The organism is Flavobacterium sp. FlaQc-52 (genome assembly GCF_044007495.1).
GTDB lineage: Bacteria > Bacteroidota > Bacteroidia > Flavobacteriales > Flavobacteriaceae > Flavobacterium > Flavobacterium cupriresistens.
On sequence record NZ_JBIPCV010000004.1, the window covers coordinates 57,672 to 173,014 of the forward strand.

General features: G+C 34.9%; 91 protein-coding genes, 2 tRNA genes and 1 riboswitch (2 of these 94 cut by a window edge). Of the genes, 42 read left to right on the forward strand and 51 right to left on the reverse strand.

What is annotated here, in order from left to right:
* From ACHRV5_RS09005 to ACHRV5_RS09030, 6 genes are all read right to left on the reverse strand, one after another.
* A protein-coding gene (locus ACHRV5_RS09005; protein WP_395426526.1) for a glycoside hydrolase family 13 protein crosses the window boundary here: on the reverse strand, nt 1–1,612 show its 5' portion. Its footprint begins 251 nt before the window's first position; only the first 1,612 of its 1,863 coding nucleotides appear in the window; its start codon is at nt 1,610–1,612; its stop codon lies beyond the left edge, outside the window.
* 154 nt (nt 1,613–1,766) lie between these two features.
* Entirely contained in the window at nt 1,767–3,881 is a 2,115-nt protein-coding gene (locus ACHRV5_RS09010; RefSeq protein WP_395426527.1) for a glycoside hydrolase family 97 protein, read from the reverse strand.
* Between the two features lie 25 nt (nt 3,882–3,906).
* A complete protein-coding gene (locus ACHRV5_RS09015) occupies nt 3,907–6,210 on the reverse strand; it encodes a glycoside hydrolase family 65 protein (RefSeq protein WP_395426528.1) in 2,304 nt (767 codons plus the stop codon).
* 246 nt (nt 6,211–6,456) lie between these two features.
* Nucleotides 6,457–7,116 carry a beta-phosphoglucomutase gene (pgmB, locus tag ACHRV5_RS09020; RefSeq protein WP_395426529.1) on the reverse strand — a complete coding sequence of 220 codons (660 nt, stop codon included), beginning with the start codon at nt 7,114–7,116 and terminating at the stop codon, nt 6,457–6,459.
* Nucleotides 7,109–8,626, reverse strand: a complete 1,518-nt coding sequence (locus tag ACHRV5_RS09025; RefSeq protein WP_047777803.1) for an MFS transporter — start codon at nt 8,624–8,626, stop codon at nt 7,109–7,111. Before ACHRV5_RS09025 ends, pgmB begins: the two co-directional genes overlap by 8 nt.
* Before the next feature lie 180 nt (nt 8,627–8,806).
* Nucleotides 8,807–9,838: a LacI family DNA-binding transcriptional regulator gene (locus ACHRV5_RS09030; protein WP_047777805.1), complete on the reverse strand. Its 1,032-nt coding sequence runs from the start codon at nt 9,836–9,838 to the stop codon at nt 8,807–8,809.
* A 236-nt stretch (nt 9,839–10,074) separates the two neighbouring features.
* Between ACHRV5_RS09030 and ACHRV5_RS09035 the strand changes: the two genes are divergently transcribed.
* From ACHRV5_RS09035 to ACHRV5_RS09050, 4 genes are all read left to right on the forward strand, one after another.
* Complete coding sequence (locus tag ACHRV5_RS09035; protein ID WP_047777807.1) at nt 10,075–13,050, forward strand: SusC/RagA family TonB-linked outer membrane protein; 2,976 nt, start codon at nt 10,075–10,077, stop codon at nt 13,048–13,050.
* Nucleotides 13,051–13,087: 37 nt separating this feature from the next.
* The gene (locus ACHRV5_RS09040) at nt 13,088–14,713 is read left to right on the forward strand and encodes a RagB/SusD family nutrient uptake outer membrane protein (RefSeq protein ID WP_047777836.1); all 1,626 of its coding nucleotides are present in this window, start codon (nt 13,088–13,090) and stop codon (nt 14,711–14,713) included.
* Between the two features lie 19 nt (nt 14,714–14,732).
* Nucleotides 14,733–15,833, forward strand: a complete 1,101-nt coding sequence (locus tag ACHRV5_RS09045; protein ID WP_047777809.1) for a SusE domain-containing protein — start codon at nt 14,733–14,735, stop codon at nt 15,831–15,833.
* An 82-nt stretch (nt 15,834–15,915) separates the two neighbouring features.
* A complete protein-coding gene (locus ACHRV5_RS09050; RefSeq protein ID WP_395426530.1) occupies nt 15,916–18,783 on the forward strand; it encodes an alpha-amylase family glycosyl hydrolase in 2,868 nt (955 codons plus the stop codon).
* Nucleotides 18,784–19,032: 249 nt separating this feature from the next.
* Here the strand turns inward: ACHRV5_RS09050 and ACHRV5_RS09055 are convergent, their stop codons facing one another.
* The 4 genes from ACHRV5_RS09055 to ACHRV5_RS09070 form a co-directional block, all read right to left on the reverse strand.
* Complete coding sequence (locus ACHRV5_RS09055) at nt 19,033–19,254, reverse strand: DUF6814 family protein (RefSeq protein WP_047777813.1); 222 nt, start codon at nt 19,252–19,254, stop codon at nt 19,033–19,035.
* An 11-nt stretch (nt 19,255–19,265) separates the two neighbouring features.
* Nucleotides 19,266–20,759, reverse strand: a complete 1,494-nt coding sequence (locus ACHRV5_RS09060) for an MFS transporter (protein WP_395426532.1) — start codon at nt 20,757–20,759, stop codon at nt 19,266–19,268.
* An 828-nt stretch (nt 20,760–21,587) separates the two neighbouring features.
* Nucleotides 21,588–21,663: transfer RNA gene (locus ACHRV5_RS09065), tRNA-Phe, on the reverse strand.
* A 1,159-nt stretch (nt 21,664–22,822) separates the two neighbouring features.
* A tRNA-Phe gene (locus ACHRV5_RS09070) sits at nt 22,823–22,898 on the reverse strand.
* 99 nt (nt 22,899–22,997) lie between these two features.
* Between ACHRV5_RS09070 and ACHRV5_RS09075 the strand changes: the two genes are divergently transcribed.
* From ACHRV5_RS09075 to ACHRV5_RS09100, 6 genes are all read left to right on the forward strand, one after another.
* Nucleotides 22,998–23,732 carry a type III pantothenate kinase gene (locus ACHRV5_RS09075; protein ID WP_395426533.1) on the forward strand — a complete coding sequence of 245 codons (735 nt, stop codon included), beginning with the start codon at nt 22,998–23,000 and terminating at the stop codon, nt 23,730–23,732.
* Nucleotides 23,725–24,957 carry a hypothetical protein gene (locus ACHRV5_RS09080; protein ID WP_395426534.1) on the forward strand — a complete coding sequence of 411 codons (1,233 nt, stop codon included), beginning with the start codon at nt 23,725–23,727 and terminating at the stop codon, nt 24,955–24,957. Before ACHRV5_RS09075 ends, ACHRV5_RS09080 begins: the two co-directional genes overlap by 8 nt.
* 50 nt (nt 24,958–25,007) lie before the next feature.
* A complete protein-coding gene (gene lptC, locus ACHRV5_RS09085; RefSeq protein WP_047772725.1) occupies nt 25,008–25,559 on the forward strand; it encodes an LPS export ABC transporter periplasmic protein LptC in 552 nt (183 codons plus the stop codon).
* Between the two features lie 8 nt (nt 25,560–25,567).
* Nucleotides 25,568–25,762 carry a hypothetical protein gene (locus tag ACHRV5_RS09090; RefSeq protein ID WP_395426535.1) on the forward strand — a complete coding sequence of 65 codons (195 nt, stop codon included), beginning with the start codon at nt 25,568–25,570 and terminating at the stop codon, nt 25,760–25,762.
* A gap of 3 nt (nt 25,763–25,765) precedes the next feature.
* Complete coding sequence (locus tag ACHRV5_RS09095; RefSeq protein ID WP_395426536.1) at nt 25,766–27,025, forward strand: hemolysin family protein; 1,260 nt, start codon at nt 25,766–25,768, stop codon at nt 27,023–27,025.
* 108 nt (nt 27,026–27,133) lie between these two features.
* Complete coding sequence (locus ACHRV5_RS09100) at nt 27,134–29,233, forward strand: peptidylprolyl isomerase (RefSeq protein WP_395426537.1); 2,100 nt, start codon at nt 27,134–27,136, stop codon at nt 29,231–29,233.
* A gap of 363 nt (nt 29,234–29,596) precedes the next feature.
* On the opposite strand, the gene ACHRV5_RS09105 is transcribed toward ACHRV5_RS09100, so the two are convergent.
* Nucleotides 29,597–30,511 (reverse strand): GYDIA family GHMP kinase, encoded by a 915-nt coding sequence (locus ACHRV5_RS09105; protein WP_395426538.1) that lies wholly within the window; start codon nt 30,509–30,511, stop codon nt 29,597–29,599.
* A 95-nt stretch (nt 30,512–30,606) separates the two neighbouring features.
* On the reverse strand, nt 30,607–31,920 hold the full coding sequence (locus ACHRV5_RS09110; RefSeq protein WP_395426540.1) for a hydroxymethylglutaryl-CoA reductase, degradative: 1,314 nt from the start codon (nt 31,918–31,920) through the stop codon (nt 30,607–30,609).
* Between the two features lie 185 nt (nt 31,921–32,105).
* On the opposite strand from ACHRV5_RS09110, the gene ACHRV5_RS09115 reads away from it, so the two are divergent.
* The 6 genes from ACHRV5_RS09115 to ACHRV5_RS09140 all read left to right on the forward strand — a co-directional run bounded on the left by ACHRV5_RS09115 (nt 32,106) and on the right by ACHRV5_RS09140 (nt 39,382).
* Nucleotides 32,106–34,277: a S9 family peptidase gene (locus ACHRV5_RS09115; RefSeq protein ID WP_395426541.1), complete on the forward strand. Its 2,172-nt coding sequence runs from the start codon at nt 32,106–32,108 to the stop codon at nt 34,275–34,277.
* A gap of 37 nt (nt 34,278–34,314) precedes the next feature.
* Nucleotides 34,315–35,991 (forward strand): peptide MFS transporter, encoded by a 1,677-nt coding sequence (locus tag ACHRV5_RS09120; protein WP_047772737.1) that lies wholly within the window; start codon nt 34,315–34,317, stop codon nt 35,989–35,991.
* Nucleotide 35,992: 1 nt separating this feature from the next.
* Nucleotides 35,993–37,477, forward strand: a complete 1,485-nt coding sequence (locus tag ACHRV5_RS09125) for a peptide MFS transporter (RefSeq protein WP_047773244.1) — start codon at nt 35,993–35,995, stop codon at nt 37,475–37,477.
* A 50-nt stretch (nt 37,478–37,527) separates the two neighbouring features.
* Nucleotides 37,528–37,995 (forward strand): thioredoxin family protein, encoded by a 468-nt coding sequence (locus ACHRV5_RS09130; protein WP_047772739.1) that lies wholly within the window; start codon nt 37,528–37,530, stop codon nt 37,993–37,995.
* A gap of 212 nt (nt 37,996–38,207) precedes the next feature.
* Entirely contained in the window at nt 38,208–38,660 is a 453-nt protein-coding gene (locus tag ACHRV5_RS09135; protein ID WP_047772740.1) for a hypothetical protein, read from the forward strand.
* Between the two features lie 272 nt (nt 38,661–38,932).
* Nucleotides 38,933–39,382, forward strand: coding sequence for a thioredoxin family protein (locus ACHRV5_RS09140; protein ID WP_395426542.1), 450 nt, complete (start codon nt 38,933–38,935; stop codon nt 39,380–39,382).
* Nucleotides 39,383–39,395: 13 nt separating this feature from the next.
* Here the strand turns inward: ACHRV5_RS09140 and ACHRV5_RS09145 are convergent, their stop codons facing one another.
* The 5 genes from ACHRV5_RS09145 to surE all read right to left on the reverse strand — a co-directional run bounded on the left by ACHRV5_RS09145 (nt 39,396) and on the right by surE (nt 44,214).
* The gene (locus ACHRV5_RS09145) at nt 39,396–41,432 is read right to left on the reverse strand and encodes a ComEC/Rec2 family competence protein (protein WP_395426543.1); all 2,037 of its coding nucleotides are present in this window, start codon (nt 41,430–41,432) and stop codon (nt 39,396–39,398) included.
* 53 nt (nt 41,433–41,485) lie between these two features.
* Nucleotides 41,486–41,971 carry a C40 family peptidase gene (locus ACHRV5_RS09150; RefSeq protein ID WP_047772745.1) on the reverse strand — a complete coding sequence of 162 codons (486 nt, stop codon included), beginning with the start codon at nt 41,969–41,971 and terminating at the stop codon, nt 41,486–41,488.
* A gap of 11 nt (nt 41,972–41,982) precedes the next feature.
* On the reverse strand, nt 41,983–43,101 hold the full coding sequence (gene lpxB, locus ACHRV5_RS09155) for a lipid-A-disaccharide synthase (protein WP_230004398.1): 1,119 nt from the start codon (nt 43,099–43,101) through the stop codon (nt 41,983–41,985).
* A 68-nt stretch (nt 43,102–43,169) separates the two neighbouring features.
* Nucleotides 43,170–43,442 (reverse strand): hypothetical protein, encoded by a 273-nt coding sequence (locus ACHRV5_RS09160; protein WP_395426544.1) that lies wholly within the window; start codon nt 43,440–43,442, stop codon nt 43,170–43,172.
* Nucleotides 43,435–44,214: a 5'/3'-nucleotidase SurE gene (gene surE / locus ACHRV5_RS09165; protein WP_230004399.1), complete on the reverse strand. Its 780-nt coding sequence runs from the start codon at nt 44,212–44,214 to the stop codon at nt 43,435–43,437. The genes ACHRV5_RS09160 and surE overlap by 8 nt, the downstream gene beginning before the upstream one ends.
* A 203-nt stretch (nt 44,215–44,417) precedes the next feature.
* On the opposite strand from surE, the gene ACHRV5_RS09170 reads away from it, so the two are divergent.
* Together ACHRV5_RS09170 and ACHRV5_RS09175 are read left to right on the forward strand one after the other, a co-directional pair.
* A complete protein-coding gene (locus ACHRV5_RS09170) occupies nt 44,418–46,601 on the forward strand; it encodes a carboxy terminal-processing peptidase (protein ID WP_395426545.1) in 2,184 nt (727 codons plus the stop codon).
* Nucleotides 46,602–46,686: 85 nt separating this feature from the next.
* Nucleotides 46,687–47,466, forward strand: a complete 780-nt coding sequence (locus ACHRV5_RS09175; protein WP_395426547.1) for a DNA/RNA non-specific endonuclease — start codon at nt 46,687–46,689, stop codon at nt 47,464–47,466.
* On the opposite strand, the gene rpe is transcribed toward ACHRV5_RS09175, so the two are convergent.
* The 10 genes from rpe to ACHRV5_RS09225 form a co-directional block, all read right to left on the reverse strand.
* Nucleotides 47,443–48,105 (reverse strand): ribulose-phosphate 3-epimerase, encoded by a 663-nt coding sequence (gene rpe, locus ACHRV5_RS09180; RefSeq protein ID WP_395426548.1) that lies wholly within the window; start codon nt 48,103–48,105, stop codon nt 47,443–47,445. The two genes, ACHRV5_RS09175 and rpe, sit on opposite strands and share 24 nt — an antisense overlap.
* Before the next feature lie 195 nt (nt 48,106–48,300).
* Nucleotides 48,301–49,164, reverse strand: a complete 864-nt coding sequence (locus ACHRV5_RS09185; protein WP_007804760.1) for an RNA polymerase sigma factor RpoD/SigA — start codon at nt 49,162–49,164, stop codon at nt 48,301–48,303.
* A 282-nt stretch (nt 49,165–49,446) separates the two neighbouring features.
* Nucleotides 49,447–51,177, reverse strand: a complete 1,731-nt coding sequence (locus tag ACHRV5_RS09190; protein ID WP_395426549.1) for a hypothetical protein — start codon at nt 51,175–51,177, stop codon at nt 49,447–49,449.
* Nucleotides 51,178–51,197: 20 nt separating this feature from the next.
* The gene (locus ACHRV5_RS09195; RefSeq protein ID WP_395426550.1) at nt 51,198–52,433 is read right to left on the reverse strand and encodes a DUF4249 domain-containing protein; all 1,236 of its coding nucleotides are present in this window, start codon (nt 52,431–52,433) and stop codon (nt 51,198–51,200) included.
* A gap of 85 nt (nt 52,434–52,518) precedes the next feature.
* The gene (locus ACHRV5_RS09200) at nt 52,519–53,739 is read right to left on the reverse strand and encodes a DUF4249 domain-containing protein (RefSeq protein ID WP_047772756.1); all 1,221 of its coding nucleotides are present in this window, start codon (nt 53,737–53,739) and stop codon (nt 52,519–52,521) included.
* 10 nt (nt 53,740–53,749) lie between these two features.
* Complete coding sequence (locus ACHRV5_RS09205) at nt 53,750–56,530, reverse strand: TonB-dependent receptor domain-containing protein (protein WP_395426551.1); 2,781 nt, start codon at nt 56,528–56,530, stop codon at nt 53,750–53,752.
* 4 nt (nt 56,531–56,534) lie between these two features.
* Nucleotides 56,535–57,305, reverse strand: a complete 771-nt coding sequence (locus tag ACHRV5_RS09210; RefSeq protein ID WP_395426552.1) for a hypothetical protein — start codon at nt 57,303–57,305, stop codon at nt 56,535–56,537.
* A gap of 955 nt (nt 57,306–58,260) precedes the next feature.
* A complete protein-coding gene (locus tag ACHRV5_RS09215) occupies nt 58,261–60,396 on the reverse strand; it encodes a polyribonucleotide nucleotidyltransferase (RefSeq protein ID WP_230004405.1) in 2,136 nt (711 codons plus the stop codon).
* Nucleotides 60,397–60,574: 178 nt separating this feature from the next.
* Nucleotides 60,575–60,841, reverse strand: coding sequence for a 30S ribosomal protein S15 (gene rpsO, locus ACHRV5_RS09220; RefSeq protein WP_047772760.1), 267 nt, complete (start codon nt 60,839–60,841; stop codon nt 60,575–60,577).
* A 166-nt stretch (nt 60,842–61,007) separates the two neighbouring features.
* Nucleotides 61,008–61,463: a GAF domain-containing protein gene (locus ACHRV5_RS09225; protein ID WP_395426553.1), complete on the reverse strand. Its 456-nt coding sequence runs from the start codon at nt 61,461–61,463 to the stop codon at nt 61,008–61,010.
* A 71-nt stretch (nt 61,464–61,534) separates the two neighbouring features.
* Here ACHRV5_RS09225 and xrtF point away from each other — a divergent pair, with 71 nt between their 5' ends.
* From xrtF to ACHRV5_RS09255, 6 genes are all read left to right on the forward strand, one after another.
* On the forward strand, nt 61,535–62,071 hold the full coding sequence (gene xrtF / locus ACHRV5_RS09230) for an exosortase family protein XrtF (protein ID WP_395426554.1): 537 nt from the start codon (nt 61,535–61,537) through the stop codon (nt 62,069–62,071).
* A complete protein-coding gene (locus ACHRV5_RS09235) occupies nt 62,061–62,507 on the forward strand; it encodes an exosortase F system-associated membrane protein (protein ID WP_395426555.1) in 447 nt (148 codons plus the stop codon). The genes xrtF and ACHRV5_RS09235 overlap by 11 nt, the downstream gene beginning before the upstream one ends.
* Before the next feature lie 45 nt (nt 62,508–62,552).
* Nucleotides 62,553–62,951, forward strand: a complete 399-nt coding sequence (locus ACHRV5_RS09240; RefSeq protein ID WP_395426556.1) for an HYC_CC_PP family protein — start codon at nt 62,553–62,555, stop codon at nt 62,949–62,951.
* A 113-nt stretch (nt 62,952–63,064) separates the two neighbouring features.
* Nucleotides 63,065–65,071: a TonB-dependent receptor plug domain-containing protein gene (locus tag ACHRV5_RS09245; protein ID WP_395426557.1), complete on the forward strand. Its 2,007-nt coding sequence runs from the start codon at nt 63,065–63,067 to the stop codon at nt 65,069–65,071.
* 56 nt (nt 65,072–65,127) lie between these two features.
* A complete protein-coding gene (locus ACHRV5_RS09250) occupies nt 65,128–65,472 on the forward strand; it encodes a heavy-metal-associated domain-containing protein (RefSeq protein ID WP_230004409.1) in 345 nt (114 codons plus the stop codon).
* A gap of 128 nt (nt 65,473–65,600) precedes the next feature.
* Nucleotides 65,601–66,281 (forward strand): DedA family protein, encoded by a 681-nt coding sequence (locus ACHRV5_RS09255; protein WP_395426558.1) that lies wholly within the window; start codon nt 65,601–65,603, stop codon nt 66,279–66,281.
* A 478-nt stretch (nt 66,282–66,759) separates the two neighbouring features.
* On the opposite strand, the gene rodA is transcribed toward ACHRV5_RS09255, so the two are convergent.
* The 6 genes from rodA to purH form a co-directional block, all read right to left on the reverse strand.
* Nucleotides 66,760–67,995: a rod shape-determining protein RodA gene (rodA, locus tag ACHRV5_RS09260; RefSeq protein WP_047772775.1), complete on the reverse strand. Its 1,236-nt coding sequence runs from the start codon at nt 67,993–67,995 to the stop codon at nt 66,760–66,762.
* 15 nt (nt 67,996–68,010) lie between these two features.
* Nucleotides 68,011–69,978, reverse strand: a complete 1,968-nt coding sequence (gene mrdA / locus ACHRV5_RS09265) for a penicillin-binding protein 2 (RefSeq protein WP_230004410.1) — start codon at nt 69,976–69,978, stop codon at nt 68,011–68,013.
* Entirely contained in the window at nt 69,975–70,481 is a 507-nt protein-coding gene (locus ACHRV5_RS09270) for a hypothetical protein (protein ID WP_047772779.1), read from the reverse strand. Before ACHRV5_RS09270 ends, mrdA begins: the two co-directional genes overlap by 4 nt.
* The gene (mreC, locus tag ACHRV5_RS09275) at nt 70,474–71,298 is read right to left on the reverse strand and encodes a rod shape-determining protein MreC (protein WP_395426559.1); all 825 of its coding nucleotides are present in this window, start codon (nt 71,296–71,298) and stop codon (nt 70,474–70,476) included. The genes ACHRV5_RS09270 and mreC overlap by 8 nt, the downstream gene beginning before the upstream one ends.
* A 111-nt stretch (nt 71,299–71,409) precedes the next feature.
* Complete coding sequence (locus tag ACHRV5_RS09280) at nt 71,410–72,438, reverse strand: rod shape-determining protein (RefSeq protein ID WP_047772784.1); 1,029 nt, start codon at nt 72,436–72,438, stop codon at nt 71,410–71,412.
* A 55-nt stretch (nt 72,439–72,493) separates the two neighbouring features.
* Nucleotides 72,494–74,020 carry a bifunctional phosphoribosylaminoimidazolecarboxamide formyltransferase/IMP cyclohydrolase gene (purH, locus tag ACHRV5_RS09285; RefSeq protein ID WP_395426560.1) on the reverse strand — a complete coding sequence of 509 codons (1,527 nt, stop codon included), beginning with the start codon at nt 74,018–74,020 and terminating at the stop codon, nt 72,494–72,496.
* A gap of 165 nt (nt 74,021–74,185) precedes the next feature.
* Here purH and ACHRV5_RS09290 point away from each other — a divergent pair, with 165 nt between their 5' ends.
* A complete protein-coding gene (locus ACHRV5_RS09290) occupies nt 74,186–75,433 on the forward strand; it encodes an ABC transporter permease (protein ID WP_047772788.1) in 1,248 nt (415 codons plus the stop codon).
* 95 nt (nt 75,434–75,528) lie between these two features.
* Nucleotides 75,529–76,575 (forward strand): NAD(P)-dependent alcohol dehydrogenase, encoded by a 1,047-nt coding sequence (locus ACHRV5_RS09295; RefSeq protein ID WP_047772790.1) that lies wholly within the window; start codon nt 75,529–75,531, stop codon nt 76,573–76,575.
* Nucleotides 76,576–76,971: 396 nt separating this feature from the next.
* Here ACHRV5_RS09295 and ACHRV5_RS09300 read toward each other — a convergent pair whose 3' ends face one another.
* The 4 genes from ACHRV5_RS09300 to ACHRV5_RS09315 form a co-directional block, all read right to left on the reverse strand.
* A complete protein-coding gene (locus tag ACHRV5_RS09300) occupies nt 76,972–77,598 on the reverse strand; it encodes a hypothetical protein (protein WP_395426561.1) in 627 nt (208 codons plus the stop codon).
* Nucleotides 77,599–77,673: 75 nt separating this feature from the next.
* Entirely contained in the window at nt 77,674–78,528 is an 855-nt protein-coding gene (accD, locus tag ACHRV5_RS09305; protein ID WP_047772793.1) for an acetyl-CoA carboxylase, carboxyltransferase subunit beta, read from the reverse strand.
* 76 nt (nt 78,529–78,604) lie between these two features.
* Nucleotides 78,605–79,672, reverse strand: coding sequence for a class II fructose-bisphosphate aldolase (gene fbaA, locus ACHRV5_RS09310; RefSeq protein ID WP_047772794.1), 1,068 nt, complete (start codon nt 79,670–79,672; stop codon nt 78,605–78,607).
* 61 nt (nt 79,673–79,733) lie between these two features.
* Nucleotides 79,734–82,289: a BamA/TamA family outer membrane protein gene (locus ACHRV5_RS09315; RefSeq protein ID WP_047772796.1), complete on the reverse strand. Its 2,556-nt coding sequence runs from the start codon at nt 82,287–82,289 to the stop codon at nt 79,734–79,736.
* A 37-nt stretch (nt 82,290–82,326) separates the two neighbouring features.
* Between ACHRV5_RS09315 and ACHRV5_RS09320 the strand changes: the two genes are divergently transcribed.
* Nucleotides 82,327–83,055: a TrmH family RNA methyltransferase gene (locus ACHRV5_RS09320; RefSeq protein ID WP_395426562.1), complete on the forward strand. Its 729-nt coding sequence runs from the start codon at nt 82,327–82,329 to the stop codon at nt 83,053–83,055.
* Between the two features lie 9 nt (nt 83,056–83,064).
* Here ACHRV5_RS09320 and ACHRV5_RS09325 read toward each other — a convergent pair whose 3' ends face one another.
* The 4 genes from ACHRV5_RS09325 to ACHRV5_RS09340 all read right to left on the reverse strand — a co-directional run bounded on the left by ACHRV5_RS09325 (nt 83,065) and on the right by ACHRV5_RS09340 (nt 86,160).
* Nucleotides 83,065–83,772 (reverse strand): porin family protein, encoded by a 708-nt coding sequence (locus tag ACHRV5_RS09325; RefSeq protein WP_047772800.1) that lies wholly within the window; start codon nt 83,770–83,772, stop codon nt 83,065–83,067.
* A gap of 1 nt (nt 83,773) precedes the next feature.
* Entirely contained in the window at nt 83,774–84,505 is a 732-nt protein-coding gene (ubiE, locus tag ACHRV5_RS09330; RefSeq protein WP_395426564.1) for a bifunctional demethylmenaquinone methyltransferase/2-methoxy-6-polyprenyl-1,4-benzoquinol methylase UbiE, read from the reverse strand.
* Between the two features lie 813 nt (nt 84,506–85,318).
* Nucleotides 85,319–85,801, reverse strand: a complete 483-nt coding sequence (locus ACHRV5_RS09335; RefSeq protein WP_395426565.1) for a dihydrofolate reductase — start codon at nt 85,799–85,801, stop codon at nt 85,319–85,321.
* 11 nt (nt 85,802–85,812) lie between these two features.
* Nucleotides 85,813–86,160 (reverse strand): 2TM domain-containing protein, encoded by a 348-nt coding sequence (locus ACHRV5_RS09340; RefSeq protein WP_047772807.1) that lies wholly within the window; start codon nt 86,158–86,160, stop codon nt 85,813–85,815.
* A gap of 244 nt (nt 86,161–86,404) precedes the next feature.
* Here ACHRV5_RS09340 and ACHRV5_RS09345 point away from each other — a divergent pair, with 244 nt between their 5' ends.
* Nucleotides 86,405–86,701: an isoamylase early set domain-containing protein gene (locus ACHRV5_RS09345; RefSeq protein ID WP_230004414.1), complete on the forward strand. Its 297-nt coding sequence runs from the start codon at nt 86,405–86,407 to the stop codon at nt 86,699–86,701.
* Between the two features lie 29 nt (nt 86,702–86,730).
* Here the strand turns inward: ACHRV5_RS09345 and ACHRV5_RS09350 are convergent, their stop codons facing one another.
* The 4 genes from ACHRV5_RS09350 to ACHRV5_RS09365 form a co-directional block, all read right to left on the reverse strand.
* A complete protein-coding gene (locus ACHRV5_RS09350) occupies nt 86,731–87,582 on the reverse strand; it encodes a thymidylate synthase (RefSeq protein WP_047772811.1) in 852 nt (283 codons plus the stop codon).
* Nucleotides 87,583–87,658: 76 nt separating this feature from the next.
* The gene (locus tag ACHRV5_RS09355; RefSeq protein ID WP_047772813.1) at nt 87,659–88,282 is read right to left on the reverse strand and encodes a bifunctional nuclease family protein; all 624 of its coding nucleotides are present in this window, start codon (nt 88,280–88,282) and stop codon (nt 87,659–87,661) included.
* A gap of 166 nt (nt 88,283–88,448) precedes the next feature.
* Entirely contained in the window at nt 88,449–89,417 is a 969-nt protein-coding gene (locus ACHRV5_RS09360) for an electron transfer flavoprotein subunit alpha/FixB family protein (RefSeq protein WP_395426566.1), read from the reverse strand.
* A 75-nt stretch (nt 89,418–89,492) separates the two neighbouring features.
* Entirely contained in the window at nt 89,493–90,239 is a 747-nt protein-coding gene (locus ACHRV5_RS09365) for an electron transfer flavoprotein subunit beta/FixA family protein (protein WP_047772817.1), read from the reverse strand.
* Nucleotides 90,240–90,717: 478 nt separating this feature from the next.
* On the opposite strand from ACHRV5_RS09365, the gene ACHRV5_RS09370 reads away from it, so the two are divergent.
* From ACHRV5_RS09370 to ACHRV5_RS09395, 6 genes are all read left to right on the forward strand, one after another.
* Nucleotides 90,718–91,695: a pyruvate dehydrogenase complex E1 component subunit beta gene (locus ACHRV5_RS09370; RefSeq protein ID WP_047772819.1), complete on the forward strand. Its 978-nt coding sequence runs from the start codon at nt 90,718–90,720 to the stop codon at nt 91,693–91,695.
* A 67-nt stretch (nt 91,696–91,762) separates the two neighbouring features.
* Nucleotides 91,763–94,264 (forward strand): DUF5686 family protein, encoded by a 2,502-nt coding sequence (locus ACHRV5_RS09375; protein WP_395426693.1) that lies wholly within the window; start codon nt 91,763–91,765, stop codon nt 94,262–94,264.
* A 35-nt stretch (nt 94,265–94,299) separates the two neighbouring features.
* Entirely contained in the window at nt 94,300–95,352 is a 1,053-nt protein-coding gene (locus ACHRV5_RS09380) for an acyltransferase (protein ID WP_395426567.1), read from the forward strand.
* Between the two features lie 117 nt (nt 95,353–95,469).
* Entirely contained in the window at nt 95,470–96,069 is a 600-nt protein-coding gene (locus tag ACHRV5_RS09385; RefSeq protein WP_395426568.1) for a DNA-3-methyladenine glycosylase family protein, read from the forward strand.
* Nucleotides 96,070–96,180: 111 nt separating this feature from the next.
* A complete protein-coding gene (locus ACHRV5_RS09390) occupies nt 96,181–96,711 on the forward strand; it encodes an inorganic diphosphatase (protein ID WP_047772828.1) in 531 nt (176 codons plus the stop codon).
* Nucleotides 96,712–96,824: 113 nt separating this feature from the next.
* A complete protein-coding gene (locus tag ACHRV5_RS09395; protein WP_395426569.1) occupies nt 96,825–99,383 on the forward strand; it encodes a sodium-translocating pyrophosphatase in 2,559 nt (852 codons plus the stop codon).
* A 51-nt stretch (nt 99,384–99,434) separates the two neighbouring features.
* Here the strand turns inward: ACHRV5_RS09395 and ACHRV5_RS09400 are convergent, their stop codons facing one another.
* From ACHRV5_RS09400 to ACHRV5_RS09415, 4 genes are all read right to left on the reverse strand, one after another.
* Entirely contained in the window at nt 99,435–99,803 is a 369-nt protein-coding gene (locus tag ACHRV5_RS09400; RefSeq protein WP_230004417.1) for a type II toxin-antitoxin system HigA family antitoxin, read from the reverse strand.
* A 4-nt stretch (nt 99,804–99,807) separates the two neighbouring features.
* On the reverse strand, nt 99,808–99,894 hold the full coding sequence (locus ACHRV5_RS09405; protein ID WP_395426694.1) for a hypothetical protein: 87 nt from the start codon (nt 99,892–99,894) through the stop codon (nt 99,808–99,810).
* Nucleotides 99,895–100,225: 331 nt separating this feature from the next.
* Complete coding sequence (locus tag ACHRV5_RS09410) at nt 100,226–100,840, reverse strand: deoxynucleoside kinase (protein WP_047772834.1); 615 nt, start codon at nt 100,838–100,840, stop codon at nt 100,226–100,228.
* Nucleotides 100,840–101,655, reverse strand: coding sequence for a hypothetical protein (locus ACHRV5_RS09415; RefSeq protein WP_395426570.1), 816 nt, complete (start codon nt 101,653–101,655; stop codon nt 100,840–100,842). The genes ACHRV5_RS09410 and ACHRV5_RS09415 overlap by 1 nt, the downstream gene beginning before the upstream one ends.
* Nucleotides 101,656–101,963: 308 nt before the next feature.
* On the opposite strand from ACHRV5_RS09415, the gene ACHRV5_RS09420 reads away from it, so the two are divergent.
* A complete protein-coding gene (locus ACHRV5_RS09420) occupies nt 101,964–104,177 on the forward strand; it encodes a hypothetical protein (RefSeq protein WP_395426571.1) in 2,214 nt (737 codons plus the stop codon).
* Between the two features lie 97 nt (nt 104,178–104,274).
* On the opposite strand, the gene ACHRV5_RS09425 is transcribed toward ACHRV5_RS09420, so the two are convergent.
* Nucleotides 104,275–106,035 (reverse strand): DUF4153 domain-containing protein, encoded by a 1,761-nt coding sequence (locus ACHRV5_RS09425; protein WP_395426572.1) that lies wholly within the window; start codon nt 106,033–106,035, stop codon nt 104,275–104,277.
* 105 nt (nt 106,036–106,140) lie between these two features.
* Nucleotides 106,141–107,391, reverse strand: a complete 1,251-nt coding sequence (metK, locus tag ACHRV5_RS09430) for a methionine adenosyltransferase (RefSeq protein WP_047772842.1) — start codon at nt 107,389–107,391, stop codon at nt 106,141–106,143.
* 328 nt (nt 107,392–107,719) lie between these two features.
* On the opposite strand from metK, the gene ACHRV5_RS09435 reads away from it, so the two are divergent.
* The 7 genes from ACHRV5_RS09435 to ACHRV5_RS09465 all read left to right on the forward strand — a co-directional run.
* On the forward strand, nt 107,720–107,842 hold the full coding sequence (locus ACHRV5_RS09435; protein WP_395426573.1) for a hypothetical protein: 123 nt from the start codon (nt 107,720–107,722) through the stop codon (nt 107,840–107,842).
* 105 nt (nt 107,843–107,947) lie between these two features.
* Nucleotides 107,948–110,794, forward strand: a complete 2,847-nt coding sequence (locus tag ACHRV5_RS09440) for a TonB-dependent siderophore receptor (RefSeq protein ID WP_230004421.1) — start codon at nt 107,948–107,950, stop codon at nt 110,792–110,794.
* 392 nt (nt 110,795–111,186) lie between these two features.
* Entirely contained in the window at nt 111,187–111,351 is a 165-nt protein-coding gene (locus ACHRV5_RS09445; RefSeq protein WP_165579335.1) for a hypothetical protein, read from the forward strand.
* 55 nt (nt 111,352–111,406) lie between these two features.
* On the forward strand, nt 111,407–112,711 hold the full coding sequence (locus ACHRV5_RS09450) for an O-acetylhomoserine aminocarboxypropyltransferase/cysteine synthase family protein (protein WP_230004423.1): 1,305 nt from the start codon (nt 111,407–111,409) through the stop codon (nt 112,709–112,711).
* A 216-nt stretch (nt 112,712–112,927) separates the two neighbouring features.
* Nucleotides 112,928–114,016: an aspartate kinase gene (locus ACHRV5_RS09455; RefSeq protein ID WP_047772850.1), complete on the forward strand. Its 1,089-nt coding sequence runs from the start codon at nt 112,928–112,930 to the stop codon at nt 114,014–114,016.
* Between the two features lie 631 nt (nt 114,017–114,647).
* Nucleotides 114,648–114,848 carry a hypothetical protein gene (locus ACHRV5_RS09460; RefSeq protein ID WP_047772852.1) on the forward strand — a complete coding sequence of 67 codons (201 nt, stop codon included), beginning with the start codon at nt 114,648–114,650 and terminating at the stop codon, nt 114,846–114,848.
* 187 nt (nt 114,849–115,035) lie between these two features.
* Nucleotides 115,036–115,144, forward strand: a riboswitch (SAM riboswitch).
* Nucleotides 115,145–115,221: 77 nt separating this feature from the next.
* Nucleotides 115,222–115,343, forward strand: the beginning of a protein-coding gene (locus tag ACHRV5_RS09465; RefSeq protein WP_395426574.1) for an alpha/beta fold hydrolase. Its footprint extends 862 nt past the window's final position; only the first 122 of its 984 coding nucleotides appear in the window; the start codon lies at nt 115,222–115,224; the stop codon falls past the right edge of the window.

Sequence of the window (115,343 nt, forward strand, 5' to 3'; positions counted from 1 at the left end):
CGGCCTCATTCGATTTTCTCCAGTTGAATAATTTAGAGGTAAAATCGAAATATTGTGCCTGCAGTTCTGTTCTTCCTTCTTTGGTAAAAGCATTGTTTTTGTCACCAATCCACCCACCCGGGAAGTCCTGACGAATGCCACCGTCACCCTTGCTTTTATCACCGCCCATTCCGATTTCTGAACCGTAATACAATTGTGGAATTCCACGAACGGTAGCCAGTAGTGTCATGACCAATTTGTATTTTGCCACATCATATTTGTAACCATCATTGATGCGGTTGGTGTCGTGGTTTTCGGCAAAAACCAAAATGTTATTCGGGTTTGGGTACAGGTAATCTAAAGCAAAATTGTTGTAGAATTTGATCATTCCATTGTCCCAGGTCGCTTCATCTTCATTAAAAGCCGAACCAATCTGATCCTGTAACGTAAAATCCATTACACTTGGTAAATTCGAATTGTAGTTTTGAATAGCCCCAATTTTACTGTCTTTTTGCCAATAGGCCAATTGCGCCTGATTGTGCATCCAGATTTCACCCACAATATTAAAGTTTGGATACTCATCGGTAACCGATTTTGCCCAATTTGCCATAGCTGTTGGATCAGAATAATTGTAAGTGTCTACTCTGAATCCGTCCAGATTGGCGTATTCAATCCACCAGATGGCATTTTGAGTCAGGTATTTTGCTACTAATGGATTTCTTAAATTCAAATCCGGCATGGAAGGAACAAACCATCCGTCAAGACAGATTTCTTTGTCCGTTTTTGAAGCATGTATGTCGGTAATTACTTCACGACGGTGATGTGTTTGTGCATAATTATCGATTCTGTTGAACCATGATTTTGTTGGTAAATCCTGCATCATCCAATGGGTGATTCCCCAGTGATTGGTTACATAATCCATCACCAGTTTCATATTTTTTTTATGCATTTCGGCAGCTAAACGAACGTAATCTTCATTGGTTCCGTAACGCGGATCTATTTTGTAAACATCAGATTGAGCGTAGGTATGATACGAATGTTGTTTGTCGTTGTCTTCGTTTAGAGGGGTATTCCAGATTGTAGTTGCGCCCAGAGAAGCGATGTAATCTAAGTTTTTGATGATTCCTTCGATATCGCCACCATGGCGTCCACTTGGATCTTTGCGGTTTTCTTTATCCGTTAAAGAAGCATTGTTGTCGTTTTTAGGATTCCCGTTGGCAAAACGATCCGGCATGATTAGGTAGATCATGTCAGAGGCATCGTAGCTTTTTCTGTCGGCCGAATTGGCTCTTCTTTCTTTAAGGGAATATTTTTGGGTGAAAGCGACTTTGTTTTTCATTTTAAAAGAAAAAATCAATTCAGAAGCTTTGAGATTTTGTGTGTCAATGGTAAGGAAAACGTAGTTCGGGTTTTCTGTTTTTTCTACATTTTTAATGACAACATTGTTTGAAACGGAGGCTTCGTATTGTGCAATATTTTTACCGTAGAACATAATTTGTAATTCCGGATTTTTCATTCCTGCATACCAAAAAGGCGGTTCTACTTTTTGAATCTGTGCTTTCGCGGAAGCGGAAAATAAGAGAACAAGTAGCGTTATTCTATGGATCGATTGGTTTATTTTTTTAATGCTCATAATTTATAAGTTTTTTTGTTTTGTCCATTCGAGCGAAGTCGAGAACTATTGCTGCATCTCGACTTCGCTCGATGTGACAAAATTAGATGTGACAGAAAAGGGATTCTAAAAAAAAAGACAAGTAATTCTGGGGGAAATCACTTGTCTTTAGAAATTATTTAGTTTCGATAATGCTTATGGCATAACCTCCACCGGGAGCAGACAACTGCGATAATTTTGATTTGCTTGTTACACTAATTTTTTTGATCGTGTAAGCTTGTGGATTTGTTTTGTAATGTGCGTCTTTTGCATCAGCATAAATTGTAGCGGTATATTTTTTACCTTTTTCAAGGAAGCTGAAATCAATGTTGGATGTACGAGACGTTTCACCGTTTACATTTCCAACGAACCAGTTGTTTGTTCCTTTTGCTTTACGGGCAACGGTAATAAAATCTCCCGGTTCAGCTTCAATATATTTACTCTCAGACCAATCTACAGCAACATCTTTGATGAATTGGAAAGCATCAGGGAAATGATCATAGTTTTCCGGAGTATCTGCTGCCATTTGCAACGGGCTGTACATGGTAACATACAAAGCCAATTGATTGGCGATGGTGCTGTTTACATGAGATTTGTTGTCCGGATTCATTTTACTGATATCCATTTCGAAGATTCCCGGCGTGTAATCCATTGGACCACCAATTAAACGTGTAAAAGGTAAAACGGTAACGTGATTGGGTTTAGAACCTCCAAAAGCTTGGTATTCTGTTCCTCTTGCGGCTTCGTTTCCGATTAAGTTCGGGTAAGTTCTGCAAATTCCGGTTGGACGAACTGCTTCGTGCGCATTGACCATAATTTTATAATCAGCTGCTTTTTCGATAGCATATTGATAGTGGTTGACAATCCATTGATCGTAATGATTTTCACCACGAGGTAAAATGTCTCCAACATAACCGCTTTTTACGGCATCGTAACCGTTGTCTTTCATGAATTGGTATGCTTTGTCCATATGGCGCTCGTAGTTACGAACAGATCCTGAAGTCTCATGGTGCATGATAATTTTCACCCCTTTAGATTTGGCATATTCGTGTAAACCTTTCACATCAAAATCCGGGTAAGGCGTTACAAAGTCAAAAACATAATCTTTAGAATGACCAAACCAGTCTTCCCAGCCTTCATTCCAGCCTTCAACCAAAACAGCGTCGAAACCATTTTTAGCAGCAAAATCAATGTATTTTTTTACGTTGGTATTGGTAGCTCCATGTGTACCGTTTGGTTTTGCTTTTGAAAAATCAGAAACACCCAATTGTACCGTTGGGAAGTCGTTGGTGTACGACCAAGAACTTTTACCTGTAATCATTTCCCACCAAACTCCGATATATTTTACGGGTTTAATCCATGAAGTATCATCAATTTTGGAAGGATCATTTAGGTTCAAAGTCATTTTTGAAGCTAAGATTTCTCTCGCATCATCGCTTACCATAATCGTTCTCCATGGCGAATGACTTGGTGCTTGCATATAACCTTTATCGCCCTTTGCATCCGGGGTTAACCAAGATTCGAAAATCATGTTTTTATCATCCAGATTCAAATGCATACACGAATAATTAATCAAAGCCGCTTCGTGTAAATTGATGTAGATTCCATCATTTGTTTTTAGCATCAATGAAGTTTGTACACCAGTTGGCGAAAATGATTTTTGCGAAACATTTGCGGTATACGCTTTTTCAGAAAGACCTCTGATTTCAGACAATTTCGATTTGGTATAATCGTATTCCTGAGTATCGTAATCTCCCGGAATCCAAAAAGCAGTGTGGTCACCCGCCATTGCAAATTGAGTTCTCTCTTCTTTAATGATAAAGTAAGTAAGGTTTTTTTGCGTTGGGAATTCATAGCGAAATCCTAAACCATCATCAAATAAACGGAAACGAATCACGATTTGACGGTCTGTTCCTTTTTGATTTAAAGTAACAGCCAATTCATTGTAATGATTTCTAATCTGATCTACTTCTCCCCAAACCGGTTTCCAGTTTTCGTCAAAAGTGGTTGTTTTGGAATCCGCAATTGTAAAATCGTTCAGTAAAGATTTTTGGTCCCCTTTCAGTTCAAGTCCAAGTTTACTGGTTTTTACAACTTCTTTATTTTTGTACTTTAAATTATAAGTTGGCGTTCCGTCATTTTGAAGCGAAAATTCCATTACAAATTTTCCTTCAGGTGATTTTAATTGTTGCGCTTGGGCTACTGTGCTAAATGCAAACAGTAGGAAACTTGCAAGAAATAATTTCTTCATGATTTTAAGTTTAAAATTTTCGACTTTAATTGATTTGAGCCATTTTGCTTATCGTTAGTGGTTTGTCATTCACTATAATAGTTAAATCCTGATCGCCATCTACCGTAAATATAGTTTCAATATGATTTACAGCGACTTTCACAATTCGATTTCTAAAGTTTATTTTAAAGGAATAACCGTCCCATTCTTTTGGAATTTTGGGTGAAAAATGAAGCTGGTCTTTGATCACACGCATTCCCCCAAAACCTTCTACAATACTCATCCAGGTTCCGGCCATTGAGGTAATATGACAACCTTCTTCCACCTCTTTATTATAATCATCCAGATCTAAACGGGAAGTTCTTAAATAAAAAGTATAAGCCATATCCATTTTATCTAAAGCCGCTGCCTGAATCGAGTGTACACATGGTGAAAGCGAACTTTCATGAACGGTAAACGATTCGTAAAACTCAAAATTACGTTTTAATTCTTCTTTAGAGAAATGATTTTCAAAGAAGTAGAAACACTGTAAAACATCTGCCTGTTTAATGTAAGGCGAACGTAAAACACGATCCCAAGACCATTTTTGATTGATCGGTCTTTGCGAACGATCCAAATCTTTTACAGGAACTAAATCTTTGTCCAAAAAGCCGTCTTGCTGTAAATAAACCCCTAGTTCTTCTGAAATCGGGAAGTACATATTGTCCGCTACTTTTTTCCACTCCTGAATTTCGGCAGCAGAAAGCGTTACTTTTTCAAGGATACGTTTGTGATCAGCAGGATATTCAACAGCTACTTTTTTGATTTGTTCTTCAGCATAATCAATACACCATTTTGCAATATAATTGGTATAGAAATTATTGTTGATGTTGTTTTCGTACTCATTTGGACCTGTAACACCCAAAATTACATATTGGTTTTTGTCTTTAGAGAAAGAAGCTCTCTGGTGCCAAAAACGCGCAATTCCGATTAAAACTTCTAATCCTTTTTCGGGAATATAAGAGTAATCTCCGGTGTAACGATAGTAGTTGAAAATAGCAAAAGCGATCGCACCATTTCTGTGAATTTCTTCGTGTGTGATCTCCCATTCGTTATGACATTCTTCGCCATTCATAGTCACCATCGGGTAAAGAGCAGCACCATTTTTGAAGCCTAAATTGTCTTTTGCATTTTCAATCGCTTTGTCTAATTGATTGAAACGATAGGTCAATAAATTACGGGCCACCTGTTGGTCTTTGGTCGCCATGTAAAACGGAATGCAATATGCCTCGGTATCCCAATAGGTAGATCCACCGTATTTTTCGCCCGTGAAACCTTTTGGTCCAATGTTTAATCGACTGTCTTTTCCTAAATAAGTTTGGTTTAATTGAAAGATATTAAAGCGAATTCCTTGTTGTGCTTTGACATCGCCATCGATCGTAATATCTGACATTTCCCAGATTTTACTCCAAGCCTCTTTCTGATTTTGAAGCAAGGTATTGTATCCTAAACTTAAAGCGGCTTTGATACATTTTTCGGCAGCCGTTAAAGTATTTTCATGATTTAAAGAAACCGTATACCCTCCAATTTTCTGAATAGAGGAAGTTTGTCCTTTTGCAATAATAGTCCCATAGGTATATTGCACTTTATCTGCAGTTGAGTCGATTATTGAAGGCGAAATATTTACATTTTCACCATTTGCAAAAATCGTATTGTGCATGAAAGTCGTAACTTTAAAATGCGTTTTAAAAGTCTGTGCCGTTACAAAAGCTTCATTGGTGCCTTTTTTTACCTCCAATGGTTCCCAGAATTTTTCATCCCAGTTCGCATCTTCATTGGTTACTCCGGCATCGATATAAGGTTTGTAAACGATTTTGGCATCTTTATTCAGCGGTGTAATATCGTATTTGATAACTCCTGCTTCATCCAAATCTAAAGAAAGAAAACGACGAACGTTTACAGCGATTTCAGTTCCGTTTTTCAGAACCGCTTCAAAAGAACGGTTGTACCATCCTTCTTTCATGTTCAGTTCTCTGCGAAAGTTTCTTACCTCCGTGCAATGGTGTAAGTCCAGGTTTTCTTCGTTGATTTCAATGTCGATTCCGATCCAATTGGGTGCATTTAATACTTTTGCAAAATATTTTGGATATCCATTTTTCCACCAACCCACTTTGGTTTTGTCCGGATAATAAATTCCTGCGATATAACTTCCCTGAAAAGTTTCACCGGAATAGGTTTCTTCAAAATTGGCACGCTGTCCCATAGCACCGTTTCCGATACTAAAAAGGCTTTCTGAGGATTTTACGCTGCCGGCATCAAATCCTTCTTCTATGATGGACCAATTGTCTGGTTTTATATAATCTTGATTCATTTTGATAATTTGATAATTTGGCAATTCGATAATGCGTCAATTAGAAAATGAGATAATTCGATATTGTGTCAATTGAGATAATTAACTTTTCTAATTTGTTATCTTTTGAATTGCGGTTGTTGTACGTTTTTTTTAATTTGATAATGTGCCGATGTGATAATTAGATAATGTGTTAATTTGCCAATTAGATAATTCGAGTTTCTAAAAAATTATCTAATTATCTCATTTTCTAATTGACCAATTCTCTCATTGACTAATTAGCCCTTCAATAAAGCTCTGGTCGATTTCGGTGAAATCTTTAAAAATATAATCGGCTTCGTGTAAAACTGTTTTCTCACCAATTCCAACACTTACCATTTCGGCTCTGTTTGCGGCTTGAATTCCGGCAACAGAATCTTCAAATACAATGGCATTTTTTGGGTCAATGTTTAATAATTGCGCCGCTTTTAAGAAAACTTCCGGATCGGGTTTTGCATTGGTAACGTCGTTCCCGTCAACAATAACATCGAAGTAAGAGAGGATCCCTGTTTTTTCTAAAATTGGTCTTGCATTTTTACTGGCTGAACCCAAAGCAATTCCTTGGTTTTTATCTTTTAAAAGTTGTAATGTTTTAAAAACTCCCGGAAGAATTTCGCTGGCATCCATGTCAACTAAATAAGATAAGTAATCTTCATTTTTTTGAATTAACCATTTGTCTTTGTCTTCTTGTGAAGCCTCAACATTTCCTAATTCAAGTATGATATCTAAAGAACGAACACGACTTACGCCTTTTAGCAACTCGTTGTCTTCGTGTGTAAAATTTATATGTAATGCCTGAGCGATTTTCTGCCAGGCTAAAAAATGATATTTGGCCGTGTCGACGATCACGCCGTCAAGGTCGAATACGAATGCTTTTTTGTTATTCATGAATTTCAATTTTAGTTCTGTTATTTACCCTTAGCGTTAGCAAGCCGGCAAAAATCATGGATACTCCGCCGATGATTAAGGCGTAAATAGGTTCATTGTGGAAGAATTGTTTGATTACAAATCCCAATATCGTAGCCGCTACAATTTGTGGAATTACCACGAAGAAGTTGAATACCCCCATGTAATACCCCATTTTTGCTGCCGGTAAAGCACCCGATAACATGGCATAAGGCATGGATAAAATACTAGCCCATGCTATTCCAATACCCAACATTGGCAGAATAAGTAATTGTTTATCGCCTATGAAATAAATTGAAATTAAACCAACACCTCCCGCGCATAATGCCAGTAAATGTGTTGCTCTGATCCCTACTTTTTTGGCAATAACCGGTAATAGGAAAGCAACTGCGGCGGCGATTCCGTTATAAACAGTAAACAGTACAGAAACCCAATCGGCAGCATCGTTGTATACTTTTGAAGTAGTGTCTGTTGTGCCAAAAATATGTTGTGTAACGGCTTGTGTGGTATAGATCCACATGGAGAAAAGGGCAAACCAAGAGAAAAACTGTACCCATGCTAATTTTTTCATTGTAGCAGGCATGTTCAGTAAATCGGTCATTATAATCGTAAAACCATTGTTGACTTTCGAAGTTCTTAATCGGGAGGCTATCATAAATAAAACACCCATGAAAATTAATCCGATAAAAAGAATGTATAGTTCTTTGGCTAAAGAATTTTCGAAGATCAAGAAAGAGGTCAACGTACCAACTACCGCTAGCAGTACGCCCAAAGTAAGCTGTTTTTTTATGTTATCATCAGAGTCGGTTCTCGGATTGATGATTTCTTCTTTGTCTTTTTTAGCTTGTTCTTCAAAAGCATGAAGTTCTTCGGGGGTGTATTCTGTTGTTTTGAAAACCGTCCATAAAACAGAAAGCAAAAAAACGATTCCACCAATGTAAAACGACCATTTGACAGAATCAGGAATAATCCCTTCCGCAGCGGTATTGCTAACACCAAAAACATTGGTAAAAAGATAAGGCAAAACAGAACCTACAACAGCTCCGGTACCGATAAAGAAACTCTGCATCGCAAAACCTAAAGTGCGTTGTTTTTCCGGTAAATTATCACCAACAAAGGCACGAAAAGGTTCCATAGAAACGTTGATCGAGGCATCCATGATCCACAAAGTTCCGGCAGCAATCCATAAAGTCGGAGAGTTGGGCATAATGAATAAAGCCACAGAGGATAGAATCGCACCAATTAAAAAATAGGGACGGCGTCTGCCTAATTTGGTCCATGTTCTGTCGCTAAAATATCCAATTACAGGTTGAATGATCAGACCGGAAACAGGAGCGGCAATCCATAAGATTGGAATTTCGTCAATTTTAGCACCAAGGGTTTCAAAAATTCTAGAAGTATTTGCGTTTTGCAGTGCAAAACCAAACTGTATTCCTAAGAAACCGAAACTCATGTTCCAAATTTCCCAGAAACTTAATTTACGCTTTTCCATTATCGTAATTAAAAAATTAATTATACGATAAGCGCTTTGCTTATCAAAACTTACTTATTTTTTCGAAGTAAAAGTAAAAGCTTTGAGCGGAGGTAAAAGTATTAATTATTTTTAGATATATGCTAATAAAAAAGTCATAAATATTTTTTATGACTTTGGAAAGGGTTGATTTTAAGAAATTTAGTCCGTAGATTCTCTTTTTATAAGATGGGTTTCGATGACTTCTGTGGTGTAGTTTTCATCTTCTTCTTCGTCATCATCATGTTCGGCTTCCAGTCTTTCTATAAGCATTTTAGCAGCTTTGTTTCCCATTTTTTCACCACTTTGACTTACGGTCGTAATACTTGGAGTTGAATATTTGGAGATAATTCCATCGGTAAAAGCAATTACGGCAAGATCTTCGGGAACTTTAAGTCCCATTTTATGAGCTGTTTTGATAATTGTTACGGCAAAAAGTTCATTTACAGCAAAAACAGCATCAAAAGCTCTGTCGTGCAGAAGTTGACTAATGGTGATTTCGCAAGTATCTACATCTTCAATTTTAATGATTAAGTCTTCATTAAAAGGCAATCCGTTGTCTAATAATGCTTTTTCGTAGCCATCCGTTCTTAATTTCCCAACGCTCACATAGTCGACAGTAGTAACCAAGGCTATTTTTTTACGACCGTTGTCAATGAGACTTTGTACTGCTTCGTATGCGGCAGCCTTGTCGTCAATGATTACTTTGTCGCATAAAATGTCGTTGGTAACGCGGTCAAACATTACAACGGGCATACCTTGATTGATGACTTCGGTAATGTGGTGAAAGTCGCCTTTAAACTGAGTTTCTTTAGAGAGTGACATGATAAAGCCGTCGATACTTCCGTTCGCAAGCATTTCCATGTTTAAGACCTCTTTATCAAATGAATCATCCGATAAACAGATGACCACACTATACCCATTTTCGTTGGCTACCTGCTCAATTCCATTGATCACGGTAGAGAAAAAATAATGTACAATTTCCGGAATGATAATACCAATACTTTTGGTTTTCCGATTTTTTAAACTAAGGGCAATATTGTTGGGTTTATAGTTGTAAAACTTGGCAAAAGCCTGGACTTTCGATCGTGTTTCTTCGCCAATTTCAAGGCTGTTTCGCAGTGATTTCGAAACAGTTGAGATGGAGACATCGAGTTCTTTTGCGATTTGTTTCAGGGTTATTTTGCGTTTCATATAGTAATTTGAGAAAAATCTAATTGTTAATAAAGGTATCTAATATTTTTATAATTGATAATTTTTGACCTAAAAGATTACAAAAAATAGAAAGTTTTCAACACTACCACGTTTTCGTAGCGGTCTGAAAATCGTAACTCGTTGAGCATGTTAATTAATTCCTAATTTTGAGATTCGAAGTAAAATTAAAAACTTAACTAACAATCAAAAACTCAAAACTAATTTAAACAAAAAGTATGAAAACAATTTATAAAAAGTTGTTATTTTTATTCCTTTTACTACCTTTTAGTGTGTTGGCTCAGAACACATTAAATGGCGTTGTAAAGGATCTGGCTACAGGACAGCCGATTCCGGGAGTAAACGTAAATGTACAAGGTGCTCCGGGCGGAGCAGCAACAGATTTTGATGGTAAATTTCAGCTGTCTAATGTAAAAAACGGCGACAAAATTCTGGTTTCATTTATTGGATATAAGACGTCAACGATAGCCTTTAACGGACAAAAAACATTAACAGTTTCTCTTGAAGAAGATACCAATCAACTTAAGGAAGTTGTGGTACAAGTAGGTTACGGAACTGTTAAGAAAAAGGATGCGACGGGTTCTGTATCACAAATCTCTTCTAAAGAATTTAACAAAGGAATCAACGTAACTCCGGAAAGTCTGATTAGCGGTCGTATCTCGGGTGTAAATGTTACCGGAGGAGGAGCACCAGGCGCAAAAGCGGATATCCGTATTCGTGGAGGATCTTCTTTAAGTGCTTCTAACGAGCCATTAATTGTATTAGACGGATTGCCTTTAAGTAATGCTGTTCCAAGTGGTTCTACAAGTATTTTATCTACTATAGATCCTAATGATATTGAGTCTTTTACCGTTTTAAAAGATGCTTCTGCAGCTGCGATCTACGGATCAAGAGCAGCAAATGGTGTAATCGTAATCACCACTAAAAAAGGATCAAAAGGGAAGGTGAAAGTTAATTTCAGTTCTCAGGTTGGTGTCAATACTGTAGCCAATACAGTAGATGTAATGAATGCAGACCAGTACCGTGAATTGGTAATGACAAAAGGTTCTGTGCAGCAACAAGCTTTATTAGGTACTGCCAATACAGACTGGCAGAAAGAAATTTTTCATACAGCTTTAACAACAAACAACAATATCTCTGTAAGTGGTGCTTTATTTAATAAATTACCGGTACGTTTGTCTGTTGGAAATGTTGATAATCCAGGAATCCTAAGAAACACTTCTTTTGAAAGAACTACGACATCGATATCGTTAAATCCGGTTTTGTTCGATAATCACTTGAAAATTGATATTAGCGGAAATGTATCATTCGGTAAAAATCAATTTCAGGATGAAGGTGGAGTAATTGGTAGCGCGATCGGATTTGATCCAACACAATCTGTTTATGAAGCAGGCTCTCGTTACGGAGGTTACTTCGAATGGTTAGATGCTGATGGAAACTTACCTTTATTACCGGCAAGAAATCCTGTAGCAAGATTGAATCAGGATAATAGAAGAGCAACTTCAACAAGAAAATGGGGTAACATCAGATTAGATTATAAATTCCATTTCTTTGAAGATTTAAGAGCTGTGGTAGAAGCAGGTATTGATAAATTTGACAGCAGTGGATATACGGAGGTAAGTACTCAAAGTGTCTTGGGATATCAACCAAAACCTTTTACTGATCCGGCTTATGTGAATTTAGGAAACTATAGTCACTACACAGATGCACTTCAGAACAAAAACTTAAATGCTTATTTTAATTATACTAAAGATTTAGGGAAAATTAAAATTGATGCGACAGCAGGTTACAATTACCAATTGTTCCAAAAAGAAAAGTATTCTTCAGGAGAAGTTAGACAACCAAATCCTAATTCGGATGTTGCTACTGACCCGGATGTTAACTTACAGTCTTACTTTGGACGTTTGAATTTAGGCTATGACAGTAGATATTTACTAACGTTAAACTACAGAAGAGACGGAACTTCCCGTTTTTCTGAAGACAACAGATGGGGTAATTTTGGTGGAGCTGCTTTTGCATGGAATGTATCTGAAGAAGCTTTCTTAAAAGACAATGCAACTCTTTCTACTTTAAAATTAAGAGTTGGATATGGTACTACAGGTCAGCAAGATATCTCAGCGCAATATGATTATTTACGCAGGGTAACACTTGGAACAATTAACTCACAATATATTTTTGGTAATACGATTTATGCGACGGCAAGACCGGAAGGATATAACGAAAATATAAAATGGGAAGAATTAGCAGAGGCTAACGTTGGTGTTGATTATGGATTCTTAAACAACAGAATTACGGGAACGATCAACTATTTTGACAAAAAATCAAGTGATTTATTAGCAGAAATTGCAGTTCCTGATGGTGCAAACTTAAGAAACCAAGGATTCTTTAACATTGGTAGCGTAAGAACAAAAGGGGTTGAGTTTAGCATTGAGTCTGATATCATTAAGAATGATAATTTAACTTGGAATGTAGCTTTTAATACGACTTATATTGATCAGAAAATTTCTGATTTAGGAATTACAGTTCCTGGTTTTCAAGGGTATCTAATTGGAGACAATATAGCAGGTGGAAACGGAAATAAAATTTTAATTAATTCAGTAGGGTCTTCACCAAATTCATTCTTTCTATACCAACAATTGTACGACAGCAACAAAAGACCAATTGCAGGAGCTTATGCTGACAGAAACGGAGATGGGAAAATTGATGTAAATGACCGCTACAGAGCTGGTAAAGCAGCTCCGGATTATACTTTTGGTTTGTTCTCTACTTTAAACTACAAAAAGTTTGATTTTACAATGAACTGGAGAGCAAGTTTAGGAAACCATATTTTTGATAACGTAAATTCTAATTTAGGTTATTCTGATGCCGGATTAAGAAGACAGAGTGATTTGTCTAACGTTAGTTCTGATTACTATAACACTGGTTTTACTTTTGAAGATAACGGAACATCACGTTACCTGTCTGATTATTACCTGAAAGATGCTTCTTTTATCAAATTGGATAACGTTACAGTTGGGTATACTTTTGATAAAACAATAATCAAAGCAGCTTCTTTAAGATTTACAGCGGGAGTACAAAATGTTTTCATTCTTACGAAATACAACGGTTTAGATCCTGAGAAATTCAATGGAATTGATAATAATGTTTACCCGAGAGCAAGAACTTTCTTATTTGGAGTAAATGCCAATTTCTAATAGCAGATTGAAAATCAAAAATTTAAAAACAAACAAAATGAAAATATCATTTAAATATATATCTTATTTTTTCCTATTCGTTTTAGGAATAAGTATGACACTTACCTCGTGTACGGACGACTTAAACGTGACGCCAAAGGATGATGATGAATTTCTATCGGAGACCTTTTTTCAAGATCCCAAATCATACAAAGAAGTATTGGCTAAATTATACGCGGGTTTGTACGTTGGAGGAAATGATGGTGATGGTGATGCAGCGATACCTGGGAAAAACCCTGATATTGCAGGGCTTGGTGGTGATTTTAGTAGTTACTTACGTTTACTTTTTGTAACACAAGAGTTTCCTACAGATGAGGCAATTATTGCTTGGGCAGATGGTACTTTGCCAACACTGAATTCTCAAACCTGGTCTCCGGCCAATGAATTCTTGGAAGGAACATTCTCAAGAGCTTTTTATCATATTAGTGTTGCTAATGAGTTTCTAAGACAAACTACAGATGATAAATTAACAGCAAGAGGTGTTGATGCAAATTTAAAAGCAGATATCGCTAAATTTAGAGCTGAGGCCCGTTTCTTAAGAGCTTTTTCTTATTACAATTTAATGGATTTGTTCGGAAATGTGCCAATTACTACAGAAAACGATCCTGTTGGTTTCTTTTATCCGGTACAAAAATCAAGAGCAGAAGTTTTTGCTTTTGTAGAGTCTGAATTAAAAGACTTAGATAATAGCTTAGTAGCTTCAAAACAAAATGAATATGGAAGAGTAGATAAAACTGCAGCTAAATTTTTATTGGCACAGATTTATTTGAATTCTAAAGTATATACAGGTGTAGACAGAAATAGTGAAGCAGCGACATTATGTAGTGAGGTTATTAATTCAGCATATACTTTTGCAGATGTTCCTTATCGTTACTTATTCTCTGCAGATAATAATACAAATGGTGCTCAAGCTGAATTTATCTTCCCAATTATTGGTGATGGTAATGCGATTAGAGCGACTGGTGGAGGAATGAGTTTCATTATGCACGCTTCTATCGGAGGTAGTATGAACGCTGCTTCCAGAGGAATGGACGGTGGATGGCAGGGAATCAGAACTCGTAGAGAGTTTGTAAATCTTTTCCCGGACGAAACTGCAACGGGAGACAACAGAGGTACATTTTATACAGATGGTCAATCAAAAGACATTGCTAATGTTGGAACTTTTACGGATGGTTATGCGGTAACCAAATACATCAATAAAAAAGCAGACGGTTCTGCAGCACAAAGAAATGATATCCCGGATATTGATTTTCCAATGTTCAGATTAACAGATGCTTATTTAATGTATGCGGAAGCAACTCTTAGAGGAGCTAGTACCGGAAATATTACTACTGCTTTAGGTTATATCAACAAAATAAGAACAAGAGCAAATGCTCAGACAATTTCTGCTCAGAACTTAACCCTTGATTTTATTTTGGATGAAAGAGGAAGAGAATTGTTCTGGGAATGTCACAGAAGAACTGATTTGATTCGTTTTGGAAAATTTAGCGGCGGATCTAAAACCTGGCAATGGAAAGGTGGTTCTATGAGTGGACAATCTACCGAATCGTACAGAGACTTAATGCCGATTCCTGCAAGAAATATTCAGGCAAATCCAACATTGAAGCAAAATCCAGGATACTAACATCTTATAAAATTTTAAAATGAAAAATATATATAAAATTTTAATCGCATTTATTGGTGTATTAGCAGTGTCATGTAATGCTGATGCTGTTGACGAAAGAGAAGTTCTTTATACTGTTACGGCACCGGAAATTACCGCGCCGGCAACAGGACAGGATTTTGCCCTGGATGTTGATAAAGCATCTGCGGAAGCTGCTAAATTTACATGGTCAGCGGCAGAATATTCTACTGCGGTAGCAGTAAAATATACTTTGTTAATAGACAAAAAAGGGGGTGATTTTAAAGGAGCTAAAATACTTGCCTCTACCATTAATGGTATTAAGGAGGCTTCAGTACTGGTTAAGGATTTAAATCAGGCTGCAATTGACTTAGGTGGAAAACCTGAGGTTACTGCAATGTATGATGTGAAAATTGCATCAAATGTGGCTGGTGGATTTGTTCAGGTGTCTAAAGGTTTAATTACAATTAGTGTAACTCCTTACGTTGGAAAAGTAGACTATAAATTTACCGATTGGTATTTAGTAGGGGATGCCACGGTATCAGGTTGGGATAACAATAAAGGAAATCAGATTTTATTCAGAAATCCTAAAAATGCTGATGAATATAAATTCACAGGATTTTTTAAAGCAGGTTATTTCAAAACAATTAAAAACTTAGGAAACTGGGCACCAATGTACGGTGGAGCTAATGGTACTCTTGTGTACAGAGGAACAGATGGTGATGCAGATCCTGCCAGTATTGCAATTGCAGCAGATGGGTATTATACTTTCACTATGAATGTGAAAACTTTAAAATATACCTTGGTTGCTTACGATGCTTCTGCAGCGAAAACATACTCAACAGTTGGTATTATTGGAGACAGTACGCCAAAAGGCTGGGATAACTCAACTCCTATGATAAAATCTTCTTTCAATGATCATATCTGGACTTTAGGCATCACTTCTTTAAATGACGGAGGTCTTAAATTTAGAGCTGAAAATAAATGGGATGTTTCATGGGGAGGATCAACTCCATTCTCAGGAGGAGGTTCAGGTGATAATATACCGGTAGCAAAATCTAAATATGTAATTTATTTCAATGATTTAGACGGAAGCTATTTGATGATTCCTAATCAGGGATAAAACTTTCCCAAATTAAAAAAGGGGCTATCTGCTAGATAGCCCTTTTTTAATCTGACTAACTAACCGAATAACCACAACTATTATGAAAAAAACTTTACTATCAATATTTTTATTGATTGCAGTAACTGCTTTTGCTCAAAATCAAACCGTTACCTACTCAATAAATCCGCAAACCTTTGAGGATACTACACCAATTACCATTACGATTAACGGAACCAGTATCAACGAAGGAACCTGGTCGGTAACCGGAAATGCGCTATATCTTTGGTCATGGTCTTATGATGTAAACGATACCAGTCAAATGGATTCTCCGTCTAACGGATCCTGGACCGCATCAAACGAAGCGAGTAAGTTTACCTATAATCCCGGAGCAGATACATATACAAAAACATTTACACCATCTGTATATTTTGGCAGAAACGGAATCGGCAGAATAGGATTTCTAGTTAAAGCAAAAGACGGAAGCGGTAACAAACAATCGCAGGATATTGTGGTCGAAGTTGGCTCTTTTCAGGCCAATCTAACCGCACCAACTGAAAACAGCACGACCATTATTACCTCAGGAGCTAATTTTAATATTACAGCCACAAACACAAACGGTGCCGCAAGTTATACCTTAAAAGCAAACGGAGCAATTATTAATACAAATGCAAGTACTGCAAATTACTCGTATTCTCATGTTGGTATTACACACAATCAGAGTTATGAATTAAGTATTACTCAAGGAACGACTACAATTGTAAAAAAGTTTTCAGCAGTGGTAAATCCTAATACAGTCTCGCAGGCAATGCCGGCAGGCTTGATTGATGGAATTAATTATAATACGGCTGATGCTACTAAAGCAACCTTGGTTTTGGATGCTCCTTTAAAAGACTTTGTTTACGTTGCCGGAAGTTTTAATAACTGGCAGCCAACAGCAGCTTATGCCATGAAAAAAGACCCAACTTCGGGTAAATTCTGGCTAGAGTTAACAGGTTTGGTATCGGGAGTAAATAACACCTATCAATACTGGGTGGTAGATGCAACACCACTGGCCAATTCGCCTTCATTGGTAAAAACAGCAGACCCTTATTCTACTTTAGTATTGTCTCCTTTTGATGATCCTTACATTCCTGCTGCTTCTTATCCAAATATGCCGGTTTATCCTGCCGGACAACAATTTGAAGTCACCGTACTTAAAACGGGACAAACGGCTTATCCTTGGCAGGTGACCAATTTTGCAAAACCTGAAAAAGAGAAGTTGGTTGTTTATGAAGTTTTGGTTCGTGATTTTGATGCTAACAAAAGTTATCAGAATTTAATAGATAAAATAGATTATTTTAAAAATCTTAAAATAAACGCCATCGAATTGATGCCTGTAATGGAATTTGAAGGCAATGAGAGTTGGGGTTATAATACCTCTTTTCATATGGCTTTAGATAAATTCTATGGCACTTCGGATAAATTAAAAGAGCTTATAGATCTCTGTCATCAAAACGGAATTGCGGTTATTCTGGATGTCGCTTTAAACCATGCATTCGGCAGAAATCCAATGGTAAGAATGTGGATGAACGATCCGGATGGAGATGGTTTTGGATCTCCTACTACCGAGAATCCTTATTTTAATACCGTTGCCAGACACAGTTACAATGTAGGAGAGGATTTTAACCATCAGTCGTTAAAAACGCAATATTATGTGGATCGTGTGATCAAACAATGGATTGAAGAATACAAAATTGACGGCTTCCGTTGGGATTTAACCAAAGGATTTACACAAGCCTGTACTGCTTCAGATGAATCTTGTACCAATGCGTTCCAGCAGGATCGGGTTGATGTATTGAAAAAATACGCTGATTATTCGTGGAGTCTTGACCCAACACATTATACCATTTTTGAACATTTGGGAACAGATGCTGAGGAAAAAGAGTGGGCGAACTACAGAATTGCCGAAACACCAAGTAAAGGAATTATGATGTGGGGTAAAATGACAGATCCATACAACGAACTGTCTATGGGATATACCAGTAATATATCGAGAATGACAAGTGCAAGTCGCGGTTTTCAGGCAAATCGCCTGATGGGATACGCAGAAAGTCACGATGAAGAACGTTTGATGTATAAAAATATCCAATACGGGAATTCAAGTGGAACTTATAATGTAAAAACATTGAATACCGCTTTGTCAAGAATGTCAGCTATTGGAGCAGTTTCTTTATTAGTTCCGGGGCCAAAAATGATTTGGCATTTTGGAGAACTAGGCTGGGACGAATCAATTTTTACGTGTAACAACGGTACTGTAAATGATTCCTCACCAACTATACCGGGAGATTGTAAATTAGATACGAAACCGCAACCTCAGTGGGTAGAGAACTGGTTGGGGAATTCAAACAGAGATAAAATTTACAACGATTGGGCAAAGATGATTACGCTTAAAACAACGGAGCTTGTTTTTCTGGGAACACCTACAATTGCAGGTGGAAACTCGTTAAGTGTAAATATAAAAATCACCAATAGCAGTTTGGCTTCAACACAATTAAAAGATATTTTAATTATTGCCAATTTTGACGTTACCACACAAAACGTTGCAACCGGTTTTCAATATACAGGAACCTGGTACAACTTAATGGATAATACAACGATTAATGTTACGGATGCCGCTGCTCCGATCAGTTTACCGGCAGGAGAATACCGAATTTACGGTAATAAACAAGCAAGTTTGGCAATCGAAGATTTTGAAAAAGGAAACACGATAAGTCTGTACCCAAATCCGGTTTCAGATTATTTTACTTTAAATGTAACCACAACTAAAGTTCAGATCTACTCGATTTCCGGCCAGTTGGTGAAAAGTTTTGCTACCAATGGAAAATCAGATTTTCAATTTACAGTAAGTGATCTGAAAACAGGATTGTATTTGGTTAAAGCGAGTGATGAGAATAACAAAGTGCAAGTGATGAAATTCATCAAAAAATAATGATTTGTTAGTTTTAGTATGGTAAAAGGGCTGTCTGATAAGAGACAGCCTTTTTCGTTTTCATTTACCGGCAGACTGTATTTTTTTAACACATAGAGCTATATTTAACAAAGCCTGAAAGATGTTTTTGCTTAAAAAGATTCTGTATAAAAAATACGATTTTTTTTGAAGCGTTTTTAAATTGTCAATTCTAAATCCCTATGTGTTAAATCATATTCCTCCGAATTACACCCAACGGAGTATAATTTATTACTTTTTGCTATACTCTCCAATTACAGAAAAATAGCCAAAAGTACCCAGACCTAAGACAATCAATGGCGTAAGGATAAAAAGGATAATAACGCCAAAAACTAGATCATCCTGTTTGTCCGAAAGTAGTTTTGGTAAACCAAATTCAAAGACGCAGAAATAGGCCGCCGCCGCCGCGAGGATAACCCATAAAACACCCAAAATTTGTTTAATCGCATTCATGTTTTAAAATTTTAAAGGTGAGTGGTTTGGTTTTTAGTATCGATATAAATCATTCCAATTACAAAACATACCGAAGCAATGATGATCGGATACCATAATCCGTCAAGATAAAAGTCAGGTTTTCCGGCTTCTTTGGCATGTGTTACAAAATAGGTTGAAATAGCAGGAAGTAAACCTCCAAAAATTCCATTCCCTACATGATACGGCAGAGACATCGAGGTGTATCTGATTTTAGTTGGAAACATTTCTACTAAAAATGCGGCAATCGGCCCGTACACCATGGTAACAAATAACACCTGAATAAAGACCAGAAAAACTAAAGTCCATTTATCACTTGGGTTTATTGTAATTGAAATATTTTTTTGCGCTTCTTTTTTTGTCACATACGTTTTTTTCTCGACCGCGGATGTGCCATCAGTATAATTTTTTGTCGTTGTAGTTACAGAACTTCCGTTATTTGAATTCTCGACCGTTTGTGTCGTTTTTGCTGTGATTTCCGTTTTGTGTTCTACATCAGTTGTGGTGTACATTGTTCTGTAAATAGGTCTGTAGAACAAAATTGCCAGAAGCATACCCGACATCATGATATATTTACGTCCTATTTTGTCGCTCAGCCATCCAAAGAAGATGAAAAAAGGAGTTCCCAGTAATAGTGCAATTCCCAACAAACTATCAACTTGCGAAGAATTAATATTCATCACTGTTTTCATAAAGCTCATCGCATAAAACTGCCCCGTATACCAAACAACACCTTGTCCCATTGTAGCGCCAAATAAGGCCAACAAAACAAATTTTAAGTTATAGCGGTTTCCGAAACTTTCTTTAAGCGGATTTTTGCTGGTAGTACCTTCTTTTTTTGCTTTTGCGAAAACCGGAGATTCATCCATATTTTTTCGTATCAAATAAGAGACACCAACCATAACAATAGAAATCCAGAACGGCACACGCCATCCCCAAGAATCAAAAGCAGCTGCCGAAAGCGTATTTTTAGTCACCAAAATCACCATTAAAGAGATAAACAACCCCACAGTAGCAGTGGTTTGAATCCAGGAGGTCCAATATCCCTTCTGTCCTTCAGGAGCATGTTCAGCGACATAAGTAGCAGCTCCGCCATATTCACCACCAAGAGCAAGTCCTTGCAGTAAACGAAGAATCAGCACCAATACAGGAGCTAAAAAACCAATTGTTTCATAACTCGGAATACATCCAATTAAGAAAGTGGAACCACCCATTAATAATAAAGTAGCCATAAAAGTATATTTACGACCAATGATGTCGCCAAGTCTTCCAAAAAATAAAGCACCAAACGGGCGCACCACAAATCCGGCTGCAAAAGTGGCCAAAGTCGATAAAAAAGCAGCAGTCGGATTATCACCCGGAAAAAATTTGGTCGATAAGACAACGGCCAAACTTCCGAAAATATAGAAATCGTACCATTCTATCATGGTTCCCATGGATGAGGCGGAAATTACTTTCCAAATTCCTTTTGCAGAAGTCTTACTCATTAATTAAAAACGTGATTTTGACACTAAATAAAACATTATGTAAATTTTTTACGAATATAAAGGATAATTTTTTATTTATTCGCTACTTTTTTTGTGAAATATTAATTTATATTATTAGCAACGGTTTTTTCGGATTTGCTGTAAGGAAAGTACTTTAGGTCTTTGAAAAGTCGCAATCATTCTTTTTTATTTATTGTAATTTTTTACTGCTATTTCGTTGCGAAAAGCAATTAGCAAGAGTAGTGCGTTAAAATTTAAATTGGAGTGTTTTGGTATTAACGAATGGTAAAGAGGAGTTAATTTACGGATTTGAAAAATAAGATCAATTTATGTTCTGTGTTTTTTAATCGTTTGCCACGAATTACACTAATTGTCGCGAATTATTTTTTTTGCCACAGATTAAAGAGATTCGCACGGATTGTTTAATCATTTTAATCTTTTAATCTGTGGCTTTCTTTTTAATCGTTTGCCATGAATTACACCAATTGCCGCGAATTAATTTGTGTAATTGGTGCAATTCGTGTCTATTTTTTCTGCGTCACAAATTATTAATCATTTTAATCCTTTAAATCTGTGGCAGAATAAATAAAAGAACCTTAAATTTTATAGATTAAAAAGGATTTGTAGAAGTAAGGATTTCTTTTTTCGAAAATAACAAAGGTGTAAAGGTCAAAAAAAGCAGAAAAAAACTTGGCGACTCTGCGACTTTGTGAGAGAGATTCTCGGACTCAGAAGAAGGATTCTAGTAAGAATCCATAACTTTTGGACTTGGTCCATAATAAGGATAAAGTATAAAAACAAAAAACCCGAATATTGCTATTCGGGTTTTGGTGGTGCCTCCAGGGATCGAACCAGGGACACATGGATTTTCAGTCCATTGCTCTACCATCTGAGCTAAGGCACCATGCTTATTGCGGGTGCAAATATAGGAGGATTTTTGGTTTATCCAAAACATTTTACACGATTGTTTTAAAAAATTAAATCTAAGGTTTTAAAGTTTGAAATTTTGAAGCAGTTTTTCAGGAATCAGCTTCAAAAGATGAAAGGTTTTCTAGAAAACTAGTGTGCTCATTTTGAGTAAACTCCTGAATTTTCTTAGTTGGGACTGATGAGATTAGGGAGTAAAAATAATAAACTGGTTTAATTTGAGGTTTATTTTGGTCTTACTTTATATTGTAAGAAAATGCGCTTAGTGCTTTAACAAAGAGCTGTTGATTTTTGTAGAATGTCATGTGAGTTTTGGGGAGCAAAATAAAGTTTCACGCAGATTTAGCAGATTTCGGCAGAAGCAATGCTAAAAAAATCTGCTAGAATCTGCTAAATCTGCGTGAAAAAATACCTCAAAAACCAAACCTGACAGGTTTTTGAAACCTGTTAGGTTTAATTTAAAAATAAGAAAGACAATTTCTACATCCGTTCCGCTTCTTCGAGATTGGAATTTGGAATTTCAAAATTTGGGATTTAATAAACATCAGATCTGGGATCAAGAATAAGTTGGGGGCAAAATAAAGTTTCACGTAGATTTAGCAGATTTCAGCAGAAGCAATGCTAAAAAAATCTGCTAGAATCTGCAAAATCTGCGTGAAAAAATACCTCAAAAACCAAACCTAACAGGTTTCAAAAACCTGTTAGGTTTAATTTAAAAACAAGAAAGACAATTTCTGCACCCGTTCCGTTTCTTCGAGATTGGAATTTGGAATTTCAAAATTTGGAATTTAATAAACATGAGATCTGGGATCAAGAATAAGTTGGGGGCAAAATAAAGTTTCACGCAGATTTAGCAGATTTCGGCAGAAGCAATGCTAAAAAAATCTGCTAGAATCTGCAAAATCTGCGTGAAAAAATACCTCAAAAATTAAAGCTAACAGGTTTCAAAAACCTGTTAGCTTTAATTTAAAAACAAGAAAGACAATTTCTGCATCCGTTTCGCTTCTTCGAGATTGGAATTTGGAATTTCAAAATTTGGAATTTCAAAATCATGAGATCTGGGATCAAGAATAAGTAGTTTTTATTTTTTAGAAAAGGTATAAAAACAAAAAACCCGAATATTGCTATTCGGGTTTTGGTGGTGCCTCCAGGGATCGAACCAGGGACACATGGATTTTCAGTCCATTGCTCTACCATCTGAGCTAAGGCACCGTGCTGATTGCGGGTGCAAAGATAGAACCATTTTTGGTTTATCCAAAACATTTGTTTAAAAAAATCAATTCGTATCTTCGCACAGGTAAAAAAACAAATATGGTTTTAACAGTTGACGTTGGAAATACTAGAATTAAAGCGGCTGTCTTTGAGGGAGGTAGTATTTTGGAGAGCTTCGTTTTTGAGAAAAGTGAGTTCGAGAATAAAATTGAAAATATTTTAAAAAAATTTCAAAATTGCACCGATTTGGTCGTTGCGTCGGTCGGAAATATCGAAAAACAAGCTTTTTTGACTTTCGAAAAGCAGCTTACAATTCATTTTTTGACGCATGAAGATGTTTTTCCTTTCATAAACAAATATGCAACTCCAAAAACGTTAGGAATAGATCGGATGGTTTTGGCAGCGGGAGCCACTTTGCAGTTTCCAAAACAAAATAGATTGGTGATAGATGCAGGAACTTGTATTACTTATGACTTTATAGACGAAAAGGATCAGTATTTAGGCGGTGCAATCTCTCCCGGACTCAGATTGCGTTATGAAGCGCTGCATAATTTTACGGCCAAATTGCCTTTACTAACTTTAGAAGTACCGGAACACTATATAGGTGATTCTACAAAAGAGGCCATTCATTCTGGTGTTGTCAACGGTTTTGTCTATGAGGTTGATGGTTTTATCGAGGAGTATCGGGCAAATTTTTCAAATTTTATAATAATTTTAACGGGTGGCGATGCAGATTTTTTGGCTAAACGATTAAAAAATACCATATTTGCCAATTCAAATTTCCTTTTAGAAAGTTTGAACCAAACATTTCAATATAAAATCGACAATGATTAAAAAAATTATAATAAGTACTTGTTTACTTATATCGTTCGTTTCATTTGCACAGCAAGGTACTTCATCGCCTTATTCTTTTTACGGAATTGGTGATGCAAGATTCAAAGGAACTCTTGAATACAGGTCTATGGGGGGAGTTGCAGTAGAGCAGGATTCGATACATTTGAATATTGAAAATCCCGCAAGTTATGCCAGTTTGGGGCAAACCACGTTTAGTGTTGGAGGTACTTTTGGAACAACTAAAATAAAAACGGATAAAGAGACTTCAAAAGCACAAAGATCAACTTTTGATTATTTGGCTTTAGGTATTCCGATGGGTAAGTTTGGTGCTGCTATTGGTTTGGTTCCTTTAACTTCCGTTGGGTATAGAATTTCAAATGACAAAACTACTATTCCGGATGCAATAAGCAGTCAGTTAGAAGGAAAGGGTGGAGTTAATAAAGTGTTTTTTGGACTTGGTTACAAAATTACACCTAAATGGAATATTGGTGCTGATGTACAATATAATTTTGGTAAAATCACGACTGCAAGCGTAGAGATGAAAACTGATGTTCAAAATGCTACCAGAGAAACAAATACTTCTGAGTTATCAGGGGTGAACTTTAATATTGGTACAATGTATCAGACGAAGATTGATAAAAAATTGAACTTGTATACGAGTTTGAGTTATACCTTCTCGGGTAATTTAAATTCAGACAATGGCAGAATTACTGAAGTTGACGGAGATCCGAACACGTTTACCTATCCTGAAAATTCGGTTAAGTTAAAGATTCCTGGTAAATTTACATTTGGTGCAGGTATTGGAGAAGCGAGAAAATGGTTAGTAGGTACTACAATGGCTTTTCAAGGTGATGCAGGTTCACTTGCTAATTATTACAATACAGCTAGTAATGTACGTTACGAAAAATCTTCAAAATATGCTGTTGGGGGTTATTACATTCCTAACTATACTTCTTTTTCAAGTTACTTAAGCAGAGTTACCTATAGAGCAGGTCTTAAATATGAAAAAGTAGGTTTGATTATCAATAATGAATCAATTAATGATGTTGGTATGACATTGGGTGCCGGTTTTCCAATTACAGGGACTTTTTCAAATGTAAATTTTGGAATTGAATTTGGTAAAAAGGGAACTACTTCATCAGGTTTAGTTAAAGAAAATTACATGAATTTTAGCATGAGTTTCTCTTTTAACGATAGATGGTTTGTGAAAAGCAGATTCAACTAAACATAACTTTATGTTTTTTTAAGCTCAGTACAATTTACTACATTTGGCAAATGAATTTACCAAAGAAATATATACTAACAATTGTCACAGTTCTTGCTGTGACAATGTTTTTTGGATGCGAAAGTAATTTTAAAGAAGTTCAGAAAAGTAACTTTTCAGAGTTTGTTCCCGGCAGTGATGCCGATACCGTAAATATAAAATATACGGATTCAGGACGTATAACCGGAGTTTTGGTTAGTTCTAAAATGTTGGATTATTCGAATCTCGATTTTCCATTTACAGAGTTTCCAAAGGGAATTGATGTTACTTTATATGATAAGAATCTAAAGCGTACCTTTATAAGATCAAATTACGCTATTTCCTATAAGCCAACCGGAATTATTGATTTACAGGGAAAAGTAAAAATCACATCAGAAACCGGTCAGATGCTGGAGACGGAGCAGTTGTATTTTGATCAGAAGAACGAATGGTTTTATACCGAAAGAAAATTTAAGCTTACAGATGCAAAAGGGGTTTCTTACGGACAGGGGATTGATTTTAGTAAGGATTTTAAAGTGATAAATTCACAACGAATAACAGGCGAATTAGAAGCCGAAGAATAAATTATATTATGGGTTATTTAAAATACACACAATACGTTTACATATTATTTGCAGTTTTCTTTATTTATGATGGCGTTGTAAAGCTAAACGAAGGAATTGAAGGCTCGACGATGAGTTTTATAATTGCCGGTTTAGCTGTTTTTATGTTTTTCTTCAGGAGAAAATTTGCCAGGAAATTTGACGATCGTAACAAAAAACAATAAAAAATGGAGATTGGTATTATAATACTATGTTTAATACTGTCAGCCTTTTTTTCAGGAATGGAAATTGCTTTTATTTCCTCGAATAAAATTTATCTTGAAATAGAAAAAAAACAGGATAATTTTCTCTCTCAAATTCTTACCAAACTTACCGGTAATCCCTCTAAATTTATTGCTGCAATGCTCATTGGTAACAATGTGGCGCTGGTGGTTTATGGTTTTTTTATGGGTGATCTGATCTTGATGCAGCTAACTCAATTGGGCTATCGGTTCTCGGAGGTTGCTGGTTTATTGATTCAGACCGTAATTTCTACTTTTATAGTTTTGATTACAGCTGAGTTTCTTCCTAAGGTTTTCTTTCAGATTTATGCCAATTCCTTAATTAAATTTTTTGCAATTCCGGCCTATCTGTTTTATAGACTATTTTACTATATTTCGACTTTCTTTATCTGGGTTTCAGATTTTGTTTTAAAGAAATTTTTTAAAACAGAAGGAGATCAGGTGCAGCTGTATTTTAGTAAAGTAGAGCTCGGAAATTATATTAACGAACAAATGAGTTCTGTTGAGGATAATGAAGAAGTCGATTCAGAAATTCAGATTTTTCAAAATGCTTTAGAATTTTCGGGTGTAAAAGCGCGCGATATTATGACACCACGTACAGAAATTGTTGCGGTGGATTTATTTGACAGTGTTGAAGAGCTTAAAGAAGTTTTTATAGAAACCGGCTATTCTAAAATTGTAGTGAGTCAAAACTCATTAGATGATATCGTGGGTTATGTGCATTCTTTTGATCTGTTTAAGAAGCCAAAAACAATCAAATCTGTTTTGATGACAGTGGAGTTTGTTCCGGAAACTATTTCGATAAAAGACGCGTTAAATCTGTTGATCAAAAAAAGAAAGAATGTCGCCGTTGTTTTAGATGAACATGGAGGAACAGCAGGGATAATTACCATAGAAGATATTGTAGAAGAGCTTTTCGGTGAGATCGAAGACGAGCATGATCTGGATGAGGAATTGATAGAGCAGGAGCTGGGTCAGGGTAAGTATTTGTTTTCGACTCGTTTAGATGTGGAGTATTTGAATGAAGCCTATAAATTGGGTATTCCCGAAGAGGATTCATACGGTACTTTAGGAGGTTTTATAGTAAATTCAACAAAAGAAATTCCTCAAAAAGGAGAAGAAATAGTGATTGATAACTATCATTTCGTGATAGAAGAGGCAACAAATAAGAAAATCGAATTAGTAAAAATGACTATAAAAGAGTGATTTTTTTAGTAATTGAAAAAAAATGTGTAAAATAAAACCCTAGTTGTATTGTTATTAACTAGATAATTGTATTTTCGCAAACTGAATATAAAATTAACGATAATAAAAATGGCAGTTTTAGCAAAAATTAGACAGCGTTCCGCTTTATTAATAGGAGTTATTGCACTTGCATTATTTGCATTTATAATACAAGATCTATTCACCAGAGGGACTTTCGGTCAAAGTTCGAAAGATGTAGGAAGTATCGATGGAAAAGACATTTCATTTGAAGACTTTAGAGTTAAAGTTAGTAATGTTGAAAAAAGTGGTCAGGGAATTTCTTCTACCGAAGCTGCTAACAGAGTTTGGGACCAAGAGGTTTCAATCGCATTATTATCAACTCAGTTTGAAAAATTAGGATTGAGAGTAGGTGAAAAACACTTAATTGAAGTTCTGAAAGCTGATCCGAATATTGGTAAAAACCCAATGTTCTTAAATGCAGCTGGTATGTTTGATATCGTTAAATTCAAAGAGTACTTTAAATCAAATCCTGAAGCAAAACAATATATTGCAGATAAAGAGAAAGATGCTACATTAAATGCAAAATTTCAAATCTACAATACATTAGTAAAATCAGGACTTTACACAACTGCTAGTGAAGGAAAGTTAAAATACGAAATGGAAGCGAACAAAGTAAATTTTGCTTATGTTGCCGGATTGTATTCTTCTATTAAAGATAGTGAAGTGAAAATTTCTGATTCAGAAATTGTGGACTACATGAAGAAAAACGAGAAAAAATTCAAAGCGGATGATACTCGTGAAATTCAATATGTTTTAGTTGAAGATAAAGCTTCAAAAGAAGACGAAGCTGAAATTAAAGCTAAGATTACTGCTTTGTTATCAGGAAGTGTTGTTTACAATGCAAAAACAGGTAAAAACGATACTTTGCCAGGTTTCAGAAATGCAACTAACATTGCTGAATTTGTAAATTCAAATTCTGATGTTCCTTACGATTCTACTTATGTTGCTAAAAATAACTTGCCTGCAGTTGATGCAGATAAATTGTTTTCTTTAGCTCCGGGTCAAATCTACGGACCTTACGTTTTTGGTAAATACTATTGTATTTCTAAATCTCTTGGATTTAAAGCAGGAGTTAATGCAAAAGCAAGCCATATTTTAATTGGATATACTGGTTCTCAAACGCCAAATACAAAAGAGAAAAGAACGAAAGAAGAAGCAAAAGCTAAAGCAGAAGAAATTCTAGCTCAGGTTCAGGCTAATCCGGATAGTTTCATGATGTTGGCTTTTACAAGTTCTGATGATTCATCTGCACAACAAGGTGGTGATTTAGGATATTTTGGTCCAAACCAAATGGTAAAACCTTTCAATGATTTTGTATTCAGTAACGGAATTGGAAAAGTTGGTTTAGTAGAAACTCCTTTTGGATTTCATATTATCAAAATCACAGACAAACAAGACGGAATTCGTTTAGCTACAATAGCTCAAAAAATCGAGCCATCTGAGGTAACTTCTGATAAAGTATTTACTTTGGCAACTAAATTTGAAATGGATGCTGCTAAGAATGATTTTAATGCAACAGCAAAAGAATTAGGATTAAAAGTAGCTCCTCCTGTAACTGCAAAAGCAATGGACGAAGCATTTGGTTCATTAGGAAATCAACGTAACATTATAAGATGGGCATTTGATAAAGAAACAGATAAAAATGATGTTAAGCGTTTTGAAATCGCTAATATTGGTCACGTAATTGCTCAATATAAAAGCGAAAACAAATCAGGTTTGGTATCTGTAGTTGCTGCAAGACCTTATGTAGAGCCAATCTTGAAAAACAAGAAAAAAGCAGAAATGCTAAAAGCTAAAATGACAGGATCTAGTATTGAAGCAGTTGCTAAAAGTGCTGGTGTTGCTGTTCAACAAGCTGCTAATGTAACTATGGATAATCCGGTTTTACCTGGTGGAGTTGGACAAGAGCCAAAAGTTGTTGGTAATGCATTTGCTTTAGCTGCAAATAAAATCTCTGCTCCAATTGAAGGAAATACAGGAGTTTATGTGGTGAAGAATGTTAGTACTGTAAAAGCTCCGGCGATTGCAAGTCATGCTCCTTACATCGAAAAGGTAAAAGCACAAAGCGCATCTGATGCAAGCAGAATTTTACCAGCGTTAAAAAACAATGCTAAAATCGAAGACAACAGATTACAGTTTAACTACTAAGTCTATCAAAATAATTAAAAAAGCCATCTCTGCTAAAATTAGAGATGGCTTTTTTTTTTGCCTATTATTTTCCTTAGTTGTGAGGACAGAATTGCAAGAAATAAGGATTGAAGCTTTGCTAATGCAACTAGTTCCACTTCGAAAAAAAACACATTTTTTAAGTAAGAAATTGCCAAGGGAGCGAAGATTTAGGTATAAACTCGGTGAATCAATTAGGAAGTTGCTGTAAAGAAGGTACTTCTGAATTTAATTTTTCAAAAGTGTTTGTAAATAAAAAGGAAGCAATCTCGCTGTTTGAGATTGCTTCCTTTTGGTATGTTATAATCAAATGATTTTTAAATCGTTGCGTAATACTGTGTCGTTTTACAATATCATTTCCGCATAAGTAAGAATGGTTTCATATCCTTTTGAAGCAAAATACTCTTTTGGGTTTTCTTTTGAAATCACTAATACAAAATCGCCACCCCATGCACCAAGGCTTTTTACGACACCATTAAAATCAGGAAAAGCAATTTCTTTTATGGTTTCCAATTCTAAGATATTACTTAAGTGTGTTTCATGTTTTTCTAAGGCGTAAGCAAATTCGGTTAAGGTTTTTGCCTTTAAGGCCGTCTCCGTAATTTTGTTATTCTCGGTAATGCTGTTGGCTAAATTTTGATTTTTATTATTGTAATAAGCATTTATTGCTGTTTTACTACTTTGTTTTTTATTAAGGTAAACAAAGAATAAATTCTGAGTAAAATCCGGATTAAAAGTTACAGGTTCTACTACAGGTACATTTTGTTCCAGACGATAAATAATCGGAGTATTGTGTTGTGCACAGGCAATATCGTAACCACTACCTCCAAAACTGTTTTTAAGTAGCGTAAAAGCATCTATTTTGGTCCATTGAGCGATATTGTTCAATAAGGTAGAAGAAGTGCCTAATCCCCAGTTTTTTGGAAATGTAAGTTCCGTTGTGACAAGGTAACCCTGAGCTTGATTAATAAAATCAGAATTTAAGAGATAAGCCTCATGCAAAATCGTAATTAAGGTCGTTTTTACAGTCTCAATTTGTGCAGTTGGATTGTTTATAATATCCGAAAAAGAGATACAATCTTCAAGCCAAATCTGATGGTCAAAATCGTAACTTTTCCATTTAATTTCCTTGTTTGTTCCGTCTTCTACGACTAAATTTTGTCCAAATTTTGTTGGCAACGCAAAAGCTTTGGCGCCATCTAGAACCAGATATTCACCCGTAATTAAGAGTTTGCCGTTGCTGTAAAAGGTTGTTTTCATTCTGTTTCTTTTGACTCCGGTGCAATGGTTTTTTTTATATTCCTCAAAAAATTTGAGGAGTAAAAAAGGACAACAAACACGAGAGTAACTTCTGGTTATTTTCGTAAATTTTCTATAAATTCAACCACAGCACTGTGAGAGATTGCATTGGTCTTAAAGTGCGTTTTAATCAAATGGCGCTCTTCTTCGGTGGCTTCAAATTGGTTGATAATATTATTTAGGTGCATTTTCATGTGACCTGCCTGAATTCCGTTTGTCGTTAACGAGCGCAATGCGGCAAAATTTTGTGCCAGACCTGCAACGGCGACTACTTCCATTAGTTCTCTTGCAGAAGGCTTTTGAAGCACCTCTAAACATAATTTTACTAACGGATGCAAGGAGGTTAGTCCGCCAACGGTGCCTAGTGCAAGTGGAATTTCAAGCCAAAAAGTAAATATTCCATTTTCGATTTTGGCATGTGATAAACTCGAATACTGACCATTTCTGGAGGCATAAGCATGAATGCCGGCTTCTACTGCTCTAAAATCATTTCCTGTCGCCAGAATTACCGCATCAACACCATTCATAATACCTTTATTATGGGTTACGGCTCTAAATGGCTCCACTTCTGCAATTTGAACGGCTTGTACAAAACGTTCTGCAAATTCCTGCGGATTTGTAATGTGTTTTTCAGTTAAGTCTTCAACCGGGCAAGAAACCTCGGCTCTGACAACACAGTTTGGGACATAATTAGATAAAATACTCATGACAACCTGAAGAGTTTCATTTTCGGCAAATAAATCAGAATTTTGAGCTTCTTCTTTTAAAGTTGTTGCAAATTGTTCCAGACAAGAATTAATAAAATTGGCCCCCATGCTGTCTTTGGTTTCAAAAGTAGCATGCAGTTGGAAATAATTGTCAAGTAAATTTCTTTTGTCTCTTAGTTGAATATCGAGAATTCCTCCTCCGCGCTGTTGCATGTTTTTGGTAATGCTTTGCGTGTCTGAGAAAAATTTAGGTTTGATTTGATCGAAGAACAACTGTAGTTTTTCAGCATCTCCGTTGAATGTAAAATGAACCTGTCCAATTTTTTCAGTATTCATTACGGTTGCCTTAAATCCACCGCGTGTGGCCCAGAATTTGGCAGCTTTTGAAGCAGCGGCTACCACAGAACTTTCTTCAATAGCCATTGGGATTGTTTTGTACGTCCCGTTGATTAAAAAGTTAGGAGCAACTCCAAGCGGAATATATAAATTAGTGATGGTGTTTTCTATGAATTCATCGTGCAGTTGTTGGAGCTTGTGGTCTGAATTCCAGTAATTTCTTATTATTTTAAGAGCCTCGTCGGGAGTCGAAAAATAGGTGTTTGCAATCCAGTTTATTTTTTCATTTTTGGATAATTTTGAAAATCCGGCAACGGCGTTGTTCATTCTCAGTAGATTAAATAGTAATATTGCGGCAAATATACCAATTTAAGAGGTTTGTTTGCAATCTATAAATGAAAATCCGAAAGTACGCAATCGTTATTTTTTTTAACATTTAACACTTATAATGGGCATTATGTTTATTTTTTTTACTAAAATTGGGCTCTTTTTTATATTTTAAAATAATACGAATGAATACAAGTAGAATTACGGTCATACTATTGTTACTGGTTACGACTGTTTTTGGTCAGCAAAAAGTCACTGTTGAAAATATTTATCATGGCGTTTTTCAGGCCAAAGGAATGGACAAATTACAATCCTTGAAAAACACAAACCAGTATACCGTATTGAATGCTGATGAGGCAAGTGGGAGCATGGAGATCGATTTATATGATTTTGCTACGCTTAAAAAAGTATCCAATTTAATTGACACAAAAAATCACGCAGCGCTAGCTGGTAAAATAGACAGTTACACTTTCGATTCTTCTGAAAAAAAGATTTTGATTGCCTGCAACTCCAGACAGATTTTCCGACACTCCTTTATCGCAGATTATTTTTTGTACGATATTACTTCAAAATCCTTAACAAAGCTTTTCGATTTTCAGGTTCAGGAACCAACGTTCTCTCCTGATGGAACTAAAATTGCCTACGCCAAGGAAAATAATTTATATGTTTACGATGTTACTTCAAAAAAAATAACAGCAGTAACGACAGATGGTAAGAAGAATGCAGTCATTAATGGTATTACGGATTGGGTTTATGAAGAAGAATTTGCTTTTGTAAGAGCATTCGACTGGAGTCAAGACAGCAAAAAACTAGCATACATTCGCTTTGATGAAAGTGCGGTTCCTGAGTTCTCAATGGCAATGTATCATAAAGACCTGTATCCGAAAATTGAAACCTTCAAATATCCGAAAGCAGGAGAGAAGAATTCAGCAGTTTCCTTACATATTTATGATGCTGCCGCAAATGCAACCAAAAAAGTAGATCTTGGAAATTACAATGATTTTTATATTCCAAGGTTAAAATGGACTAATGATAGTAATGTACTCTCTGCACAGGTCTTAAACCGTCATCAGGACAATCTGGATTTGTTATTTGTTGATGGGACAACCGCCGCTGCAAAAGTGGTTTTGAATGAAAAAGACAAAGCATACGTTGATATTACAGATAATTTGACTTTTTTAAAAGACAACAGCTTTATCTGGACAAGCGAAAAAGACGGATTCAATCATATCTATTTATATGACAAAACCGGAAAATTAAAAAATCAGATTACAAAAGGAAACTGGGAAGTAACTTCATACTACGGTTTCGACGAAAAAACAAAAACTATTTTCTACCAATCTACTGAAAATGGTTCTATTAACAGAGCAATTTACCGCATCTCATTAGACGGAAAAAACAAAATTGCGCTGGCTAAAACTACAGGAACAAACGCAGCGACTTTTAGTCCAAATTTCCAATACTTTATCAATACATTCTCTAGTGCTGCTCAGCCAACTACGTATACTTTAAACGAAGCGAAAACGGGTAAAGAAATTCAGGTGATTGAGAACAATAAAGCGCTTTCTGATAAATTGGTAGCTTATAATTTGCCGGTTAAAGAATTCTTTGTTTTAAAAACTGCAAAAGGAATTGAATTAAATACCTGGATATTAAAGCCAAAAGATTTTGATCCTTCCAAAAAATACCCTGTTTTTATGTACCAGTATTCTGGTCCGGGTTCTCAACAAGTAAACAATGATTGGAACAATAAAGATGATTATTGGTTTATATCCCTTACACAACAAGGCTATATTGTAGTTTGTGTTGATGGTAGAGGAACTGGTTTTAAAGGTGCTGATTTCAAAAAAGTAACACAAAAAGAACTAGGAAAATACGAAGTAGAAGATCAGATCGATGCTGCGAAAGTACTGGGAACGTATCCGTATGTTGATGCTTCAAGAATCGGAATGTTCGGGTGGAGTTATGGTGGATTTATGGCTTCAAATTGTATTTTTCAGGGGAATGATGTTTTCAAAATGGCAATTGCTGTTGCTCCGGTAACCAACTGGCGTTTTTACGATAGTGTTTATACAGAAAGATATCTTCAGACTCCTCAGGAAAATGAAAGTGGTTATGATCAGAATTCTCCAATAAATTATGTGGATAAATTAAAAGGGAAGTTTCTGTTGATACACGGATCAGGTGATGATAATGTGCATCTGCAAAATTCAATGCAAATGATGGAAGCATTAATTCAGGCGAACAAACAATTTGATTCTGAGATTTATCCGGACAAAGACCATCATATTCTGGGTACAGAAACGAGAATTCATCTTTATACTAAAATGACTAACTTTATCAAAGAAAATTTATAGAATAACTTTATAACCTTAAAAAAAAATAATAAATAATATGGGAGAGAAACAAGTAAAATCGGCGCATCCAAAAGGACTTTGGGTATTGTTTGGAACGGAGATGTGGGAGCGGTTCAATTTTTATGGAATGCGAGCTTTATTAACTTTATTTCTTGTTAACTCTTTATTAATGAAGGAAGAAGAAGCCTCGTTGATTTATGGTGGTTTTCTTGGACTTTGTTATTTAACTCCAATGTTGGGAGGTTTCGTTGCCGATCGTTTTTTAGGGAACAGAAACTGTATCCTGTTAGGAGGATTATTAATGGCAATCGGACAATTATTGTTGTTTACCAGCGGAAGTATTTTTGGGGAGCATATTGATCTTGCAAAAATAGTTATGTACTCTGCATTAGGAGTTATTGTTTTTGGTAATGGATTCTTCAAACCAAATATCTCAAGTATGGTGGGGAGTTTGTATCCAAAACAGGAAAAAACAAAATTAGATAGTGCTTTTACTATTTTCTACATGGGTATTAATATCGGAGCCTTTTTAGGTCAGTCTATTTGTCCTTTATTAGGAGATGTAAAAGACGCTGGAGGTATTAGAGATATTCATGCTTTCAGATGGGGTTTCCTGGCAGCTTCTGCAGCCATGTTTATCGGTACTATAGTTTTTTACTTTTTAAAAAATAAATATGTGGTTTCTCCTGAAGGAAAGCCACTAGGAGGTTTGCCTTCTAAAAATGATGCTTCTGATTTTGAAGAAGGAGAAGCGCAAAAAGCTAATTTCTCTAACAAAGCCCTTGCAACTGCAGGAGTGGCTTTTGTTGCTTTAGGATTCTTTTTTCACTATGTGGTAGGTCAGAATCTGATTTATACTTTGATTTACTCGAGTGGTTTGTCATTGGCAGGATTAATTATTTCGGATACTTCTTTAACTAAGATTGAAAGAGACAGGATATTTGTAATTTATATCGTTTCCTTCTTTATTATTTTCTTCTGGGCAGCTTTTGAACAAGCGGGTTCATCATTGACTTTTATTGCCGATAATCAAACCGACAGAAATTTCTTTGGCTGGCAAATGCCTCCGTCAATGGTTCAGATTTTTAACGGAATGTTTGTAGTTTTATTGGCGGTACCGTTCAGTATATTATGGGATACATTAAGAGCCAATAGTAAAGAGCCAATCTCTCCTGTAAAATTAGCGGTAGGTCTAGTGATAATATCGATTAGTTTCTTTATGATTGCGACACAGGTTTCTTATATTGGAACTTCAGGATTATTATTGGTTAAATGGTTGATCTTATTGTATTTCTTAAATACATGTGCCGAATTATGTTTGTCTCCTATCGGTTTATCTTTAGTAGGTAAATTGGCTCCAAAACGATTTGCTTCTTTATTGTATGGTGTGTTTTTCTTGTCTAATGCATCAGGTTACGCTTTAGGAGGAACTTTAGGCTCTATTTTGCCTGCAACGGGTGATAAGTTTGCCAAAGCAAAAGAATTAGGTATAGATCTTCAGGCTGTTTTAGATAAAACGATAACACCTACAGCAGAACAAATAGTCCTTTTAGAAAAACATCAAATTAGTGCAGCAAATCACTTTTTTGCAGGATTTGAAATTCATAATTTATACGAGTTTTTCATGGTATTTGTTGTGCTAACAGGTATCGCTGCAATTGTATTGTTTGCACTGACTCCATTTTTGAAAAAAATGATGCATGGTGTTAGATAAAATGGAAAAGAATATCACTTTAGAAGAAATACAGAATTTTAAAGGCAAGTATCCAAAGCAATTATGGTATTTGTTTTTGGTTGAAATGTGGGAGCGTTTCTGCTTCTACGGAATGAGAGGAGTTTTAGCATTCTTTATGGTAGACCAATTAGGTTTACTGGAAGGAAAAGCCAATCTGCAATACGGAGCGATTCAGGCTTTTGTTTATGCTTTCACTTTCATCGGGGGAATTTTCGCCGACAAAATTTTAGGATTTAAAAAATCATTACTGTTCGGAGGAATAGTAATGATTTTAGGAAATTTACTTATTGCAGCTTCACCCCATGATTTTTTCTATTATGGGATAACACTTTCGATTATCGGTACCGGTTTCTTTAAACCAAACGTATCGTCGATGGTAGGAGAGTTGTATCATGAAAATGATGGTAGAAGAGACGCCGGATACGGAATGTTCTATGCCGGAATCAATATTGGTGGAATGTTAGGGGGAGCTATTCCGATTTACTTAGGAAAAAATTACTCTTGGAGTTTGTGTTTCCTGTCTGCTGCTATTGTAATGATTATTGGAGTTATTACTTTTCTTTTGACCAAAAAACATTTGGCACCAATTGGAAATTCACCTCTTGAGAATCACGAACCTAAAAAACGTAATCTTTATGAGATTGCAGTATATGTAGGTTCATTACTAGTGATACCATTGGTTTATATAATGGTAATTAATTCTGATTTTACAGAATACTTTATGTACACTATTGGTGTGGTGGCATTGTCGTATTTTTTATTCGAATTACTAAGAATTAAAGACAGAAAGCAACAGTATAAATTATTGGCTGCGTTTGTTTTTATCTTCGGATATTTTATGTTCATGGCTATTTCGGAGCAATCCGGAGGATCTTTATCTTTATTTGCAAAAGATAATTTGACCAATAAATTGTTGTTTTTTACTATTGACCCCAATGTGGTTAACAATAGTATTAATTCATTATATGTAATTATTTTTAGTCCTTTAGTGGGATTGTTATGGATCTTTCTTTACAAAAGAAAAATAGAACCCAATACAGTTGTTAAATTCGGACTTTCCTTTATCCTTTTAGCTGCCGGGTTCTTCGTTTTTTATAGCGCAAGATTTTTTGTAGATGTAAACGGATTAAGTTCTTTAGACGTATTTGCCTTAGGATATCTGGTATATACACTAGGAGAATTGTGTATCGGACCAATCGGAATGTCGGTAATCACCAAATTGTCACCAAAAAGATTGTTTGGTATGATGATGGGTTTATGGTTTTTATCAAGTGCATTTGGTCAATTTGCTGCAGGAAAGCTGGGGTCAGAAATGTCAAATGCCAATACAGGAACGACATTAATGTCAAAACTTATTGCTTATACAGACGGATACTATCAATTGGCAATCTATTCCTTAATTGCCGGTATCGTTTTAATCGTTACGACACCATTAATTAAGAAATTAATGCAAGAAGTAAAGTAGATGACATTTTGCATTGCAATTTTTGTTTAAATTTGTTAAAAATAAACAACATGAAAAAAATATTTTTAATAGCTTTCTTTTTGGTTGGAGCATTTGTTGCCCAGGCTCAAGAGTTGAAATGGCATACAGATGTAAAAGAAGCCATTGCAATAAGTAATAAAGAAAACAAACCAATGTTACTGTTTTTTACAGGAAGCGATTGGTGTGGATGGTGTATCCGACTGCAAAATGAAGTTTTAAAAACAGCTGAATTTTCAAAGTGGGCAAGTCAGAATGTTGTTTTAGTTGAATTAGATTATCCTAGAAGAACACCACAGACACCCGAATTAAAAAATCAGAATAACGAATTGCAACAAGCATTTGGTATACAAGGTTTTCCAACCATTTATTTTACCAGCGCTGAATCTAAAGACGGTAAAGTTAATTTTAAAGGCCTTGGTCATACCGGATATGTTGCCGGAGGTCCGACTGCCTGGTTGGCCGTAGCCGAAGGAATTGTTCATCCGAAAAAATCATAAAGATATTTTAAAAATAGCTTTCTAAAGACTCCTTACAGTACGTTGTAAGGAGTTTTTTTTGTTTAGAAAAGGCGTATTAACGGGTGTTTAATTATTAAAATGACACTTATTTTAGAAGCGAAAAATAAATAGTTTGTTTTTTGTGCTAATAAAATTGGAAAATTAAAATATTATGTTAATTTCGTCAATCTAATCTAACCAAGCCTATTGATATGACTAAAAAATTACTTATCCTACTTGTTTTTTTAGGTTCATTTTCGATGCAATCCCAAAACTTAGTTTGGAAAACTAATATGACGGATGCGATTGCATTAAGTAACGAACAAAAAAAACCAATGTTAATTTTATTCACGACAGCCGATGCGCCGAATAATTTGCAAAATGAAATCTTTAGAACTCCGGACTTTGCTGTGTGGTCAAGAGACAATGTTATTCTTGTAAAATTGGATTTATCAGATGTTAATGTATCTGATACTGATAAAGAGCAAAACATGAAGTTGAAAGATGCCTTCGGCGTTAATGATTTTCCGCAAGTATGCTACGCTAGTGCTTCTATCAGAAAGAATAAAACAACTTTTAGTGCCCTGGGAAAAATTTCCTATAAACCGGGAGGAGCAAAATCTTGGATTTCGGAATCGAATTCTATTTTGCACCCAAGTGAATAACTAAAATTTAAATTAAGTTACTTAATTTAATTTGTAGAGTCCCTTTTTGCCAACGTGCAAAAAGGGATGTTTTTTTTTAAATAGGTTTATTCTTTAAGGATTGTTTTGTGTCGTTTAAATTTCTGTTTTTATGCCAAGGCGTGTATTGCCTATAGCTTCGACAGTAAAATATATTTTATATCACTTTTGAATTGGTTCTAGTGATTATATTTTTGTTTTTTAAGATAAATTTTGCTAAATTGGTTTTTTGTTAACTTAATTTATGCAATTTTATGAATAGAAAACTACTTTTATTGCTGTTTTTTTTAGTTACATTTTTGATGAACGCTCAAAATGCTGGTTGGACAACAAACGTGACCGATGCAATTGCTTTGAGCGCTGAACAAAGAAGGCCGATGTTAATTTTGTTTACGGCCGCGAGCGCATCCGATAACCTGCAGGAGGAAGTGTTTGGAACCCCTGAATTTGAAAAGTGGTCTCGTAAGAATGTGATATTAGTAAAGCTCGATTTATCTGATTTTTCCTCCAGTGTGATCAAAGAGCAAAATGTCAGGTTAAAAAATGCTTTCGAAATTATTGAGTTACCACAAGTATGTATTGTCAATGGAGCAATTAGGAATGGCAAAACAACGTTTGATATGCTCGGAAAAGTATCTTATAGAAACGGCGGAGCCAGAAGCTGGATATCAGAATGTGATTCGATTTTGAATCCGTCTGAATAAAAGAGGGTAGTGGCTAATTTAATTTATAGAATCCCTTTTCACCGGTAGAGTGAAAAGGGATTTTTCTTTTGGAGCAGCTTATTTGCCAACGTTTTTGAATCGAATAAGAGTTGGATCCATCCGATACTACTATTTTTGGGTTTAAGTCAAGTAAAACACGATCCAGATTTATTTTGGGAGATTGTATTAGAAGGAGAACATCAGGAGAAATAGCTTTTTTATAGACTCCGCTACTGTCAATCAGAAAGATTTTTTTAGAATTAAAAAAGAAGATGTTTTTAATTGTACGGGTCGACTTCAGCAGTCCAAAACTCCCCACCAAATAGGAACTTATATTTTTTTGAAGGGAGTCTTTTCCTAAAAGAGTATCATTTGCAAAGAGGGTAATGTTTTGACCCGTTCGCTCAGTGATAATGGTTTTTTTCTTGATATGATATACAATTAGTTCCGATTTGTTTTCGACCTCTTTTTTGGTGCTAATATAGGCCAGCTGAACAAAAACTATAGAAACCATAGTGGCGATTAATTTACTGTAAGTTGGTTTTTTGAGCCAGATAACAGTCGTAATGATTAGTAGATAATAAGTAAGTAAATAATAAAAATTAAAGCGAATGTCGCGAATAACAAAAAACTCAAAAGAGGCGATATAGTGTATGATTGTATTTAACAGATAAATGCTTTTTTCAAAAATCTGTATGAAGATTATAGGACAGCCGGTAAAGACAGAAATGAGCAGTACAACAATTCCGGCAATCATTGTAAACGATAAGACCGGAAGAATAAGAATATTGGTTACGAAAAATAAAGAAGGAAATTGATGAAAGTAATACAAACAAATTGGGAATGTTCCAATTTGGGCGGCAAAGGAAACCGTTAAAGCTTCCCAGAGATAAGTCAGGATTTTGGTTGTGGGTTTCCAAATCTCTTTTAATAATGGCTGTATCCAAAGAATCGAGAATAAGGCAATATAACTCAATTGAAATCCCGCATCAAATAAAAAATAAGGCTCAAATAACAAAATTAACAATGCAGAAATCAGTAAGGTGTGATAAATGTTGCTGCCTCTTCTAAGATGATTCCCGATAGCCAGAAAGGAAAACATGACCACAGAGCGCAAAACAGGAGGTGATAAGCCAGAGATAATACCAAAAAGACCTAGTGCCACCAAAATGGTAATTAGCTTTATAAAAGAGCCCTTACGTGTATTGGGGATCGGTTTCAGAAGAAAAAGAATAAATAACATAATGTAACCTACGTGCAGTCCTGAAACAGACAAAACATGTGTTGCTCCTGAATATTGATAATCTTTAAGGGTTTCCGGTGAAATTTCTTGCTGCTGACCTAAAATCAAGGCCATCGCTACATTCATTTCGGTTTTGTTTAAACCTGCTTTAGTAAGGTTGTAAATGATCCTTGAGTGTAGTTTTGCGGCATAAAACCAAATAGTTCTGTTGACTTTTTTGTTAATTCTGATTTCGGATTTAGAAATAAAAACCTGGGCATATATTTGTTTGTTGGCCAGATAAGTTCCATAATCAAATTGATAGGGATTTTTTACTGTTCCCAGGTGCTGTAAAGTGGCTTTTGTTTGAATTGTATTTCCAATAATTAACCTATTTGAAGCACTGTCTTTCTCGATATTTACAATAATTTTTCCTTGATAAAAGCTGTTTTCAATAGGATTTAAAACGGCAACATAACGATCATTGTAAACATTGCCCTTTAGCTTTTCAACTAAAGTAAAAGACATAGTATGTGGCTTTTCGAATCCTTTTTGGTAATGACTGTAATGAGATTGTTGAAGTGTATTTGTATGCAGTAGCAAGCTGATGATACCCAGCCAAAAGGAAAGTAAGTAGGTGCTTATTCCAAAAAAAACGAGGTGTTTTTTATTCTTTTTTGATGCAAAATAAAAGATTGAAAAAAGAATTGTAATGCTTACAACAGAGACAGTTGTTACTAAAAAGCCAGGTAGCCAATAGTAAGAAACCAATAGGCCCATTATAAAGGCAATTGTGATTTTAGTCAACGGAAAATCTAATACTTTCATGTTTTAAAAGTATTAAAAATTTGTAAGAAAAAAGTTATTTTGTTTGTAAAATATTATTCGAGAACTCTGTTGATCTGAGCAAAAGAATTTTGATAATAAGCTTCTTTGGTGGAGGAGATTATGACCCCTTTTGAAGTAGAAGAATGTACAAATTTTATTTCGTTTGAATTAGCCTCCGTAATTAGCCCAACATGATTGATTTGTTTGCTTCTGTTGGTCTTAAAGAAAATTAAATCACCTTTTTGAGCATCCTTAAATTGGATAACTTTCCCGATTTTAGATTGCTCATAAGAACTTCTTGGCATTGAGATATTCTCGGTTTGAAAGGCAGTATAGACCAATCCGGAGCAGTCAAAACCACTTTTAGTTGTGCCTCCCGCTTTGTATCGCACGCCAAGATTATCCGTTGCTACATCGACTAAATGTTTTACTGCATATTTGTTCTCCCGCTTTGATTCCTTTTTATCTACTACAGTGGAGCTTGATTTACAAGAAGCAAAAAGCAGAGCGGAAAAGAGTAAAACGAGTAGTTTTTTCAAAATAAAATTTTTTAAAGCGGTTTTAAATCAGCAACAATAAGTTTTGCTGTTTTTTTACTGGCTCCGACACCTCCTAATTTTTGCTCTAAAATATCATAGTTTTGCAACAATTTTTGACGGTAAGCAGGTTCCAGTATTTTATATAACTCTTCTTTTATGCGTTTCGTATTGCAGTCACTCTGAATTAACTCGGTCACAACCTCCTGATCCATGATTAAATTAACCAGAGAGATGTATTTTAAGGTAATAATGCGTTTTGCAATCTGATACGAAATGTTGCTTCCTTTATAACAAACGACTTCAGGAACTTTAAACAAAGCCGTTTCTAAAGTTGCAGTACCCGAGGTAACCAAAGCCGCAGTCGATGATCGAAGCAGGGCATAGGTTTTATTCGAGATAAATTTGATGTTTTTATTGGTGATAAATTGCTGGTAAAACCCAAAATCCTGACTTGGCGCACCGGCGATTACAAATTCATAGTCTTGAAAATCGTCTACTACGCTCAGCATTACACTTAACATTTTGGTGATTTCCTGCTGACGACTTCCCGGTAAAACAGCAATAATTGGTCGGTCGCTTAATTGATTTTCTTTTCTAAAAACAGCTTCATCAAAGGCTGGCTGATTCTGAATCGCATCAATCAGCGGATGCCCTACAAAAGCTACTGGAAAATGATGTTTGTCTTCATAAAAGCTTTTTTCAAAAGGTAAAATGACAAACATTTTATCAATATCATGTTTGATTGCTTTGATTCTGCTTTCTTTCCAGGCCCAGATTTGTGGCGAAATATAATAGTGTGTTTTGTAATTTAAAGCTTTAGCCCACTTTGCAATACGCATATTGAACCCCGGATAGTCAATAAAAATAATAACATCCGGTTGAAAAGCGGCAATGTCTTTTTTGCAAATAGTAATATTGGTTAAAATGGTTTTTAGATTAAAAATAACTTCCACAAAACCCATAAAAGCCAATTCGCGATAGTGTTTTACCAAAGTTCCGCCCACTTTTTGCATTAAGTCACCACCCCAGAATCTGATTTCGGCCTGAGGATCTTCCTCGTATAAGGCTTTCATTAAATTAGAACCATGTAGGTCTCCGGAGGCTTCACCAGCTATTATGTAATATTTCATATTCGTTTTTTTGAAGAGGTGCTCTGTTTTTCAACACAACTATTTTTTTTGCAAGGCAAAGATAAGATTTAAATAAATACAGTAGAAATTGCCAAAACAATCACTGCCAGGATTACGCCCCGTGCCATAAATTCTTTGTTTCGTTTTAAGAAAAAAGCAAAAACGACAAGATCTAAAAGGGTTCCCAAAGTGATGATTTTCCCTAAATAACCATATTCTTTAATAGTTTGAATCCCTGTTGAGAAGTCAAATGGCGTAAAAAAGGTAATGAATAAGTAACTTCCTAAAAGAGAAGTGAAAATCCCCACAATAAAACCTGCCAGTATCTCTTTTTTATTCATTTAAATCCCAAGTGTTAAGTTGCTGTATTGAATGGTGCGCCGTCAAATCAAATTGTACGGGAACTATTGAGATGTATCCATTTTCAAGTGCCCATTCGTCTGTGTCTTCTCCTTTGTCTTCATTGACAAATTTCCCCGAAAGCCAGTAGTAGTCCTTACCAAATGGAGTTTGTCGTTTGTCAAATTTTTCAACCCAAAGCGCTTTGGCCTGACGACAAACTTTTATTCCTTTAATTTCGTTCTCTTTTAACTTTGGAAAATTAACATTCAGAACAACACCTTCCGGTAATTTATTGGCAAGCGTTTCTAAGGTTATTTTTTTTATGAATGATTTTATAGGCTCAAAATCGGCATTCCAGTCATAATCCAACAAAGAAAAACCAATCGCGGGAATTCCTTCAATTCCAGCTTCAACAGCGGCACTCATAGTTCCGGAATAAATTACATTTATAGAAGAATTTGATCCGTGATTAATGCCAGAAACGCATAAATCGGGTTTTCTTTTTAAGATTTCATTTACGGCCAGTTTTACACAATCGACAGGAGTTCCGGAACAGCTGTATTCGATTGTTTTCGCATTTTCTTTAGATATTTTATCCAAATATAGCGTGTTGTTTATCGTAATGGCATGTCCCATGGCACTTTGAGGTTTGTCGGGAGCGACAACAAGTACGTCTCCGATTGTTTCCATAACACTTATCAAAGCTCTGATTCCCGGTGCCAGAATTCCATCATCATTGGTAACTAATATAAGTGGTTTTTCGTGTTTCATTTTAGAAATATTAGGTAATTAATAGGATTATAAAAGCAAATGTAGTGACAGATTTTTGTAGAATAGTTACAAATAAAATAAAATTTATCAACTAAATAAAAGTTGGCTTTGGCAAGTCAAACATTTTTATACCTTTAACAAAAAATTATAGTGAACTTGGCTTTAGTGGCATAGTTTTTACCGTAACTTAGATTAAAAAATTGATGAATGCTATTATTAAATTTATGAAAAGAAATTATAAAATACTTATAGCCGTATTATGTTTGTCGGTAACCTTGTTTGCTTTCAAAATAAATGCAGATAATAAAGTTGATCCGGACCCAAATAGAGATAAAACACTTTTAGAATTATTAGCTTTTGTTATAGAAAAAGGACATTATAGTCCGGCAGAAATTAATGATGAGTTCTCTAAGGGAATTTTTAAGGATTATATTGAGGCGCTGGATCCTTCAAAAAGATTCTTCCTGCAATCTGATATTGAAGAATTTAAGCAATATGAGCTCATGTTGGATGATCAGTTTTTAAATAAAGACCTTACTTTTTTCAACCTGACTTATACCAGATTGATGAAACGTATGGAGGAAAGCAAAAAGAGATATAAGACTATCTTAGCGCAGCCATTCAACTATAGTGTTGATGAAACTTTTAATTCTGATTACGAGCATTTGCCTTACGCAAAAAACACAACTGAAATTAATGAAAGATGGAGAAAGCAAATTAAACTTTCTACCCTTTCTTCACTTGTTGCCAAACAGAAAATAGAAGAAGACAAAAAGAAAACAGATCCTGCTTACAAAGCAAAATCTTTCGAAGCTTTAGAGAAAGAAACACGTGACAGCTCTTTAAAATCACTAGACGATAATTTCAGTCTGATTAAAGATTTAAATAAAGAAGATTGGTTTTCTGTGTACGTAAATTCTATTATGGCTCGTTTTGATCCGCACACAAGTTATTTTGCTCCGGAAGACAAAGACCGTTTTGATGTTAATATCAGTGGAAAACTGGAAGGTATTGGAGCAAGATTAACCAAGAAAAATGATTTTACTCAAATAGACGAGTTAATTTCGGGTGGACCTGCCTGGAAAGGAAAACAACTTGAAGCAGGGGATTTAATTTTGAAAGTAGCACAAGGAAACGAAGAGCCTGTAGATGTTGTAGGGATGCGTTTGGATGATGTTGTGAAAAAAATTAAAGGACACAAAGGAACTGAAGTTAAACTTACCGTTAAAAAAGTAGATGGAAGCATCAAAGTTATTTCGATAATCAGAGACGTAGTAGAAATTGAAGAAACGTATGCAAAATCAAGTATTGTTGAAAAGAACGGATTGAAATATGGTGTAATTTATTTACCTAAATTTTATATCGATTTTGAAAACAAAGACGGTCGCGATGCCGGAAAAGATATTGCTCTTGAAGTAGAAAGACTGAAAAAAGAAGATATCAACGGAATTGTATTGGATGTTCGTGATGATGGTGGTGGATCTTTATCTACAGTAGTTGATATTGCCGGTCTATTTATTGAAGAAGGACCAATTGTTCAGGTGAAATCTGCAGGTAAAAAGAAAGAAGTTTTATACGATAAAGATAAAAAAATCGAGTGGGACGGACCATTAGTAATTATGGTTAACAGTTTCTCGGCTTCTGCATCAGAAATATTAGCTGCGGCAATTCAGGATTACAAACGTGGTGTTATCATTGGAAGTAAGCAAACTTACGGAAAAGGAACTGTGCAAAATGTACTTGATTTGAATCAGTTTGTTCGTAATGCAAATTATGGCGACTTAGGTGCTTTGAAAATTACAGGACAAAAATTCTATAGAATTAACGGAGGTTCAACTCAATTAGAAGGGGTTCATAGTGATGTGGTGATGCCGGATCGTTATGCTTATCTGAAAATGGGAGAGCGTGATATTGACAATGCAATGCCTTGGGATAAAATAGATCAGGCTGATTATGTTACCTGGACTTCAAACGAAAATTTTACCAGAGCAATTGCGAACAGTAAAAACAGAATTGCTCAAAATCCGCAATTCAACTTAATTGAAGACAACGCAAAATGGATTGATGTGAAGAGCAAAGAGAATACGTACAGCTTGAACATTACAAACTTTAAAGCGACTCAGGAACAGGTTGAAAACGAAGGTAAAAAGTACAAACCAATTTCAGATTATAAAAACAATCTGGTATTTAAATCTTTGCCTTATGAAGAGCTTGAGATTAAAAGTGATGCTACTTTAAAAGAGAAAAGAGAAGCTTGGCACCAAGCATTATCTAAAGACGTTTATGTAGAAGAAGCACTAAATGTTTTAGATGATTTACAAACCAAAAGTAATATGGTGAAAAGTAATTCTTCAAAAATGAAGAAAGATAAATTAGTGAAGTCTTAGTTTTTAAGAAAAATAATTTGTTATTAAAACGCTCCGAAAGTTTATATTTACGGAGCGTTTTTTTATGGATTAAAAGTATAACGATATGAGAGGATTTCTAGTTTTGAGTTTGGTAAGTATGGTGTTTTTTTCGTGTAAAAAAGAAACAGTAGTAAAAGAGGAATTAAAGGAAGAAAAAGCTCTTTTTGTTTCCAATCAAAACAGTACAGATTCGTTGTATACTATTGCGTATTTGCCCACATCCACAACGAAACAAATTGTAAAACATAAATACTATACGCTGTCTTATAATGAAAAGTTCGAACAGGCAGAGTGGGTGGCGTATGAACTTAAAAAAGAATATTTGAAAAATGGAGATTATAAACGTCCCTATTTTATTGAAGATCCCAAAGTAACAACAGGTTCAGCCGACTGGAGGAATTATAAAAAATCAGGTTATGATAAAGGACATCTTTGTCCTGCCGGTGATATGGAGTTTGATAAAAATGCCTATAACGATACTTTTTATACCTCTAATATTTCGCCTCAAAAACATGATTTTAATAGTGGAATCTGGAACAGAATAGAACAGAAAACACGCTACTGGGCAGGAAAATACAACGATATTTATGTGGTTACCGGAGGTGTTTTGAAAGATTCGGATAAAAAAATAGGAACAGAAGAAGTTGCTGTTCCTAAATATTTTTATAAAATCATTCTGGCTAAATCAGGGACTCAGCACAAGGCCATTGCATTTTTAGTTCCAAATGAAAATAGCGATCGATCACTTTACGATTTTGTCGTTCCGATAGAAACGATCGAAAAAACGACCGGAATTGATTTCTTTCCGAATTTGAAAAATTTAAAAAGCAGTCAGGACTTTTAGGTCCGCAATAGTTGCTGTTGGGTTTTCAGCTTTAAAAACAAAGCTTCCAGCTACCAAAACATCGGCTCCGGCTTCTACTAGTTGTTTCGCATTTTTATTGGTTACACCACCGTCAATTTCGATAAGTGTTGCTGCATTTTTTCTGGTAATCAGCTCTTTTAGCTTTTTTACTTTTGTATAAGTATTTTCAATAAAAGATTGTCCTCCAAAACCAGGATTAACACTCATGATGCAAACCAGATCAATGTCATTGATAACGTCTTCTAATAAATCAATATTGGTATGAGGGTTGATGGCTACTCCGGCTTTCATTCCTTCGGCTTTGATTGCTTGTAGCGTTCGGTGTAAATGGGTACACGCTTCGTAATGTACGCTTAGTACATTTGCACCTAAATCAGCGAAAGTTTTTATGTATCTGTCCGGATCCACAATCATTAAATGAACATCAATTGTTTTTTTTGCATGTCTTGAAATGGCTTCTAAAACAGGCATTCCAAAAGAGATATTCGGGACAAAAACACCGTCCATAATATCAATATGAAACCAATCTGCCTCACTGTTATTAATCATTTCGATATCACGTTGTAAATTGGCAAAATCGGCTGCTAAAACAGAAGGAGCTATAAGTGTATTCTTCATTGTGTAGTGGTATGTTGTGTTGTTTTTTGCAAATGTACTTATAAAAAATAAAAAACTCCGGTAATCAGCCGGAGTTTCAATCATCAATCAAAAAACGAACAGTCAATCAAACTGTTGTTTGCGTTAAAAAGGTTTCATGTTTAAAGTTTCAAGTTACTAAAACAACTCGAAACTTTAAACCTGAAACAAATATTTTTATCCTAAATACGTTTTAAGAATTTTACTTCTTGAAGTATGTTTTAATCTGCGGATTGCTTTTTCTTTAATCTGACGTACACGCTCACGAGTTAAGTCGAAAGTTTCTCCAATTTCCTCAAGAGTCATTGGGTGTTGATCACCAAGACCAAAATACAAACGAACAACATCTGCCTCTCTTGGCGTTAATGTTTCTAAAGAACGTTCGATTTCAGTACGTAAGGATTCATGAATTAATTCTCTGTCCGGGTTTGGAGATTCTCCTGAACGTAAAACGTCATAAAGGTTAGAATCTTCTCCTTCAACAAGAGGTGCATCCATAGATAAGTGACGACCAGAGTTTTTCATAGACTCTTTTACATCATTTACAGTCATATCCAGTTCTTTTGCAATTTCCTCAGCAGAAGGTGGGCGCTCGTTAGATTGCTCTAATAAGGCATACATTTTGTTGATTTTATTGATAGAACCAATTTTGTTTAATGGTAAACGTACAATACGTGATTGTTCTGCCAAAGCCTGAAGGATCGATTGACGAATCCACCAAACTGCGTAAGAAATAAATTTGAAACCACGAGTTTCATCAAAACGTTGAGCCGCTTTAATTAGACCTAAGTTTCCTTCGTTAATTAAATCAGGAAGTGTTAATCCTTGATTTTGATATTGTTTTGCCACAGAAACTACGAAACGTAGGTTGGCTTTTGTCAATTTTTCTAAAGCTCTTTGATCACCAGCCTTTATTCTTTGTGCTAATTCTACCTCTTCATCTGCGGTAATTAGGTCAACTTTTCCGATTTCTTGTAGATATTTATCTAACGATGCAGTTTCACGATTGGTTACCTGCTTGGTGATTTTAAGTTGTCTCATGTTGTTGTCTCCCTATTTTTTTAAAGTGTACAAATAGTTATACGTAGGAAGTATAGAAAAAGTTACAACGAAGTGAAAATAATTTTAAAAATATTGTGTCGAGTTTCTGAAGTTGGCTTAGTTTGTTGTAAATCTTGTAGTTAATAAGGTGCTTTCTGTCTCACTAGTAATGAAAATTGTAGTGGTTTCTAATACGTTTTCAAATATAATGAATTTGAAGAACAAAAAACTCCTTTCTTCAAATCTTGAAAAAAGGAGTTTTATTCGTTAATGGTAGTGAATTTAATTTGAAGTATTTACTTCTATGATTTCTTTTACAGAAACAGGAAGCCCGTTTTCAGTAAAACCTTCGAGACTTATTTCGTATTTTCCTGATACATCAGAAGTGAAAAACGAAACGGTATTTTCTTTGTTTTCTAAAGTTAATTGAGGTTCCCAAAGCAATTGGTATCTGTAATCCGGAATTCTATTCTCTTTGTTTTGGTCGTTATAATTTTGTTTAAACGCGATGATTTTATTTTGAGGTCTTTGAATTTCAGTATTTAAAATAAAATTACCGTGCGCTGAAGTCACATAATCATTGTTTTTAGTTGTGAAATTTATAACACCGTTAAAAGCTTTTGGACCATAAAAATAAACGCCGGGAACGATACTTACTTTATATATGTTTTCTGTTTTATAGGTGAATAACTCATTTACGTTCTGAATCAGAAGTCCGTCAACTAATACCAAAGCGGGTTCAGAAAAGTATTCCAGATCATAATTTATATCTCTAAGATTTAAAGAGTAATTATTGTCTTTTTCACGATAGTACATTTCTTTTATAACTTCTGTAATGGTTTCTTTTAAAGTAGGAAACTTGGTGTAGTCGCCAAGAATGTATTCTTTTTGTAAAGGATTATAGAACGGATAAACACTGGAACCGTTGGTAATGCTGTCTTTTTTTAGTGAATAATAGGCATTTTCGATCTGATTGGCGATCGATCGTTGTTCGATAGTGCTTTTGTAATCAGAAGTTAAGAATGTTTCATCTGTATTTTTTAGATCAGATAAGTTGTATCCTTTATTTTTGTCAACGTCTATTTTATAGTCATTTTTATCATTGCCTATTATTTGAACAACGGCATTAGAATAATTAGGGTCTTTATCCAGAATAAAATTAAACTTTCCGGATGGGTTTGTCTGTGTTATTTTAAAAGCATATTCTTTACCGGGTATTGATAAAGCCACGGTTTTATGATTTATCTCTCCAGGGTTTTTATTGTTTGTAATGCTGCCTGAAATAATCTCGCCTCTAAGTTCCGGAAGAAAACGGATCGAATCATTCATACGGTTTGTCAGCTCATTATTGGTGTTGAATTTTACAAACTCAGCAGCATTCATTTGTCTTTTAGAAGGTAAATTGTCGATTTTTTTTACAGAGAGAGAGTAACTTCCTTTGTTTGTTTCAGCGGTCAATGATTTTATTTTTAATGCGACTTGTTCTCTTTCCTGAAAGGTAGTTTTATCCAGTTGTATGGCAAACGTTTTGTCTTTGATTGAATTTTCGGTAACAGATTCGTTTCCTGTTGTTTTGGTTTCTTTGCTTGCCGAATTCGTTTTGTTGCTTACCAAATACGGATTTATTAGCAAAAGGTCCGTTTTTGCTATTTTTAAATCCTTTTTGTTCAACATCCATTTGGTATAGGCGATAAGTTTGTAGTTGCCTGTTTCAATGGTTGTTGGAATGAAAAAATCCCCTTGTCCTTTTCCGTTATCCAAATAGATTTTATTACTAAAAATAACTTGGCTGTCACTATTAACAAGGTCAACATAGGCTATTTTACTAATTTCACTCCAGGTGTTATTGGTCGGATTGGTACAATACAATTTACAATGCAGTGTTTCTCCTGCAATTAAGGTTGTGTTGTTTAAATGAACAAATAGGGTTTCGTTAGTAGCGATACTAATCGGTTCACTTTTGCTCAACGAACTATTTTGTGCCATAGCAAAAGTATTTATTGCTAGTAGCATGATTGTGCCGGTTATTTTTTTTAATCTATCCAAAATAAAGGTTTAATGTTAGATGAAATTTTAGTACAGTCGCCACAAGGGGCAGGAGTAAAAACATAGTTTGCATAGTCACCACCACCACTAAGAGTTGCAAAATAGACGTACTCTCTTCCGGACCCGGTAACGATAGAATATATTTGTGGGCCGCGGCAGAATTTTTCTGTAAAGCAATTAGGTAATTCTATTTTTTGACTACAATCTGCGATAAACGAGGGATAAGGGTCATCTATAAAGATATCTCTGAAATTAAAAAAGATTCTTTTTGTGGAAACGGATGATACTTCAAAATAGCCAATTATTTTCTCGTCAGGATTACTATTTGATTTTAAATTACCATAATTAAACCCCGGTTGGATTTGTGATAAAAGACTTGCGGAAGTCGAAAGACTTTTTAGTGTTTTATAATAAGTGTATGAGGTTAAATTCTGAACATACTCGCGTACAACAATGCTATATCGTTCATAAAGAATAGGATCTTTAATATCTATAAAACGTATGGGCAGATTGATTTTGTCTTCGCTAAGACCTACATTGCTTACTAATATTATATCGTCTGATTTTCTTGTGGTATAACATACTCTTGATTCGCTATTACCTCTGGGAATACTCAAATAAGTATAGTTTGGTCCAGGGTTACTTGGATCGGGGGTCAACTTATTTGGTTTCCAATCCGGAGATATTATTTTATAGGTTTCATCGTATTCGAATCTGTAAAATTGTGATTTTGAACTTGGATCCTGACTGGTCACCACTATTTGTACTCCTTTTTCTCCGTCTATTGTTTCTATTTTTGGTTCTACGTTAATTTCGTTAACAGGAGTCAGAGTCTCCGTTGCAGACGAGTATGATTTGCCGTCGTTTGTTGTGATATTTAATTGGTATGACTTCCCTGTAATCGCCTGGAAAGGATTTTTTGAAACATAAAGACCGGAGAAATCTTCAAATTCAAATTCATAGGTATTGTTGTCACTGTCGGTTACATAAACACTTGCCCCTTTTTCAGGAGTTGGTCCATACTCCTCCAGACGATAAGATCTGGTAATTTTTATTTCCTGTTTTTTTAACTCATTTGTAATGTTGGCCTGAACAACCGGTATACTTTCAAAGGTATTGGTTTGAAAAACATATTGCTCAGTGCAACTACCTATAGAAAGGCAGAAGAGCATCAGGGCAACTGTCTTGTATAAAAGGTTACTATGTTGAACTATAGATTTCATAAAGAGATAAATTTGTGATTTCATTTTGATTAACGAACTATTTTGTGTCAGCTAATTTTTTTATTATTAGTTGTACTGTGCTTCTTTAATCGACCCAAAATAAAGGTCTGATGTTAGAAGAAATTTTAGAACAATCGCCACATCCTGCAGTAACAAATAACAGGGTTGCCATCTTGTTTCGCTGTGCATAATATACCTCTTCAAATCCCGATCCGGCAACTAACGAATGTATTTTTGGGCCACTACAACCGACCTCACCCCAACAATTAGCATATTCTTTGACATAACAAGGGGTAAAAAATGGCGGATACTGATCTTGTATAAAAATGTCTCTAAAATTAAAGAAAATTCTTTTTGATGAAACGGATGAGACCTCAAAATAACCGACTATTTTCTGGTCTGCATCGTCATTTGATTTTAAATTACCATAATTAAAGCCCGGTTGCACTTGTGACAAGAGACTTGCAGAAGTAGAAAGACTTTTTAATGTTTTATAATAGGTGTATGAGGCTAAATTCTGAACATACTCCCGTACAATAATACTGTAACGCTGAAGAATAATAGGATCCTTAACACCTATAAAACGGATCGGTAAATCGATGCGATCTTCACTAAGGCCAACGTTGCTTATTAAAATGATGTCATCAGATTTTTTGGTAGTGTAACAGACTCTTGCTTCTTTTTTGTGGGGAACTACCAGATAAGTAAAATAAGGACCGGGATTACTCGGGTCTACTATAATTGTATTAGGATTCCAATCGGGAGCTACTACTTTGTAGGTTTCTTCGAATTCAAATCTGTAAAATTGTGACTTTGAGGTTGGATCATTACTGGTTACCCTTATTTGTACACCTTTTTCTCCATCGATTGTTTCGATTATTGGCTCGACCTTAATTTCATTTACAGTAGTTAAAGTTTCAACTTCAGACGAATAGGATTTTCCGTCTTTGGATGTAATGTTTAGTTGGTATAATTTTCCGGTAATAGCCTGAAATGGAGTATTTGAAACATAAAACCCTGAGGATTTTTCAAATTCAAATTCGTAAGTATTTTTATCACTATCTGTTACATAAACAGTTGCGCCATCTTCAGGAGTTGGTCCATTTTCCTCAAGACGATAGGATCGGGTAATTTTAATTTCTTGTTTTTTTAATTCATTTGTAATGTTTGCCTGAACGACAAGAATGCTTTCAAACGTATTAGTTTTAAAAACATATTGCTCCGTGCAACTGCTAATGAAAAGACAAAAAAGAGACAAAACAATTGTTTTGTACAGCAAATTAATATGTCGAATGGTATATTTCATCTATAAATTACTAAAATTTGATATTGTAAGTTATAGTTGGAATTGGCACCGAAAATATAGACGTTTTGTAGGCCTTTATCTGACCATTAGTGGTCACAAAAAAGATGGAATAAGGATTGTTTCTTCCTAAGACGTTATATATAGAAATGTTCCAAAAGCTATGTGATAACTTTTTAATTTTGTGATTGCCCTCAATGTTAAAACCTACATCTAAACGGTAATAGTCCGGAATTCTGAACTTGTTTCTGTCGCTGTATAAGGTATATTTAAGTCCGTTGTATTCGTAACTTCCAATTGGATAGGTGATAGGTCTTCCGGATTGGTACACAAAATTGGTAGATAAACTATATCTTTTTGTGAATTTATAGTTTAATACCGCACTTACTTCATGTGGTTTATCAAAATTTGTTGGGTAATAATGACCATTGTTTACTTTCTCATCAATAAACTGACTGTCAGATTTGATAAAAGTACGGGCATAAGTATAACCTAGCCAACCATTAAGTTTTCCTGCATTTTTTTTAAGTAGTAACTCAACTCCGTATGCTTTTCCTTCTCCCTGAAGCAGCTGTGTTTCCGGGTTTTTGTTTAATAACAATTCAGCTCCAACTTTATAATCTAACAGATTGTCTGATTTTTTATAATATCCTTCCAAGCTAAGTTCTAATTTATCATCGTCTAAGTTTTTGTAGAAACCTAATGAAAATTGCTGTGCATTTTGAGGGGCAATATGTGTATCTGATAACTTCCAGGCATCTGTAGGAGATTGCGTGGTGTTGCTGGTTAATAAATGGATGTATTGATATGTTTTATCATAGCTGGCTTTTACAGAGAAATCGTCTGTTATTAAGTAACGTGCGGCAATTCGGGGTTCGAATCCGCCATAGGTTTTAATGACTTCGTTTTTCTTGTAATCTTGGGTTCCTATGACGGTATCGTCGTTGATGGGAGAATTACTTTGATAGATTCTTTCTGTTGCTGGGCCCAGTGCTGAATATCTTGAATATCGCAGACCTAAAGTGATTAACAATTTTTCAGTTACATTGAAATTGTCTGAAAAATAAACCGCAGATTCTATTGCTTTTTCGTCGTCTATGTTTACCGGAATTAGGGTTGCCTCATCCGGTTTTTTCGGATTAAGATAACCCGGGTCAACGTTATAAAGCTTACTTGAGATACCATAGTTGAAAGCATGTTTTTTGTTTAGGTTGTAATTCCCATTTAAAATAAGCTGACTTTCATTTAATTTATAACCATAATCAAACGAATTTATTCCTCCGTTGTTGTAGTCAATGTTAAACTTGTATTCACTATTTGTAAATATTAAATCGGCTTTGCTTTTAGCGTTGAAGGAGTGATTCCATTTTAAAGAAACTAGTGCGTTGCTGTATTTGTACACAGAATCTGAAGAGATGCTAAAACGGTCTTTGCTATAGTATAAGGTAGATTCAATAGTGTTATTGGCTGTTATTTTGTGATTGTATTTTACGATTGCATCAAAAAAATTAGCCTGACTGTTTTTTAGCGATTCGTCTTCCAATTTCTTTAGAATCCATTCAGAGTACGTACCTCTTATCCCTACAATCAAACTTGACTTGTTTTTTATAACTGGAGTACTTATCGAAAGATTACTGGTTACAGCTCCAAGTCCCGCTTCACCTGTAAATTTTTCGGGATTACCGTTTTTTGTGGTAATATCAAAAACGGAAGATAGTCTTCCTCCAAATCGGGAAGGGATACTTCCTTTGTAAATATCAACTTTGCTGGTTGTATACGGGTTTACTGCAGAGAAAAAACCAAGAAAATGTGAGGTATTGTATAAAACAGCATTGTCTAAAAGAATTAAATTCTGATCGTCTTTTCCTCCACGTACGTTGAAGCCTGCAGATCCTTCACCTGTAGTTTTTATTCCCGGTAAAGTAGTGGCAACTCTAAAGATATCACGTTCTCCAAGAACCAGAGGGACATTTTTTATTCCTTCCACGTCTATAGTAGAAACTCCGGCTACAGCTGTTTTTACATTTCTATTGGCATTTTTGTTGATAACAACCTCGTCCAGTTCATTAATACTTTCGTGAAGGGATACGTCTAAACTACCATTGTCATAAATCATAACAGGTTGCGTATCTTTTCTATGATTGATGGACTCTATTTGGATATAGTTAAGACCAAAAGGCAGTTCGATTTTGTAAAACCCCTGCTCATTTGTTGTTGTACTGATCTCTTTATCGCGTACTTTGATGGTTACGTTAGAAAGCGGTTTTTTATTTTTTTCATTTTTTATAATACCGGATAAGGTGAATGATTTTAATTCTTCTCCCTTTTTCTCTTTCCCTATGTATACGATCCCATTAACAGTAGTATTTCGTTTTTTTGTATCGAGTTGTTGATGGAACAGCGGTTTTGTTACGGTCTTGTTTGCCGCAATAACTGCTGAAGTAGCAATTACAGGTTCGAAGTAATTATCGGGTAATGTACTGTGTATGATACTGTTTTTCGTCAGTATTATTTTTTTATCTGTGATGAAGTAATTTAGATTCGTGTTTTCAAAAACACCGGCAAGTACTTCTTCCAGTGAAGTGTCTGTATAGGTTTTGTTTATCAAAAAAGTATTGGATTTTATCCAGTTCTCATCAAAATAAAACTTGTAGCCGCTGGTTTTTTCGAGGCTTTCAATAGCTGTTTTTAGATCAGCATTTTTAAATTCAATGGAGATGTTATTCTTTTTTTCCTGACTAAATGTTAATGTATGAAAAGCGAATAAAAATAGGGTAAGTATAATTTTTCTCATTTTTTTAATTGGCTTCATTAGGGATAAGGTTGTTGATTCTTTTGATTAGATTTTCAAGAAAAACGTTCTTATCGGATTCTTCTAATTGAGAGTTAGAGTTGTAGTACTTTCTTATGTCACTTTTGTGCTCAGGAAAAATTTTAATAATATCGCTTTTTGAGCTGATCTTGTAGTAGACATCTTTGTATTTTAAGATATACTCGTTTTTGTCTCTAAACTCATCAGAACTGGCCAGGTTGGTTCCGTCTGATATTCTTTTAGTGTCAATAACTTTTGTCTTGGTCTTATGATGTTTGATGTAAAGCGTGTTGGTCTTAGAGAAAGTAAGTTCTTCATAATAACCGTTCATGAAGATAGGGCAGGTTGGGTTGTTGAAATTTATATTAACAAACCTTTTGTTGTTAAGCGTAAAGTAAGCTGTTTTTTCTTTGATTAGGCTGATGCCTAAATAGTCGTATTCGCCATTGGCTTTCAAAACTAAAATGTCATTATTGACATCGTATTTGAGGTCAAGATTATGATAATTTTGGTTTTGATAATTGAGGTTTCCCTTGCTATAGTCATTGGTCAGGTAGAAACTATGACTTTTGTCAAGAGTCCTGTAAAGGTTCACATAACGTGGCCCATTATAGAGATCTAAGTTGCTTTTGCCAATGGTTTTGTCAAACCAGCTGTTTAAGGATGTAGTATTGCTTGATTGGCTGCGTACGGTGTAAATTTGTAAGAATAATCCAAATAAAATAAGGAAAATTGACTTATTTTGATAATTTTTCAAAGATTGTATGGTTTTGATGATTTGATTTGATGATCTCAAATGTATCAAAAAAATGTTACGTATTACACACAAATGTGTTAAAATGTAAGGAATAGTAGCTGTATTTAGAATAAAATCTTTAAAAAATCTTAAAAATCCGAGGGTTTGATTGAATAAAATCCCAATGATTTAGCGGGCTAAGGTGTAGTATTTGTAAAATTATAAATTAACCTGAATAGTTGTGTTATTTACACCATATTCTGGTTTTTCGAAAGGCATTATGGAGGAATGTATTCTGTTCTTTAGTCGCGGATTATCCTGTAGGTTTTGATTTTGTGATTTTCTGGCTGGAAAAGGAGGTATTTACATTTTAAGTATTTACATGAAATAGAAAATGCTTGGATCGAATCTAAAAGTTGAACACGAATTACACTAATTTTCACGGATTAATCTTGAGATTCTTGGTTGGAAAGTTTTGCCACGAATTACACGAATTTTTACAAATCATTTTTTAGTCACAGATTAAAAAGATTTTCACAGATTTTTGAAATCCTTTTAATCTTTTAATCTGTGGCTTTTTTTTGCACACAGGTGTGTCCCGGGTTGGTAATTCTTTGACAAAGTCTCAAGCGCACTTTCTTGAAATCTATGGTAAAAAAAGTATTCTGGTTTAGAGTAAAGGCAACACCAGTAAAAGTTAGGCACGAATTACACGAATTTTTACGAATTAATTGTTGAGACTGTTAGTGCGGAAGTTTTACCACTGATTAAAGGATTAAAATGATTTAATCTATTCTAAGGTTCACATAGTAATTAGTGAAAATTCGTGTAATTCGTGTTCAACTTTTAGACTTGATCCAAATGCCTGCTTGCAGAAGAATTGTCGATTTAGATTGTTCTCAATATGTAAAAACCCCAACTCATATACATGAATTGGGGTTTTCTATAAATAAACCTTTAGTAAACTAAGATCTGATTACTCTTTTTTCTCCTCACGTGGAGGTCTTGGAACAAGCGCTTTTTTAGACACTTTTTCTTTTTTAGTTTTAGGGTCAACTCCTAAGTATTTTACTTGGAAAACATCTCCCATTTTAACTACATCAGCAACGTTTTCAGTACGTTCCCAAGCTAATTCAGATACGTGAAGTAATACTTCGTTTCCAGGTGCAGCAAGATATTCTACTACAGCTCCAAAATCAAGCATTTTAATCACTTTTACGTCGTAAGCTTCTCCTAATTGTGGTTTGAAAGTAATCGATTGGATTTTTGCCAATACTGCTTCAATTCCCGCAGGATCTGTACCTAAAATTTCAATAACACCTTGCTCATCAACTTCGTTAATCACGATAGTTGTTCCGGTAGCTTTTTGTAATTCTTGAATTACTTTTCCTCCAGGTCCAATTAAAGCGCCAATAAAGTTTCCAGGAATAGTTCTGGTAATGATTTTTGGTGCGTATGCTTTTACATCACCTCTTGGAGTAGCAATAGTTTCAGTTAATTTACCTAAAATATGCAAACGACCGTCACGAGCTTGATTTAAAGCCTGCTCCATGATGTCATAACGTAAACCATCAATTTTGATGTCCATTTGACAAGCAGTGATACCATCAGCAGTACCGGTTACTTTAAAGTCCATATCACCTAAGTGATCTTCATCACCTAAAATATCAGACAATACAGCAAACTTCTCGCCGTCAGTAATTAATCCCATAGCAATTCCAGAAACTGGTTTTACCATTTGAACTCCCGCATCCATAAGCGCCATAGTTCCGGCACAAACTGTTGCCATAGAAGAAGAACCGTTAGATTCTAAAACTTCAGAAACAATACGAATTGTATATGGACAATCAACAGGGATCATGTTTTTTAAAGCTCTTTGTGCCAAGTTACCGTGACCAACTTCTCTTCTTGAAGTTCCTCTTAGTGGTTTTGCTTCACCAGTAGAGAAAGGAGGGAAGTTATAGTGCAGGTAGAATTTCTCTTCACCTTGTTCAGAAGGAGAATCGATTTGGTTTGCTTCTCTTGAAGTTCCTAAAGTTACTGTAGCCAAAGCTTGAGTTTCTCCACGTGTAAACAAAGCAGAACCGTGAACTCTTGGTAAATAATCAGTCTCACACCAAATTGGTCTGATGTCAGTTGTTTTTCTACCATCTAAACGAACACCTAATTCTAATACTACATTACGAACTGCTTCTTTGTTTGTTTTGTAGAAGTATTTAGAAACTAAATCTCCATCAGCAGCTAATTCTTCTTCTGTAAATAAAGCTTTTACTTCTTCTTTTACTTCAGCAAATGCAGCACTTCTTTCGTGTTTAGCAGATCCAACTTTCGCAATAGCGTAAATTTTATCGTATGCAGCAGCTTTTACTTTTTTGTAAATTTCTTCGTTTTCTTTCTCACCTTCGTAAGTACGAATTTCTTTTTTACCAAAAGCAGCTTGTAAGCGTAATTGTGCGTTAATCTGAACTTTAATAGCTTCGTGAGCAAATTTAATTGCTTCAACCATTTCAGCTTCTGAAATTTCTTTCATCTCACCTTCAACCATAGCAACAGAATCTAAAGAAGCACCAATCATCATGTCGATGTCAGATTTTGCTAAATCTTCTCTACTCGGGTTGATTACAAATTTTCCGTCGATACGTGCAACACGAACTTCTGAAATTAAGTTGTAAAATGGAATATCAGAAACAGCTAAAGCCGCAGAGGCAGCTAAACCAGCTAATGCATCTGGCATAACTTCTTCGTCATGAGACATTAATTGAATCATAACCTGAGTTTCTGCATGGTAATCGTCTGGGAAAAGTGGACGTAAAACACGGTCTACTAATCTCATTGTTAATACTTCATTGTCGCTTGGTCTTGCTTCTCTTTTGAAGAAACCTCCAGGGAAACGACCAGCTGCAGCAAATTTTTCGCGATAATCTACCGTTAAAGGTAAAAAATCAACATTAGGGTTAGCGGTACGTGCTGAAACTGCTGTCGCAAGTAACATCGTGTCGCCCATTCTTACTACTACAGAACCATCCGCTTGTTTAGCCAAACGTCCTGTCTCGATTGTGATGCTTCTGCCATCACCTAAATCGATTTTTTCTACAAATAATTGTGGAATCATAAATTTTTTCCTTATTGGTTATACAATGGGTTTTAGTTGTGTTGTAGTTGTTGTTGTGTGTAGTTGTTGTTTCTAAAACCCAATGAAAAACCAAACTTTTTTTCTTATAAAATGCTTGTAATAAATAAATTCCGTAAAAAACAAAAAGAGGCACTTTCGCACCTCTTTTCTATATTGATTATTTTCTGATATTCAATACTTTGATAATCTCACGATATCTGTTGATCTCTGTCTTTTTCAAGTAGTCCAACAAAGCTCTTCTTTTACCTACTAATAGTACAAGAGAACGCTCAGTGTTATAATCGTGACGATTTTTTTTCAAGTGTTCAGTTAAGTGTGAAATTCTGTAAGTGAACAATGCAATCTGACCTTCTGCTTTTCCAGTGTTTTTAGCATCACCGTGTTGTGCGAAGATTTCTTCTTTTTTTTCCTTAGTTAAATACATTCCAATATTTATTTAATGATTTTTATGTATGTCATACATCTCTTGTAAGACGGGTGCAAAATTACATTTTTTTTTCGAAAAAATAAATTTAAAGATTGAAAAATTTAAATATTAAATATTTTAATCGAAAAAGCACCATTTGATAACGGTTTGATTCCTTTATTTTTTAGAATAATTTTGCAACTTCTTGATTCACAAATTCTAAAAACCTTTCGTCAGCCTCTGTAAACGGATCAATAACGTGGCTGTCAATGTCAATTTGACCAATATTGAGTCCGTTAACAAATAATGGAACTACAATTTCTGATTTCACAGTAAAACTGCAAGCGATGTAATTGTCTTGCGCCGCAACATCCGGTACAACAAAATTAGCATTGCTTTCGGCAACCTGACCGCAAATTCCTTTTCCAAAAGGAATCACTGTATGATCCGTTTCTGCTCCTATATATGGACCCAAATGAAGGGTCTTGTTTTCGTGATTGGCAAAATAAAACCCTACCCAGTTGTAATATTCAACGTTTTCGTTCAATAGTTTACAGATCGATAGTAATTTTTCGTCTCTGGCAGCAGCTGTATCAGCCACAATAGCGCTTATTTTTGGTTGTAATTCCTGAAATGTCATAATGCAAGATTTTTATGCAAAAGTATTTAATGCTGAATTTAAAAAATACATAAATTTGTTAAAAATTTCTTTTGAAAAAATATTTCCTGCAATTTAAACCGTTTCTGATTTTTATAGGCACTTTTTTCGCTGCCTATATCGGATTTACGTTAGTTTATAAATTTTATTTAGATAGTTTTGACACAACTGATGTTGATGGGATAACGACTATCGTTAGTCATAATGTAGATGGGCTGATGGGATTGTTTAATTGTGATAGTAAAATTTTTAAAAGCCCTTTAAATCCCTATTTTGAGGTTTGGTACAATGCTAAATTTACGCTCCGAATAGTGGAAGGATGTAATGCGGTAAGTGTTACGATTCTGTTTGTTTCTTTTGTATTAGCGTTTTCAGGAAAGTTGAAAACGACTTTGGGTTTTATTCTGTTCGGTGTTTTTTTAATTTATGTTCTGAATGTAATCCGAATTGCATTATTAACGGTGTTGTTATTTCGTTTTCCTGAGCAAGAACATATTCTTCATGGTGTTCTTTTTCCTTTAATAATCTATGGATTGGTTTTTAGCTTATGGGTTTTTTGGGTGAATAAATTTTCGAAGTATGCTAAATAAAATAAGAGATCATAAGTTCAAAATTCTGTTTTCGATTATTATAATAGTAGGCTTTGGCTTGATTAGAGGTTTTGAAAAAACATTGTTTTATGATCCTTTCCTGGTTTATTTTAGTTCTGATTTCAAAACTTCGGCTTTCCCTGAAGTAGATGCTTTTAAACTTTTTTGTGGACTTTTGTTTCGGTATTTTTTAAATTCTGTTTTATCACTGATCCTTATTTATGTGTTATTTCGGGACAAAGAAATGCTGAAGTTTAGTGCGTTTTTATACAGCTGTTTTTTGGTAGTTCTCTTTGGGATGTTTTTTGTAATTGTGGCCTATTTTCCCGACGGAGGATGGTTGCTTTTTTATGTGAGAAGATTTATTATTCAGCCCATATTTGTCTTGCTTTTTATTCCCGCGTTTTATTATCAGATGCAAAACTTAAAAAAATAACAGTTTATTCGGCTTTTTTAAAAGTCTTTTAGATAATTTTGCAGTATGAATCTAAAGAAGTGCACAGGATTATTTTTAGCTTTCCTATTGTTGGTTTCCAACATCGGGTTTGCTTTTGATGTGCATTATTGTGGAGGCAAGATTGCTTCGGTTTCTTTAAATACTGCGAGTTCTGTTGCTCCGGAAAAGAAATGTTGTGGCATTTCAGAAAAAAAATCATCCTGTTGTAAAGACAAAGTAGTTCGTTTTGAGAAAAAATCAGACGATGCTACCTTTAAGATGTTCTTTTTTCAAATTGCTTTTCCTGCCGTAATTGAAGATTTTAAACCAATTGCCTTTCTTTCGCTTCCGGGTTTCAAAAATAAGCAGATTACTTCGTATTATTCTGATGCGAATGCACCCCCTTTATACAAATTATACAATCAGTACATTTTCTACTCCTGATTTTAATGTTTTAGAATCAAGCTAATGATAGCTTGTGCTTTGTTATTTAATCCTTTCTCGTTTTTTGAGAAGTGTTAAAGAACAGTTTTCTATTTCACATTAAAGTCAATCTTATGCAAAAAAATATACTGCTTTTTGTGGTGTTTTTGCTTTCCGTTTCTGTTTTTTCACAGGAAGATTTACAGGAAGTAAAGATCACAAAAAAGCAAAAAGGAATTAAAAAATCCTATACCGTCACTGCTAATACAAGTGTTATTACAAGTAAAGAATTATTAAAAGCTGCTTGTTGTAATCTTGCTGAGAGTTTTGAAACAAATCCGTCTATTGACGTAAATTTTTCGGATGCCTTAACAGGAACAAAGCAAATAAAAATGCTGGGTTTAACGAGTCCGTATTTAATGATTACCGAAGAAAATATTCCTTCAGTACGTGGGGCTTCACAGGCTTATGGATTGTCTTTTACACCCGGTACCTGGATTGAAAGCGTGCAGATTACCAAAGGAGCCGGAAGTGTTATTAACGGTTATGAAAGTATCTCCGGACAGATAAATACGGAACTTTTAAAACCTTTAAACGATGATCCGTTTTTTCTGAACTTTTACGGATCTACTGATTCTCGTTTTGAATTGAATACTCATTTCAATAAAAAAATATCGGATAAATGGGCAACAAGTCTTTTTCTTCATGGAAATACCCGTGTTGCAAAAAATGATATGAATAAGGATGGTTTTTTGGATAATCCCTTAGGAAAACAAATCAATATTCTGAATCGGTATCAGTATTATGATGCCGAAAGTGGTTTGGTAAGTTTTATCAATTTCAGGTATATGAATGATAAAAAACAAACCGGAGAAGTAGATTTTGATAAAGACAGAGACAGAGGAACAACAAATTATTGGGGTTCGGAAATCAATACAGAACGTTTTGATGTTTCGTCAAAAATTGGATATGTTTTTCCGGATATGCCTTATCAGAGTATTGGATTTCAGAATGCTTTCAACAGTCATAATCAGGAATCTTACTTTGGTTTGAATCAATATAATATCAAACAAAGCAGTTATTATTCGAATTTGATTTTCAATTCGATTATCAATAATACCAAACACAAATTTACAACCGGTTTGAATTTTTCGTACGATCGTTACCAGGAGTTTGTAAATGTGAATGATTACAGCAGAATTGATAATTCGGTTGGAGCATTTTTTGAATACACCTATGACAATACAGATAATTTTAGTCTGATCTTAGGAGGTAGAGTAGACAATCATAACCGACTGGGTGTTTTTGTAACACCACGTTTACACTTGCGATATAATCCTTGGGAGTATGGAGTGCTTCGTTTTTCGGCAGGACGAGGGAAACGTTCGGCTAATATCTTTGCCGAAAACCAACAGCTTTTTGCCAGTTCAAGAACCTTTTCTATTTTAGATAATAGTGGAAAAATTTATGGATTGAATCCTGAAATTGCCTGGAACTACGGTTTGAGTTTTTCTCAGAAGTTTAAATTGTTTAATAAAAATGCCGAAGCAGGTTTTGATTTCTACCGTACTGATTTTCAAAATCAAGCCGTTGTTGATGTCATGCAAAGTCCTCAGGAGGTTCTGTTTTATAATTTAAAAGGGAAGTCGTTTGCCAATAGTTTACAGGTGGAATTTAATTTGGAGTTGATTCACAATCTGAATCTGAGAACGGCTTATAAATACTACGATATTCAAACCGATTATTTAAGAGGAACTTTTCAACGTCCATTACAAGCAAAACATCGTTTTTTAGGAAATCTGGAATATGAAACGGCTTTGAACAATGGTAAACAATGGAAGTTTGATTATACGTTTAACTGGTCGGGAAAACAACAATTGCCTTATACGGCATCAAATCCTGCAGCAGATCAGTTTCCTGATTTTTCACCTGCATATGCGGTTATGAATGTTCAGGTGACACGTGTTTTTTCTCCTGTATTTGAAGTTTACATAGGCGGAGAAAACATAGGGAATTACAAACAGGAAAAAGCAATTTTAGGAGCCGATGATCCTTTTGGTCCCAACTTTGATGCTTCAATTGCGTACGCGCCAATTTTCGGACAGATGTTTTATGCGGGATTGCGATTTAGAATAAAATAAAGAAGTTAAGTTTAATTACAAGAATCAATAAATAGTAACAATAAATAATAGAAAAAATGAACAAAATAATTTTAATTGCACTGGTAACTTTTTTAGGGTTTTCTGCTCAGGCACAAACTAAGAAAAATAAGAATTTAAAATACACTACAGAGGTAAACGGTAATTGTGAGCAATGCAAAAAACGTATTGAAAAAGCGGCGTTTAGTGTGCCGGGAGTAAAAACCGCTTCTTGGGATATTAGTTCGCATCAGCTTACGGTGATTTTAAATGAGGAGAAATCTTCTCCGGCAGATTTAAATAAGGCAATTGCTAAAGTTGGACATGATACCAAAGAGGAAAAAGCGACCCAAACCGATTATGATAATTTGCATAGCTGTTGCAAGTATGTAAGAGAGGAATAATTAAGAGCCTGGGTTGTTACCCGGGCTTTTTTTGAATCGTTAATTAATCTTTAAAATCCCGTATTTTATTGTGGTTGAAGTAAATTATTGCTACTTTCACGGACTTATAAATATAACCTAACGCATATATGAATAATTTTGACTGGACTCAATTAATAAACCCTGAATTTTATATTACATTAAGTGTCGGAGGGGTTCAAATTGGGTTGTATATTGTTCTGTTTATAGTATTCGCTGAAACAGGACTTTTTGCAGGTTTTTTTCTGCCTGGAGATAGCTTACTTTTTTTGGCAGGGATTTACAGTCGTGATTTGGTTGAAAGCGTTGTTCACATACCGGGAGATTTTATCAATGTATTTTTGCTTTCTCTTTTGGTTGCTATAATGGGAGTTTTAGGAAATATGACGGGATATTGGTTTGGAGCCAAAAGCGGCTATTACCTATTTAAAAAAGAAGATTCATTCTGGTTCAAAAAGAAATATTTATTGCAATCAAAAGACTTCTTTGAGAAATATGGTGGTAAGGCTATTATCTACGCTCGTTTCCTTCCAATCTTTAGAACTTTTGCCCCAATCATTGCCGGAATAGTTTCTATGGATAAAAAGAAATTCATGTTTTATAACGTACTGAGCTCCTTTCTTTGGTCGTTTATTTTGATCTTCTCGGGACATTACTTATACGGTGTCTTTTTAAAAGAAGGAATAGATTTAAAACAACATATTGAATATATAATCATCATAATCATTATCATTTCAACCTTGCCGGTCTTGCTTAAAATTTTAAAGAAAAGACCAAGTGAGAATATCTAAAGAATCAAAAAGCCCGGAGTTTACTTCGGGCTTTTTTTGTATAAGGGTGTGATGAATTTTAAGTTTGTAGTATAAGCTATTGTTAATGGTACTGTTTTTTTAGTAAAGAAAATATGCTCTTACTGTATATAATTTAGATTCTTATTTTTGTGGAGTTTTGCACACACACACACACACACACACATATACAAGCTGTACTAAAAATTTAATGCTTTGAGAAAATTTTTCACGCAGATTTAGCAGATTGCACAGATTTTTTTAAGAGGTGAATAAGATCGGCCTAATCTGCTAAATCTGCGTGCAAAAGAAAATATTTGCGAACCTTTTCTTTATTTTAATCGCAAAGTATAGGCAAGGACACAAAGAGAGTGCGCAAAGATCGCAACGCTAGTGTGAGTGTTAAGAGCTCTTTGCAATAAGCTTACCCTAAACGCATAAATTTGGAATTTGGAATTTCAAAAATTTGGAATTTAAAACCCTACCATTCATTAACCTTATTGGCGTCCATTTTTAAGAAGATAAACAACAAAATAGTGAATCCCCAAAGTCCGGAGCCTCCATAAGAAAAGAAGGGCAGAGGAACCCCGATTGTCGGGAAAATTCCGGCAACCATGGCAATGTTTACGAAAAAGTGTGTGAATAAAATTCCGGCAACGCAATATCCGTATACGCGGCTGAATTTTGTTTTTTGTCTTTCGGCTAAGTAAATGACTCTTAGAAATAATCCAACAAAAAGAGCGATGACAACCATTGAGCCTAGGAAACCCCATTCTTCACCAACGGTTGTAAAAATGTAATCCGTATGTTGTTCGGGTACAAAGCCTCCTTTGGTTTGAGTTCCTTCCAGAAAACCTTTTCCAATCCATCCACCGGATCCAATAGCAATTTCAGATTGATTGGTGTTGTATCCAATACCTTTCATGTCTACCGTTTTTCCTAAAAGGATATTAAAACGATCCCTGTGGTGCTGCTTGAAGACATTGTCGAAAACATAATCAACAGATAAAACAAAACAGGAAACAATAGCGAGTAAGATTCCGCTTAAAAGAAGGTTTCGATCTACAACCCGGCCTTTGAAATGGATGATGGTCAAAACACCTAGTGAAATTAATATCACCACGTAAGGTTCCAGAACGAGTGTAAGTACAAATAATAGGATGGCCAAAAATCCTGTCCAGACATACCATGCAGGTAAACCTTCTCTAAATAAAACTACAATAAAAATACTGTATATCAAGGCGCTTCCCGGGTCAGGTTGCGGCAAGATCAGAAGAACCGGTAGAAAAACAATGGCTAAAGCCTGAATCTGTCTGTTCGTTTCTTTTAAATTGATTTGACTGTCGCTTAGATATTTCGCTAAAGCTAAGGATGTTGCTGCTTTTGCAAACTCAGAAGGTTGTATGGTAAAACTTCCAATGGCATACCAACATCTCTGACCGGCAATCGTTTTTCCAAAAAGAAATAATCCGGCTAATGATAATAAAGAAACGCCAAAAATAATAGTAGCGTACTTCTCGTAGAATTTACCATCTACAAAAAGAACAACAAATATTAAAGGAATTGTACAGGCAATAAATATTAATTGCTTTTCATAAGTGCCATCAGTAGATAATAATGAAGAAGAATAAATGTTCAGCCATCCTAAAACTACCAATATAGCATAGATGACCACACTTATCCAGTCTATATTATTTTTTACACTTTGATTTCTCATTTGAAATAATCTTTATTAATTCTCTTTTGTTGTGTCTACTGTGGTTTTTTTGATCTCTGTTTTTGGGGTTACTGTTTTTGGAACAATAATCTTCGCTTTTAAGATGGAGTCTTTAGGGGTGGATTCTATTGCGCTTGCTTCTTTCATTCCGCCTAATTTTGCATATTCCGCTACCAAACTTTTGTTTAAAACACGAACTTCTAAATCATTTCTTGAAGTGATTTTTCTGCGTAAGTATTTTTCTATCATCAAACTGGCAATAGGACCAGCTACTGTTGCTCCAAAACCTCCGTTCTCAATCATAATAGCAATTGCAATCTTCGGATTGTCCTTAGGGGCAAATGCAACAAATATAGAGTGATCTTTAAGCTGTGTTCTTTTTCCGTTGATTTTGGCAAAGTTTTCTGCTGTACCTGTTTTTCCACAAATATCGATTCCTTCTACTCTTAAAGAATAAGCCGTTCCTTTATTGTACACATCAAATAAACCACTGATCACGGGAGGAAAATATTTTTTGTCTATCGTAGTCTCGTGTCTGGTGGTGAATTTAGCGTCTATTTTTTTTCCTTCAATTTTTTTAATGATATGAGGCGTGTAATAATAACCCTGGTTAGCAACGGTCGCCATCATATTGGCCAGCTGAATTGGGGTCATTAAAACCTCTCCCTGACCAATAGAGTTCGAAACAATTGTTGTACTTCTCCAACCACCGTTTGGATATATTTTTTTGTAGGTTTTAGAAGTTGGAATGTTTCCTCTCTTACCCGTAGGTAGATCATACCCCATAAACTGACCTAATCCAAAACTTTTTACGTGATTACTCCAGATATCAACCGCTTGTCCTGGGTTTTTGTATTTGTTAATCGTTAACATGTACGACTGAGCGAAATATGTATTACACGAATTGTAAATTCCGTTGTGTAATTGATGTGGACCAAAACCGTGACATTTCATAAAACGACCTCTACCATAACTAAAACCGTGATGGCACATAAAAGTAGTTTGCTCATTGATGACACCTTCCTGTAAAGCAACCAATCCGGTTAAAATTTTAAAAGGAGAACCGGGAGGGTATTCTGCTAAAAGACCTCTGTCGTACAATGGTTTGGCGATAGAGTCATGATACAAAAGCGTATAGTTTTTAGATCGTTGTCTTCCAACTAAAATACCGGGATCATAAGAAGGAGCAGTAACTAATGCAAGAATTTCACCGGTTTTAGGCTCAATCGCAACAATTCCTCCTCTTTTATTGATCATTAATTCTTCGCCGTATTTCTGAAGTTCGGCATCAATGGTTAAATTAATGTCTTCTCCGGCTACTGCAATAGTATCATATTTCCCTTCTTTATAAGAGCCGATTTCTCTGTTATATTTGTCTTTTTGAATGTATTTTACCCCTTTTATTCCGCGTAAAATTTCCTCGTAGCTTTCTTCGACTCCTTGTTTACCAATCAAATCACCACTGTTGTAATACGGGTTTTTGGCAATTAATCTTTCATTCACCTGTGTGATGAATCCAAAGATATTAGCTCCGTAATCTACTTCATAATCTCTAAGGGATCTTTTTTGGAAATAGAAACCTTCAAATTTTCTGATTTTCTCCTGAAAAGCAGCAAATTCGGATTTGTTTAATTGAGGTAAAAATACAGAAGGTAACCTTGGACTGTATACTTTGGCTTTTGCTATTTTTTTTTCGTAATCTTCTTTTGTGATATTCAACAGCGTACAAAGTTCATTAATATTAATGTTTTCTTTGATTTCGCGCGGAATAACCATGATGTCATAAGAAGCCTGGTTGGCAACCATTAATTTGCCATATCGATCGTATATGTAACCTCTTTCAGGATAGTCATACACTTTTTTTATTGCATTATTTTCTGATTTTAATTTGAAAGAATCATCTATAATTTGCAAATAAAATATCCTGATCACTAGCAAAGATGCTGCAATAATAATTAAAGAGGGCAGCAGAACTTTTCTCATCTTTTATTGGGCTTAATAAGATATATTATTATGACTGAAATGATAATGGTAAATATCGAGCTGAACAAAGTTCGAAGCAAAATATCCCAGATGAATTTAAATTGAAAAGCTTCAAGTGTAAATAGTATGATATGATGTAATACAACCGATAATAAAATAAAGGAGAATCGCTCAGGAGTTAAAGACTCGTTTAGTTTTATGGTTTGATATTCATAACTCAATCCAAATGAAAATTTGAAAATATAAGGCCTGTAATAAGCCAGTATAACAGAAGCAGTCGCATGGATTCCTCCCGAATTACAAAACATATCCATGGCTAGTCCAAGTAAAAAACTTGAGATAATTAAGCCTGATTTGTTGCTGTTTACAGGATAGAGAATTATAAATAAAATATACGGAAAAGGACTTATGTATCCCAGGAAATTCATATTGTTGAAAATAACAACCTGAATGGCCAGTAATACAATAAATCGAAAAATATTGAGTAACAATGCGCTATTCATCTTTCCCCTTTTTTTCTAAATTAATAAGTTCTTCTCTGTCTTTGCTTTTAATGATGTAAACATGTCCAAGATTGGTCATATCATTAAACAGTTTTACGTTGATCACATAAAAACTGGTTTTGTTTTTTACGTAAATTTTGTCTACCGTACCAATATTGATTCCTTCAGGGAAAATTACAGATTGCCCACCGGTAACAATGGTGTCTCCTTTTCTGATTGAAGCCAGTCTTGGAACATCTTCCAGTTGAACAAAACCGGTACTTTTTCCATCCCAGGTTAAAGAACCAAAGTGATTTGATTTTTTGATTTTTGCATTGATCTGTGATTTCATATTCAAAATACTTACCACAGTAGAATATCTGTTAGAGGTATTGTCTACAACTCCGATAATTCCTAAACTATTGATAACTCCCATGTCTTGTTTAACACCGTCGGTTGCTCCGGAGTTCAGGGTGATATAGTTTTCGTGTGTACTGTAGGAATTGTGAATTACTTTTGAAACAATGATATCCGCAGGTTTTACCCCTTTGATGGTATCTTTTAAAGGTATTTTGGTTGTGTCTTCTTTGTTGAATAAAAGACTTTTTAATCTTGCGTTTTCAAGTACAAGTTCGTCGTTTTCGGTTTTTAAATTCAAATATTCGTTGATACGATTAATGCGTTCATAAACACCTCCGCTTAAAAAATTAGCGGAACTGATTACTCTGCTTCGGTGGTAGGAATGAGATTGAATTGTGAGGGCCAACGAAATGCCTAAAAGCAGCAAAAACAGCAATCGATTACTGTTTCTTATAATGAAATTAAAAATTTGCTGCATTTCTTGTTCGGTTATTTTGTTTCAGGATATGCTTTTGGGTTCAAGTTTTACCAAAGTCAGATGATTCAATCTGACTCTGATAAAAAGATATTGATTGTTATTTTTTGAATCTTATTTGATTAAGATACTTTTGAACTTGGTAATGTTTTTAAGTGCCATTCCTGTTCCACGAACAACAGCTCTTAATGGATCTTCAGCAATATAAACCGGTAAATCTGTTTTTTGAGAAATACGTTTGTCAAGACCTCTCAACATAGATCCACCACCTGCTAAATAAATACCGGTATTGTAGATGTCTGCTGCTAATTCAGGAGGAGTTTGCGATAAAGTTTCCATTACAGCATCTTCAATACGTTGGATTGATTTATCTAATGCTTTAGCAATTTCACGGTACGAAACATCTACCTGTTTTGGTTTTCCGGTAAGTAAATCTCTACCTTGAACAGACATATCTTCAGGAGGGCTTTCAAGATCTTCGATCGCAGCTCCGATTTGTATTTTTATTTTTTCTGCAGTACTCTCTCCAACAAAAAGGTTGTGTTGGGTACGCATGTAATAAACAATATCATTTGTGAATACGTCACCTGCAATTTTTACAGATTTGTCACATACAATTCCGCCTAATGCAATAACAGCAATTTCAGTTGTTCCACCACCGATATCAACAATCATGTTTCCTTTAGGTTGCATGATATCAATACCAATACCAATTGCCGCAGCCATTGGTTCGTGTATCAAATAAACTTCTTTACCGTTTACTCTTTCACAAGATTCTTTTACAGCACGCATTTCAACCTCAGTAATTCCAGACGGAATACATACTACCATTCTTAAAGCTGGAGTAAACATTCTTTTTTTCAATGCCGGAATACTTTTAATGAACATATTGATCATTTTTTCTGAGGCATCAAAATCTGCAATTACACCATCTTTCAAGGGCCTTATGGTCTTGATGTTTTCATGTGTTTTACCTTGCATCATGTTGGCTTCCTTACCAACAGCAATGATTTTGCCTGATATTCGATCACGTGCAACGATTGACGGACTATCAATAACAACTTTATCATTATGTATGATTAAAGTGTTTGCGGTACCAAGGTCTATCGCGATATCCTCGGTCATGAAATCAAAAAATCCCATAAGTTTTTTAGGGGTTTAAAATGTTATAATTAATTATCGAACAAAGTTAAACAAATTAATGTTTAAAATGACGTGTTCCTGTAAATACCATTGCAAGATTGTTTTCGTTGCAATAATTTATGCTTAATTCGTCTTTTATTGATCCTCCTGGCTGAATTACAGCTGTTATTCCTGCTTTTTTGGCTAATTCTACACAATCCGGAAATGGGAAAAATGCGTCGCTCGCCATTGAAGCTCCTGTTAGATCAAATCCGAAAGCTTTAGCCTTATCAATAGCCTGCATTAAAGCATCAACTCTTGAAGTCTGACCAGTTCCTGACGAAATTAATGTTCCGTTTTTCGCAAAAACAATCGTATTTGATTTTGTGTTTTTACAAATTTTTGAAGCAAATATTAAGTCTTCTATTTCCTGAGCAGTCGGCTCTGTAGTAGTAACGGTTTTTAAGTGCTCTTTAGTATCTGTAATATTGTTTCTGTCCTGAATTAACAAACCATTAAGACATGTTCTCACTTGTTTTGAAGGTAATTCAACTTCATTTTGAACCAATATGATTCTGTTTTTCTTTTCTTGTAAAACAGTAATAGCTTCAGCATCATAACTTGGAGCAATTACAACTTCACAGAATAATTTGTTGATTTCCTGTGCTGTAGCCAAATCAATTTTAGTATTAGCAATCAAAACACCACCAAATGCTGATGTCGGATCACAAGCCAAAGCAGCTAAATAAGCTTCATTGATTGTTTTTCTTGAAGCTAAACCACAAGCATTATTATGTTTTAAAATAGCAAATGTTGGTCCGTCAGTTTTAAACTCATTAATTAAGTTTACTGCAGCATCTACATCAAGTAAGTTGTTGTAAGATAACTCTTTTCCGTGAACTTTTTTGAACATTGCGTCAAAATCTCCGAAAAAGAATCCTTTTTGGTGTGGATTTTCGCCATAACGCAAAATCTGACCGTTATCAATACTTTCTTTATAGATGGTTTCATCTGTATTGAAATAATTGAAGATAGCACCATCATAATGAGACGAAACGTGAAATGCTTTTGTAGCAAACAATTTTCTGTTCTCAAGAGTTGTTGCTCCGTTTTGTTCTGTGATCAAATCCAAAAGCAAACTGTACTCGTTAACAGAAGCTACAATTACAGTGTCTTTGAAATTTTTTGCTCCGGCACGAATCAATGAAATTCCGCCAATGTCAATTTTTTCAATAATATCTTGTTCGCTAGCACCGGATGCAACTGTTTTTTCAAACGGGTATAAATCAACGATAACTAAATCAATCTGTGGAATGTCAAATTCTTTCATTTGTTTAACATCACTTTCATTATCCTGACGGTTCAGGATCCCTCCAAAAATTTTCGGGTGTAATGTTTTTACTCTTCCGCCAAGGATCTCAGGGAAAGAAGTAATGTCTTCAACAGGAACTACAGGAATACCTAAATTTTTAATAAAATCTTCAGTTCCTCCGGTTGAATAAAGAGTTACGTTTTGTTCGTGTAATTTTCTAACGATTGGTTCCAGTCCGTCTTTAGAAAAAACAGAAATTAATGCCGATTGTATTGTTTTAGTTGTGCTCATTGTGTAGTTATGATTTTCAGACTGCAAAAGTAGTTTTTTTATATATTATTTTAAAGAAAATTAATGTAACATTATGCTAAATAAATCTACTGATGAGTAAGTTAACTTTTATTAGGTTTTTGATTTTAATTTTTTGAATTTTACTTTACAGAAAAATACTTACATATGCTGGTTTATCTACGGTTGTTAAAAGAAAGTTTAAGCTTTGCCATAAATGCTTTGCGGAATAATAAATTACGTACGCTGTTGTCATTGCTTGGGGTTACCATTGGTATCTTTTCGATTATTACCGTACTTGCCGCTGTGGATTCGTTAGATCGTAAAATTTCTAAGGATTTGAGCAGTTTAGATAAAAACACCATTTATCTGATGAAATATTGTTTTGGGCCATCTGAAATTCCACAATGGAAAAGAGAACAATTTCCGAATGTGAAATACGATGAGTATGTTGCTTTGAAAAATTCTCTTACCAATACCGATCAGGTCGGTTATCAGCTTTTTGTAAAACATGAAACGCTGAAATATGATTCTAAAACCGTTGCCGATGTAAATATTGTTCCTTCCTCATTTGAAATGGTCGATATTGACGGATTGAGTTTTGATAAAGGAAGATTTTACAATGAATCGGAATCGAATTCGGGGACTCCGGTAATTGTTTTGGGATATGAGATCGCCGACGGCCTTTTTGGAACAAGTGACCCAATTGGAAAAAATATCCGTTTGTACGGACAGCGTTTTACCGTCATTGGTGTTATAGCAAAACAAGGAGCCGGTTTTTTTGGAGACAGCAATGATACTTCTGTTTATTTGCCGGCAAATTTTTTACGACGAATGTATGGCGATAGTGACTCTATGACACCTGTAATCGTTTTGAAGCCTGTAAAAGGAGTTGATATGGATGCCTATAAAGCAGAAGTAGCTCAGAAAATAAGAGGGATTCGCGGAATGAAAGCCGGAGAAATTGATAATTTTTTCGTCAATGTACTTTCCGGTTTTACCGATCTTATCGATGGTATTTTAGGAACTTTACGTGTAGGTGGAATTTGTATAAGTTTCTTTTCTTTTCTGGTGGGAGGATTTGGAGTTGCTAATATTATGTTTGTTTCTGTGAAAGAACGAACTAATTTAATCGGGATTCAGAAATCATTAGGTGCTAAAAACAAATTTATTCTGTTTCAGTTTTTGTTTGAAGCAATTATCCTTTGTTTAATAGGCGGAATAATTGGAATTATGATTGTTTGGCTTTTGTCTATTTTACTAACTAGTTTACTGGATTTTGAATTTGTCTTAAGTTTTAGTAATATTATAATTGGATCCGGATTGTCGATCATTGTCGGGTTAATTTCAGGAATCTTGCCTGCGATCTCTGCATCAAAATTAGATCCGGTAGAGGCTATCAGAGCGGGGATGTAATTTGGATGCTGAAATTTCATGATTTTACAACTTCCCGTTTTATTTTGGTGTAGAATTTTATTGTAAATTTAATAGCTAAATTAAAATTTAATAAAATGATACCAGTAAAAGCTTATGCGGCATATGATGCTGTAAATCCGTTAAAACCCTATACGTTTGAAAGAAAAGAAGTTGGTGCTCATCAGGTTCAGATAGAAATCTTGTATAGTGGTGTTTGCCATTCCGATATTCATACTGTAAAAGGAGATTGGGGACCTATAAATTACCCATTGGTTCCGGGTCACGAAATTGTAGGCCGAATTGTGGCTGTTGGAAGTGAAGTTTCTAAATTTAAAGTTGGAGAATTGGCCGGGATCGGGTGTTTTGTAGATTCCTGTAGAACTTGTCCGAGTTGTCAGTCAGGTGAGGAGCAGTTTTGTGATGAAGGAATGACTGGAACTTACAACAGCGTAGAAAGAGGAACAGATATTCCGACTCGTGGCGGCTATTCAAGTAGTATTATTGTCGATGAGAATTATACCCTTCATGTTTCCGAAAAATTAGACTTAAAAGGGGTAGCGCCTTTGTTGTGCGCGGGAATCACGACTTATTCGCCGTTGCGTTATTTAAAAGTAGGTAAAGGACATAAAGTTGGTGTTTTGGGTTTAGGCGGTTTAGGACATATGGCGGTAAAATTTGCCGTTTCTTTTGGTGCTGAAGTGACGATGTTGAGTCATTCTCCCTCTAAAGAAGCCGATGCCAAAAAGTTGGGAGCACATCATTTTGCTTTAACTTCAAATCCTGAAACAATGGATTCGTTGGCCAACAGTTTCGATTTTATTCTGAATACCGTTTCAGCGAAACACGATCATAATGCTTATTTGAATTTACTAAAAACCAATGGAACTATGATTGTGGTAGGAGCTCCTCCGGCGCCTGCAGAAATTCCTGTTTTTACGTTAATCATGAAAAGAAGAAGCATCATAGGAAGTTTAATCGGAGGGATTAAAGAGACTCAGGAAATGCTGGATTATTGTGCAGAACACAACATCACATCAGATGTAGAAATAATCGATATGGATTATATTAACGAGGCTTACGATCGAATGAACAAAAGCGATGTGAAATATCGTTTTGTGATTGATATGGCTTCTTTGAAGTAGTTACTAAGGTTCTGAGGAACTAAGATTCTAAGTTTTTAAATCCTTGCGATCTTTGCGTAGACCCTTGCGTATTTTGTGGTTAAGTTTTTTAACCTCAAAGTATGCAAGGTTTTTTTTTGTCTTGAGCGCTAAGTTCGTAAAACTTTGTGTTTAGGTTTTGTTTTTGAATTGCCTCCAGCTTTAGCTGTAGATAGAGGAAAGAAATGGGGCTTTAACTAAGCTAAAGGATCAGGAACAAAACAGGAACTTAATTTTTTTTAGGTTTTTAACCCTGGTATTTTTGCGGTCCTGTCATTTCGAGGCACGAGAAATCACATCCAATAGGACCGGAGTTACTTGTGTGATTTCTCGTGCCTCGAAATGACATAGCATCAAAACAGAATTGAAAATAATCTTTTAATTTGGATGGTTCAATTTCGGTTTTATAAACGGAAAAGTGATTCTGTTTTTGTCCCATTTAATGTCGTCTGAGATGTAATAATGATTGTTTCTTTTGTATTTTAAAACGGTGTCTTCTTCCTGAGTAGTTCTTCGAATGAAATAGGAATCTCTGTCTTTTAATGTAGATTCAATTGCATTAACTAAATCAAAATAGCTTTGAGTTTTTAAAGTGTCTAATTTTGATGCAATAAAAGTTATATTCCGAAAATCATCTTTATAATTTAATTTTACAAAATCAGAAATTGTATTATTAGGTATTTCAATCAGATCCTTAGGTTGTAAATCGATAAAATGAGGAATTGTGTCTCCTTCAGAAATATTTCCACAGATGTAACCCATTTCATTTCTTTGAAAATAATATATTCTGGAATCTTTATCAATTATAAAAGTGTTTGTTCCATAAGTTAGCCATCGGAGTATTGGTGGAGGTGGTGGAATATTTTTGTTTTTTAGTTTGTTGGAAATGTTAGAAATATTATCTTCTTTAGAAATTACGTACGCAGTGTTTTTGGTGGTATTTTTCTTTTTAGAACAATTTAGAAGGAGTAAACAAATGATAAAACCAACCAATACTTTTTTCATAAATAAAATTTAAATTAAAGATATAAAAAAATCCCAAGAAGCAAATCTTGGGATTTTAGTTTTAGAAGTTTAAAACTATCTAATTTCATTATTTTGAATCAAATCGATATACAAATTGATCTTGTCTTTTAATTCTTTTCTAGGCGTGATAAAGTCAAGGAAACCGTGCTCTAAAAGAAATTCGGCAGTTTGAAAACCTTCCGGTAAATCTTTTCCGGTAGTATCACGTACCACACGAGGACCTGCAAAACCAATCAAAGCACCAGGCTCAGAAATATTGATATCTCCTAACATGGCATAAGAAGCAGTAGTTCCTCCTGTAGTTGGGTCTGTACATAAAGAAATGTACGGTAATCCAGCTTCAGCAAGCTGCGCTAATTTTACAGATGTTTTGGCTAATTGCATTAACGAGTAAGCTGCTTCCATCATACGGGCACCTCCTGATTTTGAAATCATCACGAAAGGCAATTTGTTTTGGATTGCGTGATTAATTCCTCTTGCAATTTTTTCTCCTACAACAGCTCCCATAGATCCACCAATAAAGGCAAAATCCATACAGCAGATTACAAGGTCTTTTCCTTTAGATTTTCCCACTCCGGTACGCACAGCGTCTTTAAGGTGAGTTTTTTCCATTACATCTTTTAATCGGTCTGCATATTTTTTTGTATCCACAAAATGCAAAGGATCTTTAGAAGTCATGTTTTTGTCTAATTCAACAAATTCATTGTTGTCGAATAAAATCTCAAAGTAGGTTGCGCTTCCAATTCTAACGTGGAAATCATCTTCAGGGCTAACAAATAAGTTTCTTGCTAATTCGTCAGCATCAATAATTTTTCCGGTAGGAGATTTGTACCACAATCCTTTCGGAACGTCCATCTTGTCTTCTGTAGCGGTTGTAATCCCTTTTTCCTGTCTTTTAAACCAAGCCATATCTGTTGTTTTTTGTTGTTTCAGGTTTAAAGTTCAAAGTTGTGAAACTTGAAACCTGAAACTTGGAACTTTTTTATTATAATGTATTCACGTTATTCAAGTCTGCAAAAGCTTGTTCAAGTCTTGTGTTGAATGTTACTTCGCTTTCACGTACCCATTTTCTTGGGTCATAGTATTTTTTATTCGGAACATCAGCACCATCAGGGTTACCGATTTGTGTTTTTAAATAGTCAATGTTTTTAACCATATAATCACGGATTCCTTCTGTATAAGCAAATTGTAAATCTGTATCGATGTTCATTTTGATTACTCCGTATCCAATAGCTTCTCTGATTTCTTCAAGTGTAGAACCTGAACCTCCGTGGAAAACGAAATCTACCGGGTTATGACCAGTGTTGAATTTGTTTTGAACGAAATCCTGAGAGTTTTTTAAGATTTTTGGAGTTAATTTTACGTTTCCTGGTTTGTAAACACCGTGAACGTTACCAAAAGCAGCTGCAATTGTAAATTTAGGACTTACTTTAGATAATTCTTCGTAAGCAAAAGCTACTTCTTCCGGTTGTGTATATAATTTTGAGCTGTCTACATCAGAGTTGTCAACACCATCTTCTTCACCACCTGTAATACCAAGCTCGATTTCTAATGTCATACCCATTTTGCTCATTCTTGCTAAGTATTCTTTACAGATCTCAATGTTTTCTTCGATTGGCTCTTCAGACAAATCGATCATATGAGAGCTGAACAATGGTTTTCCTGTTGCTGCAAAATGTTCTTCAGAAGCATCTAATAAACCGTCGATCCAAGGCAATAATTTTTTTGCACAGTGATCTGTATGTAAAATTACAGTTGCACCATAAGCTTCCGCTAAAGCGTGAATATGTTTTGCTCCGGCGATTCCACCAGCGATAGCTGATTTTTCGTTAGCATTAGATAATCCTTTACCAGCATTAAATTGTGCTCCACCGTTTGAAAATTGAATGATAACTGGCGCATTTAGTTTTGCTGCAGTCTCAAGAACTCCATTAATAGTACTTGACCCCGTCACGTTTACTGCCGGAAGTGCAAATCCTTTTTCTTTTGCATATTTAAAAATCTCTTGTACCTGATCTCCCGTAGCTACTCCTGGTTTAATGTTGTGTGCCATTGTTAATTTTTTTTATAGTTGTTTTTAGTTTTTAGGTTGCAAAAATAAGAATTAATTAGCATTAGAAAGGATAATTTATTCCAAAATTTACAACCATGTGACCAAAATTATATTCTTTAAACCAGCGGTCTCCCTTCTCATGTGCCGGATTATAAGTCTTGAAGCCCGTATCTAAACGAATAACAAAAAAGCTTAAATCGTAACGAAAACCAAATCCTGTTCCCAAAGCAATTTCAGCTAAATCGTTTAAGTTGTCAAATTTTGCTTTCTCATCGGTGACATTATCGAGCACATTCCAGATATTTCCGGCGTCTGCAAAGATCGCTCCTTTTAAATCTCCGAAGATTTTAAATCTAAATTCACCACTAAGCGCAATTTTCATATTGGCCTCGTTAAAGTCGTTGGATGCATTTGTACTTCCCGGACCCAAAGAGTAAGGTTGCCAGGCACGATTATCATTTGAACCTCCCGAATAATAACTTCGCGAGAAAGGAATGTAATCGGAATTGCCAAACGGAATTGCGATTCCAAAAAAGCTTCGTACGGCCAAAACTTTTTCTTTTCCAAAATCCCAGTGTTTGATATAGTCAAATTCGGTTTTTATATACTCGGAATATTCTAAGTTGAATATTTCGTAATTACCGTTGGTATTTTTAGGTAAGCTTGCAATATTTGAAATAGCAGATAATAAGGTCCCGGCGGTTTCTATTTTTGTTTTAAACTGATAAAATGTATTGTCCGCTAAATCTTTTTTGGTTGTTTTGGTAAAAGTATAGCTGGTGGCCAGAATAAAATCATTTTCTGTCAGACGGACTCTTCGTTCTTCGATACTTTCCACTTCCTTGTAATCAGGATTTGACGGGGTCAGACTAGTTTGTCCGTTGAGAACCTGATTGGTGAAATTGGTTGTTCCTTTTGTGATGATCAGATCCCCATTTTCATCTAAATTCGTGGGATCTGTATTATAGACGTTAGCAATATCGTTCAACTCATTATAAGAAGAAGTATAGACGTTAAAATAATTGTCGGGATTTAAGTTCCGTACAAATTGTGCATTAAGTAATTCGAATTTCGCTGTATTGAATCGCTTAGGCGACCAGTTGTAAGCAAGTCCTCCCGTAAAATTCTCTTTGTCCAGACCTATATTCCTCTGTTTCGAAAAACCACTGGAGATACTGGTAGATGGAATCATTCTTTTAGGAATGATTTTTTCTGTTCCGAATGGCAATAAGATTCTCGGGAAATTTAATTTCATATCAAGACCATATTCCGAAACATTAAAGAAATTGTTATTCGGATTGGCCATGTCTTTTGACGAACCTATGTTTACACGTGCAGAAATTTCTAAGGTTTCGGCTCTGTTAAATACATTTCGAATCGTTTGAGAGATACTGGCACCAATTCCAAAATCCTGAATATTGGAATGCGTCAGATCGAGTGTAGCGCCGAAGCTGTATTTTTTTCTTGGTGTTAAAAAAACATTAGCAATAAGAGATTGCGCTGTTGAATCACGTTTGTCGACTTCGTATTGTATAGACGGATAATTAAAAATCTTTAGATTGTTTAGGTATCGGGACGAAAGTGTTGTTCGGGTATCAGAAAAAACACTTCCTTTTGTGATAAAAATGGCGTCCGTAATAGCGCGTGGTTTGTATTTTAATTTTTTGTAACTGTATAAATTAAAGTTGTTGTAAGTGGTACTGTCTTTAATTTGACCTTTTGAATTGGCTGCCGAATAATCCGTATAGATATTTACATCGCTAATTTTGTATAGTTTGAAAGGCTCTGTACGACTGGAATCTTTTTCCTGAATGGTATTGTTGCTGATAATTAAATTGACATCAGCCTTGTTCTTTTTGCCGATTGTATCAATGTCATACGACACATAAGTGGGTTGAAAGTAATAAGCACCATGATTTCTGAAGTAGGTCGTAATACGGTTTTTCTCTTCTTCAAAGTCGGAAGTTTTAAATTGATTTCCGGATTTTATTAAGGAGGTTTCTTTGTTCGTTTTATATAAGGAATCTAATGCAGGTGTTAAAATAGAGGTTCTGACCGAATCTAAAAGATAAGCCGGACCTGTAGTAATATTATAATTGATTTTGGCTTTTTTACGCCCGATACTGTCAATGTTATAGGCTGTTTTTACGTTAAAATAACCATTGTTGAAATAGTAAAATTTCAAACGTAATAAGGTTTTTTTTGTTTTTGAAGTGTCGATAATTACAGGAGCTTCTCCGGTATTTTTTAAAAATTCATGAATACCTTTATATAAAAAAGACTGCCCAAGTCTGTCTACTTGTTTTGCAGATAATAGTTTCGACTGGCGCTCGTACAAACCCGGATTATTTTTGAATTTTGCCTGATAAGTAGAATCCGGATTTAAATTGGCTAAGTTGTATAAATTCAAACGCAATTTGTATCCTAATAAAGTTCCGTTTGGTTTTTGATACATCTGATTAGATGCCGTTTCATCATTTGTAGACTTTCCATTAACAAGAATATTGTTTTTAATAAGAAGACTTTTCCCGTCGGGAACTCTTTTTACAGCATTACAAGCGCAAATAAGTATTGCTATTAGAATAAATGCTAGTATTTTTGTGGAATTCTTTTTCAAGTGTTATTTAATATTTAATTCAAAAGTACATTATTTTATGGTTAGTAAAAACCAAATAAAGCTTATATCAGGTTTACATCAAAAAAAGCAACGTTTTGCAAATCAGTTATTTTTCGCCGAAGGAGTGAAAGTAATTCAGGAACTCTTGCAATCTAACTTTGAATTAGAACATTTGTATACTACGCAAAATGATTTTGAAACCGTTCATTCTTCAAAGCGCACGCCTATCAATGAGCAGGAACTTAAGAAAATAAGTGCTTTGTCGACTCCAAATACCTGTCTGGCAGTTTTCAAAATGCCATCAGAAAACAAAATTAACGATACCGGTTTAATCCTGGCGTTAGATGATATCCGTGATCCGGGAAATTTGGGAACCATTTTGCGTTTGTGTGATTGGTTTGGAATTAAGCAACTTATTTGCTCAAAAGAAACCGTTGATATTTACAATCCAAAAGTTGTACAGGCCACAATGGGGTCTATCACCAGGGTAAATGTAAATTATGTCGATTTAGACACGTTTCTTTCACAAACAAAATTACCTGTTTTTGGAACATTTATGAACGGAGAGAACATCTATCAATCTAATTTACCACAGGACGGGATCATTATTATGGGTAATGAAGCCAACGGTATTTCTGAAGAGATTGAAAAAAGAGTTACAAGCCGACTCACAATTCCAAGATTCGGAGAGCTGCAAAAAACCGAAAGTTTAAATGTAGCTACCGCAACAGCAATTATTCTCAGTGAGTTTAAACGAAATAGTTAGTGTTTTGTTTTAATGGAAAGTGAAATTTACTAAAATAGCTCTCGATTTCATAGAATCAATATTGTCTGTCCATGGACTTGGTGTACCCGGATTATCTCGAATCAATTCATCCGAAATACCAAACATACCCCTAATAGAAGGCGAGAAAATAAAATATTCGGTAAAAAGATCAATTCCAAAACCAAGCTCATAAGCAGCAGTCCATTGTTTTACTCTGAATTTTTGCTCGTGATTATCGTCTTCCGATTTTGCATTACTGGACAGATTCAATGTTGTTGACATTCCTCCAACTAAATACGGACGGATATTTCCGGTTCGCAAAGCAGAGAATTTTAACAATAATGGAAAATGAATATAGGTGCTGTTTACCTCTCTCAAATAATCTTTTTTATCGGGAAGAGGGTAATACAAGTCACGCTTGGTATAATACAAGCCTGGTTCAAAGCGCAGGTTAATATATTCCTGCAATCTTAAATCGGCAACAACTCCAACATTAAAACCGGTTGTTTTTTTTACCTGAATATCCTGTTGTACGGGATTTTTGTAATCAAACTTAAAGTCGAAACTATTAAAGCCAAGGTAATAACCAAAATAGACTCGTTGTTTTTGCCAGTTTTCGAGGTTAGTAATAGGGTCTTTGCTAAACATGTTTTTAGCAAATTGTGAATATCCCTTTGTCGATAAGGCTAATAAAATTAAGATTACTGTTTTTTTCATACTATTTCTTAGAAGCAGAGTAAATGGTTGCAACTCCAAAAGTTTGAGGCATAGCCACTACATCTATAAACCCAATTTTTCGTAAAATATTGTTCAGCGCCTCACCATAAGGAAAAGCAGCGGCAGATTCAGATAAATAACCGTAAGCGGAATTGTCTTTTGAGAATAATTTTCCGATTAGTGGAAGTATATTTTTCGTGTAAAAACGATAGCCTTGTTTGCAAGGTGTTTTGTCCGGTACAGAAGTTTCTAAAATTACAAATACACCATTTGGCTTTAGAACCCTTAGGATTTCGGCAAAACCTTTTTCCAGATTTTCGAAGTTTCGTACACCAAAACCAACAGTGATGGCATCAAAATGATTGTCTTCAAAAGGGATGTTTTCAGAATCTCCTAAAACTAACTCAATAACATTTGTTAATTTTTTTTCCTCTACTTTTCTTTTTCCAACTTCAAGCATTCCCGCTGAAATATCTAAACCAATGATTTTCTCTGCGTTCGTTTGTGCCATTAAAATAGCTAAATCACCTGTTCCAGTGGCAATATCAAGGATGATTTTTGGTTTAGTATCAGAAACTATTTTTAATACCTTCTTTCTCCACTTAATATCAATTCCAAATGAAATTACGCGGTTTAAATTATCATAGTTCCCAGAGATCGTATCAAACATTTGAGCAACTTGTTCTTTTTTGCCTAATGTAGAGTTTTTATACGGAGTTATTTTTTCAGACATTTTTTTTATTTACGCAAATATAATACAAATCTTCTTTAACTGTAATTCAGTTTTTTAATTTGTAAATCAAATGTTTCAGAAAAGGAGAAATTTAGCGAAGTATCGGCGGATTAGGTTCCAAAGTAGGGGTTAACTGAGGGTGTATTTAAACCATATAAGTGATGTAAGTTCATTTTAGATTTACTTTTCGCTTCTTGTGAAATTCATTTTTATCTGAAGAGGCGAAAGTGAAGTGTTTTATGCATAGGAAAGAATTGGCAGAAAAGTTTTAAAGATAGTTTCTCTTTATGAAAAAAGCGTTGTAATTTCTACTTCCCCACAGCTTCTGAACTTGATCCGTATTGTTTTTTTACCCTAACCAAAAAAGGGTATTTTGCAAAAATCACGGTAAGTGGGTATTGTGAGGGTAAGAATTTATGGCCAATTTTGTCCTGTTGTTAATCTGAATTTGTAATGATTATTGACAACTTAGTGACTTAAATCAAATGAATTTCCCCGTGCTTGTTATTTATTTGTTCTTGTAGTAGTTTTTTAAAGTATGGCTCTTGTAGTGATACTCTTTTTAAAGCGCAATACGTTCTTAGGATTAAATTTGTTTTTGGAAATTTTAATTTTCTTTGCCTTTAATGCCTTCGTGGTATTTGGTGTTAAAGGCTTTTTTTTGAGTAGTGTCTCAAAAAAATCGAATCCAATTTTATAACAATCATTTATGTCAGATGATTGTTATTTTTATCAAATTCTACTCTTGAATAGTCCTAAGTTGGAGATCATTTTTCATTAAAAACATCCTCGTTTTGAGGATGTTTTTTAATTTTATGCTTTAACGAAAGTTTCGTAAGTATAGTCGTAAAGATGTTTTTCGTCTTTAATATTAGTTTCAGATTCTACTAGCAGCCATTCGTCTTTGTTGATATCAGGGAAAAAAGTATCCGCTTCAAAGCTGTGATGTACCCTTGTTATTTCTAAAACATCAGCAAAAGGCATTGCCAAGGTATAGATTTCTCCTCCTCCAATAATAAAAGAATCCTCATTTTTTGGGCATTTTGCGATTGCTTCACTTATGCTTTTTACTACAATACAACCCTCGGGCTGATAGTTTTCCTGACGCGTTATCACCACATGAGTCCGGTTTGGTAAAGGTTTTGGAAAACTCTCAAAAGTTTTCCTTCCCATTATGATATGGTGGTTCGTTGTAAGAGCTTTAAATCTTTTGAAATCATTCGGTAAGTGCCAAACCAATTCATTGTTTTTTCCAAGAGCATTGTTTTCGGCAACTGCCGCTATCATTATAATCATGGTATTCTGAACTAAATTTTATTTTCGGTATCCTCGTTTATTTTTGATTCTAATTGACTGATTCTTTTTTGCTGTAAAGCAACAAGTCTGTCAATTTGTTCTCTTTCCCAGTTTTTATTCATGAATCGGTCTGTTATATAGACTTTTATAAAATGGAGTATAAATATAAAAAGCCATATTGTGATCGCCCAAACGCACCAATTTTGATTGGTAGTGGTAACACCAAATCCAAAAAACCTATTGGCAATAAATAAAAACAAACTGCCTATAAGAAAAAGGACGAAATGAAAATATAATACTTTTTTCTGTCTGATTCTTCTTCTGGCATACTCGTATTGTTCGTGCACTTCTTTTTCCATAAGATTTAAAAAATAATGAGATTATAAAGTTAGAATTTATTTTGAAATCACAATATTTTGAACATGGATTATTTATTTTTAAAAGAGTTAATTATCTGAAATCCAAAATTAAAGATGGAATTAATTAGGAATAGAGAAAAAAATAGAATCCCTTTTTGATATTATCATAAATCGGTTTTCCCGATGTTGAATGTTCAGTTGAATTTGTGTAATTTAGGTGTACTAATCTAAAAATTAAATAGTTATGGCTTTGAAGAAACAGTTTGTAAAAACAAAACCGGTATGTAAAGTTACATTTTCAATTGATGCTAAAGAGGCTAGTGCGGTAGCTGTGGTTGGAGATTTTAACAATTGGAATGCCCAGGAAGGTACTTTGAGTAAGTTGAAAAACGGAACTTTTAAAGCTACTTACGACTTGGTTAAAGATGCGATCTACGAGTTTAAATATGTAATTGACGGAAGTTATGTTAATGATCCCGAAGCAGACTCGTATCAATGGAATGATTTCGCAGGAAGCGAAAATAGTGTACTAGTAGTATAAAAAAATCCGCTAAAAAGCGGATTTTGTATTTATACAGCAACACTGCCTTTTATACCGGCGTGTGGTTCGTAATCTAATAAGGTGAAATCTTTGTAATCAAAATCAAAAATGTTTTTAATCTCCGGATTTAAAATCATTTTTGGTAATGGTTTTGGTTCGCGTGTTAATTGCAATTCCAGTTGCTCAAAATGATTGTTGTAGATGTGTGCATCTCCAAAAGTGTGAATGAACTCTCCTTGTTCCAAATCGCAAACTTGTGCGATCATCATCGTTAAGAGTGCATAAGAAGCGATATTAAAAGGTACACCTAAAAAGATATCGGCACTTCGTTGGTAGAGCTGACAGGATAATTTTCCTTTTGTTTCTCCTTTAGTCTCATCAGGACTTGTTACATAAAACTGGAAAAAGGCATGACAAGGCGGCAAAGCGGCTTTGTTGTTTGCTACATTCTCCTCAAATGATTTTTTTGTATCAGGTAAAACCGAAGGATTCCATGCAGAAACCAACATTCTTCGGCTATTTGGATTTGTTTTTAATTCGGTAATTAATTCAGAAATCTGATCGATTTCTTCACTGTTCCAATTGCGCCACTGATGCCCGTAAACTGGTCCTAAATCACCATTTGAATCTGCCCATGCGTCCCAAATTTTAACTCCGTTTTCCTGAAGATAAGCAATATTGGTATCGCCTTTTAAAAACCAAAGCAATTCGTATATGATCGATTTTAAGTGTAACTTTTTGGTCGTAACCATTGGGAAACCTTCACTTAAATCAAAACGCATCTGGTAGCCAAAAACACTTTTTGTTCCTGTTCCTGTACGGTCTCCTTTTTGACAACCGTTTTCTAAAACATGTTGTACTAAATCTAAGTATTGTTTCATAGTTGGCTTATTCGTTTGACTGTTTCATCGTTTAATCGATTTGACAAATAAACGGTTTAACGATTAAACAGAATGTTTATCTTTTCGAAATCTCGTCTCTGATTTTAGCTGCTTTTTCATAATCTTCCTGAGAAACTGCCTGATCCAGAAGGTCGTTTAATTCTTGTAAACTATGTTTGGCATAAACATCACCGGATTGATTGCTTTCTTCTTCGCGTCCAAAAGTCTCCGGATTTGACAGTACATCATCTATTTCCTGAGCACCCTGATCGGTGTCTGCGGAATTTGATTTTAAATAAATTCCGGCTTTATCCAGTATGTTTTTGTAAGTGAAAATTGGAGCGTTAAAGCGCAATGCTAAAGCAATCGCATCAGATGTTCTGGCATCAATGATTTCTTCAATTTTGTCTCTTTCGCAAATTAAACTCGAATAAAAAACACCATCAACAAGTTTGTGAATGATGACTTGTTTGACTACAATATCAAATCTTTCTGCGAAGTTTTTGAATAAATCGTGTGTTAACGGGCGAGGAGGTTTTATTTCCTTTTCTAAGGCAATAGCAATCGATTGGGCTTCAAAAGCACCAATAACAATGGGAAGTTTTCTTTCGCCATCGACTTCATTCAAAATAAGGGCATAAGCACCATTTTGAGTTTGACTGTATGATATTCCTTTTATGGATAGTTTTACTAGACTCATATATGTGGGTAAAAAAGGGCAATTAATGCCTCATTTTAATACTTTTTTTGATTGAAAAATAAAGGTGCAATTTTAATCAAAAAATATGGAACAAAAAAGCTACCTAAAGCAAAGATACGATTATCTTGTTTTTAGGCAGCTATATTTTTATAGAGAATTTTGAGATCTAAGAATGTTGTGCTTTAAAAGCTTTTAGTTTCTCAATTAATTGTGGTACAATTTCAAATGCATCTCCAACTACACCGTAATCTGCTACTTTAAAGAAAGGCGCTTCAGGATCGTTGTTGATAACTACTTTTACTTTAGAGGAGTTGATTCCTGCAATGTGTTGAATGGCTCCGGAGATTCCGATTGCAATATAAAGGTTAGTTGCAACTGGTTTTCCTGTTTGTCCAACGTGCTCGCTGTGAGGTCTCCATCCTAAGTCAGAAACCGGCTTAGAACAAGCAGTTGCTGCACCAAGAACAGCGGCTAAATCTTCTACTAACCCCCAGTTTTCAGGACCTTTTAGTCCACGTCCACCAGAAACTACGATGTCAGCATCAGCGATTGAAACTTTTCCGGTTACTTTTTCTACTGATTCTACTTTTACTCCAAAGTCATTGTCTCCAATAGTTGGGTTAAAGTCTTCTTCAGTTGCAGATCCTGCGCTTTCGAAAATTCCGTAAGAGTTTTTAGCTAAACCAAGCACTTTTACATCGGTATCGATTTGTGTAATGTTGAAAGCTTTGTTAGAGAAAGCATTTCTTTTTACCTGAAAAGGAGAAGTGCTAACCGGTAAACCAACGACATTAGAAGCAAAACCAGCTTCTAAAGATACCGCTACAAGAGATGAAAGATAAATACTGTCTGTTGTAGAAGAAAGTAAAACTAATTTTGTTCCTTCTTTTTGAGCAGCTTGTTTGATTACATCAGCGTACGCTTTTGCAGTAAAGCCAGCTAATTTATCGTTGTTTACTTTTAAAACTTTGTCTACTCCGTATTTTGACAATTCGCTTACGTCGCTAATGTTAACCGTCAAAGCGGTTACGGTTGTTCCTAAAGTTTCGGCTACCTTTTTAGCATATGAAGCTAATTCAAAAGCAACTTTTTTAAATTTTCCTTCTGCAGATTCTGCATATATTAATATTGACATACTATTTTTTGTTTAGAAGTTTAAAGTTTCAGGTTTCAAGTTGGTTAACTGAAAACTGTGACTAAATACTGATTACTAGATTACTTTTGCTTCGTTGTGTAATAAATTGATTAACTCATCTAAATTATCAGGAGCAACTAATTTAACTGCTGATTTAGGAGCTGGTTTTTCAAATTTAACCGCTTTTGTATTTACAGGAGCGTCAACCGGCTCAAGAATAGTAAGTGCTTTTGTTCTTGCAGTCATAATTCCTCTCATGTTTGGAATACGCAAGTCTTTTTCTTCAACAAGACCTTTTTGGCCTCCAATAATTAAAGGTAGAGTAGTGCTTACAGTTTCTTTTCCTCCGTCAATTTCACGAACGGCTTTTACATTGTTACCTTCAACTGTTATGCTGGTACAAGAGTTTAAAAAGTTAGAACCTGTAATTCCTGCGATCATTCCCGGAACCATTCCTCCGTTGTAATCTAAAGACTCTTTTCCGGCAATTACTAAATCGTAACCACCATTTTTGATTACTTCAGCAAGTTGTTTTGCAACAAAAAAACCATCAGTTGGGTTTGCGTTTACACGAATTGCTTCGTTTGCTCCAATTGCTAAAGCTTTGCGTAAAGTTGGTTCAGTATCAGGACCTCCAACATTTACTACCGTTACTGTAGCTCCTTGTTGTTCCTGGAACCAGATAGCACGTGTTAAACCAAACTCATCGTTAGGATTAATTACATATTGTACACCATTGGTATCGAATTCTGAGTCACCATTTGAGAAGTTAATTTTTGAAGTAGTATCAGGCACATGGCTGATGCAAACTAATATTTTCATAAGTATGATAGTTTATAGTTATAATATTCATTTACAAATTTAGAAATTAAAATCGAAATAATATACTATGCATGCATAATATTTTTTGAAAACTATTACGATTTCGAGGATTCCGCATTTTCGATGACCTTTCATCGGAAAACAAAAACAAATATACATTCTTTTTTGTTGATTCTTAGGGATTTTGCAATCTTGTGTTGTCTGATAATCGATAAAAATGATGTGATTTATGGCGTAGTTTTAAAATAGTTTGTTTTTTTAAATTGTAATCAAACAAATAAAATGGAGTTTGTTATTAAAATACTATTTAGAGAATAAAAACGTTAATATATCGATTTCGTAAATATCTCAATATTTTTTTTAGAGTAAAAACCTAAAGCGTGAGTGAAGTTCCTGTGATTTTAAATTTAATTTATGCTTTTAAGTTATTTAAAATATTTATTTTTGCTCTTCAGAAAATTCAACATACAATATAAATATGAGAACAATACAATTTAGAGAGGCCATTTGTGAAGCGATGAGCGAAGAAATGCGTCACGATGAATCCATATATTTAATGGGCGAGGAAGTCGCAGAATACAATGGAGCTTATAAAGCTTCAAAAGGAATGCTTGCTGAGTTTGGCGAAAAAAGAGTAATCGATACTCCGATTGCGGAACTTGGTTTTACAGGAATTGCAGTAGGATCAGCTATGAATGGTTGTCGTCCTATCGTAGAGTATATGACTTTTAACTTCTGTTTAGTTGGTATTGATCAAATTATAAATAATGCTGCTAAAATGCGTCAAATGACAGGTGGACAATTTAATGTGCCTATCGTTTTCCGTGGACCAACTGCTTCTGCAGGTCAATTAGGAGCAACTCACTCACAAGCTTTAGAAAACTGGTTTGCTAATACTCCGGGTCTTAAAGTGGTTGTACCTTCAACTCCTTATGATGCAAAAGGACTTTTAAAATCAGCTATTCGTGATAATGATCCTGTAATTTTTATGGAATCAGAGCAAATGTATGGTGATAAAGGTGAAGTGCCGGACGGAGAATACACGATTCCATTAGGAGTTGCTGATATTAAACGTGAAGGAAAAGATGTTACGATTGTTTCTTTCGGAAAAATCATCAAAGAAGCTTTTATTGCTGCTGATGAATTAGCTAAAGAAGGAATCTCTTGTGAGATCATCGATTTAAGAACAGTTCGTCCTATGGATAAAGATGCTATTCTTACTTCTGTTAAAAAAACAAACCGTTTAGTAATCTTAGAAGAAGCTTGGCCATTTGCAAGTATTTCTTCTGAAATAACGTATATCGTTCAGGAACAAGCGTTCGATTTCCTTGATGCGCCAATTCAACGTATTACAACTGCAGATACTCCTGCACCTTACTCTCCTGTTTTACTAAAAGACTGGTTGCCAAACGCAGCTGACGTTGTAAAAGCAGTAAAGAAAGTAATGTACAAATAGTTCTTAAACAACACTTATAAAACTTCATCAGTCATATTTAATTGATGAAGTTTTTTTTTACCAGATGATGAAAAAAATAATTCTATTTAGCCTGTTTTTTGTATTTGCATTTGTGAATATCGCTACTGCACAAACTAAAGTGAGCGGAATTGTTTTAGACAAATCTAATCAGCCAATTCCGTTTGCCAATGTTGTTTTTAAAGGCTCAAGTACAGGAATTGTTTCTAATGAAGATGGACGTTTTTATCTGGAATCCCCTACTACCTATACGATTTTACTAGTGAGCTCGGCAGGATTTTCTGATAAAGAAATTACGTTAGAGAAAGCGGTAAACTATGATTTTAAGATTGTTTTAAGTGAAGCGGAAGCGCTTAATGAAGTTGTTATTTTTACAGGAAAAACATCCAAAAAGAACAATCCGGCATTGGATATTTTGAGGAAAATCTGGGAGCGAAAACGTAAAAACGGTTTGTACCAGTTCAATCAATATCAAATGCAGAAGTACGAAAAAGTCGAATTCGATATGAATACGATTGACAGTGCTTTCATGAAAAACAAACTCTTTAAAGGAATGGAGTTTGTATTCAAACACGTTGATACCTCTGAAGTTACAGGAAAAACCTATCTGCCTATTTTTATAAGCGAATCGGTGTACGATGTTTACGGGGACAACAAAATTAAGAAAATAAAAGAAAATATTACCGGAAACAAAACGTCAGGATTTAATGGTAATCAGCAAATTCAGGCTTTTGTAAAGGATCTTTATTCCGATTACAATATTTACGATAACCATCTGAAATTCTTTGATAAGAGCTTTACGAGCCCACTTTCAAGAACAGGAATTGATGTGTATAACTATGTGTTGAAAGACAGTACTTATATCGATAAAAAATGGTGTTACAACATTGTTTTTTATCCAAGACGTAAAAATGAACTGACTTTTAAAGGAGATTTTTGGGTAAATGACACCACTTTTGCCATCAAAAAAATAAATATGGCCGTTACCAAAAGCGCCAATATTAACTGGGTAAAAGACATTTATATCGAACAGGAATTTGATGTGCAAAATGACTCCGTTTTTCTGTTAACCCGTGACTATATGATGTCTGATTTTGCTTTGAATAAAAAAGAGAAATCAAAAGGAGTTTATGGTAAACGAACCACACTGTTCAGGAATCATAAATTTAATATTCCCAAGCCCGATAAATTTTATAAAGAAGAAGTCAATTTTATAGACAACGTGGTTTATGATCGTCCACCTGAATTTTGGGAAGAAAATCGTTTTGAAAAACTAAATAAAGACGAAGCCGGTATTTATAAAATGCTTGACACGTTGCAAACAGTTAAAAAATTCAAGCAACTTTATAGTTTAGTTTCGATATTAGGAAGTGGTTATGTCGAGTTTAAAAATTTCGATTACGGACCTATTTTTTCTACTTTTGGGTACAATGAAGTCGAAGGTTTGCGTTTGCGTGTAGGAGGTCGTACCTATTTTGGGCCAAACGATCCTTGGCGTATACAGGCTTACACGGCGTATGGTTTTGATGATAATAAATTTAAATATGGTGTTTCCGGAAAATGGATGGTGGATAAGAAAAACCGAATCATTATTTCTGGAGGGAACAGGCGGGACATCGAGCAGATTGGCGCCAGCTTAACCACAACCAATGACATTTTAGGAAGAAGTTTTGCGTCCTCAGCTTTGTTTACAACAGGCAGTAACGGAAAATTAACGAATATCAATTTAAGCAATGTTTCCTTCGAAATGGAGCCATTGAAAAATTTCGTTTTCCAGGCCGGTGTTTCGTATCGAACATTAGAATCGGCTTCGCCAACGTTTAGTTTAGATTATTATACGACTTTACCAACAACTGCAAATCCTGCCGGAGTTGTAGCAAGTGCGGTAAAACAATTCGAAGCAAACATTCAATTCGAATTTATGCCAAATCGAAAAACGATTGGTTTTGGTGTTGAACGAAAACTTGTTGATAGTCCTTTTAGTCATTTCTTTGTTAATTTCAGTTATGGACTTAAAGGTGTTTTAGACAGTGATTTTGCCTACGAAAAAATTCAATTGTTCTACAAGCAACCCATTATTATCGGACCTTTAGGAAGATCGAATATTATTCTTGAAACCGGGAAAACTTTCGGAACAATTCCGTTGGGATTAATGAGTGTAATACCGGGGAATCAAACTTATTTTACGATTGAAAATACCTTTAGTAACTTGAATTTCTATGAATTCATAACGGATCAGTATACTACTTTACAATGGAACCATGATTTTGGAGGAAGATTGTTCTCCAGAGTTCCTTTTATGAGGAAATTAAACTGGAGAGAGTTTGTAGGGATAAAAGCCGTTCACGGTACTATATCTAATGCCAATCGAGCTATAAATGCCTCACAGCAGCCTTATAATGCACCGGAGAATGTGTATTGGGAGTACAATGCCGGTATTGGAAATATATTCAAAGTATTCCGAATTGATTTCTCTTGGAGAGGAAGTTACTTAAATACACCCGATGCAAATAAATTTGCAGTAAAAGGATCGTTCGGCTTTTATTTTTAGTAAAAGGTAAATATATTTTTGTTAATTTAGTTTCTATGAGTACAACCGTAGAAACTAGTAATTTAAATTGGACAACTAATCTTAGGGTTTTAGCCACTATTAGCGTAATTTTTGTTCATGTAGCGTGTGATATCCTTTATAAATATGGGAATATCTCCAATTTTGTTTGGTGGACAGGAAATGTGTATGACAGCATAGTTCGTTTTTGTGTACCTATTTTCCTGATGCTCACCGGAGCGTTAATGCTCAACAAAAAATACGAATTAGGTGATTTTCTGAAAAAGAAGTTCTCCAGAATTATTTTGCCTTTTCTCTTTTGGAGTTTTTTTTATGTGCTGTTGGCTTTGCGTGATGCCTCTTTAGTGCATCCTGAGATGTCATTATTAGAGGGGAGTAAACTGGCTCTTAATCTGATTGCGACAGGAAGTTCCTTTCATTTATGGTATATTTACATGATTATTGGGATCTATCTTTTTATGCCAATCCTAAGTAAATGGGTTCAGAATGCCAATGAAAAAGAGATACTGTACTTTATAGCGATCTGGGTTTTTACTTTATTTCTAAATCAGCCTATTTTTCGTGAATTTCGAATTAATGTTGATTTCACCTATTTTGCCGGTTTTTTGGGTTATCTGATCTTAGGGTATTATTTGTCAATTAAGTCATTTAAATATGATGTAAAAACACTCAAGCAAATTTCTTTACTGTTGTTTTTCTTAGGTATAATCGTCACCATTTTTGGCACTTATTTTTTATCAGTTGCGGAGAATCGTTTTAATGAATATTTTTATGGAGGGCTGACTTTTAATATTGTAATTGTTTCTGCGGGATTGTTTATTTACTTTAAAAATTCAAAAATTTCAAATCCTGTCCTTGTTCAGATAATCAATTTTATAAACACCTATAGTTATGGGATTTATTTGGTTCATATTTTAGTTCTTCGATTTTTGGTGTCTTTGGGTATTGACTATGACTTTATAAATCCGGTTTTGGCAATTCCAATTACTAGTGCTTTATGTTTGTCTATTTCAGCATTGATTATCTATTGTGTAAATAAACTGCCTTATGGAAAGTATATTTCAGGATAATTGAAAATAGAAAAAAATGCAAGATAACAAGGCCGTTTGGAATTTGATGACCCGATGTTTTCGTATGGAATAAATTCATAATTTTAGTTAATTTTGGAAGACGCTAAAATCCACCTTATGCAAGAAGCTATCGATTTTCTCTCCGGTAAAAATCCAATATTTCAGGAAATAATTGATAAATACGGATTGCCCCCAATTCCAAAACGTCCACAAGGTTTTGAAACATTAGTATTGCTCATACTCGAGCAGCAGGTATCTATAGATTCGGCAAAAGCTACATTCTTGAAAATAAAAGCCTATACCATTTGTAATCCTGAAACAATGGCTGTTTTGTCTGACGAAGAGTTTAGAGCCCTTGGGGTGAGTCGTCAAAAAACACTGTATATCAAAATTTTAGCGGAAGCGGTTTTAAGCAGAGAATTAGACATTGAAAGTTTAGCGATAAAACCGGCGCAACAAGTACGTGAGGAACTCATAAGGCTAAAAGGAATCGGAAACTGGACTATTGATATCTATCTGATGTTTTGTTTGCAGGAGCCCGATTTAATTCCGCTTGGAGATATCGCAGTGGTAAATACCATCAAAGAATTGTTGGATATTCATGATAAACAGGAAATGGAAATTCAGGCACAACAGTGGAGTCCTTACCGGTCTTATGCGACCTATTTGCTCTGGCATTATTACTTAAATAAGCGAAATAGAAAAATTACCTATTAAATGCTTGTTTTTTAAAAGATAATGCAGATAATTTAAGCGGTTTTTTTATTGTAAACATAGATTCTTTAGTTACTTTTGCAACCGAAATTATAGAATTAATAAAAAACAAAAATGACCGCAGACAAACTAACAACTTTCGATGTATTAATCGAAATACCAAGAGGAAGCAGAAATAAATATGAGTACGATTTTGAAATTAAAAGAATGCGTTTCGACAGAATGTTATTCTCTTCAATGATGTACCCGGCTGATTACGGATTTATTCCGGAAACTTTAGCACTTGACGGTGACCCTCTTGACGTATTGGTTTTGGTAACTGAACCAACTTTCCCAGGATGTGTTATGGAAGTAAAACCAATCGGTGTTTTCCATATGGCAGACGATAAAGGACCAGACGAGAAAATTATTTGTGTACCTGTTTCAGATCCAATCTGGAATTCATTAACAGACTTGTCAGACATAAACCCACACTTAGTAAAAGAAATCGAGCATTTCTTCCAGGTTTACAAAGATCTTGAAAACAAAAAGGTTGATGTTGAAGGATGGGGAGACGTAAACGAAGCATTTGCTATTATTGCAGAGTGCACGAAACGTTTTGATGATATCGAAAATAAACCAGAGGGATTGTTTAGTATTAAATAATTTTAACCTTTGTATTTTATAAAAAAAGCAATACTCCGTCAGGAGTATTGCTTTTTTGTTTAAATTCGTTTTGCTAGTTTGTTGACTATTAACCAAAAAACCATTACAATATTATGAATGCATTTATGATTTACCTGCCAATTGTCATGGCAGTTTTAGGATTACTTTTCATGGGAATAAAAAGGAGTTGGGTTTTAAAACAAGATGCCGGCGACGGCAAAATGAAAGAGATTTCAGATCACATTTATGAAGGGGCGCTTGCTTTCTTAAAAGCAGAATACCGATTATTGACAATTTTTGTGATTATTGCAAGTGTTGCATTGGCAGGAATTACCTTTATTCCGGGAGTTAAAACACATTTATTAATTGTAGTTGCCTTTATTTTTGGAGCACTCTTCTCTGCTTACGCTGGTAATATAGGGATGAAGATCGCTACTAAAACTAACGTTAGAACCACTCAGGCTGCCCGTACAAGTTTACCGCAAGCTTTAAAAGTTTCTTTTGGAGGAGGAACGGTAATGGGACTGGGTGTTGCCGGTTTGGCAGTTTTAGGTTTAACCACCTTTTTTATAATTTTCTTTACGCTGTTTTCCGATGGAGTTTGGAAAGATACAGAAACGATGACCGTTGTTTTGGAAACATTGGCCGGATTTTCATTAGGAGCAGAATCAATCGCCTTGTTTGCCAGAGTTGGTGGTGGAATTTACACGAAAGCTGCCGATGTTGGTGCTGATTTAGTGGGTAAAGTTGAAGCCGGAATTCCGGAAGATGATCCTCGTAATCCGGCAACAATTGCAGATAACGTAGGAGATAATGTAGGTGATGTTGCCGGTATGGGAGCCGATTTATTCGGATCTTATGTAGCAACGGTATTGGCTGCAATGGTTTTAGGAAACTATGTGATTAAAGATATGGGCGGAAATATTCAGGACGCTTTTGGCGGAATAGGCCCAATTTTATTGCCAATGACAATTGCCGGTTTCGGAATTTTATTCTCGATTATCGGAACAACATTGGTAAAAATCTCAGATGATAATGCAAAAGAAGCACAAGTGCAAAAAGCATTAAATATAGGAAACTGGGTTTCGATTGTTTTAACAGCGATTGCCTGTTTCTTTTTGGTAAAACATATGTTACCTGAAGTAATGACAATGGAATTCTTTGGAGAAGGAGCACAACAGATCTCTTCAATGAGAGTTTTTTATGCTACTTTGGTTGGATTAGTGGTTGGTGGAGCCATTTCATCCGTTACAGAATATTATACAGGATTAGGTACAAAACCGGTTTTGGCAATTGTGCAAAAATCATCAACAGGAGCAGGAACCAATGTTATTGCAGGTTTGGCGACAGGAATGATTTCTACTTTTCCAACCGTATTATTATTCGCAGCCGCCATTTGGATTTCCTATGCATTAGCAGGGTTTTACGGAGTAGCCTTAGCAGCATCAGCTATGATGGCCACTACAGCAATGCAGTTGGCGATTGATGCTTTTGGTCCAATCTCTGACAATGCCGGAGGAATCGCAGAAATGAGCGAATTACCAAAAGAAGTTCGTACCAGAACAGATATTTTAGATTCAGTAGGAAATACAACTGCAGCAACCGGAAAAGGATTTGCGATTGCTTCAGCGGCCTTGACTTCATTGGCTTTGTTTGCGGCCTATGTGACTTTCACAGGAATTGACGGAATCAATATATTTAAAGCACCCGTTTTAGCAATGTTATTTGTGGGAGGAATGATTCCGGTAGTGTTCTCGGCTTTAGCCATGAATTCGGTAGGAAAAGCAGCAATGGACATGGTGTACGAAGTACGTCGTCAGTTTAAGGAAATTCCTGGAATTATGGAAGGAACCGGAAAACCGGAATACGGAAAATGTGTTGAAATCTCTACTAAAGCAGCTTTACGCGAAATGATGTTGCCTGGAATTTTAACGATTGGTTTTCCTATTGCAATTGTATTGTTAGGAAAATTGGTTTATGCCGATAACAATCAGTTAATTGCTGAGATGCTTGGAGGATATATGGCCGGTGTTACTGTTTCGGGTGTACTTTGGGCTGTTTTTCAAAATAATGCAGGAGGTGCCTGGGACAATGCTAAAAAATCTTTTGAAGCCGGAGTTATGATTAATGGTGAAATGACTTATAAAGGATCCGATGCGCACAAAGCAGCGGTAACCGGAGATACAGTTGGAGATCCGTTTAAAGATACTTCAGGTCCATCAATGAATATTTTAATTAAACTGACTTGTTTGATTGGTTTGGTAATTGCACCAATCTTAGGGGAAGGACACGGTACAGATACAGCCGGAATGGCTGCTTCCTGTTGCAAAAAAACGGAAATACATGCAGGACATTCGAAATGTGGTGATGAATCTTTAATGGCAGGAATGACCAAAGAAGAATGTGTTAAAATGTGTAAAGAAAAAGGCTGCACGCCGGAAGAGACTGCAAAATGTCTGGCTAATTTTGATGCAAACGGAAAATATGTACATCAAAGAACAGATTGTTTTGATACAAGTAAATATGAGAAAAAACGTCTTGAGGTTAACTTATCTACGGTAGATGGTGTTACAAAAGGAACAGTGACTAAAACGGAAAACGGAAAAACAACTACAGAAGTTTTTGAAGGAACAGAAGAAGAAGTTAAAGCAAAAATTGAAGCAGCAAAATAAAAGTGCTGTGATATAAAAATAAAAATGCCTCTGGAAATCCAGAGGCATTTTTTATTGATTTAAGGCGTATTCTTTAATTAAAGTTGAGGCAGGGATGTGGAGGGCCTCGTTTAAAATTCTAATTTGTTTTATGGTCAAAGCTCTTTTGCGCTTAAAGATTTCAGATACTCTGGAGCGACTATTTAAGATAACTCCTAAATCTGCGTCTGTAAGGCCATTTTGCTCCATCATAAATTTTATGGCTTCAATTGGATCAGGTTCAGGAATTTGATAATGTATTTGTTCATATTTTTCTATAAGTGTTACCAAAATATCTAATTCATCACCTTCACTGGTATTTGGTTTAGCGTTGAAAAGAGTATTTACCCTTTCAAGTGCTAAGTCATAATCTTTTTCTGTTTTTATAGGTTTTATTTCCATATTGCTATAAGTTTTTAATGTCTTTTAGATTGTTGTATTCATCATGAGTTCCAACAAATAGAATGTACACAATTTGAGTATCGTAATTAATTCTCTGGAGCTTCGAAAATTGTTTGGACTAAGATCAGAACACACTCCGTTTGTCATTTCGAGGTACGAGAAATCACACACGTAACTCGACAAAGAATGGTCGCTCACTATGCGGAAATCCTGGTGTGATTTCTCCTTCGTCGAAATGACAAACATGGAGTGTTTTTTTAAATAAGCTAAATTTTCACATCCAATTTTTTATTGCTCTACAACTTTTGAACTTGATATCTTAATCCAATTATTTCAAGTCTATAAAAATAAGCAATAAGTTGTAAACTAAAAATCCCCCTTACTTTTTGAATAAGGAGGATTTATATTCGTCTGATTTGCTGTTAAAACAATCCGTTTAATTCGGCATCAATTCGGTTGATGATATTTCCCAGATCTTCTGGATTATCAACAAAATTGATATTGTCAACATCGATAATTAATAATTTTCCTTTGGTATAGGTTTGAATCCAGGCTTCGTACCTTTCGTTCAAACGGCTTAAATACTCGATCGAAATGGAGTTTTCGTACTCACGTCCGCGTTTGTGAATTTGTCCGACCAAATTAGGAATAGAACTTCTTAGGTAGATCAATAAATCGGGTGCTTTCACCAACGATTCCATTAATTCGAATAAGGAAGTGTAGTTTTCAAAATCGCGACTGGTCATTAATCCCATCGAATATAAGTTGGGAGCAAAAATATGAGCATCTTCGTAAATCGTTCTGTCCTGGATGATTTTCTTACCACTTTCGCGAATTTGTAATACCTGACGGAAGCGACTGTTTAAGAAGTAAATCTGTAAATTAAAGGACCAACGTTCCATCTGATGGTAGAAATCATCTAAATACGGGTTGTCTACCACATCTTCATAATGAGGTTCCCATTTAAAATGTTTGGCCAGTAACTTGGTTAATGTTGTTTTACCAGCGCCTATATTTCCTGCTATTGCTATGTGCATTACGGTGTTACGATTTTATAATTGATGATTTCTTTAAATGTAAAAATAGATAAAATTTGGTCTTTGTAGCAGAATTTATCAAAGGTTTTTTCTGAAATTTCTATTTCAGAAATTGTACTTGAATTTGTATCTGAACTGCTTTTAAAATACAATAAATTGTTTGTACTGAAAATATATTGGTGTTGGTCAATAATTTCGATTTTATCAAAATCAGGGACTTTTCCCAGAGCTGTTATTTTTCCGAAAATATCGCAGGAGAACCAGTTGTTTTTCTTGTCTATCCAATAAAAAGCATTAAAATCGGTCTGATAATATTGGATCGTTTCGGTCAATGGAGTCGAAACGATTTTATATTCATTCTTCAGATAGTCAAAAAGTCCAATTTGTTGGTTTAATGTGTTATAAACCCAAAGTTGATTCTGCGTTGACATACCTATAAACGGAACTACAATTGGGATATTGTTTTGAGAAAAATTAATCTCCGTGATTTTGTTCAATTGATTATCGAGTAATATAACACTATTAAAGTCTTCGTAAAACAAAACCATTTTAAGCGGATTTTGCAGGTCGACTTTAGTTAAATTTCCCAAAGAAACATTTTTGTACTCAAAAACCTCATTGCCTTTAATTTTTCGAAAGACATTATCTTTTATCAAATAATAATACCCAAAAGAATCGTATCCCAGAAATTCATCAGCATCAATTTTTAAATGAGAAATAGTATCAGGCTTTATTTTCTGGCCTTGTGCAAAGAATACTGTGGAGTAACCGGCGATAAAAAAGATTATTAAAAAACGACGCACTGTTTGGCTCATGATACTCTGGTTTCTAAGAGCCAAATTACAAAAAACTATAGTAGAAATAGCGTAGGAGATTAGATTTTGCGGCTAAACCTTTTTAGAATACTACTGTTTATGTTATAGCTTCAGGAGTTGATAGGGTAAAGGTCTGGACGTCTTTAAGTTTTGTTTTGAAATAGACTATTCTGCCACGTACAAGGTGTTTTTGAGACAATAGAATTTTTGTAGTATTTTAATCACTAAAAAATAGAATTTTGTGACTGTAATTTGAGTAAGAATGAAATATCTTTGCGCAAAATTAACAATCCAAAAAGAATAGAAGCATGCGCAATTTTATATGGAGTTTTTCACTGTTCATTTGTTTAATATCGGCCTCTTTTTCTCAAACAAAAAGTATCGAGAAAGGAAGTTATCTATCAACAAACAGAGGACAAAAAATCAAACTAAATTTATTAGAGAATAACAAGTACGAATTTATATTGTATTCCGGCGATTACAATATAAAAGGAGATTCCTTATTGTTCGCTCAAAATAAGAGTGTAGAGGAAGGTTTTGATCTTGCTTTTGTAAAGGATAAGAAGGCGAAAAAAATTAAAATTAAATTTATAGATTCTTCTTTTTATCCCTTTTACATAGGAACACAGAAAGGAAATGAAGCCGTTCAATATCAAAAACTTTCAGATATTAAGACCCAAATTGATCCGGAATGGAGAGAGGCGGACCTGACATTTGATATTGATAAAAGCGATTTTTTATATTTAGTATTAGAAGGTTACGAAACTGAGACTAAACTTTGTAAGTACGCTTTGCCAAAGGATGTTGCTGAAGTAACCATTAAATACAATTCGGATCTTTCGGGTGACTTAAAAATTTCCGGATTTTTGGACAGGAAAACCAATGGGCTTCGAATATCAGATAAAGGAGGGAAGAACCCGTTGACTTTTGTAAATGAAAAAGAGCAGAAATTAGATAGTGAAGTAAAAGTTACAGCTCTTGAAAGCCAGAATATTGCTAATTGGACTTATCCGGGCAAAGAGGCTTTGGTTGATGAAGGTTTTGGTGTCGAAGCCGTTCCTTCGGATAGTATCGCCGGTATAAATGAGAATGAATATGAATCTCCGAAGTTCGATTTTAAACTTAAAATCGAAAATAATTTAATGGATGCTATTGCAGCAACTAAAAATGCAAAAACAAAATTTTTGGTCGTTTATTCAAACGATAAGAATTCTTTTGTGAAAGCCGATTTTGATCAGTTTGTGAAAGAACGCGAAGCAGAAGTTTCAGCGAATATGTACGATGCTTATAACGCTCAATTTGATGTTTTTAATTACTATTTAGCGAGTACTGATGATAAAAATTGGCTTAAAAAGAATAAGTTGTTAAATAATCCTGCGGTGATTATTTTAAACGGCGATGGTGCTGTTTTGACTAGTTCGAAGACTACTTTAGAAGACGAAAAAGTAGAGTTTAATTTTTATAATGGGTTTCCAAAAAAACTGGAGAAAGCCAATGCTTTGTATACTTTTAATAAGGTGATCAGAAATAAAAAAGCAACAGACGCTGATCTGGTTTCGGCTTTTAACCAAGTCTCCATTTTGAAGGATTATGAGGCTGGTAGTGAGACGATAGATGAAATAGCTTCGACAGGTTTTAAGTTGAGCAAATTCACTTTTAATAAAAAAGAGGTTTTACAAATCTGGAAAAAATTAATCGAAACGCATCAAAAAGATACGAAGCCGAATATGCTTTTGGTTGAAGCAATCCTGCAGGAAATTAAGAATCAAGGATTTTATAAGTTGTTTTTTAATGAAGACAGGATGTTTAACAGTACTGATTTTCTTGCGATTGATTATTTAATTAAACATTATGATGCGATTGAAGCAACAAAAGGTCTGGAAGGAACAGGTTATAGCAGACCGGTAAACGTTTCTTTAACGGATGAAATTTCAACCGCTTTGCAGACAAATGGGTATGGTTTAGGAGATGAAAGTTCGGAGAAAGCAAATAAGAATCAAATCATTAAAACTTATAAAAAGCTAATCACATCCGGTAAGGGCAGCTTTTTTTGTTATAAAAGTTATTTTGCTATTTTGGAAGAGGAGCCTGCCTATACGAAAGAGTTTGGTGGTTTCTTTAAAGAGTATTTATCATTAGAAAAAGGTAATCCGTTTGAAAGATTAGACGGATTGTACCAGACATTTAATACTTCTGATGAATATTCTTTTGATGGATGGAATTCCTTAAAAGAATATTACTCTGAACTGTGTAATTCTGCAGCCTGGAAAGTGGTTTCGAAACCGGAAAACATTGACTTTGTAAAAACCGCAATTGATTGGTCTGAATACAGTCTGATTATAACGAAAAACAATCCATACTATTTAGATACATTAGCGCAGTTGTATTATAAAGACGGGCAAAAAGAAAAAGGGATCGAAACTCAGGAAAAAGCATTGCAGTACTCGGCTACGGTTCAGGACGAAGAGACAGTAAACGAAATGAAGACAGTCTTAGAAAAAATGCAAAACGGTACATATTAGAATTTAATTTATTAAAAAAACGCGACAGGTTTCTTAAATCTGTCGCGTTTTTTTTAGTGATTTCGGCTTCAAGCTTATTGCCTACCACCAACAATTGTTATTTGACACCAATCATTACTTTTATTTGATAATAAGAAATTACTTTTTTCTTCTTCTCTAATTCTCCGGAGACATTAAGATAAGTAAGCAGAATACGGTATTTATCAGTCTCTATTAGTTGGGTGATTTTTTGATCTGTTGGATGCGATCCAAAGCCGGTATTTTCATTAATAAAAGGAATAATTTTTAAAGGAATGACCTCTCCATTAATAGTTAAATCAGTACCATAGTCTTTTGTTTTGGCATAAAGTGAATAACTTTTATTCTCAATTTTTATGCAGTCAATACATTCAAACTTACTGTTATCGGATAAATGGAAAGACATATCAAAACCATGAATATTTTGTACGGTAGTTTGATCGTTTTCATAATAAGAATAATTTATTGAAGTATCCTCTTTTTCTTCATACATTGATCTGTATTCATAACCCAGTGCTTTCATTATTTTGTAATCACTTGGGAATTTATCCTTTTTAAGCAGTGGTTTTAATTCTTTTTCAGCGTAAGGAACCATAATTTCAACGCCATAATTTTCTTCTAAAAAAGACACAATACTGCTGAAATCCTGTTCTTGTTCAAAGGTTAATTTTTTTACTTTGTCTTTTTGTATATAAGATTGAAATCGAGATAGCTGACTGTTTTTTGAAACCGAATTAGCACTTTGCGGTCCAACAATAGAAAATAATCCTGCAAGGCACATGCTTATCGGAATGAATTTAATCTTAGGTTGCTTTTGAATTAAAAAATACAAAACAACAACCCCCAGCCATATCGACAATAACAAGACATAATACCTTTCGTGTGTGAAACCATACAAGTTGATTCGGTACAAAATAGCCCAAAACAATAAGCCCAGTAAAGGAATTAATAAAAAGTAGAACCAACGATTAAAGGTTTTCATCCAAAGATTGCCCTTTTCATTTGCAATCGGATGTACCAATAAAAAAGAAAGGATTCCAAAAATAGCAAATACTAAAACAAGATAAGAAACCCAACCTACGGGTAATGATAGTGTGATCAGGATTTTGGCTTCGTAACAAATAAGAATTATCAGGTAAAGACTTATCAAGGGTAATAATATAAATTGAGTAAAGTTTTTAAGACCTTTTGGATAACTCAATTGTAATGGATTTTCCTGATTATTAGTTTCAGGAACCCCATTTAAAAAGAAAATGGTATTGAAAACGCCCGTAATAGTAAAGAAGATATAAAGATAAATTCGATCGTAAAATTCAAAACCAAACAGTTTTTCGATCGCCAATATGGCTAATGCCAAACCGCAGTAAAGAACCATGCTATATAGTCCGGCAGTCAGAATTCGGAGAAAAAGTTGTTTGTTGAATTCCCAAAATTCCTCCTGATGGTAAGTTTTGGGTAAAAAGCCGGCAAAGGAAACCAGTAAGTGTAAAGTAATATTGAGGACTAAAAATTCTTGAGCTTCTACATCCGTAATATTTTTTTTGAAACTAAAAACAAACGCAATAAGTAAACTGCCTAAAATAAAACTGCTTAAAAAACGTAATAAATTGCTTTTTTTTGAAGCTTGGAAATACAAACTGACGGAAAGAAATAAAATCAGACAAAGCGAGCAGCTCATGACTGCTTTTATGTAAAACTCCTGTGGTCCACCATATTTTTTTTCTTGTAGAATTATAGCGAAAATAGTTCCGAGAATGGCAGTGAGCGTTTCCAGAGGGAATCGAAGTACTGTTCTTTGTGTGGCTTTTATGACGTTTTGTAACGAAGGTAATTTACTCATATTTTAACTGTTATTTTAAACATTAAAGAAAGTAAATAAACAGCTATAAAAAAAGGCTTTCTAAATTTTTAGAAAGCCTTTTTTTATATAGATTTTAGATTGAAATTACAATCCAAAAGCAGTTTTTACCTGGTCAACAAAATCAAGTTTTTCCCATGTAAATAACTCAACTGTAACTGTTTTTTCGTTTCCTCCCGGAGCAGAAAAAGTTTTTGTTACCGTTTCAGGTTTACGTCCCATGTGTCCGTAAGCTGCAGTTTCGCTATAAATTGGATTTCTTAATTTCAAACGTTGTTCGATAAAGTAAGGACGCATATCAAAAATAGCCTCTACTTTTTTAGCGATTTCACCATTCGTTAAGTTTACTTTAGAAGTTCCGTAAGTATCGATAAAAATACCCATTGGTTGAGCAACACCAATTGCATAAGAAACCTGTACTAAGATTTCGTCAGCAACACCTGCAGCAACTAAGTTTTTAGCGATATGACGTGTAGCATATGCAGCACTTCTGTCTACTTTACTTGGATCTTTTCCGGAGAAAGCACCACCACCGTGAGCTCCTTTTCCACCGTAAGTATCAACGATGATTTTTCTTCCTGTTAAACCAGTATCTCCGTGAGGTCCTCCAATTACGAATTTTCCTGTTGGGTTAATGTGGTATTGGATTTTATCATTGAATAAATGAGCGTGAGCCGGATTTTTTGCAATGATTCTTGGAATCAAAATATCAATAATGTCTTTTTTGATTTTAGCCAACATGGCAGTCTCTTCATCAAAATCATCGTGTTGAGTTGAGATTACAATAGCGTCAATACGTGTTGGTTTGTTATCATCACTGTACTCTAAAGTTACTTGTGATTTAGCATCAGGACGTAAATAAGAGATCTCTTTGTTTTCGCGTCTTAAGATGGCTAATTCCTGTAATAATTTGTGAGATAAATCAAGTGCCAAAGGCATGTAATTTTCTGTTTCGTTAGTTGCGTAACCAAACATCATTCCTTGATCCCCAGCGCCTTGCTCTTCTGGCTTAGCTCTGTCAACACCTTGATTGATATCTGCAGATTGTTCGTGAATTGCTGAAAGAATTCCACAAGAATTTGCTTCAAACATATACTCACTCTTAGTATAACCGATTTTGCGGATTACTTCACGAGCGATTTGTTGAACATCAAGATAGGTATTGGATTTTACTTCGCCAGCCAGGATTACCTGACCAGTTGTAACTAAAGTTTCACATGCTACTTTTGAGTTAGCATCAAATGCCAAAAAGTTGTCAATTAATGCATCCGAAATTTGATCTGCAACTTTGTCTGGATGTCCTTCACTAACAGATTCTGACGTAAATAAATAAGCCATAATAATTTATTAATTAGATAATTAAAATTAAGCGAGGTAAAAAAATTGCTAAAAAATGCTAAAGGAGAGTTCCTGCTTTAGCATTTTTTACTACTGAAATCAAAACATTTCAGTATTCATAACGAACCATTTCATTATGAAGAGGTTGCAATCAGTTCAAATTTTTCCTCTGTATTCGGGTGCAAAGTTATAAAACCATTTTGATTGACAAATTAAAGTTTTGTTTTTTTTATTTATTGTACAGAAATTTAACATAACATACTAATTCGATAGGGTAATGGAAATATTTTAGGTTTTTGTTTGGTGGTTTCAAAAAAAGTCCGCAAATTTGCCCCATCAAAACGAAATAAAACAAAATAAATATGAAATCAATCTCAAAGAATATGTCTTGTATGATGCCGGAAACTTCCGCAGAGAGACTATTGTAGACTATGTTTTCAGCTATATATAAAGAACCTCTGCCAATCTGCAGAGGTTTTTTTTTTGTCGAAAACGAAATAAAAATAACAAGCAACATTCAATAACAAACAGCATAAAAAAAACTAATTCAAATACAATGAAAAATAAATTACTATTAATTTTTGGCTTGGCTACCATCTCGGGATTGTATGCTCAGGAGAACAAAAAAGAAAAAGATACTTTACAAAACAATGAACTGTCAGAAATCACAATAGTGGGGTCAAGAAGTAAAAACAGAGTAAAAACAGACGTACCCGTTCCTGTTGATGTATTCAATATAGCTGAAATAACAAAAGGGGCTCCACAAACCAGTGTAACCCAAATATTAAATTATGTTGCACCATCCTTTACCAGTAACCCAACCTCTACTGCAGATGGAACAGATCACGTTGATCCGGCACAATTAAGAGGTTTAGGTCCCGATCAGGTTTTGATTCTGGTGAATGGCAAACGAAGACATACAAGTGCTTTGGTAAACATAAACGGATCACCGGGAAGAGGGTCTGTCGGAACCGATTTAAATGCAATTCCGTCTTACGCGATTGAGCGAATAGAAGTATTGAGAGATGGAGCTGCCGCGCAATACGGTTCTGATGCCATCGCCGGAGTAATCAATATTGTATTGAAAAAGAATGCAAAATACGTTTCAGGAGATATTCAGTACGGGGCAAATGTATCTTCAGGCTCCAATAATTTTAAAGGAGGAAGTGACGGACAATCTTTGCAATTAGACTTAAACTACGGTACCTCTTTAGGAAAACAGGGAAGTTACCTAAATGTTACAGGAAGTGCCGTAACTAGGCAGGCTACCAGTCGTGCTGGAATTAGAAGTAACCCTATTTTTAATGCCTATAACGCGGTCGAAAACAGAGCGGCTCAAGATGGCGTTCAGGTCAATTCGTTGTTCAGTAATATTAATGCAACGCCAAATTCAGGACAAATCATCAGTACGTTACAGCAATATGCACCACAGGTAAGTTATTTTACACCAGCACAGCAAACTGCGATTTCTTCTGCTAGCACAATTGCTCAGATGCAAACTGCCTTAAATTTTGATGTAACGAATAATGAATTGAATTACAGAGGGCAGCAAAGAAGTGACTATAATATGAGTGTTGGTCAGTCAGAATTGGCAACAGGGCAGTTGTATTTCAATGCTAAATATCCTTTGACTGAGATTACTTCCTTGTATTCCTTTGGAGGACTGTCTTACAGAAACGGAAAATCATACGCCTTTAACAGACTTCCAAATGCTTCGGGAGCTTTTACCCAGGTATATTCAAATGGATTTTTGCCTGAAATAGAATCAGATATCGTAGACGCTTCTGCTGCTGCGGGAATTACAACGCAATTGTTTGGTTTTGATACTGACTTCAGTTCCAATCTGGGAACCAACTCTTTTAAATACGGAGCAAACAATACGATAAATGCAACTTTGGGAACACAATCTCCATCTAGTTTTGATGCGGGTAAAGTTTCATTTTTACAAAGTACAACCAATTTAGATTTTAGTAAAAAACTCGATGTTTTAGAAGGATTGAATGTTGCTTTTGGTGGAGAATTCAGATACGAAAACTATCAGATTAAAGCCGGAGAACAAGCCTCTTATGGATTATATGATGTAAACGGGAATTTTGTTTCCGGTACATTGCCAACAACTTCACCATTAATTGTGACTGATTTCTTCGGAAACAAACGTGGAGCAGGAGCGCAGGGATTCTCAGGATTTCAAGCTACCGATGCAAAAGAGAAAGACAGAAAAAGTGTGGCAGCTTATGTAGATTTAGAATTAAATCCAACCGAAAACTGGCTTTTAAACGGAGCAGCACGTTTCGAAAATTATTCTGATTTTGGAAATACCGTTACGTTTAAATTGGCTTCACTTTTGAAATTAAATGATTTCATCAATTGGAGAATTTCGGGACAAACAGGTTTTAGAGCACCTTCATTGCAACAAAAATATTTTGAAACCAGCTCTACTCAATTTATTAATGGTGCTCCATACCAGGTGGGATATTTTACAAATGACTCCGATGCGGCAAAAAGCATTGGTGTAGCAAATTTAAAACCGGAGAAATCTAAAAGTATCAGCACTGGTTTTACGTTTAAAATTCCGGAAGCCAATATCACCATTTCTACCGATGCTTATTTTACAAGAATCGATGACCGAATTGTTTTAACAGGACAATATGCAAGACCAACAGACGCACAAATTACGGGTGCTACCTCACCGGAACAAGCAGAAGCATTGACCTTGTTTCAGGAAGCATTTGATTTAAAAGGAGTAGAAAGAGCTTCTTTCTGGACAAACGGAATCAATTCTGAGACAAAAGGAATAGATGTAGTGATTTCTCAGAAGTATAATGTAGTAGCCGACTTCACAATCAGAAATGATTTTGCGATCAGTTATAATGAAACAAAAAGAGTAGGAGATTTAAATGTTCCTCAGTCTATTATTGATGCAGGAGGAGAACCTTTTAAATATTCGTTTTTTCCCGAGTCAAGCAGAGTTTATTTGGAAGAAGCAATTCCAAAGTTGAAGGCAAATTTGACCACCACTTTTAATATCAAGAAATTGGATATTTATTTAAGAAACAGCTATTTCGGAAAGGTAACAGATCCGGGAGCAACAGATGTGAACTTAGACGGATTTTCTTCTGTGTACGAACATCCGGAATACAGCGCAAAAATTGTGACCGATTTGTCTTTAGGATATCAGATTAATGAGAAGTTCAGAATTACACTTGGAGTTAATAATATAGGAGATGTATATCCGGATCGAAACAATCCTTCAACACCTGCCTTTACCAATACAACCCCAACTTTGTCTCCTGCTCCGAGTACCGATTTAAGTAATGCAAATCAATTTGCTTATTCAAGAGCCGTTTCGCAATTTGGATTAAACGGAAGATTTGTTTTTGCGCGATTAGGGTTCAAGTTTTAAATAAAAAATAAAAAAATCCCTTTCAGATTCAAAATTGCTTTAAGCTTGATTTGAAAGGGGTTTACAAAGGATTGGAGCAAAATTCATGTAGCTTAATTCTTTTTAAATGTTAAATTATGCATTTTTTTTTGGTAGTTAAAAAATAGTTACTATATTTACTCTATCAAACTAGTAGAACTAAAAAAAATCTAAAAGTTTTTAATTAATACAATTTTATAAAATGAAAACAATAGCAGACAAAATGATAATGTGTTGTATGATGCGTAAATGCGTTCCGGTCTGTTGTTGCCAAAAGTGAAAGATAAAATCTTTGTTATAGTTAAACTATAAGCCCTTTTGGTAAGCCAGCCAAAAGGGCTTTTTTTATTTCATCATTTTAAAAAATTACAAGTATGAAAACCACAGCTAAAAGTTCGAAAGCAATAGAAACAGATTTTAAAATAAACAGCAACATTATAGAGAAAGTAACTCAAGTAAAAGAAGAGTTGAGCCTGGAAGGACACAAATCATTACTATTTCAAATGTATGCAGTAGAAGAAGAAGACCTTTATTTTTAAAAACAAATCAATAACAAACTAAAATACTATTAACAACACTAAAAACTAAGAAATTATGAGCACACAAAAATTTGCAACAAACGCACTACACGCTGGACACGATGTTACTAAAAATGCAGGAACAAGAGCCGTGCCTATTTACCAGACATCATCGTATGTTTTTAACAATTCAGATCATGCAGCCAATTTATTCGGTCTTGCCGAAGCCGGATTTATTTACACGAGATTAAACAATCCGACAAACGACATTTTAGAGCAAAGATTAGCGGCGCTCGAAGGTGGAATTGGAGCAGTCGTTACCGCATCGGGAACCGCTGCGATCGCAACAACGTTCCTGACTTTGTTAAAATCCGGAGATCATATAGTAGCATCAAACAGTTTGTATGGAGGAACTTACAATTTATTGAAAGTAACTTTACCCCGATTAGGCATAACAACAACGTTTGTTGATCCGTCAAAAGCAGAAAATTTCTCCAAAGCGGCAAAAGAAAATACAAGAGCCTTTTTTGTAGAATCTTTAGGGAATCCAAAATTAGATGTATTGGATTTGGGTGCCATTTCGAAAGAAGCTAAAAACTTCAAAGTGCCTTTTATTGTAGATAATACGGTAGCCACTTCTTATTTGCTAAAACCAATTGAATACGGAGCAAATATTGTGATTCACTCTTTGACCAAATATATTGCCGGAAACGGAACTTCGCTAGGAGGCGCTATTATTGATGCCGGAACTTTTGATTGGGCAAACGGAAAATTCCCTGAATTTACAGAACCTTCTCCGGGTTACCATGGTTTGGTGTATCATGAAGCGCTTGGAAATGCTGCCTTTATCACAAAAGCGAGAATTGAAGGGTTGCGGGATTTTGGTTCAGCTTTGAGTCCTTTTAATGCCTTTCAGATCATTCAGGGATTAGAGACATTGCCAATCCGAATCAAAAAGCATAGCGAAAATGCTTTGGCTTTGGCCAAATGGCTAGAGAAACAAGATGAGGTGGCCTGGATAAATTATCCGGGATTAGAGTCCAGTAAATATTTTGATTTAGCCAAAAAATACCTGCCTGAAGGACAAAGCGGAATCATCACTTTTGGATTGAATGGCGGTTTTGAAGCAGCTAAAAAAGTAGTTGACGAAACAAAATTGTTTTCTCTTCTGGCCAATATTGGAGACACAAAGTCACTAATCATTCATCCGGCAAGTACAACACACCAACAATTGACAGAGGAGGAGCAAGCAGAAACAGGAGTTTCTAAAGACTTGGTTCGTCTTTCTGTCGGAATTGAGGATATTGAGGATTTGATTGCTGATTTGCAAACCGTTTTCGCGACGGTTAAAAAAGAGGCATACAGCATCAATAAAAATTAAGGTTTTTTTGTTTTTTGTTTGAAAAATTGCCTTTAGCAATATGATTTTTGCTAGAGGTGATTTTTTATAAAAACAAAATTTAATATAAAGTTTAAACCATATAAGTACGATAAGTTCAGGTAAGCTAAGGTCGAATAGTAAAAGGAACTTAATTGTCTTATATGGTTAAATTAATTAAAAACAATTCTGTTTTTGAGTCATTTTAAAATTAAAATTATGTCAAAGCTTAAAATAAACATTGTCCTTTTTGGGATCGGTAATATCGGAAGTACCTTAATCAATCAGATTATCGAAAGTCAGGAGTTTTTTTTGCAAAACAAAAATGTTGACTTTCATTTTCCGATTATCACCAATTCTACCGTCGCTTTTTTTGAAAAAGAAGGTGTCGGATACGCGTGGGAAACCAATTTTGTAGAATTGGCAGTGCCTTTTAGAGTGGAAGATATTATTGAATTTGCAAAAGAAAATGAATTTGAAAATCTGATCGCTGTTGATGCAACCGCGAGTGAGGAACTGATAGGCCATTACAATACCTTAATTCAAAACGGATTTAATATTGTCGCGGTAAATAAAAAAGCCAATACGTTGCCTATTGAGCTTTATAAAGAAATAAGAGAGAATCTTAAAAAGTACGATAAAGAGTTTTTGTATGAAACCTCGGTAGATACAGGAGTTCCGGTTTTACAGACTTTAAGAGATTTGTATTACTCAGGAGAAAAAATCACTAAAATTCGCGGTGTTTTCTCCGATAATCTGAGTTATGTTTTTAATCAATTCTCTTCAGAGGAGACTACTTTTTCTTCTATTTTAAAAGATGCCAGTCTTTTAGGATTAATGCGTTCTACTTTTAAGGAGGATTTATCAGGAAATGATACAGCACGGAAACTATTGATTCTAACACGGGAAATAGGGCAGGACTTTGAGCTTTCGGATATAAAAATCAATCCGTTGATCGAAGAGGCGCATCTGGAGAAAAACGGTACACTTAATAAAGAAGCGGTGGACCGGTATTTCAAAATTGCAAAAATTACCCAGTCAGACAATCATGTGCTTCGCTATATAGGAGAATTTGATGTTCAGAAAAATACATTGGAAGTCAAATTGGTTTCTGAACCCATTACTTCGGCTATCGGACAATTGAAAGGTTCCGATACGATTTTTGAGATTTACACCCAATCTTATGCGGCTGTGCCGATTGTGATTAAAAGTGCTTCGGCTTGTAAGCAGGCCATTTCGCGCGGCATTATAACCGACATCCTGAAAGTGGCTGAAAAAATCAGAAATAAAGAAGCTGTTTGGTTGTAAGTATAAGAACTAAAACACTGAAAAATGTTCTTTGATAAACTGATTTGCAGAGTTGATATGGAGTGTGTAAACCTATTTTTTGAGGCCCTTTATGGCTTTTTTAAGAAATTTTGCTTTTAGAAGCTATTTTTTAACATTTAAATAATGTTTTTTAACATTTTTAGTAATTAAATTCTTCATTTCCATTTGTGTAATAAAATTATTATTCTGATATTTGTAAAACCCAAAAAGCTACTAATCACATGAATTTAAATGCCTACAAAATGTTTTGTGTCATTTCGGTTAAAACCGTGGGGATGTCTTTTGCTTAATATTGTAATACAATAAAAATATAGCAAAGCCTCCCAGAATTTTTTGAGAGGCTTTTTAAATTTATACGAAATGCAGAATTTTTTTAAGATAACAAATAAATCACAGATGAATCAATCGTTACAGATGAATAAGATGTTTAATGTCGCAAGTATTTGCGCATACGTCTGTTGATTCCAAAAGTAAATACAAGTTTGTAAAACTTATAACCCTTTTGGCATCTGAAACCAAAAGGGTTTTTTTATTCCATTGGGTTGCCTTAACAAAATAGTAAAAGATTAATAAACATAATAATACACAACTGAACTAAAACTTAAATATCATGAGTGCAACAAACTACTTAGCAAGAACATTTTCTAGATTGAAAAACGGCAGGACAAAAAGAAACAACCCGCCACCAACAAACGAATTGATCCACCCAAGTTTTGGAATTACCGAAACGGATAAAAATGCAGAAAAAAAAGCACCAAATTCATTGTTGTTTTTAATGTATTCTAAAGAGAATGAAACCCTTTTCATCTAAATCGAAAAGAGTCATAAAATAGGGTGAAACCGGCTTAATTTTACTGGGCATAATGTTCGGTAATTTTTTGCGTATAATAGTTTCAGATTAAACTATTTTCATAAAATAAAAGATTCAGTTCAGATAAATTTGCTTGTTTAAGAAAATAGTAGTTAATTTGCACCGTTAAGTTCAAAAACGTATTGAAATGTTATAAAGAAAGGACGAGGGATTAGACCCGATGAATCCTTAGCAACCCTTCGTTAATTCGAAGAAGGTGCTGCATTCTACCACGCCCAAACGTGGAAAGATAACAATAAGAATTTTTCTAGTTTCGTCTAGACTTTCTTTCTAATATTTCCTCATACAAATCAATAATACAACAGATTTGAAATTGGAAAATATACCAACCCTTATTAGCATACAAAATTTCACCACCGAAAATGGTGCAGTTTATCATTCGTTACCCTTAAGTTTTACAATTTCGGGCTTACCACTCTATAGCGCGCCTATTGT

Excerpts from the sequence above, each read along its gene's own strand:
- metK (WP_047772842.1), bottom strand. The coding sequence starts at position 107,391 with ATGGCTTATTTATTTACGTCAGAATCTGTTAGTGAAGGACATCCAGAC.
- ACHRV5_RS09395 (WP_395426569.1), top strand. The coding sequence starts at position 96,825 with ATGAATGCATTTATGATTTACCTGCCAATTGTCATGGCAGTTTTAGGA.
- ACHRV5_RS09385 (WP_395426568.1), top strand. The coding sequence starts at position 95,470 with ATGCAAGAAGCTATCGATTTTCTCTCCGGTAAAAATCCAATATTTCAG.
- ACHRV5_RS09450 (WP_230004423.1), top strand. The coding sequence starts at position 111,407 with ATGAGCACACAAAAATTTGCAACAAACGCACTACACGCTGGACACGAT.
- surE (WP_230004399.1), bottom strand. The coding sequence starts at position 44,214 with ATGAAACACGAAAAACCACTTATATTAGTTACCAATGATGATGGAATT.
- ACHRV5_RS09110 (WP_395426540.1), bottom strand. The coding sequence starts at position 31,920 with ATGAACAACGCCGTTGCCGGATTTTCAAAATTATCCAAAAATGAAAAA.
- ACHRV5_RS09290 (WP_047772788.1), top strand. The coding sequence starts at position 74,186 with ATGCTGGTTTATCTACGGTTGTTAAAAGAAAGTTTAAGCTTTGCCATA.
- ACHRV5_RS09410 (WP_047772834.1), bottom strand. The coding sequence starts at position 100,840 with ATGCACATAGCAATAGCAGGAAATATAGGCGCTGGTAAAACAACATTA.
- ACHRV5_RS09185 (WP_007804760.1), bottom strand. The coding sequence starts at position 49,164 with ATGAGACAACTTAAAATCACCAAGCAGGTAACCAATCGTGAAACTGCA.
- ACHRV5_RS09255 (WP_395426558.1), top strand. The coding sequence starts at position 65,601 with ATGAATAATTTTGACTGGACTCAATTAATAAACCCTGAATTTTATATT.
- ACHRV5_RS09440 (WP_230004421.1), top strand. The coding sequence starts at position 107,948 with ATGAAAAATAAATTACTATTAATTTTTGGCTTGGCTACCATCTCGGGA.
- accD (WP_047772793.1), bottom strand. The coding sequence starts at position 78,528 with ATGGCTTGGTTTAAAAGACAGGAAAAAGGGATTACAACCGCTACAGAA.
- ACHRV5_RS09240 (WP_395426556.1), top strand. The coding sequence starts at position 62,553 with ATGAATCTAAAGAAGTGCACAGGATTATTTTTAGCTTTCCTATTGTTG.
- ACHRV5_RS09415 (WP_395426570.1), bottom strand. The coding sequence starts at position 101,655 with ATGAGCCAAACAGTGCGTCGTTTTTTAATAATCTTTTTTATCGCCGGT.
- ACHRV5_RS09175 (WP_395426547.1), top strand. The coding sequence starts at position 46,687 with ATGAGAGGATTTCTAGTTTTGAGTTTGGTAAGTATGGTGTTTTTTTCG.
- mrdA (WP_230004410.1), bottom strand. The coding sequence starts at position 69,978 with ATGAGAAAAGTTCTGCTGCCCTCTTTAATTATTATTGCAGCATCTTTG.
- ACHRV5_RS09060 (WP_395426532.1), bottom strand. The coding sequence starts at position 20,759 with ATGAGTAAGACTTCTGCAAAAGGAATTTGGAAAGTAATTTCCGCCTCA.
- ACHRV5_RS09380 (WP_395426567.1), top strand. The coding sequence starts at position 94,300 with ATGAGTACAACCGTAGAAACTAGTAATTTAAATTGGACAACTAATCTT.
- rodA (WP_047772775.1), bottom strand. The coding sequence starts at position 67,995 with ATGAGAAATCAAAGTGTAAAAAATAATATAGACTGGATAAGTGTGGTC.
- ACHRV5_RS09365 (WP_047772817.1), bottom strand. The coding sequence starts at position 90,239 with ATGAAAATATTAGTTTGCATCAGCCATGTGCCTGATACTACTTCAAAA.
- ACHRV5_RS09090 (WP_395426535.1), top strand. The coding sequence starts at position 25,568 with ATGGGTTATTTAAAATACACACAATACGTTTACATATTATTTGCAGTT.
- fbaA (WP_047772794.1), bottom strand. The coding sequence starts at position 79,672 with ATGGCACACAACATTAAACCAGGAGTAGCTACGGGAGATCAGGTACAA.
- ACHRV5_RS09375 (WP_395426693.1), top strand. The coding sequence starts at position 91,763 with ATGAAAAAAATAATTCTATTTAGCCTGTTTTTTGTATTTGCATTTGTG.
- ACHRV5_RS09140 (WP_395426542.1), top strand. The coding sequence starts at position 38,933 with ATGAATAGAAAACTACTTTTATTGCTGTTTTTTTTAGTTACATTTTTG.
- ACHRV5_RS09390 (WP_047772828.1), top strand. The coding sequence starts at position 96,181 with ATGACCGCAGACAAACTAACAACTTTCGATGTATTAATCGAAATACCA.
- mreC (WP_395426559.1), bottom strand. The coding sequence starts at position 71,298 with ATGCAGCAAATTTTTAATTTCATTATAAGAAACAGTAATCGATTGCTG.
- ACHRV5_RS09335 (WP_395426565.1), bottom strand. The coding sequence starts at position 85,801 with ATGATTATAATGATAGCGGCAGTTGCCGAAAACAATGCTCTTGGAAAA.
- ACHRV5_RS09345 (WP_230004414.1), top strand. The coding sequence starts at position 86,405 with ATGGCTTTGAAGAAACAGTTTGTAAAAACAAAACCGGTATGTAAAGTT.
- ACHRV5_RS09340 (WP_047772807.1), bottom strand. The coding sequence starts at position 86,160 with ATGGAAAAAGAAGTGCACGAACAATACGAGTATGCCAGAAGAAGAATC.
- rpsO (WP_047772760.1), bottom strand. The coding sequence starts at position 60,841 with ATGTATTTAACTAAGGAAAAAAAAGAAGAAATCTTCGCACAACACGGT.
- ACHRV5_RS09015 (WP_395426528.1), bottom strand. The coding sequence starts at position 6,210 with ATGAATCAAGATTATATAAAACCAGACAATTGGTCCATCATAGAAGAA.
- ACHRV5_RS09360 (WP_395426566.1), bottom strand. The coding sequence starts at position 89,417 with ATGTCAATATTAATATATGCAGAATCTGCAGAAGGAAAATTTAAAAAA.
- ACHRV5_RS09355 (WP_047772813.1), bottom strand. The coding sequence starts at position 88,282 with ATGAGTCTAGTAAAACTATCCATAAAAGGAATATCATACAGTCAAACT.
- ACHRV5_RS09160 (WP_395426544.1), bottom strand. The coding sequence starts at position 43,442 with ATGAATAAAAAAGAGATACTGGCAGGTTTTATTGTGGGGATTTTCACT.
- ACHRV5_RS09075 (WP_395426533.1), top strand. The coding sequence starts at position 22,998 with ATGGTTTTAACAGTTGACGTTGGAAATACTAGAATTAAAGCGGCTGTC.
- ACHRV5_RS09325 (WP_047772800.1), bottom strand. The coding sequence starts at position 83,772 with ATGAAAAAAACAGTAATCTTAATTTTATTAGCCTTATCGACAAAGGGA.
- lptC (WP_047772725.1), top strand. The coding sequence starts at position 25,008 with ATGAATTTACCAAAGAAATATATACTAACAATTGTCACAGTTCTTGCT.
- ACHRV5_RS09190 (WP_395426549.1), bottom strand. The coding sequence starts at position 51,177 with ATGCTACTAGCAATAAATACTTTTGCTATGGCACAAAATAGTTCGTTG.
- ACHRV5_RS09055 (WP_047777813.1), bottom strand. The coding sequence starts at position 19,254 with ATGAATGCGATTAAACAAATTTTGGGTGTTTTATGGGTTATCCTCGCG.
- ACHRV5_RS09105 (WP_395426538.1), bottom strand. The coding sequence starts at position 30,511 with ATGAAAACAACCTTTTACAGCAACGGCAAACTCTTAATTACGGGTGAA.
- ACHRV5_RS09225 (WP_395426553.1), bottom strand. The coding sequence starts at position 61,463 with ATGACATTTCAGGAATTACAACCAAAAATAAGCGCTATTGTGGCTGAT.
- ACHRV5_RS09145 (WP_395426543.1), bottom strand. The coding sequence starts at position 41,432 with ATGAAAGTATTAGATTTTCCGTTGACTAAAATCACAATTGCCTTTATA.
- ACHRV5_RS09100 (WP_395426537.1), top strand. The coding sequence starts at position 27,134 with ATGGCAGTTTTAGCAAAAATTAGACAGCGTTCCGCTTTATTAATAGGA.
- ACHRV5_RS09235 (WP_395426555.1), top strand. The coding sequence starts at position 62,061 with ATGCTAAATAAAATAAGAGATCATAAGTTCAAAATTCTGTTTTCGATT.
- ACHRV5_RS09425 (WP_395426572.1), bottom strand. The coding sequence starts at position 106,035 with ATGAGTAAATTACCTTCGTTACAAAACGTCATAAAAGCCACACAAAGA.
- pgmB (WP_395426529.1), bottom strand. The coding sequence starts at position 7,116 with ATGAATAACAAAAAAGCATTCGTATTCGACCTTGACGGCGTGATCGTC.
- ACHRV5_RS09270 (WP_047772779.1), bottom strand. The coding sequence starts at position 70,481 with ATGAATAGCGCATTGTTACTCAATATTTTTCGATTTATTGTATTACTG.
- rpe (WP_395426548.1), bottom strand. The coding sequence starts at position 48,105 with ATGAAGAATACACTTATAGCTCCTTCTGTTTTAGCAGCCGATTTTGCC.
- ACHRV5_RS09460 (WP_047772852.1), top strand. The coding sequence starts at position 114,648 with ATGAGTGCAACAAACTACTTAGCAAGAACATTTTCTAGATTGAAAAAC.
- ACHRV5_RS09295 (WP_047772790.1), top strand. The coding sequence starts at position 75,529 with ATGATACCAGTAAAAGCTTATGCGGCATATGATGCTGTAAATCCGTTA.
- ACHRV5_RS09245 (WP_395426557.1), top strand. The coding sequence starts at position 63,065 with ATGCAAAAAAATATACTGCTTTTTGTGGTGTTTTTGCTTTCCGTTTCT.
- ACHRV5_RS09115 (WP_395426541.1), top strand. The coding sequence starts at position 32,106 with ATGAATACAAGTAGAATTACGGTCATACTATTGTTACTGGTTACGACT.
- ACHRV5_RS09445 (WP_165579335.1), top strand. The coding sequence starts at position 111,187 with ATGAAAACCACAGCTAAAAGTTCGAAAGCAATAGAAACAGATTTTAAA.
- ACHRV5_RS09050 (WP_395426530.1), top strand. The coding sequence starts at position 15,916 with ATGAAAAAAACTTTACTATCAATATTTTTATTGATTGCAGTAACTGCT.
- ACHRV5_RS09280 (WP_047772784.1), bottom strand. The coding sequence starts at position 72,438 with ATGGGATTTTTTGATTTCATGACCGAGGATATCGCGATAGACCTTGGT.
- ACHRV5_RS09205 (WP_395426551.1), bottom strand. The coding sequence starts at position 56,530 with ATGAGAAAAATTATACTTACCCTATTTTTATTCGCTTTTCATACATTA.
- ACHRV5_RS09215 (WP_230004405.1), bottom strand. The coding sequence starts at position 60,396 with ATGATTCCACAATTATTTGTAGAAAAAATCGATTTAGGTGATGGCAGA.
- lpxB (WP_230004398.1), bottom strand. The coding sequence starts at position 43,101 with ATGAAATATTACATAATAGCTGGTGAAGCCTCCGGAGACCTACATGGT.
- ACHRV5_RS09045 (WP_047777809.1), top strand. The coding sequence starts at position 14,733 with ATGAAAAATATATATAAAATTTTAATCGCATTTATTGGTGTATTAGCA.
- ACHRV5_RS09080 (WP_395426534.1), top strand. The coding sequence starts at position 23,725 with ATGATTAAAAAAATTATAATAAGTACTTGTTTACTTATATCGTTCGTT.
- ACHRV5_RS09370 (WP_047772819.1), top strand. The coding sequence starts at position 90,718 with ATGAGAACAATACAATTTAGAGAGGCCATTTGTGAAGCGATGAGCGAA.
- ACHRV5_RS09135 (WP_047772740.1), top strand. The coding sequence starts at position 38,208 with ATGACTAAAAAATTACTTATCCTACTTGTTTTTTTAGGTTCATTTTCG.
- ACHRV5_RS09200 (WP_047772756.1), bottom strand. The coding sequence starts at position 53,739 with ATGAAATATACCATTCGACATATTAATTTGCTGTACAAAACAATTGTT.
- ACHRV5_RS09035 (WP_047777807.1), top strand. The coding sequence starts at position 10,075 with ATGAAAACAATTTATAAAAAGTTGTTATTTTTATTCCTTTTACTACCT.
- ACHRV5_RS09170 (WP_395426545.1), top strand. The coding sequence starts at position 44,418 with ATGAATGCTATTATTAAATTTATGAAAAGAAATTATAAAATACTTATA.
- ACHRV5_RS09120 (WP_047772737.1), top strand. The coding sequence starts at position 34,315 with ATGGGAGAGAAACAAGTAAAATCGGCGCATCCAAAAGGACTTTGGGTA.
- ACHRV5_RS09125 (WP_047773244.1), top strand. The coding sequence starts at position 35,993 with ATGGAAAAGAATATCACTTTAGAAGAAATACAGAATTTTAAAGGCAAG.
- ACHRV5_RS09040 (WP_047777836.1), top strand. The coding sequence starts at position 13,088 with ATGAAAATATCATTTAAATATATATCTTATTTTTTCCTATTCGTTTTA.
- ACHRV5_RS09130 (WP_047772739.1), top strand. The coding sequence starts at position 37,528 with ATGAAAAAAATATTTTTAATAGCTTTCTTTTTGGTTGGAGCATTTGTT.
- ACHRV5_RS09320 (WP_395426562.1), top strand. The coding sequence starts at position 82,327 with ATGGTTAGTAAAAACCAAATAAAGCTTATATCAGGTTTACATCAAAAA.
- ACHRV5_RS09030 (WP_047777805.1), bottom strand. The coding sequence starts at position 9,838 with ATGAAACGCAAAATAACCCTGAAACAAATCGCAAAAGAACTCGATGTC.
- ACHRV5_RS09350 (WP_047772811.1), bottom strand. The coding sequence starts at position 87,582 with ATGAAACAATACTTAGATTTAGTACAACATGTTTTAGAAAACGGTTGT.
- ubiE (WP_395426564.1), bottom strand. The coding sequence starts at position 84,505 with ATGTCTGAAAAAATAACTCCGTATAAAAACTCTACATTAGGCAAAAAA.
- ACHRV5_RS09420 (WP_395426571.1), top strand. The coding sequence starts at position 101,964 with ATGCGCAATTTTATATGGAGTTTTTCACTGTTCATTTGTTTAATATCG.
- ACHRV5_RS09400 (WP_230004417.1), bottom strand. The coding sequence starts at position 99,803 with ATGGAAATAAAACCTATAAAAACAGAAAAAGATTATGACTTAGCACTT.
- purH (WP_395426560.1), bottom strand. The coding sequence starts at position 74,020 with ATGAGCACAACTAAAACAATACAATCGGCATTAATTTCTGTTTTTTCT.
- ACHRV5_RS09300 (WP_395426561.1), bottom strand. The coding sequence starts at position 77,598 with ATGAAAAAAGTATTGGTTGGTTTTATCATTTGTTTACTCCTTCTAAAT.
- ACHRV5_RS09455 (WP_047772850.1), top strand. The coding sequence starts at position 112,928 with ATGTCAAAGCTTAAAATAAACATTGTCCTTTTTGGGATCGGTAATATC.
- ACHRV5_RS09010 (WP_395426527.1), bottom strand. The coding sequence starts at position 3,881 with ATGAAGAAATTATTTCTTGCAAGTTTCCTACTGTTTGCATTTAGCACA.
- ACHRV5_RS09025 (WP_047777803.1), bottom strand. The coding sequence starts at position 8,626 with ATGGAAAAGCGTAAATTAAGTTTCTGGGAAATTTGGAACATGAGTTTC.
- ACHRV5_RS09195 (WP_395426550.1), bottom strand. The coding sequence starts at position 52,433 with ATGAAATCTATAGTTCAACATAGTAACCTTTTATACAAGACAGTTGCC.
- ACHRV5_RS09095 (WP_395426536.1), top strand. The coding sequence starts at position 25,766 with ATGGAGATTGGTATTATAATACTATGTTTAATACTGTCAGCCTTTTTT.
- ACHRV5_RS09250 (WP_230004409.1), top strand. The coding sequence starts at position 65,128 with ATGAACAAAATAATTTTAATTGCACTGGTAACTTTTTTAGGGTTTTCT.